Origin of the sequence: Micromonospora antibiotica, assembly GCF_017599305.1 — a bacterium.
GTDB lineage: Bacteria > Actinomycetota > Actinomycetes > Mycobacteriales > Micromonosporaceae > Micromonospora > Micromonospora antibiotica.
In genome coordinates this window covers 226,807-342,149 of record NZ_JAGFWR010000003.1, presented here as the reverse complement: position 1 = coordinate 342,149, position 115,343 = coordinate 226,807, and the positions used below count along the sequence as shown (strand labels likewise).

Below are 115,343 nucleotides of genomic sequence, written 5' to 3'. Positions count from 1 at the left end.
AGCCCGGTGTGGGCGGCCATCGAGGCCCGGGACCACCGCCGGGCCGGGGCGGGCGTGCCGCCGAGGGTGGCCGCCACCACCCGGTCCACCTGCTCGGGACGCACCGAGGTGGGCCGGCCGGTACGCACTTCGTCGGCGAGCCCCGACAGCCGGGCGGCGGCGAACCGGGAACGCCATTTCCCGACCGTCGCGGGTGAAACGTTCAACCGGGTCGCGACCTCGATATTCGTGGCCCCGTCGGCGCATGCCAAAACGATGCGGCAGCGAATGGCGAACGCCTGCGTCGAGTGGGCCGCGCGGGCCCCCCTCGCCAGGTGTTCCCGTTCCTCGTCGGTGAGCACCAGCCTGGCCTTCGGTCGCCCCTTCCCCATGCCCGGATCCTATCCGGATATGACACGGACTAATGACGCACGACGATGTGGGTTGCGGTTGCCCCGACGGTTGCCCTGGACGATTCACGACGCGACTGAGTATGGTCCCGACGAGTCCCGAGAGTTGGGGGAAGGGACCGCTGCCGCAACGTTGCCGTGGCCCGTGTGGTGATCTGACATGGGGGGACCGCTTCAGTGACCACGACCGATCTTCATGAGAACATGACCTCGATCTGCGCCGACGTGTTGAACAGGGCCACCGTCGGCCCCGACGACGATCTCGTCGAGCTCGGCATGGACTCGGTGGGCGCGGTGGAGATCGTGACCCGGGTCGAGGCGGCGTACGGGGTGGACGTGGTCGACGTCATCTTCGACACGCCCACGGTCAACCGGCTCTGCGCCGTCGTCGAGGGGTCCGCCGTCCGCGACGAGTCGCATGCCTAGTCCGCTGGTCGAGCCGGATCTCACCGTCACGGCGAACCTGCTGGACCTCGTCTCCCAGGCCGCGGCGGCCTACGGCGACGACCCGTACCTGCTCCCGGCGGAGCCCGGCGGGCGGGTGGTCAGCTTCACCGACGTGCTGACCTTCACCCGGGGCTGTGCGGCGCTGCTCGACGAGCACCGGGTGCCACCGGGCGGCCGGGTGGCCGTGGTCCTGCACAACTCCTCGCTGGCCGCGCTGCTCTTCCTCGGGATCATCGCCGCCGGGCGGATGCTGGTGCCGCTGAACCCGAAGTCCGGCCCGGCCGAGCTGGACACCCTGCTCGCCCACGCCGACGTCAGGCTGGTGCTCGGTCCGTCGGCGACCGCCGCGAAGGCGTCGCCCGGCCGGCGCTGGCTGCCGGTCGACGACGCGGAGGTGTTCCTCACCGAGGTCCTCGACCGGGGCGTCGCGCACCCGGGGGACCTGCCCGCACCTCCGGGCGGCGCGGCGGGGGACGCCGAGATCGTGTACACCTCCGGTTCGACCGGCGCGGCCAAGGGGGTGGTGCTGTCGCACCGCGCCCTGCTGGCCAACTCGCTGGCCATGGTGAAGTGGGCCGACGCGGGCCGCGACGACGTCTTCCTCAACGTCATCCCCATGCTGCACGTCGGTGGGCAGGGCCTGCCCACGCTGACGCCGTTGTGGTCCGGTGGGCGCTCGGTCTGCGTCCGCTCGGAGGTGGCGCTGGCCCGGTTCTGGACCTACGTGGACCGGTTCCGGCCCACCTGGACCCTGGTGGTCAACGCCTACCTCGCGCACCTGGTCGAACGACCGCAACGACCGGCCGCCAGCCGGCTCAAGGGGGTCCTCGCCGGTGGCTCGGCGCTCAGCCCCGAGCTGATCCACCGGTTCGAGGCCACCTTCGACATCCCGGTGTTCCAGGTCTACGGCATGACCGAGATGACCTCCCTGACGGTGGTGGAGCCCCGGGACCGTCGGCCGGCCGACCGCCGTACGGCCGGGCTGCCGGTGCCGTTCGCCCAGGTGCGGGTCGTCGACGAGGCCGGCCGGGACGTCCCGCCGGGGGAGAGCGGCGAGGTGCTGATGCGCGGGCCGAGCATCTTCACCCGGTACGAGCAGGCGCCGGAACTCACCGCCGGGCGGCTGGTCGACGGCTGGGTCCGCAGCGGCGATCTCGGCCACCTCGACGAACGCGGTGAGCTGACCATCGTCGACCGGATGGACAGCATGGTCATCGTCAGCGGGGAGAACGTCTATCCCGCCGAGATCGAGAACGTCGTGCCGCAGCTCGACGGGATCGAAGACGCGGTGGTCGCCGCGCTGCCGCACCCGGTGACGGGGGTGGAGCTGGTGCTGGTCTACACCCTGCTGCCCGGCGCGGAGGCCCGGGACGACGAATGGCGTGCGCTGTTGCTGAAACAGCTCAGCGCCTTCAAGGTGCCGCGCCGGTTCGTGCCGCTCAAGGAGATCGGGGTCGACAGTTTTCCGCGTACTCCGCTCGGCAAGATCCAAAGGTCGGACGTGCGCAGGCTGGCGATCGAGAACCTGACCTGACGTCACCGTCGGTGGCGGGCGAGGAGGAACGGGGGAATATTCGCAGGGGATCGGGTCACCGGGAGTCGTCCCGGGTCCGTCGTGGCGGCGCGGCAGCGCCGGTGTCCCCTTTTCCGTAATTTGCGGGTGTGAATGGCGACAGGAGGCGGTCTGCGTTATGTCGGTGGAGATCCTTGACGACGAAGAAGTGGTGGTCCGTACCCCCGAAGAGCTGAAGCGGATGCCTCGGGCCTACCAGAAGGCACTGATCAGTCAAATCATGATCAATACGGAGGGTGAGCTCTCCGGTGGCGACGACTACACGATGATGTTCCTGCCGCTGGCGCCCAACGCCGAGGAGCGTCAGGTCTGCGCCGAGCGGGCCGCCGAGGAGTACGACCACTACAAGATCGGTAAGCGGGTGCTGGCCGAGATCGGCATCGACACCTCGCACATGGAGAGCCAGACCATCGAGGAGCGTCGGCTCTTCGCCGACAAGCGGCTGCACCAGTGCACCACCTGGGCCGAGCGGGGCATCTACTCCTACATCGGCGAGGAGAGCGCCCTGATCATGATCAAGGAGTTCGCCCAGGGCAGCTACAAACCGTGGGCGGACGCGGTCCGGACGATCATCCTGGACGAGAAGATCCACATCGCGCACGGTGCCCGGGTCTGCCGCAACCTCGCCACCACCGACGAGGGGCGCGAGCAGTTGCAGGCCGCGCTGGACCGGCTCTGGCCGGTGTTCCGCGACCTGTTCGGCACGCCCGAATCCGAGCGCTCCAAGCGGGCGGTCCGGTACGGCCTGCGCCGCACCACCAACGGCGAGGCCTTGCAGCAGTGGGAGGACACCGTCGTTCCCCGGATCCACGCACTGGGGCTCGTCGTCCCGTCCGCAGGCACCTGAGAGGACGGTCATGCCCACTCCCATCGCGATCAATCCCCGTCCGCTGTCCCGGCGGGAGGCAAAGACCCGTCTGGCGTCCCTGCTGGCCGACCGCCCCGACCTGGCCGCGCGGTTGCAGGTCGTGCGGGACATGGGCCGCCGGGTCAGCGCGACCGAGGTGCACCTCACCACCACCTGCAACATCCGGTGCAAGGGGTGCTGGTACTTCGAGGGCGGCTTCGACGCGGCCGTCCCCGAGACCTCCGACCCGGAGCTGATCTCCCGGTTCGTGGACTCGCTCGTGGCCAAGGGCGTCACCCAGGCGACCCTGATCGGCGGCGAGCCGACCCTGGTCCTGCCCCGGGTGGTGCCGTTCGTCGAGCGGCTGCCGTACGTGACCATCTCCACCAACGGCATCCGGCCGCTGCCCATGGTCGGCTTCGAGCAGGTCGCGGTCGCCATCAGCCTGTTCGGTGGCGGCCCGCTCGACGACGCGCTGCGCGGCTACCGGGTCAACGGCTCGTCGTTCTCCGGGCTGTTCGAGACCGCCCTCGGGCACTACCGCAACGACCCCCGGGTGATCTTCGTGTACGCGCTGTCGGAGGAGGGTCTGCAGTACGTCGAGCCGACCGTCCGGGCCATCCAGGACAACGGCAACCAGGTCACCTTCAACTTCTACTCCGCCCACGGCAGCGACCACGCCCTGCGCATCGAGAACGAGCAGCGCACCCTCGCCGAGGCGCTCCGGGTCAAGCAGGCGTACCCCGAGACGGTGGTCTGCCACCCGTACTTCATCGAGGCGCTGATCACCGGTCGCACCCACTGGGACGGCCAGTTCGGCTACGACGTCTGCCCCAGCATCAGCGTGGACCACCCGGACCACGCCGAGCGGATCCGCAACGGCAACCCGGTCCTGGACGGCTTCGCCGTCTACGGTGCCGACTACCAGACCCTCCAGTTCTGCTGTACCTCCGGCAACTGCGCGGACTGCCGGGACAGCCAGGGCGTCTACAGCTGGCTGCTGGTCAGCATGAACCGCTTCCTCGACGACAGCGGCCGGCTGGAGACCTGGCTGGAGCTGGCCGAGAGCTACTGGCGGCAGTGGTACTGGGCGCAACGGCACCACACCAACCTCGCCCGCCAGGCCCCGCTCGCCGCCTAGGCGACCCGCACCGAGAAAAGGAGCACCGGATGTCTTCTCCATCGACTGAGATCACCGCCCCCGCCGTCGAGGAGCGCCTGCGCGCCGAACTGATCGACCTCGGCGTCGAGGAGGACGCGATCAGCGCCGACGCCAAGTTCGACGCGCTCGACATCGACTCGCTCGACGTGGCCGACCTGATGGCCATGGTCGTCAAGGAGTACGGGGTGGAGATCCCGCGCAGCGAACTCGCGGACGTCACCGTCGGTCAACTCGTCGAGCGGATCGTGGCGGGCGCGTCGCGTTGAGCTCGTTGCTGAGCCTGGACAAGCGCACCTACCTGGTCACCGGGGTCCTCAACAACGAGTCCATCGCCTGGCACGTGGCGGCGGCCCTGCAACGGGAGGGCTGCGAGGTCATCCTCACCTCGTACGGGCGGGTCGGCCGGATCACCCGACGGGTGGCCGAGCTGCTGCCGTCCCGCCCCGAGGTGCTCGAACTGGACGTGATGTCCGACGCGAGCGTCGACGAGCTGGCCGAGGCGATCGGCAGCCGCTGGGGGCAGCTCGACGGGGTGCTGCACAGCATCGCCGCCGCCCCACCGGACGCGTTGGGGGCCGGGTTCGTCACCGCCGCAGCCGGTGGGGTGCTCGACGGGTTCCGCGCGTCGGCGTACTCGTTCCAGCAGCTCACCACCGCGCTGTCGCCGCTGCTGAGCCAGGCCCCCGGCGGCGGTGCGGTGGTCGGGCTGACCGTCGACTCGACCCGGGCGCTGCCCGGATACGGGTGGATGGGGGTCTACAAGTCGGCGCTGGAGGCGGTCTGCCGCTACCTGGCGATGCACCTCGGCCCGACCGGGATCAGGGTCAACCTCGTCGCCGCCGGGCCGGTCGAGACCGTGTCGGCGCGCGGGGTGCGCACCTTCTCCGCCCTGGCCGACCAGTACGAGCGGTGGGCGCCGCTGGGCTGGGACCGCGCCGACCCGGCCCGGGTGGTCGGGGCGGTGCTGTTCCTGCTGTCGGACCTGTCCCGGTACACCACCGGGCAGGTGGTGCACGCCGACGGCGGCATGCACGCCGTCTTCGGCGGCGTCGCGGCCCCCGGACCGGCTGCGGCCCCCGGACCGGCTGCGGCCCCCGGACCGGCTGCGGCCCCGGGGCCAGCCCCGGCTCCGGCGGCACCGTCGCCACCAGACACCGCCGGCTGACACACACTGCGGGGAGGGACTGTGCGTCTCGTCATCAAAGGCACGGCCGAGCCACTCGTGGGGGAGTTCGACGTCCCGGCGTCGAAGTACCACGCGCACCGGGCGCTGATGCTCGCGTCGCTGGCCGACGGGACCAGTCGCATCCACGGCGCCTGCCACGCCGGTCACGTGCAGCACACCATCCGGGCGCTGCGTGACCTCGGCACGGCCGTCACCGTCGAGGACGACGCCTTCGTGGTGCGCGGCGGCCGGTACCGTCCGGTGCGGCCGGAGATCTCGGTCGGCAGCTCCGGCACCACGCTCTACTTCCTCACCGGGCTGGCCGCCCTGGCCGACACCCCGGTCGGCATCACCGGGCAGAAGTACTTCCGACGGCGGCCGATCCGCCCGCTGCTCGACGCCCTCGCCGGCATCGGTGTGGAGATCAGCTCGACCGGCGGACTGCTGCCGATCCGGGTTGCCGCCCGCCCGCCGACCGGGGGCCGGGTGCGGATCCCCGGCACCCTCTCCCAGTGGATCTCCAGCCTGCTGCTGGTCAGCCCGTTCGCCACCGGGCCCACCACGATCGAGGTGGTCGGTGAGTTCAACGAGCGGTCCTACGTCGACCTGACGGTCGCGATGATGCGCCAGTTCGGCCTGCACGTGCAGGTCAGTGGCGACGGCCGCCGGTACGACGTCGAGGCCGGCCAGCGGCCCACCCCGGCGGTGGTACGGCTGCCCCCGGACGTCGGCGCCGCCGCGTTCGGCCTGGCCGCGACCGCCCTGCACCCGTCCGACGTGCTGTTCCGGGGCCTGCCGGCGGTCCCCGCCGGGGAGCTGGACCATCCGGAGGCGCACCTGCTGGACAGCCTCACCACCATGGGCGTGCCGTTGACCCGTGACCCGGCGACCGGCTGGATCAGGGTGCGCCACGACGGGCTACGGCTGGCCCCGGTGCGGGTGGACTGCCGCGCGGTGCCCGACATGCTGCCGGTGCTCAGCGTCCTCGGCTCCCACGCGCACGGCACCACCGTGCTGGACAACGTGGCCCACGTACGGCTCAAGGAGTCCGACCGGGTGACGGCGATGCTGCAACTCAACCGGATGGGCGGTCGGCTGCGGCTCGACGGCGACCGGCTCGTCTGCGAGGGGGTCGGGCAGTTGCGGGAGGCCGACCTGTCCTCGTTCAACGACCACCGGGTGTTGATGGCGCTGGCGGTGGCCGCCTCCCGGGCCACCGGCGAGACCCGGCTGACCTACCCGAACGCCCACCGGATCTCCTTCCCGCAGTTCCTCGACCAGATGAACGCCGTCGGCCTCAACATGTCGGTCGACCGGGCCCGCGCCCGCCGCCTGCCCCGACCCGCCGCCGGCGAGCCGGCCGGTCGGTTACGCCCCGACCACCCGCGGCCGGCCCGCCCGTCCCCGGTGTCACCGGCCGGGACACCACCGGGTGTGACGCCGGCACCGACGCCGACGTCGTCGGTCGGGGTATCGGCACCGACCCCACCGGTGGTGACGCCGACGTCGTCGGTCGGGGTGTCGGCACGGGGGCGGTCGGTGGCGCTGCCGTCACCGTCGCGGTTGGCCGAGACACCCGTCGCCGAGCTGGTCCGTCGGCACGCCGGTGCGCGCCCCGACGCCGAGGCCGTGATCGAGGCGGCCTCGCCGGGGCGGCCCGGCACCACGCTGAGCTGGGGCGAGTTGGACCGCCGGGCCGACCAGGCGGCGTCGTTGCTGCGGGAGCTGGGGGTGGGCCCCGGCGAGGTGGTCGCCTGGCAGTTGCCGAACTGGACCGAGTTCGTGGTGCTCACGCTGGCCACCACCCGGATCGGCGCGGTCTGCTGCCCGCTGATGCCGTTCTTCCGGGAACGCGAGATGGGCCGGCTGCTGCGCCGCTCCCGGGCCCGGGTGCTGGTGGTCCCCGACCGGTTCCGGGGTCGCGCGCACCTCGCCGAGACCGCGGCGATGCTGGCCGGCCCGGACGCCCCGGGCGTGGCCCACGTCCTCGTCGTCGCCGGCCACACCACCCCGGACGGCCACACCACCGCCGATGGCACCGTCATCCCGGACAGCCATACCAGCCCCGACGGCACCGTCATCCCGGCCGGCACCGCCGCACCGGCCGACGCCGCCGGACTGCCGGCGGACACCACGGACCTGCGCTGGCAGTGGTTCGGCCCGGCGCTGGCCCGGCAGCGTCCCGACGGCGCGGCACCGGCCGCCCACCGGCCCGACCCGGCGGCGCTGGCCCAGCTGATGTTCACCTCCGGCACGTCCGGGGAGCCGAAGGGCGTGCTGCACCGCGTCGACACGCTGACCCGGGCCGCCGCGATGCAGGCCCGGCACCTCGGCCTGACCGCCGCCGACCGGTTGTTCATCCCGTCACCGCTGGCCCACCAGACCGGCTTCCTCTACGGCATGTGGCTGGGCTTCACCATCGGCGCACCCGTGGTGCTTCAACCGCTCTGGGACGGCCGGACCGCGCTGGAGACGCTGCACCACACCCGTTCCACCTTCGTCCAGGCGGCCACCCCCTTCCTCGCCGACCTCGTCGAGGCCGTGGAGACGGGCGGGCAGCCACCACCGGCGCTGCGGGTCTTCGTCGCCACCGGCGCGGCGGTGCCCCGCAACCTCGCCGAACACGCCACCCGGACCCTCGGCGCGGCGGTCTGCGGGGCCTGGGGCTCCACCGAATCGTGCCTCGGCACGCTCGGTGCGCCGACCGACGCGCCGGCACACGCCTGGGGCACCGACGGGCGGGCGCTGGAGGGGATCCGGATCAGGGTGACCGACGACGCCGGCACCGTCCTCGGCCCCGGCGTGGAGGGCAACTTCGAGGTCGCCGGGGACTGCCTGTTCGCCGGCTACCTCGACCGCCCCGACCTGACCGCGGCGGCGCTCACCCCGGACGGCTGGTACCGCAGCGGCGACCTGGCCACCATCGACGACGCCGGCTACCTGCGGATCACCGGCCGGGTGACCGACGTGGTCAACCGGGGCGGCGAGAAGATCCCGGTAGCGGAGGTGGAGCAACTGCTGCACACCCACCCCGCCGTGCGCGAGGTGGCGATCGTGGCGATGCCCGACCCCCGCCTCGGCGAACGGGCCTGTGCGTTCGTGGTGACCCGCGGGGCATTCGGCTTCGCCGAGATGCAGCGGTTCCTCGACGGCCACAAGGTCGCCAAACAGTACTGGCCCGAGCGGCTGGAGACCGTCACCGCGCTGCCCCGCAACGTGGTCGGCAAGGTGCAGAAGTTCGTGTTGCGTGACCAGATCAGCGCAACGATCGGCGAGGAGGCAGAGTGACCCAGGCCGATGGCACGTCGTTCGAGACGTTGGCCCGCGAGGTCGAGGCGTTCGTCCGGGGCCCCGGCGAGGCGTACGCGACGGTGATCGAACGCGACCGTAGTGTCCCCGCGCAGCTCTGGACCGACCTGCGTGACCGGGGCTACCTGCGCCTCGCCGCGCCGGTCGACTACGGCGGGGCCGGCCTGTCCTTCACCCAGTACCTGCACCTGCTCGAACTGTTCTCGATGTCGCACGCCTCGCTGCGGATGATCGTGCACGTGTCCAACGGGGTGTGGCGCTCCATCGACCAGTTCGCCTCCGACGAGCAACGCAAGAAGTTCGTGCTGCCGCAGGTCGCCGGGGACCTGCGGGTCGCGTTCACGCTCACCGAACCGACCGCCGGCACCGGGGCCGACCTGCGCGCCAGCGTGACCCGCGACGGCGACAGCTACCTGCTCAGCGGGGAGAAGCACCTCATCACCTTCGGGGTGAGCTGCGACTACTGGCTGCTGTTCGCCCGGTGCGCGGGCAGCACCGGCAAGGACGGCACGGTGGCGCTGATGGTGGACCGGAACGTCGAGGGCGTCCGGGTCCAACCGATGCCCGACACCATGGGTGTACGCGGCACCGACCACGCGCACCTGACCTTCGACCGGGCGCCCGTGCCGGTCGCCAACCGGCTCGGCGAGGAGGGCGACGGGTTGGCCGTCGCGCTCGGCGGCTTCCTCACCCCGAGCCGGATCGGCGTGGCGATGACCTGCGTGGGGCTGGCCCGTCGGGCGCAGGAGCTGGCCGTCGAGCACGCCGGCAACCGGGTCACCTTCGGCAAACCGCTGGCGGCCCGGCAGGCGGTCGCGTTCGCGCTCGCCGAGAACGCCGCCGACATCGAGGCCGCCCGGCAGCTCACCCTGCACGCCGCCCGCCGCTGGGAAGCGGGCCAGAGCGACGCCGGGGCGCTGTCCTCGATGGCCAAGCTGGTCGCGGTGGACATGCTGACCCGGGTCACCGACAAGGCGTTGCAGGCGCACGGCGGCATCGGCTACTGGGAGGGCAGCACCATCGAACGGGTCTACCGCGACGCCCGCGCGCAGCGCTTCGAGGAGGGCACCAACGAGATCCAGAAGACCGTGATCGCCCGGGAGATCCTGGCGGCCGGACGATGACCGGCTACCAGGGGCGTACCGCCCTGATCACCGGCAGCTCCCGGGGCATCGGTCGGGCGCTGGCGCTCACCCTGGCCCGGGGCGGCGCCTCGGTGGTGGTCAACTACAAGAAGAACGCCGAACTCGCCGAGCAGGTCCGCAAGGAGATCGAGCAGCTCGGGGGGCGGGCCGTCGCCGTCGCCGCCGACGTGGAGCAACCCGAGGAGATCGAACGGCTCTTCGCGGTGGTCGAGCGGGAGTTCGGCACCCTCGACTACTTCGTGTGCAACGCGGCGGCCAGCTCCTTCAAGAACATCATGGACCTCAAGCCGCACCACCTGGACCGGTCGTACGCGATGAACATGCGCTCGTTCGTGCTGGGCGCGCAGCAGGCGGTGCGGCTGATGCCCGACGGCGGCCGGATCGTCGCGCTGTCCAGCTACGGCAGCATCCGCGCCTACCCGACGTACGCGAACCTGGGTGCGGCCAAGGCCGCGATCGAGGCGTGGGTGCGGTACATGGCCGTGGAGTTCGCCGGCCGGGGCATCAACGTCAACGCGGTCAACGGCGGCATCATCGAGACCGAGTCGTCGGGCTACTTCTACGACGTGCCCGGCATGGCCCCGCTGTCGGGGGTGCTGCCGCTGATCCCCAAGCAGCGGATGGGCACCGCCCAGGAGGTCGCCGACGTGATCGCCTTCCTGCTCTCCCCGGCCGCCGAGTACGTCACCGGGCAGACCCTGGTGGTGGACGGCGGGCTGTCGATCGTCGCGCCGCCGTTCACCCGGGACCTGAGCGGTCCGCTGGCATGACGACCGGGCTGGAGCGGGTGTTGCGTCCCGGCCGCATCGGTCGGCTGGCGCTGCCGCACCGGATCGTGATGGGGGCGATGCACCTGGGTTGGGAGAACCGGGACGACGACGGTCGGGCGTTGGCGGCGTTCTATCTGGCCCGGGTCGCCGGGGGTGCCGGGCTGATGGTCACCGGGGGTGCTGCGGTCAGCGCCGCCGGTGCCGACGTGCCCGGCTTCGGGGTGCTCGACGACGCCGCCTTCCGGGACCGGCTGCGCCGGGTCGCCGGTGAGGTCGGCGCGGCCGGTGGCCTGCTCGCCCTCCAGCTGTTCCACGCCGGACGGTACGCCCGGCCGGCGGCCGACGGTCCCCGCCCGGTCGCCCCGTCGGCGGTGCCCAGCCCGATCTCCCGGCTCACCCCGGACGCGCTGCCCGCCGCCGGGGTCGCCCGGATCGTCGAGGACTTCGCCCGGGGCGCACACCATGCCCGGGACCTCGGCTTCAGCGCCGTGGAGATCATGGGCTCGGAGGGCTATCTGATCGACCAGTTCCTCTCCCCGTTGACCAACCGGCGCGACGACGAGTGGGGCGGCGATCCGCAGCGCCGGATGCGGTTCGGGGTGGCCGTGGTGCGGGCGGTCCGCGCCGCGGTGGGCGCCGACTTCCCGGTGGTGATGCGGATGACCGGCGACGACCTGCTGCCCGGCGGCACCGACCGGGACACGGTGGCGCAGTACGCGCGGGCGCTCGTCGCCGCCGGTGCCGACGCGTTGAACGTCGGCGTCGGCTGGCACGAGTCACCCGTCCCGACGGTGCAGGCGGTGGTGCCGCCGGGGCACTGGGTGCCGGTGGCGTCGGTGGTCAAGGCCGCCGTGGGCGGGCTGCCCGTACTGGCCAGCAACCGGATCAACCGGCTGACGCAGGCCGAGGCGATCCTGGCCGGCACCACACTGGACCTGGTGTCGATGGCCCGGCCGTTCCTGGCGGACCCGGCGCTGGTCGAGCGCAGCCGTGCGGGCCGCCCGGTGAACATCTGTGTGGCCTGCAACCAGGCATGCATAGACCGTTCGCTGGTCGGTGCGGTGGTGTCCTGCATGGTCAATCCGCTCGTCGGCCGGGAGGCCGACCCCGGGTCCGGTGCCGCGCCGGCCGGGACCGACCCGACGGCCTCGGCCGAACTGCCGGCCTCGACCGACCCGACCGGCTCGGCCGACCTGCCGATGCCGGCCGAGCCGGTGATCCACGTCGAGCCGGTGACCCGCGCCGGGCCGGTGGTGCGGGTCGGGGCGGTGGCCGGGTCCCGGGCGGTGGCGGTGGTCGGTGCGGGTCCCGCCGGGCTGCGCGCCGCCCACGACCTGGCCCTGGCCGGGCACCGGGTCACCGTCTACGAGGCGGACCGCGAACCCGGCGGGCAGTTCCGGCTGGCCTGCCGGGTGCCCGGCAAGGCCGACTACGCCGAGACGATCCGGTTCCTCACCGCCGAGCTGACCCGGCTGGGCGTGGTGCTGCACACCGGCCGGCCGGTCGCCGGGGCCGACGAGGACCTGCTGCGCCGCTACGACGGGGTGATCGTCGCCACCGGGGTGGTGCCGAGGCGGCCGGACCTGCCCGGCGGGGCCCTGCCGCACGTGCGCGACTACGGCACGGCCTTCACCGACGACGCGCTCGGCCGGCGGGTCGCCGTGATCGGCGGCGGTGGCATCGCCGTGGACCTGGCCCACCTGGCCAGCGAGCCGGGTGCCGGCCCGCCCCGGCAGGTCACCATCCTGCTGCGCGGTGACCGGCTCGCCCCCCGGATGGGACGCTCCACCCGGTGGGCGGTGCTCGCCGAGTTGCGCCGCCGGCAGGTGACGGTGGTGACGGGCGTCCGGGGCCTGCGTGTCGACCCCGACGCCGTGCACCTGGTCGACGGCACCGGCGCGGCCCGGTCCGTACCCGCCGACACGGTGGTGGTCGCCGCCGGCCAGCTGCCCGCCGACGCCCTGGTGCGGACGGTACGCCGGGTCGGGGTCTGGCACCGGGTGGTGGGCGGCGCCCGCGACACCGTCGGCTTGGACGCGGTCCGGGCGATCGCCGAGGGGCACGCCGCGGCGTTGGCGTTCCAGCGGGCCGCCCGCGGCACCGGTCGGGCCCTGCGGGTCGGGGAGCCGGCATGACCGCCGACGCGACGCACCCCGACACCGTGGCCGGGGTGCTGCGGCGGACCGCCGAGGACCGGTGGCGCATCGTCAGGTTGCTGCCCCGGGCGGGTGGCCCGGCGGTGTGTGCCGCCGTGGTGGTCAACCTGCTGCTCGCCGCCGCGCCCGTGCTGTTCGTCGTCGCGACGAGCCGGATGATCGGGTGGCTGCCGCAGGCGGTCCGCGATGGCGTCGACGCGCCGGCCTTCGGTCATCTGGTGACCGCGTTCGTGGTGGCGGCGGGCGCGCTCAGCGCCCAGCAGCTGCTGGCCCAGCTGCAGGTCGCCACGGGTCTGCTGGTGCAGCGGCGGATCGACGGGTGGGTGGCCGACGAGCTGATGACGGCGGCGTTGAGCAGCGTCAGCACGACCCCGCTGGAGGACCAGGCGCTGCTCGAACAGCTCACCGAGGCGTCCCGCGAGGTCGAGCACGGCATCCAGAGTCCGGGGGCGGCGGGTGCCGGGATGCTGGCCCTGCTCGCCCGCTACGGACAACTCCTCGGGTACGCGGTGATCGTCGGAGCGGCCTTCGCCTGGTCGGCGGGGCTGGGCCTGCTGGTGGCCGTGCTGGCGTTCCGGCACGGGCAACGCGGTGGCCTGCGCCGGTACGCGGCGATCTACGGTTCGGTGGTGGCCCGGATCCGCCGGCTGACCTACTTCCGGGGTGTGGCGATGGGCCGGCCGGCGGCCAAGGAGATCCGCATCTTCGGCCTGCTGCCGTGGTTGCGTGAGCAGTACCGGGAGGCGTACCTGGACTGGATGCGCCCGGTGTGGGCGCAGCGGCGACGGGTCTACCTCAAGCCCTACTTCCTCTACACGGCGGTCGGACTGACGGTGCTCGTCGCCGTGCTCGCCGCGCTGGGCCTGGCCGGTGGCGACGGGCAGGTCGGGCTGACCCGGCTGGCGCTGGTGATCCAGGCCGTGCTGGCGGCGGTCCAGCTCGGGGAGTTCTATCCCGAGGCCGACGTGCAGACCCAGTTCGGCATGAACGCCTACCGGGCGGTGGGCGAGTTCCGGGCCGGGATGCGCGACCGGACGGCCACCGGGGACGTGGCCGCCGGCCCCGCCGTCGAGCCTGCGTCGGGTCGGGCCGGCGACCGGCCGGCCGGCCCGGTGGACATCCGCTTCGAGGCGGTGTCGTTCCGTTACCCGCACCGCACCACACCGGTCTTCACCGACCTGGACCTCACCCTGCCGGCCGGGGCGTGCACCGCGATCGTCGGGCTCAACGGTGCCGGCAAGACCACCCTGGTCAAGCTGCTGTCCCGGCTGGCGCTGCCCGACGCGGGCCGGATCACCGTCGGCGCGACACCGGTCGACGACCTCCCGCCGGCACACTGGCGACGCCACCTGGCGGTCATCTTCCAGGACTTCCTGCGCTACGAGACCAGCGCCGCCGACAACATCGCGTTGGGTGCGATCGCCCACGCCGACGACCGGGAGGGCATCCGTGCCGCCGCCGACGCCGCCGGCATCCTCGACACCCTCGACGCGTTGCCGCTGGGGCTGGACACCCCGCTGACCGGTCAGCTCCGCGACGGGGTGGACCTGTCCGGCGGGCAGTGGCAGCGGGTGGCCATCGCGCGGGCGCTGTTCGCCGTCCGGCACGGCGCATCGGTGCTGGTCCTCGACGAGCCGACGGCGAGCCTGGACGTCCGGGCCGAGGCGCGGTTCTTCGACGAGATCATCGCCGCCACCACGGGGGTCACCACGGTGCTGATCTCGCACCGGTTCGCCACCGTACGCCGGGCGGACCACATCGTCGTGCTGGAGCAGGGGCGGGTGGTGGAGCAGGGTTCGCACGAGGAACTGCTCAGCCGGGGCGGCCGGTACGCCCGGCTGTTCAGCCTCCAGGCGCAGCGCTTCGCCGCCCACCCCGACCCCGTGACGTCCGACGCCACCGACGTCGACCCGCCAACCGCCGACCCGCCAACCGCCGACCCGCCAACCGCCGACCCGCCAACCGCCGACCCGCCAACCGCCGACCCGCCAACCGCCGACCCGCCAACCGCCGACCCGCCAACCGCCGGCCCGCCAACGGCCGGCCCGGTGGACGGTGGCGCGGTGGACGGCGATCTCGACGGTGGCCCGCTGGCTGCCGGTGGCGCAGCGGCGGACGTCGGGTCGCCGGGGAGCACCCGATGAGCCGCGGGCTGCTCTCCGCCGGGTGGTCGCTGTGGCGGACGTCGCTGCACCAGGACCGGCGCAAGGCGCTCACCGCGCTGGCCCTGGTCGTCGCCGGGGCGGTGGCGTGGCCCCTGGTGGCGGTGTTGCTGCGGGTGCTCTTCGATGCGGTCACCGCCGGCCGGCCGGTCACCGCGGGCGTCGCCGGCGTCGGCGTGGCGGTCCTGTTGATCGCCGGCCTGACCCTCGGCCACTTCGCCCACATCGCCTACTTCGAACTCGCCGAACTCGACGTCCTGCACGTGCACCAGCAGCTGATGGACGTCACCAACGGGTCGTCCGGGATGGCGCACGTCGAGCGGCCCGACTTCGCCGACAAGATCACCGTGTTGGAGCAGGACGTCCAACAGCTCCGGGTCGGTCTCCAGGCCGTACTCACCGGTGTCGGGCTGGCCGTGGCGATGACGCTGACGACGGTGGTGCTGGCCGTACTGCATCCGTTGCTGTTGCTGCTGCCGTTGGCCGCCGTGCCGCCGCTGCTGGCCGGGCGGCGGGCTGAGCGGATGGTGAACCGGGCCCGGGAGGGGGGTGCCGAATCCACCCGCCGCGCCCTCGGGCTGTTCCGGCTCAGCACCGATGCCGCCGCCGGCAAGGAGTTGCGGATCTTCGGCCTGACCGGCGAGGTGCGGCGGCGGCACCGCGGACACTGGCAGGACGCCACCCGACGGTTGTGGCGGGCCCAGCTGGTGGCGAGCCTGGTGCGGATGACCGGGCAGTTGGCGTTCACGGCCGGTTACATCGGGGCGGTCCTGGTGATCCTGCGCGACGCCGTCGCCGGCCGGCGCGGGGTGGGTGACGTCATCCTGGTCGTCACCATCGCGGCGCAGGTCAATCAGCAGGTCGCGGCGGCGGTCGGGGTGTTGCAGGACCTCCAGCGGCTGCGCAGCGTCTACCGTCGGCTCGACGAGGTGCACGACCTGGTGCGTACCGCCGACCGCCCCGCGCCGCCCGGTTACGCCGCCGCGCCCGGTCATCCCGCGTCGGTCGACCACCCCGTGTCGGTCGACCTGCCCACCCCGGTCGACGAACCGTCTCCGGTCGATCACCCGGGGTCGGTCGACGCGTGGTCGGTGGGCGGCGACCCGACGTCCGGCGGCGACACCGCCCGGGACACCGGGGGTGCGGGTCTGCCGCCGGCCCGGCTGCGGGAGGGCATCCGGCTGGCCGGGGTGACGCTGCGCTACCCCGGTGGGTCGCAGCCGGTGGTCACGGGCATCGACCTGCACCTGCCGGCGGGCGCCACCGTCGCCGTCGTCGGCGAGAACGGCGCCGGCAAGACCACAGTGGTCAAACTGCTCTGCGGCCTGCTGGCACCGACGTCCGGCCGGATTCTCGTCGACGGGGTCGAGCTGGGGGAGCTGTCGGTGCCGCGCTGGCGTGAGCGGATCGCCGCCGGTTTCCAGGACTTCGTCCGGTTCGAGCTGCCGGCCCGGCACACCGTCGGCGTCGGTGACCTGCCGCGCCGCGACGACGACCCGGCGGTACGGGCGGCGCTGGGCCGGGCCGGCGCCGAGGACCTGATCGGGCAGCTCGACGCCGGCCTGGACACCCCGCTCGGCCGTAGCCACACCGACGGTGCCGAGCTGTCCGGCGGGCAGTGGCAGAAACTCGCCCTCGGCCGGGCGTTCATGCGCGACGACCCACTGCTGGTCGTGCTGGACGAGCCGACCGCCGCGCTCGACGCGGAGGCCGAGCACGCGTTGTTCGCCCGCTACCGCGACCAGGCGCGCGAGGTGGCCGGCCGGACCGGCGCGGTCAGCGTGTTCGTGTCCCACCGGTTCTCCACCGTGCAACTGGCCGACGTGATCGTGGTGCTCGCCGACGGTGGCGTCGCCGAGGTCGGCAGCCACGCCGACCTGCTCGCCGCCGGCGGCCACTACGCCGAGATGTTCGAACTCCAGGCCAGGGCGTACCGGTGACCGGCCCCCATCGATTCCGGAGGACAAGGCAGTGACCAGCGCGACGCGTACCGACGAGTTCGACCCCTTCTCGCCCGAGTCCATGGACGACCCGTACCCCGCCTACGCCGAGCTGCTGCGCGCCGAGGAGCCGCTCTACCTGGCACAGCGCGACATGTGGCTGGTGATCCGCTACGAGCACGTCCGGTTGGCGGCGAAGAACCACGCCGCACTGTCCTCGGCCGACGGGATCGCCTACCACCGTTCGACGTTGCCGGTGCTCTTCGGGCTCGACCAGCCGGACCACACCCGGCTGCGGGCCCTGATCCGGCACGACTTCTCCCCACGCGGGGTGCAGTTCTGGCGGCCGTTCATCGAGCAGGTCTGCGGCGAGCTGCTCGACGAGGCCGTGGCCACCGGCGACATCGACCTCGTCCAGCAGGCGATCATCCTGCAACCGGTGAAGGTCATCACCACCATCGTCGGGGTGCCCGACGACAACCTCGCCAAGCTCAAGCTCACCGCCGGCGTGCTGGAGAGCTTCATCCCCAACGCCAAGGTCGGCGAGGACGCTCCCGACGATCCGACCGAGAACGCGTTGCGGTTGCAGGCGGCCAAGGCCGCCCTGTCGTCGGTCGCCGGACTCTCCGGGTACCTGGGCAACCTGCTCACCCGACGGCGCGACGAGCCGGCCCGCGACGACGTGGTGTCGAAGCTGTTCACCGCCGCGGCCTCCGGCGGGGTGACCGAGAACGAGATCCTCTGGCTGTGCCTCAGTCTGCTGGTCGGCGGGCAGGAGACGATGACCCACTTTTTGGGCAACATGCTCGACGCGCTGCTCAACCACCCCGACCAGTTCCGGCTGGTGCGCGAGCGGCCGGAGCTGATCGGGCCGACGATCGAGGAGACCGCCCGGTTCTACCCACCGGTGCAGAACGTCTTCCGTACCGCCACCACCGACGTGGTGGTCGGCAACACCACCATCCCGCAGGGGGCCCGGGTGGAGCTGTCGTTCGCCGCCGGCAACCGGGACCCGCGCAAGTTCCCCGACCCCGACGACTACCGGATCGACCGGGTGACCGACGGCCACCTCGGTTTCGGTGCGGGCATCCACACCTGCGTCGGCGCGCATCTCGCCCGCCTGCAGGCCACCACGTTCCTGCGGATGCTCATCGAACGCACCGACGACATCGCGCTCATCGGTGAGCTGGTCAAGGTCAAGAGTCCGGCGTTCCGGGGGCTCGACCACCTGCCGCTGCGGTTGACCCCGCGCTCGTCCGGTCCGTACGCGTCGGTGGGGCGGGCGTAGTGGGCACCGACGACCGTGCGCAGGGGGACCGGGTGCGTGACACGACCACCGGCGTCGCCACGATCAGCGTGCCGTTCGCCACGGGCGAGTACGCCACCGCGCCGCTGACCTGGGCGCAGAGCGTGATGTGGGGGCCGATGCAGTGGTTCGGCAAGGAGGCGAACCAGTTCAACATCGGCCGGTCCCTGGTGCCGCCCACACCGGTCGCGCCGGCCCGGCTGCACGCCACCCTGCGGGCCCTGGTCGAGGCGCACCAGACCCTGCGTACCCGGTACGTCGAGCGGGGCGACCAGCCGCAGCAGCAGGTGGCCGCAGCCGGGGCGTACGACGTCGTGGTGGTCGACGACCACGGCGACCCGGCCCGGGTCGGCGACGAACTCGTCGCCGACCTGACCGCGACGGCGTTCGACCACGAGGCCGAATGGCCGCTGCGGGTCGGCTGTGCCCGGGACCGGACCGACCGGATCAGCGCGGTCGCGCTCGTCGGCTCCCACCTGGCGTTCGACGGGTGGGCCTTCAACACCCTCACCGCGCTGCTGCTCGCCCGACTCGCCGACCCGCCAGCACCGCCGGCACCGGCGACCGGCAGCGGGGCGCAGCCGTTGGCGCAGGCCGCCCACCAGCAGTCGGCGGCCGGCCGGCAGCAGAGCCGGCTGGGGCTGCGACACTGGGAGCAGGGCCTGTCGACCGCACCGGCCTCGATGTTCGACCTGCCCCGCGCGGCGACCGGCGATCAGCCCATCGAACGGCACCTGCTGGATTCCACCGCCGTCACCGCGGCGGCGACGGCGCTGGCCGCCCGGACCCGTACCTCGTTCTCGACGGTGCTGCTGTGCCTGACCACGCTGGTCCTGACCGCCTACAACGGGCACCGCACCGCCGTGTTCAAGTTGATCGCCGGCAACCGCCTGGACCGCGACAGCCGCGACCTGATCGCCCTGAACACGTTGGACGCCCTGCTGGTGCACCCGGTCGACGGGGACGGCGACCTGCTCACCGCGATCCGGCAACTGCACCGGCCGGCGTTCGAGGCGTACCGGCGGGCCCCGTGCGACCCGGCGGGGGTGCGGACGGTGGTCGACGAGGTGGGCCGGCGGCGTGGCCTGACGTTCGACCTGTCGGCCTATTTCAACAACGGGCACCGGGGCAGCGACTGGGCGACGGCCGACCCGGACCCGGGGCCGGACCGCCTCACCGAGCTGCGCCGGGGCTCCCGTTACTCGCGGCTGGAGCCGCTGTCCAAGAGCGACATGCGGTTCTACGTCGCGGCCAGCAACCAGGGGGACGGCCGGTGCCGGCTCGGACTGCTGGTCGACACGGCCTTCTTCCCCGGAGGGCTCGGCGAGACCGTCATCCGGGGCATCGAGACCCTGCTCTGCGCGGCGGTCACCGGTGTGGTCCGGGTCGCCGAGATCGCCGACCGGATCGGCCTGACCCCGGCCCGGCGGGGTCCCGACTGGGTGTCCACCCCGGCCGGCTGGGTCCGCCCGCAGGCGGTGGCGGAGCTGGTCGGCGAGGTGGCCGGGACGACGGCCTTCGCCGAACCGGCGGCCGACGGCGGAATCACCGCCTACGTGTCCGGTCCGGGTTCGCCCACGGAACTGCACCGGCGGGTCCTCGACGCGCTGGCGGGCCGCCCGGGGCTCGTCGCGCCGACCGGGTACGTGATCTGCGGGTCGACGCCGCCCCCCGGTGCGGGGCCCGACGCGTGGCGTGCCCTGCCCGTGCTCGCCCGGGGCTCGGGGCGTGATGTGTAGGGCGTGGCGGCCCGGGGGTCGGCCCGACCGGGGTGGCCGTCCGGGTGCGCCGGGCGGTGCGGTGGACGGCTGCCGGACGTCGATGGTGACTGATAGTGTTCTATCGGTCGTTCGGTGGCGGGAGAGCGGAGCCGGAGCGGGATGCTGGGGGGCGACGGCGAGATGGTGACCGACGACGTCGTGATCACCGGCATCGGTGCCGTCACGCCACTGGGTCTCGACCGGGACAGCACCTGGCAGGGCCTGCTGGCCGGCAAGTCCGGCGTCGGCCCGGTCACCGCGTTCGACGCCGCCGCGTTGCCCACCCGGATCGCCGCCGAGGTGCGCGGCTTCGAGCCGGCCGAGCACTTCTCCGGCAAGCAGCTGCGACGGATGGCCCGGTTCAGCCAGTTCGCGGTGGTCGCCACCCGCGAGGCGGTCGCCGACGCCGGGCTCACCGTCGACGCCGACAACGCCGCCCGGGTCGGTGTGGTCGTCAACGCCGCCGTCGCCGGCTTCGACACCGTCGAGGCGACGGTACGCGGGCTGCTCGCCCCCGACCCGACCGCGCCCCTGTCGCACTTCGTGCCGTCCTCGTTGACCAACATGCCGGCCTGTGAGGTGGCCATCGAGGTGGGCGCGCACGGGCCGGTCAACGCCAGCGCGCTGGCCTGTGCCAGTGGCGCGTACGCGCTGCTCGACGCCCGCCGGCTGATCCTGGCCGGGGAGGCCGACGTGGTCATCTGCGGTGGCACCGACGCGGCGATCACCCCGGCCATGTTCGCGGGTCTGGTCAGCATGGGGGCGATGTCCCAGCGCAACGACGACCCGACCGGCGCGAGCCGGCCCTTCTCCGCCGACCGGGACGGTTTCGTCTTCGGTGAGGGCGCGGTGATCCTGGTGCTGGAGTCCGCCGCGCACGCCCGCCGCCGGGGTGCCACCCCGTATGCGACGGTCGCCGGTGGCGCGCTGACCAGCGACGCGTTCCACGTCAGCGCTCCCCGCCCCGGCGGGGTGTACGCCGCCGAGGCGATCCGGCAGGCGCTCGACCGGTCCGGGGTGCGCCCCGACCAGGTCGACTACGTCTGCGCCCACGGCACCTCGACGAAGGCCAACGACCTGACCGAGACGGTGGCGATCCGGGCGGCCCTCGGCGCGGCGGCCGACCGGGTCGCGGTCAGCGCCCCGAAGTCGATGCTCGGTCACCTGATCGGCGCGGCGGGCGCCCTCGGCGCGATGGTGTGTGCGCTGGCGATCCGCGAGGGCATCGTCCCGCCGACGGTCAACCTGCACCAGCCCGATCCGGAGTGCGACCTGGACTACGTGCCCCACCAGGCCCGGGAGACGCCGGTGCGGGCGGCCCTCACCAACGCGTTCGGCTTCGGTGGGCAGAACTGCGTCGTCGTGTTCACCGAAACCCCGTCGCGAGGAGAGCCCGGATGACCGCGCAGTTCCCGTTGGTCCCCACCGACCACCCCACTCCGCCGCAGACCCGGGAGGAGATCCTCGCCGACCCGGGGTTCGGCCGGTACTTCACCGACCACATGGCGACCGCCGTGTGGTCGCCGGACGCCGGCTGGCACGACCACCGGGTGGGTGCGCTGGAGCCGTTCACCATGCATCCCGGCGCGGCGGTCCTGCACTACGCGCAGGAGATCCTCGAAGGGCTCAAGGCGTTCCGGCACGCCGACGGCAGCGTCTGGCTGTTCCGCCCGGAGCTCAACGCCCGCCGGTTCGCCGCGTCCGCCCGCCGGATGGTCCTGCCGGAGCTGGACGAGGAGACCTTCGTCGAGAGCGTGGCCGCGCTGGTCCGCGCCGACGAGGCGTGGGTCCCGCCGTACGGCGGTGAGCAGAGCCTCTACCTGCGCCCGTTCATGTTCGCCTCGGAGGCGTTCCTCGGGGTGCGTCCCGCCCAGCAGGTCACCTACTGCGTGCTGGCGTGCCCGGCGGGGTCGTACTTCCCCAACGGGGTCACCGGCGTCACGCTCTGGGTCAGCACCACCTACAGCCGGGCGTCGATCGGTGGCACCGGCGCGGCGAAGTGCGGCGGCAACTACGCGGCCAGCCTCGCCCCGCAGCGGGAGGCCCTCGGTCACGGCTGCGAGCAGGTGCTCTACCTGGGTGGTGAGGGGCGGCGCAGCATCGACGAGTCGGGCACCATGAACGTCTTCTTCGTCACCCGCGACCACCAGCTGCTCACCCCCGGGCTGGGCACCATCCTCGACGGGGTGACCCGGGACAGCGTGCTGACCCTCGCCGCCGAGCACGGGCTGGAGCCGGTGCAGCGCACCATCGACCTGGACGAGATGCGGGCCGGGTTCGCCGACGGGTCGATGACGGAGGCGTTCGCCGCCGGTACGGCAGCGGTGATCACCCCGATCATCGGGCTCAAGAGCGACGACTTCGCCCTCACCATCGGCGACGGGGCACCGGGCAAGTACACCCAGCAGTTCCGGGAGCGGCTGCTCGACATCCAGTCCGGCCGGGCTGCCGACACCCACGGCTGGATGCGTCGGGTGCTGTAGTGCCCACCCCGATCGCGGTCGTCGGGATGGCGGTCCGTGCGCCCGGCGGGGTGTCGAGCCTCGACGCGTACTGGTCGGCGATCCTGGCCGGCCGGGACCTCACCGGCGAGCTGCCCGACGACCGCCGGGCCGGGTTCGGCACGCAGTGGGACGGGATGGTCACCCGGGGCGGCTACTGCGACTCCGTGTTCGACTTCGACGCGAAGTTCTTCGGCATCTCGCCCCGGGAGGCCCGGGTCCTCGACCCGCAGCACCGGCTGCTGCTGGAGGTGGTGTGGGAGGCGTTCGAGGACGCCGCGATCCCGGTCGCCACCGTCGCCGGGGGCACCGGGGTCTTCGTCGGGGTGACCGGCCGGGACTACCGGCAGTGGCTGACGGGTGACCCCAACTCGTACTGGACGATCGGCAACGGGCACAGCTTCACCGCCGGGCGGGTCGCGTACACCCTGGGGTTGCGGGGTCCGGTGTTCGCGCTGGACACGGCCTGTTCGTCGTCGCTGGTGGCGGTGCACACGGCGGCGCGGGCGCTGGCGGCGGGTGACTGTGACGCGGCGGTCGCGGGCGGGGTCAACCTGATCCTCGCACCGAGCACCACCCGGTCGGTGGCGCAGACCGGCGCGTTGTCGCCGGACGGCCGGTCGCGCCCGTTCGACGCCGACGCCAACGGGTTCGTCCGGGGCGAGGGCTGCGCGATGCTGGTGTTGAAGCGGCTGGCCGACGCGCAGCGCGACGGCGACCGGGTGCTCGCGGTGCTGCGCGGCACCGGCATCAACCACGACGGCCGGACGGCGACGTTCACCACGCCGAACGTGTCCGCCCAGTCGGGGCTGATCGACACGGTGCTGGCCGCCGCCGGGATCACCCCGTCGGAGGTCGGTTACCACGAGGCGCACGGCACCGGGACCCCGCTGGGTGACCCGGCAGAGATGTCGGCGATCACGGCGGCGCTCGGTCGTGCCGACGGCCCGCCGCTGTACGTGGGTTCGGTGAAGGGCAACATCGGGCACACCGAGTCCGCCGCCGGGGTGCTCGGGCTGGTGAAGGCGGTGCTCTGCCTCCAGCGTCGGACGATCGCCCCGCAGGCGAACTTCCGCACCCTCAACCCCCGCATCGACCTCACCGGCACCGGCATCGAGATCCCGGTCGCCCCGGTCGCCTGGGACGGCGGGTTCGGGGCCTGCGCGTCGACCAGCTCGTACGGGATGAGCGGCACGAACGCCTTCGCGGTGCTGTCGCCGGCCCCGCCGGTGCCGTCGACCGCGCCGTCGTCGGTGGACGGGTTCCCGGTGTCGGCGGCCACCGGGCCGGCGCTGAGTGAGGTGGCCCGCCGCTATGCCGACCGGTTGGCCGCACTGCCGGCGGCGGACTATCCGGCGTTCGCCGGCACCGCCGCCGGGGGGCGGACCCGGCTGGCGCACGCCGTGTGGGTGCGGGCGTCCGGGCCGGTGGAGGCGGTGGCGGCGCTGACGGCGGTGGCGGCCGGCACCGCCCATCCGGATGTGCGGGTGCTCGGCGCGGACGATCCGGTGCCGATGCCGAAGGGCCGGGCGGTGACCGCGCTGCCGACCTACCCCTGGCAGCGGCGCACCCACGTGGTGGACCGCCCGGACTGAGCCGCCCGGTGACCCGGACGGGGCTGTCGACGTGTGGGCGGACCGGTGCCCCCGCCGTGGGCCGGATCCACCGGCGGCCCGTCCGGACGGTGTACGCGCCGGTGTCCCGGCCGGGGCAGGGGTGGACGGGTCAGCCGCCGGCCCGGACGGCGTGCTCGGCGCGCAGGGCCGCCCGGGTGGCCCGGGACGGCAGGGCGAAGTGCAGGGTGGAGGCGGCGACCAGGACGCCCCGGCGGTCGTTGGCGCGGGCGTCGACCACCGCCGACCGGCTGGCCAGTTTGATCACCTCGGCGGTGACCCGCAGCTCGCCGGGCTCGGCGGGTTCGAGGAAGCTGATGCTGCTGTGCGCCAGGACCATCGCGGGTGTCGGGCCGATCAGCACGGTGACCGCGACGAAGCCGGTGAGGTCCATCGCCCAGAACGTGGCCGGCCCGGAGATGGTGCCGTCGAGGCGGAGTTCGAGGCAGTCGGGGCCGGTCACCGAGACGACCCGCCCGTCGTCGACCGACTCCAGGTGCAGGCGCTCGGCCCCGGAGATGACCTCGGCGAGCCAGGCCCGCGCTTCATCGACCGACATCACCGCTCGGCTAGCCATGGACGCCACTATAGGCGATGACCGGGTAGCGCTCCGTCCCCGGACGGTCACCCTGACGTGGCGGGTTGCCCACCCGGACGGCCCCGTCCGTCCGGCCCGACGGCCCACCGGCCCGGCAGGCCGGCCACCGTGGACGACACCCGCCGGGCCACCCCGTGTGTCGGGGCGGCCCGGCGGGCGGCGGTCACTCCAGCACGAACGTGGCGTCGGCGTTGCCGGTGGCGTCGGTGACGGTCCGCAGATAGAGCAGGCCGTTGCTGTGCCGCAGGTACTGGCCGGGGTAGTTGACCGCCTCGAACGACACCCCGGCGGCGTTGGACAGGCCGGGCCGCTGCACGAAGCTGGCGTCGGCGCGGTACGTCGACGACGCGTCGTCCCGCTCGACCCACACCTCCCAGTTGCGGTGCCGCAGGTGGTAGCCGGGGAAGTTGGTGGACTCCAGGGAGACCGTGTTGCCGCCGGCCAGGCCGGGCACCAGGCGGAACTGCGAGTCGGCGAGGTTGGTCACGTTCGCCTCCAGCCGGGCCCGGTACTCCCAGTGCCGGACGAACCGGTCGGGCTGGTTGTCCGACCGCAGCCGGACCGGGGTGACCCCGTCGGGCACCGGGATGCCGAAGTTCGGGGTGCCGTCGGCGTTCCAGTAGACCTTCTGGACGCGGGTGCGCCGGTTGGGGTCGCGCAGCGGGTCACCGCTGATGTCCCGGTAGTTGCGGTCGTGGTAGACGAGGATGTCGCTCTGCCCGTCCTCGGAGACGGTGAACGAGTTGTGCCCCGGCCCCCACTGGCCGGTCGCGGCGTTGCTGGTGAAGACCGGTTGCGGCGACTTCACCCAGGACGACGCCCGGAGCAGGTCACTGCCGGTCGACGCGGTCAGCAGGCCGAGGCAGTAGTTGGCGTCGGTGGCGCTGGCCGAGTAGGTGAGGAAGATCCGGCCGTTGCGTTGCAGCACGGTCGGCCCCTCGTTGACCTTCACCCCGCCGCGCATCTCCCACTCCAGGGTCGGCACGGCGATCCGGGTGGGGGTTCCGCTGAGCGTCCACGGGTTGGCCATCCGGGCGATGTAGAGGTTGGAGTTGGTGGCGATGCCCGGCTCGGCCTGCGCCCAGATCAGGTAGCGCACCCCGTTGGTGACGAACGTCGACGCGTCCAGCGCGAAGGTCTCCCAGGGGGTACGGATCTGCCCCTTCTCCGCCCAACTGGCGGTCAGTGGGTTCGCCCCGGTGCCCTCCAGGACGTACATCCGGATCGCCCAGACGTTGTCGGTGGCGCCGGCGGCGAAGTAGACGTACCACCGGCCGTCGATGAAGTGGATCTCCGGGGCCCAGATGTGCGCGCCCATGATCCCGCTGGTGTGCCGCCGCCAGATGACCGTCTCCGGTGCGGTGGACAGGCCCTGGAGGGTGGTGGCCCGGCGCAGCACGATCCGGTCGTACTCGGGGGCGGTGGCGGTCATGTAGTAGTAGCCGTCGGTGTGCCGCACGATGTGCGGGTCGGCGCGCTGCGCGACCAGCGGGTTGGTGACCCGGACGGCGGGGGCCGCCCCGGCCGGGGCGGCGGCGGTCAGCAGGGTGGCCAGCAGGGTCAGCACGATCAGCGCCGCCGTCCGGGCCCGGCCGGGGTGGCGGGCGGGCGGCAGGTCGGTGCGGGGTGCGGTGGCGGGCGGGTGCGGGTACGGCGGGACGGCCGACCGGGGGTGGTGTGAGGCGGACATGGGGGTGCTCCTGTCGGAGGTGGGGGATACGGCTCGCCGGCCGACCACGGGGGTGGTCGGCCGGCGAGGTGGGACGGGTCCTACGACTTGGCCAGGTCGAACTTCCGGACGGTCACCGCGCCACCGAGGGAACTGGTGGCGTAGTTGAACATGGCGAACCGGTAGCCCATGAAGAACTGCCAGGCGTTGTTGAAGGTGAGGGCGGGGCCGAGCGAGATGAAGTTGACCCCGTCGGTGCTGTAGGAGAAGCGTCCCTGCCGACCCGATCCGGGGGTGATGTCGGCGGTGGCCCGCAACCAGATCCTGCCACCGGAGATGCCGGCGCCGGCGACCTCGGTGCCGGTGTTGGTGGTGTTCCACTTGCTGTCCATGGTCAGGTTGTTGACCACGGCGACCCTGGTCGCGCCGTTGTCCCGGCGCACCCCGATCCAGGCCGACTGGTCGCGCAGCAGTGCCAGGCCGGAGCGGTCACCGTCGCGCATCGTGGAGTAGTCGAGTTCGATGGTGGCGGTCGACCGGGGCCCCTGGATCCGGTGGGTCAGGGTGTTGCGCGCCGAATACAGGTCGTTGGTCACGGTCGCGGTCTGTAGCCGCAGCCCGTTGTTGACCGACCACTTCGTGTCGTCCGGGTTGTGGTTCCACTCGTACTGCGGGCCGAGTGTGGTGCCGGCGAAGGTGTCCGTGCCGATCATGGGTTTGACCTGGCGTGGCGGCCGGGGCACGTTCGGGTACGGGTACGAGCCGCCCCAGGCGTTGTTGACCAGCTGGATCACCGGCCAGCCACTGGAGTTCCAGGTGACCGGGGCGAGCACGGGCACGCGGCCGCCGGGGTAGGCGTCCTGGAAGCCCATGTAGTACCAGTCGCCGTTCTGCGTCTGCACCAGACCACCCTGGTGCGGCACCCCGCCGCCGGAGATCGGTCCGGGCAGGTTCAGCAGCACCTGCTGCATGGTGTACGGCCCGAACGGGCTGGACGCCTTGAGGATGTACTGCCCGTTGGCCGGTCGGGTGAGGAAGATGTAGTAGCTGCCGTTGCGCTTGTAGAAGCGCGCGCCTTCCAGGGTGCCCACGCTCGACGGGGTGGTGAACACCTGCTGCGAGCGGACCTGGGTCTTCCCGTCGGCGGAGAGCTGGGCGACGCTGATGTTCGAGTTGCCGTAGGCGACGTACATGGTGTCGTCGTCGTCGACGAGTAGACCCGCGTCGTAGTAGCAGCTGTTGAGGGTGGTGTGCCGGGTCCACGGACCCTCGGCCGACGGCGCGGTGTAGATGTAGGTCTTGTTGAAGTCGATGCAACCGCCCCAGTAGAACGTCTTGTTGCTCTTGCGGTAGCCCAGGAATGACGCCCAGATCCCGTTGACGTATGCCCGGCCGCCGGACATGTCGTATTTCTGACCGAAGTCCAGCTTGGGCACCGAGTGGCCGGCGAACTCCCAGTTGACCAGGTCGTAGGAGCGCAGCACCGGAGCGCCCGGGGAGTAGTGCATGGTGGACGCCGAGTAGTAGTAGGTGTCGTCGACCCGCAGGATGTCGATGTCGGCGAAGTCCTGCCAGATCACCGGGTTGCTGAAGGTGGACGACGGCGGCCACTGTCCCGGCGGCGGCGTCGTGGGCGGCGGTGTGGTCGGCGGCGGAGTGGTGGGGGGCGGGGTCGTCGGCGGTGGGGTGGTGGGCGGTGGGGTGGTCGGCGGGGGTGTGGTGGGCGGCGGGGTGGTCGTGCCGCCCGTGCAGGTGACGCCGTTGAGGGTGAAGCTCGTCGGCTTCGGGTTGCTGCCGTTCCACGAGCCGTTGAACCCGAACGACACGTTGGCTCCGGTGGCGATGGCGCCGTTGTAGCTGACGTTGCGGGCGGTCACCTGGGCGCCGGACTGGGTGACGGTGGCGTTCCACGCCTGGGTGACCTGCTGCCCGGCCGCGTACGACCAGGTCAGGGTCCAACCGTTGATCGGGTCACCCAGGTTGGTGATGGCCACGTTCGCGCCGAAGCCACCACCCCACTCGGACGAGACGGTGTAGTCGACCGAGCAGCCGGCCGCGGCGGCCTCGGCCGGCAGGGCGACGGCTGTTCCGGCGGCGATCAGGCCGGCGGCCAGGAACACCCGGGCCGGCAACTTTCTGGTGAGTCGCATGCGCTACTCCTACTGGGGGTGGTGGGAGTCGGTGGTGGAAGGCGTCCGGCACCGGCGTGCGGGCACGCCGGTGCCGGACGGTGGGTCAGGCGACCGTGCAGGCGGTGCCGTTGAGCGTGAACGAGGACGGTCGGGCCGTGTTGCCGGTGTGCTCGGCCTGGAAGCCGACGTCGACCGAGGTGTTCGGCGCGATGGTGCCGTTGTAGGACACGTTGCGCGCGGTCACCGCCCCGCTCGTCGGCGTGTAGGTGGCGTTCCAGCCGCTGGTGATGGTCTGCCCACCGGGCAGGGTGAACGCCAGTGCCCAGCCGTTGACCGCCGTGCTGCTGGTGTTGGTGACGCTGATCGAGGCGGTGAGACCGGAGTTCCAGGCGTTGACCGTGTACGCGACCCGGCAACCCGCCGAGGGCGGCGGGGTGGTCGGCGGCGGCGTGGTCGGCGGTGGGGTGGTGGGCGGCGGCGTGGTGGGCGGGGCGGTGGTCGGCGGGGTCGTCGGCGTGTTGCCGCCGAGGCTGCCGGGCACGGCGCGCAGGGCGTTGTACCAGGTGGTGGCCATCTTGCGGTAGCCGGTGGCGTTGGGGTGGATGCCGTCGGCCAGGTCGGCCGTGCCCACCGCGCTGAACATGTCCACCAGGTGCACCCGCTTGCCGGCGGTGACCTTGCTCTGCACGATCCCGGGGATCGCCGCGTTGAAGGTGCGCACCGCCGACTCGGTGCCGTTGCGCGGGATGATGGTGGCGACGAAGACGTCCGCGTTCGGCGCGGTGTTGGTGATCTTGTCGATCAGGGTGGAGAGCCGGGCCGGGGCGCCGGAGGCGTTGTACATGTCGTTGGTGCCGATGTGCAGCAGCACCGTACGCGGGGTGGTGTTCCGCAGCCAGTTCACCACGTTGGCGTCGATCTGGGCGATGGTCCAGCCGGAGTGGCCCTCGTGGTCGTGGTCGCCCAGGTTGGACGGACCGTTGAACATCGACCCGACGAAGTCGACCCGGTAGCCGTCGGCGACCATCCGCTGCCACAGCTCGATGCGGTAGCCGCCGGGGACGTTGAACCCGTCGGTGATCGAGTCGCCGAGGGGCATCACCCGTACCCCGCCGTTGGACTCGGCGGCGGCGGGTGCGGTCACCACGGCGCCGGTGGCGACCGCGGCCACCAGGGCCGCGGTGGCCAGGCCGAGCAGGCGCAGGCCCCGACGCATGGTGGGCAGGCGTCGGCCGGCGGGGGCGGCGTCGACGAGGTGGGATCGGTCGGACGGGGGTGGCCCGGCGTTCGGGCAGCTCGTGCCGCTCATGAAAACTCCCTGGGGTGGCGGTGCGGACGGTGCAGCACGGCGACCGTCCCGGGGGTCGCCGGCTCGTCCGGCTGGTGGACGAAGGAGTGCGTCGGCACCACCCGGACGCCGGCTCGCGGGGCGGACCGACCACCGCTTCCCGGCGGATCTGCATGGGGTGATGGGCGGACGGTGCGCCACGCGCAACGGCCAGGATCCCGGACTCGTCACTGGTCGTGGACGCCGTGAGGTGCCGCTGGCCACCGGTCGCGACGTGGACGAACCGGTGATCCACAGCCGGAGCGTGCCCTGCGCTCCCGCCGGGATGCACCATATCGTGTTATCGCTAACATCAGCAACATCGGTGAGTGACGATGCCCGGGTGAGCTGCCGACCGGACGAACCACCCTCCGGGTGCCGGGGGCGGGACGCGGCGACCGGGCTCGGGCGGGCCGACCGCCGGTCACCGCGCCGCGTGCTCGGTGCCCCCCACCAGCAGCGCGTCGAGCCAGCGCAGCTGCCGTTCGACCTGCCACGCCTCGCCACCCTCGTGGCCGTTGAACGGGTAGGTGTGCAGCTGCCGCGCCGGTGTCCCCTCCCGACCGTTCGCCGCGCCGTACTGGTTGTAGGCGGCGAAGCCGGTGCCCGGTGGGCAGACGTTGTCGCGCAGGCCGATGCCGAAGTGCGCGGGCGCGGTGGCCCGTCGGGCGAAGGTCACCCCGTCGACGTAGGACAGCGTGTGCCGGACAGCCTCCTCGACCTGCCGGTGCACCGCCAGGTACCTGGCGATCTCACCGTACGGGGCGGCGTCGGTCAGTTCGATCCCGCGCTGGACGTCGCAGAGGAACGGCGCGGTGGTCAGCAGCGCCGCGAGGTCGTCGCGCAGGCCGGCGACCGCCAGGGCCAGCCCGCCGCCCTGGCTGTTGCCGACGGCGGCGACCCGGGCCGGGTCCACCCCGGGCAGCGCGCGCAGGGCATCGACCGCCCGGACCGCGTCGGTGATCAGCCGACGGTAGTGGTAGTCGTACGGGTCGAGGATGCCCCAGGTGGCGGGCCACGGGCCACCGGGCGATCCGTGCGGGTCCGGGGTGTCGCCCGCGCCGTGCAGCCCGGACTGGCCCCGGTTGTCCATCAGCAGGTGCGCGTACCCGGCCACCGGCCAGGTCAGCCGCTCGTGCGGCAGGCCCCGGCCGCGCCCGTAACCGGCGTACTCGACCACGGCGGGCAGCGCGGCGTCGACCCCGGCCGGGCGGGTGTACCAGGCCCGCACCGGGTCACCGGCGAAACCGGCGAAGGTGACGTCCCAGGTGTCGACCAGGCGCAGGTCGGTCCGGTGCGGGCGGACGTCGACGAGCACCGGCCGGGCGGTCGCCTCGGCGAGCGTGGTACGCCAGAACGCGTCGAAGTCGGCGGGCTCGACGACAGCGGGCGTGTACCGCCGCAGGTCTTCGGTGGCAGACATGGGTTCCTCGGGTGGTCAGGGGCGGGTGGTGGCGGGTGGTGCGGTGCTCTCCCGGACGACCAGCTCGGTCACCAGGTCGATCCGGCTGGTCGCGACGGAGCCACCCCGGGCCAGCTCCAGCAGCATCTGGGTGGCGGTGCCGGCCATGTCCCGCAGCGGTTGGTGCACGGTGGTCAGCGGCGGGTCGGTCCAACCGGCCACCGGCAGGTCGTCGTACCCGATCACCGAGAGGTCGTCGGGCACCCGCAGGCCGAGCTGGCGGGCGGCCCGGAGCACGCCGATGGCCTGCAGGTCGGAGCCGGCGAAGATCGCGGTGGGCCGGTCGGGCCCGGCCAGCAGCTCCAACCCGTGGGCGTGCCCGCCGTCGACGTAGAAGCTGCCGTAGCGCACCAGGTCGACGTCCACGGCCAGCCCCAACTGGTCGTGCGCGGAGCGGAAGCCGGCGGCGCGGGCCTGGCTGCACAGCACGTCCCGGGGGCCGGAGATGACGGCGATCCGCCGGTGCCCCAACTCCATCAGGTGCCGGGTGGCCAACAGGCCGCCGTTCCAGTTGTTCGACCCGACGGTCGGCACCGACGCCGAGGTCGCGCTGTCGGTGTCGACCACCACGAACGGGATGCGGTGCTCGGCCAGCAGGAGTTGTTGGGACGGGGTCGGGTGGCAGAGCACGAAGAGCAGGCCCAGTGGTCGGCGGGCGATCAGGGCGTCCAGCCGGCGGGGCGCGGGCCGGTGCTCCCCGTCGAGCTGGGAGATGGCGATGCCGAGCCCGGCGGCGCTGGCCACCGCCTCCACCCCGCTCATGATCTCCATCGCCCAGCCGGAGTTGAACTCGTGGAAGACGAGGTCGATCTGGTCGATGCCGGGCGACTGCCGGCGGATGCGGCGGCGGTACCGGTGGCGCTCCAGGCTCTCCTCGACCCGCGCCCGGGTCTCTGCGGCGACGTCCGCACGCCCGTTGAGCACCTTCGAGACGGTCGCCACGGAGACGCCGACCTCCTCGGCGATGGTGGCGATGGTGGCCGAGGACTGTGGGGTGAGCGGGCGGGACGCGGTCATCGAAGCCTCACCAGGCACTTCCGAAAGTTTCGGAGGACTCTAGCACGTCGGCTGCGAAAGCGGGATCGGCGTCGATGGAAGATTTTGACGGGGGTGAATGCCCTTTGCGGGAAGAGCGCTCCCGGATGTCGCATTTGAGACCCTTGACAGTCTCCGGGATGCCTCCTAAGTTGCCCGAAAAAGGTAACGCGCTGTTTACGAAATTTTCGAACCCTCCGCCGGCACACCGCGTCGGTCAGTTCGGCGCGGGCGGGGGAGCGGTCGATGGTGAGAGGTGTGGCATGAGAAGTCAGGTGCCCGTCGACGACGGCCCGACGCCCCAGGACACCCAGCCGTGGCGGGATCCGCGACGCTCACCCGCGCAACGGGCCGACGCGCTGGTCCCGGTCATGTCGCTGGAGGAGAAGATCGCCCAGCTCGTCGGGGTCTGGGTCGGCGCGGAGGCATCCGGCGAGGGGGTCGCCCCGCACCAGGCCGACATGATCGACGGGGCCCCGCCGTGGAGTGACATCATCCGGTACGGGCTCGGGCAACTGACCCGACCGTTCGGCACCGCGCCGGTCGACCCCGTCGTGGGCGCCCGCTCGCTGGCCGCCTCCCAGGCGCAGATCGCCGCGGCGAGCCGGTTCGGCATCCCGGCCCAGGTGCACGAGGAGTGCCTCACCGGGTTCGCCGCCTGGCGGGCCACGGTCTATCCGACCCCGCTGGGCTGGGGCGCGTCCTTCGACCCCGCGCTGGTCGAGGAGATGGCCGGTCGGATCGGCCGGTCGATGCGGGCCGCCGGCGTCCACCAGGGACTCGCCCCGGTACTCGACGTCACCCGGGACTACCGGTGGGGACGCACCGAGGAGACCATCGGCGAGGATCCCTACCTGGTCGGGACGACCGGTGCGGCGTACGTGCGGGGCCTGGAACGGGCCGGTGTCGTCGCCACCCTCAAGCACTTCGCCGGCTACTCCGCCTCCCGGGGCGGCCGGAACCTCGCCCCGGTGTCGATGGGCCACCGGGAGCTGGCCGACGTCATCCTGCCGCCGTTCGAGATGGCGCTGCGCCTCGGCGGGGCCCGCTCGGTGATGCACTCGTACGCCGAGATCGACGGCCTGCCCGTCGCCGCCGACGAAGGGCTGCTCACCCGGCTGCTGCGCGACGAGTGGGGGTTCACCGGCACCCTCGTCGCCGACTACTTCGCGGTGCGGTTCCTGGAGACCCTGCACGGGGTGGCCGCCGACGCCGCCGACGCCGCCCGACTCGCCCTGCGCGCCGGCATCGACGTGGAACTGCCCACCGTGGACGCCTTCGGCGAACCGCTGGTGGCGGCGGTGCGGGCCGGCGAGATCGACGAGGCGCTGATCGACCGCGCGCTGCGCCGGGTGCTGATCCAGAAGATCGAGCTGGGGCTGCTCGACGCGGACTGGCAGGAACTGCCCGAGGACGTGGAAAACCTACGCCTCGACGACGAGACCAGCCGGGACGTCGCCGTCCGGCTGGCCCGCGAGTCGGTGGTGCTGCTGCGCAACGACGGCGTGCTGCCGCTCGCCCCCGACCGGCGGGTCGCCCTGGTCGGCCCGGTCGCCGACGACCCGATGGCCCTGCTCGGCTGCTACTCCTTCCCCAACCACGTCGGCGTCCGGCACCCCGAGCACGGGTTGGGCCTGGAGATCCCCTCGCTGCGCGACGAACTCACCCGGTTGGTTCCCGGCCTCGTGCACGAGCCGGGCTGCGCCATCACCGACGGGGACACCTCGGGCATCCCGGCGGCGGTCGCCGCCGCGGCGGCGGCCGACGTGTGCGTGCTCGCCGTCGGCGACCGCGCCGGCATGTTCGGCCGGGGCACCTCCGGGGAGGGCTGCGACGCCGACGACCTGCGGCTGCCCGGCGTCCAGGCCGACCTGGTCAGGGCCGTGCTCGACACCGGCACGCCGGTGGTCCTGGTGCTGATGACCGGCCGGCCCTACGCGCTCGGCCCCGACCACGACCGGGCCGCCGCCGTCGTCCAGGCGTTCTTCCTCGGCCAGCGCGGCGGCCAGGCGCTCGCCGAGGTGCTCACCGGCGCGGTGAACCCGTCCGGGCGGCTGCCGGTCAGCGTCCCCCGCGACGCGGGTGGCCTGCCGGGCACCTACCTGACGCCGCCGCTGGGCCGACGCTCCGAGGTCTCCTCGATCGACCCCACCCCGGCGTACCCGTTCGGCCACGGGTTGAGCTACACCACTTTCGCGTGGACCGACCCGGTGGTGCCGGGCGTCGGGCCGGTCGACGGGCCGCCGGCCTGGCCGGTCGACGGCGAGACGACGGTACGGATCACCGTGCGCAACACCGGGCACCGGGCCGGCACCGAGGTGGTCCAGCTCTACCTGCACGACCCGGTCGCGCAGACCACCCGGCCCGTGGTCCGGCTGGTCGGCTTCGCCCGGGTGCCGCTGGACCCCGGCGCGGCGGCGCACGTCAGCTTCACCGTGCCGGCCGACCTCACCTCGTTCACCGGGCGCGACGGCCGGCGCATCGTCGAACCCGGCGACGTCGAGCTGCGGTTCGGCCGCTCCAGCGGCGACACCGCGGCGACCCTGCCGCTGCGCCTGACCGGCGACGAACGTCAGGTCGGCGTCCAGCGGCACCTGCTCACGTCGGTACGGGTCGAGCCCGTCGCGACCGGCCAGCACGCCGGATAGGAGGCCGAGGATGACATCCGAGACGTTACGGCCGCCCCCGGCGACCCCGGGACAGGCGGCGGCGAACCCGGCCCCGCGACGCCGTCGCCGACGGTCCTGGCGGCGGTCCCTGCGTCGGGACTGGCAGCTCTACTCGCTGGCCGTCGTGCCGCTGCTGTTCTTCCTGGTGTTCCGCTACCTGCCGATGATCGGCAACGTGATCGCGTTCCGCCGGTTCAGCCCCGGCGGCAGCGTGTTCGGCGAATACTGGGTGGGCCTGCGGTACTTCCGGCTGTTCCTCGCCGACCCCACCTTCTGGCAGGTGTTCACCAACACCCTGGTGCTGGGCACGCTGACCCTGCTGTTCTGCTTCCCACTGCCGATCGTGCTGGCGCTGCTGCTCAACGAGGTCCGGGCCCGCCGGCTCAAGCGGTTCGTCCAGTCGGTGTCCTACCTGCCGCACTTCCTGTCCATCGTGATCGTCGCGGCGATGGTGATGCAGCTGCTGTCGATGGACGGCTCGGTCAACCAGCTGGTCCGGGGTCTCGGCGGCGAGGGCGTGCCGTTCCTGCAGCAGCCGGGCTGGTTCCGGGCCATCTACGTCTCCTCGGAGGTCTGGCAGACCGTCGGCTGGGGGACGATCCTCTATCTGGCGGCGCTCACCACCATCGACGAGAACCTCTACGAGGCGGCCCGCATCGACGGGGCCAACCGGTGGCGGCAGACCTGGCACGTCACGCTGCCCGGGATCCGGCCGACGATGGTGACCCTGCTGATCCTCAACATCGGCACCTTCATGGCCGTCGGGTTCGAGAAGATCCTGCTGCTGTACAACCCGCTGACGTACCCGACCGCCGACGTGATCTCCACGTACCTGTTCCGGTTGGGCTTCGAGTCGAGCAACTTCAGCTACGCCGCCGCCATCGGCCTGTTCGAGGCGGTGATCGGGCTGATCCTGGTCCTCGGGGCGAACACCATCTCCCGGCGTACGGTCGGGACGAGCCTGTGGTGACCGTGGCCCCCGGCACGGCCGGCCCGAAGACGACACCACCCGTGCGGGCCCGCCGGTCCCGGGGCATCCGACCCACCCGGGGTTACCGGGTGTTCCAGGCGGTCAACGGGGTCGTGCTGACCCTCGTGGTGATCGTGACGCTCTACCCGTTCGTCAACATCGTGGCCCGGTCGCTCAGCGACGAGGCGCCGATCATCGCGGGCAAGGTCAACCTCGTCCCGCAGGGCTTCAACCTCACCGCCTACCGGCTGGTGATGTCCGACCCGATGTTCTGGACCAACTACCGCAACACCGTGGTCTACACCGTCGTGGCCACCGCCATCTCGATCGTGCTGACCACCTGCTACGCGTACGTGTTGTCCAAGCACCAGCTCCGAGGGCGTGGGGTGCTCGTCGGGATCGCCGTGTTCACCATGTTCTTCTCCGGCGGGCTGATCCCCAACTACGTGCTCATCACCAGCCTGGGGATGAAGAACAGCATCTGGGCGGTGGTGCTGCCCAACGCGATCAACGTGTTCAACCTGCTGGTGATGAAGGCGTTCTTCGAGAGCCTGCCGGTCGAGTTGGAGGAGGCCGCCGCCGTCGACGGGCTCAGCACGTACGGCACCCTGCTGCGGATCGTGCTGCCGCTGTCCAAGGCGATCATCGCCACGATGCTGCTGTTCTACGCGGTGTCCTTCTGGAACTCCTGGTTCACCGCGTTCCTCTACCTGGACCAGCAGGACCTGCTCCCGGTCACGGTCTACCTGCGCAACCTCATCGCCGGGGCGACCGGGGCGCAGTCGGCCGGCGGTGTCGCCGAGTCCGACGCGGTGCAGGCGGCGGCCACCATCCAGGCCGTGACCATCGTGCTCACCACCCTGCCGATCCTCGCGGTCTACCCCTTCATCCAACGGTTCTTCGTGTCCGGCGTGATGCTCGGCGCGGTCAAGGGGTAGCCCGACCGTTCCACTCCACCGCACCCCCACACCACCCGATCGAAAGGACGAGCCATGTTCCACAGGACGTGGCGCCGCGTGGCGATAGCCACTGCCGGGCTGCTCACCCTCACCCTCGTCGGGGCCTGCTCCGATGACGCCCCGGAGGCCAAGAACCTCGACGGCAACCGGGCCGGCGCGATGGCCGACTACGGGATCGACAAGCAGTTCAAGGCCAGCGAACCGCTGTCCTTCTCCATTCTCTACAACAACCACCCGAACTATCCGCTCAAGGACGACTGGCTGTTCTGGTCGGAGCTGACCAAGCGGACCAACGTCAAGCTCGCACCGGTGGCCGTGCCGCTGAGCGACTACGAGCAGAAACGCAGCCTGCTGATCGGTGCCGGCGACGCCCCACTGATCATGCCGAAGACCTACCACCCGTCGGAGAACGCCTTCGTCTCCTCCGGCGCGATCCTGCCGGTGAGCGACTACCTGGACCTGATGCCCAACCTCAAGGACAAGATCGCCAAGTGGAACCTCCAACCGGAGTTCGACACGCTGCGACAGTCCGACGGCAAGTTCTACCTGCTGCCCGGCCTGCACGAGAAGCCGTGGGCGGAATACTCGATCGCGGTGCGCACCGACATCCTCCAGCAGCTCAACCTCCAGATCCCCAAGACCTGGGACGAGCTGTACACCGTGCTCAAGGCGATGAAGGCGCGCTACCCCGACTCGTACCCGTACTCGGACCGGTGGAGCAAGCCGAACCCGGGCGGGGAACTGCTGAGCATCGTCGGCGCCGCGCACGGCCTCCGGACCGGCTGGAGCTGGAACCCCGCCACCTGGGACCCGGCGGCGAAGAAGTTCGTCTACACCGGCGCCACCGAGCAGTACAAGCAGGTGATCGTCTACCTCAACAAGCTGGTGGCCGAGAAGCTGCTCGACCCGGAGAGCTTCACCCAGACCGATGAGCAGGCCCGGCAGAAGCTCGCCAACGGCAAGTCCTTCGTCATCGGCAGCAACGCCCAGAGCCTGGTCAACGACTACCGCCCCGACCTGGCCAAGACCCTGCCGAACGCCAAGCTGACGAAGATCCCGATGCTGGTCGGCCCGGCCGGCGAGATCAACCCGGCCAGCCGGCTGGAGAACGGCATCATGATCTCCAAGAAGGCCCGGGACAGCAAGAACTTCGTGGCGATGATGCAGTTCATCGACTGGCTGTACTACTCCGACGCCGGTCAGGAGTTCGCCAAGTGGGGCGTCGAGGGCACCACCTTCACCAAGGACGCCGGCAAGTACACCCTGAACCCCGACGTCGACATGATCGGGCTCAACCCCAAGGGCAGCAAGCACCTGCAGAAGGACTTCGGCTTCGGCAACGGGGTGTTCTCCTACGGCGGCAAGCTCGACCTGGTGCAGTCGTTCTTCTCGCCGGAGGAGATGGAGTTCCAGAAGGTGATGAACGCCCGGACGCCGCTGCCGGTGGACCCGCCGGCCCCGCTCACCGACGAGGAGCGGGAGCAGGCGTCGCTGTGGGAGACCCCGCTGAAGGACCACGTCGTGCAGAACACGCTCAAGTTCATCCTCGGCCAGCGTCCCCTCACCGAGTGGGACGCCTACGTCGGTGAGCTGAAGGCCAAGAACGCCGACCAGTACATCGGCCTGGTCAACAAGGCGCACGAGCGGTTCGAGAAGGACAACGGCTGACCGACCCGGTCCGACCCGGTCCGGCCGGGCCCTGCCACGGGCCCGGCCGGACCGGTCACCGACGCGGCGACCACCGGAGGACGACCACGATGCGGATCACCGTTCCCGCCCAGCCCGTGGGGCGGCTCACCGACGCCTGGCGGCACTGTGTCGGCACCGGGCGTTTCGAGCTGGCCCTGCGCCGCGACTACCAGGACTCGCTGGCCCTGATCCAGCAGGACATCGGCTTCCGGCACATCCGCGGGCACGGCCTGCTCAGCGACGGCGTCGGCGTCCACCGTCCCTACCAGCACGGCGGCGAACGGCGGGTGCACCACTCCTTCACGTACGTCGACCAGGTCGTCGACGCCTACCTCGGGCTGGGCATCCGACCCTTCGTGGAGTTGGGCTTCATGCCCGAGGCGCTGGCCTCCGGCGGGCAGACGGTGTTCTGGTGGCAGGGCAACGTCACCCCGCCCCGCTGCTGGTCGGAGTGGGCCGACCTGGTCCGCGCCACGGTGGCCCACCTGGTCGACCGGTACGGCCTCGACGAGGTGCGGGGCTGGCCGATCGAGGTGTGGAACGAGCCCAACCTGCCCGACTTCTGGCAGGGTGCGGACCGGCACGCCTACCACCGCCTCTACGAGGTCACCGCGCACGCGGTCAAGGAGGTCGACGCCGGGTTGCAGGTCGGCGGCCCGGCCATCTCACCCGGCGCGGACGACTGGCTGGAACCCTTCGCCGACTTCGTCGCCGCACGCGGCGTGCCTGTCGACTTCGTCAGCCGGCACGCCTACACCTCCGGTCCCGCCCAGCACGTACCCTTCGGCACCCACCAGACGCTGGCCCCGGCGTCGTCGCTGCTGGAGCAGTTCGCCGCGCCCCGGCGGCACCTGTACGGCACCGCCCTGGCGGAGCTGCCGGTGCACATCACCGAGTTCAACTCCTCCTACCGGCCGGACAACCCGATCCACGACACGGCCTTCCATGCCGCGTACCTCGCCCCGGTGCTGGCGGCCGGCGGCGACCTGGTCGACTCCTTCTCGTACTGGACGTTCAGCGACATGTTCGAGGAGACGGGGGTGCCGACCGCGTTGTTCCACGGCGGGTTCGGCCTGCTCACCCACCGGCAGATCAAGAAACCCACCTACCACCTGTACGCCTTCATGGCCCGCCTCGGCGACGAGGTGCTGGCGCGCGGTGCGGACCACCTGGTCACCCGGCATCCCGACGGCCGGGTCGCCGTGCTGGCCTGGGCGCCGGTGGACGTGACGGGCCACACGCCGGTGCCCGACCGGCACCCGCTGGCCCTGTCGGTGCCGGTGGGCCCGCCCGGTGCCTCGTCGGTGTTCCTGCTCCGCTCGTCGGTCAGCGAGGAGGCCGGTAACGCCTGGACCGCCTGGAGCGAGATGGGCCGTCCCCGGTCTCCCCGCCCCGGGCAGTTGGACAGCCTGCGGGAGGCCGCCGAGCCGACCCGCTCCCACCGGGCCCTGCCGGTCACCGCCGGCCGGGTCGACCTCGACCTCACGCTGGCCCGGCACGAGGTCACCCTGGTCGAGTTGGCGGCGGTGCGCGACGAGACCCCGCCGTGGTGGGACGAGGCCCGGCTGCTCGGCGGCCCCACCGAACGCACCCCGCCGACGGACCGGGACGAGCGGTCGTGAGCGCGCAGCCCTGGCGGGAGTTCGGCGACGGTCCACTGTCGCGGGCCGCCGCGTCGATCTACACGGTGCTCGTCGTCGGGCTGCTGCTGGCACTGGTCACCCTGCCCGGACTGGTCCCGCTGCTCCTGCTCGGCCGGGACGCCAGCAACCTGCCGCTGGTCGCGGTCTGCCTGCTCCCCGTCGGCCCGGCGGTCTCCGCCGCTCTGTACGCCCTGCACCACCAACGCCCCGACCTGACCGACCTGCACCCCGCGGCCCGGTTCTGGCAGGGCTACCGGGCCAACCTGCCGCAGGTGCTGCGGCTCTGGGTGCCGCTGCTGCTGTGGCTGACCGTCCTCGGGGTCAACCTCACCCACCTGTCCGCCGCGGGCGTCCCGGCCGGCTGGGCGGTGCCGCTGGTCGGGCTCGGCGTGCTGCTCGTGCTGATCGGCGGCAACGCCCTGGTGATCGCCTCGCTGTTCACCTTCCGCACCCGCGACGTGCTGCGGCTGGCGGTGCACTTCCTGATCCGCACCCCGGGCGTCACCGTCGGCAACCTGCTGTTGCTGGCCGCCGCCGCGGCGCTCACCGTGCTCTTCTCCGAGGCGCTGCTGGCGTTGCTGGCCGTGCTGTTCGTCGTGGCGTACCTGCGGGTCGCCACGGCGATGACCGACATCGTGCGGAAGGACTTCACCGGATGACCAGGCCCGTCACCGTCCCGGCCGCAGAGAGCGGCGCCGGGGAACCCCGGCCGCATCCCGCCTGGCTGCCGCCGCAGGCGTGGCGGCCCCTCGGCGTACGCAGGGTGCTGGTGCACGGCGACGGTCTGCTGGTCGACACGGTCTTCGCCGAGGTGGCGCAGGCCTGCGCCGCACACGGCGGACGGGTGGACCGCACCGGCACCGACGGCGCGTCGGCGGTCGACCCCGTCGACCTGGTGCTCGCCCTGCGTGACCCGGGACCGCTGCCGTCGGCGGTGCCGGCCGCCGTGACGGCGGGCCCGACCCCCGACGGGCCGCTCGGCGACGAGGGGTTCCTGCTGACCCGGGTCGACGACGTGACGGTGGTGCTGGCCGACGCCCCGGCCGGGCTGCTGTACGGGCTGTTCCACCTGGTCCGGCTCGGCGAGGCCGCGCACACCGGGGACCACCCGGCGCGGGCGCACCGACCCGCGTTGCGCCGCCGGATGCTCGACCACTGGGACAACGTGGCCGTGCACCCGGTGATGGGGCAGGTGGAACGCGGCTACGCCGGTGGCTCGATCTTCTGGCGCGACGGCGGCCCGCGCGGCGACCGGGACCGGCTGCGGGCGTACGCCCGGCTGCTCGCCGCCTGCGGCGTCAACGCGATCTCGGTGAACAACGTCAACGTGGGGCTGACCGAGGCGCGGCTGCTGACCGACCGGCTCGACGACGTGGTCGACCTCGCCGACCTGCTGCGCCCGTACGGCATCCGGGTGCACCTGTCGGTGACCTTCGCCGCTCCCGTCGTCCTCGGTGGCCTGCCCACCGCCGACCCCCTCGACGACGGGGTGCGGGACTGGTGGGAGAGCACCACCCGCCGGGTCCACGCGCGCATCCCCGACTTCGGCGGGTACGTGGTGAAGGCCGACTCGGAGGGGCAGCCCGGCCCGTTCAGCTACGGGCGTGACCACGCCGACGGGGCGAACCTGCTGGCCGCCGCGCTCGCCCCGCACGGGGCAGTGGTGCACTGGCGGGCGTTCGTCTACGACCACCGGCAGGACTGGCGGGACCGGACGACCGACCGGGCCCGCGCCGCGTACGACCACTTCGCCCCACTGGACGGGCGGTTCGCCGACAACGTCGTCCTCCAGGTGAAGTTCGGCCCGGTCGACTTCCAGCCCCGGGAGCCGGTGTCGCCGGTGATCGCGGCGATGCCCGCCACCCGGGTCGCGGTGGAGTTGCAGGTGACCCAGGAGTACACCGGCCAGCAGTGGCACGCGTGCTACCTCGCCCCCTGGTGGCACGAGGTGCTGGCCTTCCGGCCGTGGGGGCCGGCGGAGCGCAGCGTCACCGACGTGCTGGCGGACGTGCCCGGTCCCGGGCCGCACCGGGGTGGTGACCTGGTCGCCGTCGCCAACGTCGGTGACGACCCGTTCTGGTGCGGGCACCCGCTCGCCCAGGCCAACCTGTACGCCTTCGGGCGGCTGGCCTGGGATCCGGGCCTGGCGGCCGACGCGATCCTCGACGAGTGGATCGACCTGACCTTCCCGGCGTCGACGGTGGGTGACCCGGCGTTGGTCCGTGAGACGCTGCACGCGGTGCTCGACGACTCCTGGCGCACCTACGAGCGCTACACCGCCCCGTTGGGGGTCGGCTTCATGGTCAATCCGGCCGGCCACTACGGGCCGGGGGTGGACGGCTACGAGTACAGCCGGTGGGGCACCTACCACTTCGCCGACCGCGACGGCGTCGGCGTGGACCGGACCTGCGCGACCGGCACCGGTTTCGCCGGCCAGTACCCGCCGCCCTGGTCCCAGGTGTACGAGTCGCTGGAGCGGTGCCCGGACGAGCTGCTGCTCTTCTTCCACCACGTGCCCTACTCGCACGTCCTGCACAGCGGCGTCACCGTCATCCAGCACATCTACGACACGCACTTCGCCGGGGTGGCGGAGGTGGTGGCGATGCGGGACCGGTGGACCCGGCTCGCCGGGGTGATCGACCAGGCGGTGTACGACCGGGTCGTCGAGCGTTTCGACGAGCAGTTGCGCTGTGCGACCGAGTGGCGGGACCAGGTCAACACGTACTTCTTCCGCAAGTCCGGGGTGCCCGACGCCCGGGGCCGCCGCATCCACTGACCAGCGCCGCATATCCGGCCGGCGTGGGCCGACCCACCGGACGCCGGGACGTGGCACGATCACGGGGGTGAGCAGCAGATCCGCCCCCGACCAGCAGCTCCGCGACCTGGCCCGGCTGCGCCGGGTGCGGGACCGCATCGACCGGGAGTACGCCCGACCGCTGGACGTCGAGGCGCTCGCCCGGGGTGTGCACATGTCGGCCGGTCACCTGAGCCGGCAGTTCCGCCGCGCCTACGGCGAGTCACCGTACTCCTATCTGATGACCCGGCGCATCGAGCGGGCGATGGCGCTGCTGCGTCGGGGCGACCTCAGCGTCACCGAGGTCTGCTTCGCGGTCGGCTGCTCGTCGCTGGGCACCTTCAGCACCCGCTTCGCCGAGCTGGTCGGCATGCCGCCGAGCAGCTACCGGGCGTTGGCGGCGCAGGGGTCGGCCCAGTTGCCGCCGTGCCTGACCAAACAGGTGACCCGACCGGTCAGGAATCGAGAAGCACCCGCCACCATCATCACCTAGCGTGAGCGGCATGGATCTCACCATCGACACCTGCGTCCTGCCGCACGACGACCCGGACGCCTCGCTGGTCTTCTACCGCGACATCCTCGGCTTCGAGGTCCGCAACGACGTCGGCTCGGGCAAGATGCGCTGGATCACCGTCGGGCCACCCGGCCAGCCCGGAACGTCGATCCTGCTGGCCCCACCGGCAATCGACCCCGGGGTCACCGACGAGGAGCGCCGGACCATCGCCGAGATGATGGCCAAGGGCACCTACGGCTGGCTCATGCTGGCCACCCCCGACCTCGACGGCACCTTCGAGACGGTGCAGGCCAGTGCCGCCGAGGTCGTCCAGGAGCCGATCGACCAGCCGTACGGGGTGCGCGACTGCGCCTTCCGCGACCCGGCCGGCAACCTGATCCGGGTCAAGGAGCTGCGCTGACTGCCCGTCCGGTGGGGTGGTCGGTCAGCAGTAGGTCCAGTCGCCCCACTGGTCGATCGGTACGTTGCAGGTGCTGCCCCGGGCCCAGGTCCCGTTGGAATGGTAGAAGTTGACGGTCACGAACCCGCGCCACCACCAGCCGTAGAGCTGGCCGTAGCCGGACGAGTCGAGCGGGATCGAGGGGGAGTAGACCCAGTCGCCTGACTGGTTGTATCCCTCCAGGTAGACGAACCCGTAGGCCGGGCCGCTGTAGTTGAACGCGATCTGCTGACCGTTGGAGCCGGCCACCGCGGGCGGGGCGGCGGCCGTCACGGCGGCCATCGTGACGGCCGCACCGACAGCGATCCTGCCGATTCTCGTCGGTATCCGCATGTTCACCTCTTCTGACCGTGGCGTCGACGTGGCTGGCGGCGGCCGCAGGCGCGCGGGCCGGGTCTTCTGCCGCCGGAGGGAGCGGCGGTGGCCGTCAGAAGCAGGAGGTCCAGTCCGAACCGCTCTGCTCGGTCGGTACCCAGCAGGTACGGCTGTCCCGGCTGGCCCCGTCGGCGTAGTAGAAGTGCACCGTGACCCACCCCTTCCACCACCAGTCGTTCAACGCCCCGTAGCCGGTGGCGCCGAGGTAGATCGACGGGGAGGTCACGTACTGTCCGTTGTTGTTGGTGCCCTCGAGGGTGGCGCGGCCCCAGGCGGGACCCCAGTCGAAGTAGACCTGTTGCCCGTTCGAGCCGGCGCGGGCCGGCGTCCCGGCGGACAGGCCGCCGGCCACCCCCACCGCCACCGCGACTGTCGTGGCGAGAAGCCGGCCCGTCCGGGCCCGACCCGCGCCGGTCCGTGCTGTCGTCATGGCACCATCCCCACTCCGGTGTGACCGCCTGCATACGTACGGTAGACCCCGGTGGGTCGGATGCCCAGACGTCCCCGGCGGTCCCGCGCTCACCAGGGGTGGACGGTGCCGTCCTCCAGCCGGTTGACCGGCAGGTACGCCGGGGCGTACGGGTAGCGGGCCGCCGCCTGCTCGTCGATGTCCACCCCGAGGCCGGGGGTTTCCGCCGGGTGCAGGTAGCCGTCGGCGTAGTGGTAGCCGTGCGGGAAGACCTCGTCGGTGGCGTCGGTGTGCCGCATGTACTCCTGCAGCCCGAAGTTGGGGATGGCCAGGTCGACGTGGAGGGCGGCGGCCATGCAGACGGGGGAGAGGTCGGTGGCCCCGTGCGAGCCGCTGCGCACGTGGTGCAGCGCCGCCAGGTCGAAGATGCGTCGCAGGTGGGTGATCCCACCGGCGTGCACCACCGTGGTGCGGATGTAGTCGATGAGCTGTTCCCGGATGAGCTGGGCGGCGTCCCAGATGCTGTTGAACACCTCGCCGACGGCGACCGGGGTGGTGGTGTGCTGCCGGATCAGCCGGAAGCCCTCCGGCAACTCGGCGGGGACCGGGTCCTCCATCCAGGTCAGCGCGTACGGTTCCAGGCTCTTGCCGAGCCGGGCGGCCTCGATCGGGCTGAGCCGGTGGTGCACGTCGTGCAGCAGCCGCAGGGTGGGGCCGAACTCGTCGCGTACCCGGGCGAAGACCGTCGGGACGTGCGCGAGGTAACGCGCGGTGGACCAGGTGGCCTCGCTGGGCAGGGCCGCGTCGGCCGGCTCGTAGAACAGCTTGTCGGTGCTGACCCCGTAGGTCTTGGGTAGGCCGGGCACGCCGCACTGCACCCGGACGGCCCGGTAGCCGAGGTCGACGTAGCGGGCGACCTCGACCAGCACGTCCTCGACGGTCTCGCCGTTGGCGTGCCCGTAGACGGTGACCCCGTCGCGGGACCGGCCGCCGAGCAGTTGGTAGACCGGCAGGCCGGCGACCTTGCCCTTGATGTCCCACAGCGCGGTGTCCACGGCGGCGATGGCGCTCATCGTCACCGGCCCCCGTCGCCAGTAGGCGCCCTGGTAGAGGTACTGCCAGGTGTCCTCGATCCGGGCCGGGTCCCGCCCGATCAGTAGCGGCACCACGTGGTCGCGCAGGTAGGACGCGACGGCCAGCTCGCGGCCGTTGAGGGTGGCGTCACCGACGCCGGTGACCCCCTCGTCGGTGACGATCTTGAGGGTGACGAAGTTGCGGCCCGGGCAGGTGACGATGACCCGGGCGTCGACGATCCGCACACGGCCTCCTTCGGGTGGCGACGAAGGCCGTGTGGTCCGCCGCGCGGACGAAGGCCGTGGTCCGTTCCGCGTGGGTGGCCGGTGGGCGGCGACGACGCCGGATGGCATCCGTCGTCGCCCGTCCGGCCCGGCTGTCGGCCCGCCACGTGGTCGCCCCGAAGTCTGGAACCGCCCGCGCGGGCGTGTCAAGGGCGGGCCTGGACGAACGGATGTGACCGCTCACCTGGTCGTCGCATGCCGGCTGCTCGATGGCTGGTCGCAGCGGTGATGGTGGATGCCGTGCCGGGGCCGCTCAGGATGGTTACGGCAGTGTTACATGGATGCGCCTTGACGGATTCCATGTGAGCGCTAACACTTGCCCCCAACGATTGAACGGAGAACGGCATGGATGCAGGCGCGAACCCGCAGGACCGGTACGTCGTCGGCGTCGACTACGGCACGCTGTCGGGTCGGGCGCTGGTGGTGCGGGTCGGCGACGGCGCCGAGCTGGGCACGGCGGTGCACGAGTACCGCCACGCGGTGATGGAGACGACGCTCGCCGCGGACGGCCAGCCCCTGCCGGCCGACTGGGCGCTGCAGGACCCGGACGACTACCGCGAGGTGCTGCGCGAGGCGGTGCCCGCCGCGCTCGCCGCGAGCGGCGTCGACCCGGCCCAGGTGGTCGCCATCGGCATCGACTTCACCGCCTGCACCGTGCTGCCCACCCTGGCCGACGGCACGCCGCTGTGCGAGCTGCCGGACCTGCGTACCCGCCCGCACGCCTGGGTGAAGCTGTGGAAGCACCACGCCGCCCAGCCGCAGGCCGACCGGATCAACGCGCTGGCCCACTCCCGGGGCGAGTCCTGGATCGGCCGCTACGGCGGCAAGATCTCCGCCGAGTGGCAGTACGCCAAGGGGCTGCAGCTGCTGGAGGAGGACCCGGAGGTCTACGCCCGCGCCGAGCGCTGGATCGAGGCCGCCGACTGGATCGTCTGGCAGCTGTGCGGCGTCGAGACCCGTAACGTCTGCACCGCGGGTTACAAGGGGCTGCTCCAAGACGGCCACTACCCGTCCCCGGCCTACCTGTCCGCGCTGAACCCCGGCTTCGCCGACTTCGTCGCCAAGATCGACGGGCCGCTGGCGCAGCTCGGCGCGCGGGCCGGCGGGCTGACCGCGCAGGCCGCCGCCTGGACCGGGCTGCCGGAGGGGATCGCGGTGGCCGTCGGCAACGTCGACGCCCACGTCACCGCCGCCGCCGCGCAGGCGCTGACCCCCGGCCGGCTGGTCGCCATCATGGGCACCTCCACCTGCCACGTGGTCAACGGTACCGAGCGGGCCGAGGTCGCCGGCATGTGCGGGGTGGTCGACGGCGGGATCAGCGCCGGCTCCTGGGGCTACGAGGCCGGCCAGAGCGGCGTCGGTGACATCTTCGGCTGGTACGTCAAGCACGCCGCCCCCGCCGGGTTCGCCTCCCACGAGGAGCTGACCGCCGCCGCCGCGGCCCAGCCTGTCGGCGCCCACGGCCTGGTGGCCCTGGACTGGTGGAACGGCAACCGCTCCCTGCTGGTCAACCACGACCTCAGCGGGGTGCTCGTCGGGCTGACCCTGGCCACCCGGCCGCCGGACGTCTACCGCGCGCTGCTGGAGTCCACCGCGTACGGCACCCGCATGATCATCGAGGCGTTCGCCGAGGCGGGCGTCCCGGTCGACGAGCTGATCGTGGCCGGCGGGCTCACCAACAACAGCCTGCTGATGCAGATCTACGCCGACGTGACCCGGCGTCCGCTGGGCATCATCGGTTCGGCGCAGGGTCCGGCCCTCGGGTCGGCGATCCACGCGGCGGTCGCGGCCGGGGCGTACCCCGACGTGCCGACCGCCTCGGCGGCGATGGGTCGGGTCGACCGCGAGGTCTACCGGCCCGACCCGGAGCGGGCCCGCGCCTACGACGCGCTCTACGCCGAGTACCGCCGGCTGCACGACCACTTCGGTCGGGGCGGCGACGACGTGCTGCTGCGGCTGCGGGCGATCCGCAACGCGGCCCGCCGCCCCGCCGTCAACCCCGCGGCCGACCCGACCACCCACCCCCTGGAGGTGCCGGCATGACCCTCGACCTCGACGCCGAGGTGGCCCGGCTGCGCGAGCAGGTGGCCGCCCTGCACGGCGAGCTGGTGCGCTACAACCTGGTGGCCTGGACGGCGGGCAACGTCTCGGCCCGGGTGCCCGGCCGGGAGCTGATGGTGATCAAGCCGAGCGGGGTGTCCTACGACGACCTGCGGCCCGACAACATGATCGTCTGCGACCTCGACGGGGTCGTGGTCGACGGTGACCTGTCACCGTCGAGCGACACCGCCGCCCACGCCTACGTCTACCGGGCGATGCCCGAGGTCGGCGGCGTGGTGCACACCCACAGCGGGTACGCCACCGCCTGGGCCGCCTGCGGCGAGGCGATCCCGTGCCACCTCACCGCCCAGGCCGACGAGTTCGGCGGCGAGATCCCGGTCGGTCCGTTCGCGCTCATCGGCGGCGACGACATCGGCAAGGGCATCGTGGCGACCCTGTCCGGGCACCGCTCACCGGCGGTGCTGATGCGCAACCACGGCGTGTTCACCATCGGCCGGGACGCCCGCTCGGCGGTGAAGGCCGCCGTCATGTGCGAGGACGTGGCCCGGACCGCGTACCTGGCCCGGTCGCTCGGCACCCCCGTGCCGATGGCCCAGGCCGACATCGACTCCCTCTATCACCGCTACCAGAACGTCTACGGGCAACCGGGGCCGTAACCGCGGCCCCGCCCGTCCTCGCCACCGGCCGCCCCGTGCGGACCGGTCGATCCACCGCAACCCGATGCACCACCCCTGGAAGGTCCGGTCCGTCCGGCGTGCCGTCCGGCCGGTCCTTCCCGCAGTAGCACCATCCCCCACCTCATCCCCGTACAAGGAGTCTTCACATGGCGAAGACCGGTATTACCCTCACCCGGCGTGGCCTCGGCGCGATGCTCGCCGTCGGCCTGCTGGCCGGCGGACTCGCCGGCTGCGGCAACAGCGACACCGGCGGTGACGACAAGAGCGGCGGCAGCGGCAACGGCAAGCTCGTCATGGGCTTCTCGCAGGTCGGCGCGGAGAGCGGCTGGCGGACGGCGAACACCAACTCGATCAAGGAGTCCGCCACCGCGGCCGGCATCGAGCTGAAGTTCGACGACGCGCAGGGCAAGCAGGAGAACCAGATCAAGGCGCTCCGCAACTTCATCCAGCAGAAGGTGGACGTGATCGCCTTCTCGCCGGTGGTGGAGTCGGGCTGGGACACCGTGCTCAAGGAGGCCAAGGACGCCAAGATCCCGGTGATCCTGACCGACCGGGCCGTCGACTCGGCCGACAAGAGCCTCTACAAGACCTTCATCGGCTCGGACTTCGTCAAGGAGGGCAAGCTCGCCGGCGAGTGGCTGGTCAAGGAGAAGGCGTCCGCGGCCGGTCCGGTGAACATCGTCGAGCTCCAGGGCACCACCGGCGCGGCCCCGGCCAACGACCGCAAGAAGGGCTTCGCCGAGGCGATCGCCGCCAACCCCAACCTGAAGGTCGTCGCCTCGCAGAGCGGTGACTTCACCCGGGCCGGCGGCAAGCAGGTCATGGAGCAGTTCCTCAAGGCCAACCCGAAGATCGACGTGCTCTTCGCGCACAACGACGACATGGGCCTGGGCGCGCTGGAGGCGATCACCGCGGCGGGCAAGACGCCCGGCAAGGACATCACCATCATCACCGTCGACGCGGTCAAGGACGGCATGCAGGCGCTTGCTGACGGGAAGTTCAACTTCATCGCGGAGTGCAGCCCGCTGCTCGGCCCGCAGCTGATGGACCTGGCCAAGAAGGTCAAGGCCGGCGAGGAGGTCCCGGCCCGGGTCGAGACCGAGGAGACCACCTTCACCCAGGAGCAGGCCAAGGCGGCCCTGCCCAACCGGAAGTACTGATCCGACCGGAGGCCGCCGCGTTCGGCGCGGCGGCCTCCGCTTCCGACGAAAGGTTCGGTGGGATGTCGGAGAGGCATCCGGTCCTGACGATGACCGCGATCAGCAAGATCTTCCCCGGGGTCCGCGCCCTCGACGGCGTCGACCTGCGGCTCTTTCCCGGTGAGGTGCACGCCCTGATGGGCGAGAACGGCGCCGGGAAGTCAACCCTCATCAAAGTGCTGACCGGCGTCTACGGCACCGATTCCGGCACCATCACCCTCGACGGCGACGAGGTCTCCTTCTCCGGCCCGATGCAGGCCACCGCCGCCGGGGTGAGCACCGTCTACCAGGAGGTCAACCTCCTACCCAACCTGTCGGTGGCGGAGAACATCTACATCGGCCGGGAGCCGCGCCGGCTCGGCGCGGTCAACTGGCGCGAGATGCGCCGCCGGGCGCAGGAGCTGTTGGCCCGCATCGACCTGCACATCGACGTCAGCGAACTGCTCGGCAACTACTCACTGGCCGTGCAGCAGATGGTCGCGATCGCCCGCGCCGTCGACATCCGGGCCCGGGTGCTGATCCTCGACGAGCCCACCTCCAGCCTGGACGCCGACGAGGTGGCCCAGCTGATGCGGATCATGCGGCAGCTGCGCGACGACGGCATCGCGATCATCTTCGTCACCCACTTCCTCGACCAGGTGTACGCCATCGCCGACCGGATCACCGTGCTGCGCAACGGCCGGCTCGTCGGCGAGTACCTCACCAGCGAACTGCCGCAGATCGCGTTGGTGGAGAAGATGATCGGTAAGGAGCTGGACGCCCTGGAACGCCTCGACGAGGCGACCAGCGGCGGCGACCGGGCGACCCTCGAACAGGGCACCCCCCTGGTGGCGGCCGACGGGCTCGGCCGGTCCGGTTCCGTCGCGCCGTTCAGCCTCACCATCCACCAGGGCGAGGTGGTCGGCCTGGCCGGCCTGCTCGGCTCGGGGCGTACCGAGGTGGCCCGGTTGTTCTTCGGCGCGGACCGCGCCGATGCCGGCCGGCTCGCCGTGGACGGTGCCCCGGTGGCGATCCGCAACCCGGTGGCCGCCATCGACCGGGACATCGCGTTCTGCTCCGAGAACCGCCGCACCGAGGGACTGGTCGGTGAGCTGTCGGTGCGGGAGAACATCATCCTGGCCATGCAGGCGGCCCGGGGCTGGCTGCGGCCGGTGCCGCGCCGCCGGCAGGACGAACTGGTCCAGCACTGGATCAAGGCGCTGAGCATCCGGCCGGCCGATCCGGAGATGCCGGTGCGTAACCTGTCCGGCGGCAACCAGCAGAAGGTGCTGCTGGCCCGGTGGCTGATCACCGAACCCCGGCTGCTGATCCTCGACGAGCCGACCCGGGGCATCGACATCGGCGCCAAGACCGAGATCCAGCGTCTGGTGGCGCAGCTGTCCGACGGCGGAATGGCGGTGCTGTTCATCTCCGCCGAGCTGGAGGAGGTGCTGCGGCTCAGCCACAAGGTCGCCGTGATGCGCGACCGGCAGCTGGTCACCGAACTCACCAACGACGACAGCCTCGATGCCGCCCGCGTCATGCAGGTCATCGCCAGCGGCAGCTCCCAGGAAGGGTCGGTGCCGGCATGAGCACCGTACGGGCCCGCGCTGCGGGCGTCACCAGCCACCGGCTGTTCTGGCCGCTCGTGGTGCTGGTGCTGCTGCTGGTCGCGAACGCCGTCTACCGGCCGAGCTTCCTGTCGATCGAGCTGAAGAACGGCCACCTCTACGGCAGCCTGATCGACATCGTCCGGCTCAGCGCCCCGCTGATCCTGGTCGCCCTGGGCATGTCCCTGGTGATCGCCACCGGCGGCATCGACCTCTCGGTGGGTGCGGTGGCGGCGGTCGCCGGTGCGGTGGCCTGCCTCTACATCAGCGAGCAGCCCGACCAGAACAGTCTGGGCGTGGTGCTCACCGCGGTGGCGCTCGGCTTCGGGGTGGCCCTGCTGCTCGGTGCCTGGAACGGCATCCTGGTCGCCGGCATCGGCATCCAACCGATCATCGCCACGCTGATCCTGATGGTGGCCGGCCGGGGCCTGGCCCAGTTGATCGCCGAAGGGCAGATCATCACCATCAACAGCGGGCCCTACAAGGTGATCGGGGTGGGGCACCTGCTGACCCTGCCGTTCGCGATCGTCATCGCCCTCGCGGTGACCCTGCTGGTGGCGGTGCTGACCCGGCGTACCGCGCTCGGCATGATCATCGAGTCGGTCGGCGGCAACGCCGAGGCCAGCCGGTTGGCCGGCATCCGTTCCCGGCGGATCACCTTCCTGGTGTACGTGGTGAGCGCCGCCTGCGCGGCCATCGCCGGGTTCATGATGACGGCGAACGTCTCCAGCGCCGACGGCAACGCGGTCGGGCTCTGGGTCGAGCTGGACGCCATCCTGGCCGTGGTCATCGGCGGCACCGCGTTGGCCGGCGGCCGGTTCTACCTCGGCGGCACGGTGGTCGGCGCGTTGCTCATCCAGACCCTCACCACCTCGGTGTACGCCATGAACATCGACCCGCAGACGTCCCTGCTGTTCAAGGCGGTCGTGGTGATCGTGGTCTGTCTCATCCAGGCCCCGGCCTTCCGGGCGCGGTTCCGCCGTCGGCGCAGCGTCCCGGTGACTCCGGTGGAGCCGGTCGGCACAGAGAAGGAGCAGGTTCCGGCATGACCACGACCCCGTTGGCCGCCCGCCCGGGCCGTGCCTGGTGGCGGGTGCCACCCCGGCACGTGCCGGTGCTCGCCACCGCAGCGCTGCTGCTGGTTATGTACTCCATCGGTGTTGCGCAGTACCAGGCGTTCTCCAACATCCAGGTCGTCTTCAACGTCTTCATCGACAACGGCTTCCTGCTGGTCGTCGCGGTGGGGATGACCTTCGTCATCCTCACCGGGGGCATCGACCTGTCGGTCGGGTCGGTGGTGGCGATGACGGCGATGGTGTCGGCCTCCCTGTTGGGCAACGGCCTGCACCCCGCCCTGGTGCTGGTGATCGCGTTGCTGCTCGGCCCGATCCTCGGGTTCGCGATGGGCTGCGTGATCCATTTCTTCGACATCCAGCCGTTCATCGTCACGCTCGCCGGGATGTTCTTCGCCCGGGGGGTGTGCACCTGGATCAGCACCACCTCGATCCCGATCACCGACGGGTTCTGGACCAGCGCCGCCCAGCACCGCATCCACCTCGGCGAGAACTTCGTCTCGGTCGGTGCGCTGATCGCCGTCGCGGTGGTGGCCGTGGCGGCGGCCGTGCTGGCGTACACCCGGCTCGGGCGCAACGTGTACGCCATCGGCGGCAACCAGCAGTCCGCGCTGCTGATGGGCCTGCCGGTGGGCCGTACGAAGATCGCGGTCTACACGATCAGCGGCCTCTGCTCGGCGATCGGCGGCATCCTGCTGTCGTTCTACACCCTGTCGGGTGCCCCGCTGATCGCGGTGGGCATGGAGTTGGACGTGATCGCGGCGGTCGTCATCGGCGGCACCCTGCTCACCGGCGGCTCCGGGTACGTCTTCGGCACCCTGCTCGGGGTGCTGGTGCTCAGCATCATCCAGACGTTGATCACCTTTGACGGCACGCTCAACTCGTGGTGGACCAAGATCGTCATTGGTGGCCTGCTGTTCGTGTTCATCCTGCTCCAACGCCTCGTTGGTATCCGTACCAAGTGACCCTCGCCAGTCCCACCGGAAGGCAACGCCCATGACCAACCCATCCCCGGTCGCCGAGGTCTGGTTCCTCACCGGCAGCCAGGGCCTGTACGGCCCGGAGACCCTGCGCCAGGTGGCCGAGCAGTCCCGACGGATCGCCGAACGGCTCGACGCCGACCCGGCCGTCCCGGCCCGGGTGGTCTGGAAGCCGGTGCTGACCTCCAGCGCCGAGATCCTGGCCGTCTGCCGCGACGCCGCCGTCCAGGGTGCGGTCGGGGTGATCGCGTGGATGCACACCTTCTCGCCGGCCAAGATGTGGATCTCGGGGCTGGACGCGTTGCGTACCCCGCTGCTGCACCTGCACACCCAGGCCAACGTGGAACTGCCCTGGTCCGAGATCGACATGGACTTCATGAACCTCAACCAGGCCGCCCACGGCGACCGGGAGTTCGGGTACGTCCAGACCCGGCTCGGTGTCGCCCGCAAGACCGTCGCCGGGCACGTCAGCGACCCCCGGGTCGCCGCCCGGATCGGCGCGTGGACCCGGGCCGCGATCGGGCACGCCGAGATGCGGTCGCTGCGGCTGGCCCGCTTCGGCGACAACATGCGCGACGTCGCGGTGACCGAGGGGGACAAGGTCGAGGCCGAGCTGCGCTTCGGCGTCTCGGTCAACACCTACGGGGTCAACGACCTGGTCGAAGCCGTCGACGCGGTCGCCGACGCGCGCATCGACGACCTGGTCAAGGAGTACGACGACAGCTACCGCCTGGTCGCCGCGCTGCGCTCCGGCGGCGACCGGCACGACTCGCTGCGCTACGCCGCCCGGATCGAGGCGGGGCTGCGCGACTTCCTCGACGCCGGTGGGTTCCGCGCCTTCACCACCAACTTCGAGGACCTGGGCGGGCTGCGTCAGCTGCCCGGCCTGGCCGTGCAGCGGTTGATGGCCGACGGGTACGGCTTCGGCGGCGAGGGCGACTGGAAGACCTCGGTGCTGGTGCGCACGCTCAAGTCGATGTCCGTCGGCACCACCGGTGGCACCTCGTTCATGGAGGACTACACCTACGACCTCACCCCGGGCCGGGAACTGGTGCTCGGGGCGCACATGCTGGAGGTCTGCCCGACCATCGCGGCGGCCACCCCGAACGTCGAGATCCACCCGCTGGGTATCGGTGGCCGGGAGGACCCGGTCCGGATGGTCTTCGACGCCCAGCCCGGCCCGGCCGTGGTGCTCGGCCTGGCCGACATGGGGGAGCGGTTCCGGCTGGTCGCCAACGAGATCGACGTGGTCGCGCCGCCGTACCCGCTGCCGAAGTTGCCGGTGGCGCGGGCGGTGTGGCGGCCCCGGCCGGACCTGGCCGCGTCGGCGGAGGCCTGGCTCACCGCCGGCGCCCCGCACCACACGGTGCTGTCCCAGGCCGTCGGGGTCGAGGAGCTGCACGACCTCGCCGAGATGGTCGGCACCGAACTGGTCGTCATCGACGCCGACACGACCCCCCGCCGGTTCGCCGACGAGCTGCGCTGGAACCAGGCCTACTACCGCCTGGCCCGGGGTTTCTGACCCGCCATGGGCCAGCAGCGGCCCGAACGCGCCGCGGTGATGAGCGACGTCGCGCAACTCGCCGGGGTGTCGCACCAGACCGTGTCCCGGGTGCTCAACAACCACCCGAGCGTTCGGCCGGAGACCCGGGAGCGGGTGCTGCGTGCCGTGCACCAGCTCAACTACCGGCCCAACGCGTTGGCCCGGGGGCTGGCCGGCCGCCGCTCCCGGGTCATCGGCGTGGTCAGCTTCGACACCATCCTGTTCGGCCCGGCGGCCACCCTGCTGGGCATCGAGCGGGCCGCCCGCGCCGCCGGGTACGGCATCAGCATCGTCACCCTGGAGCGGCTGGACCGTAGCGGGATGCGCTCGGCCATCGACGCGCTGACCGAGCAGTCGGTGGCCGGCGTCGTCGTCATCACCCCGATGATGACGGCGTCGGTCGCCGTGCACGGCCTGCCCACCGGGGTGCCCGCGGTGGTGGTCGAGGCCAGCGGGGAACGCGGCGAACTGCCCAGCATCTCCGTCGACCAGGTGGCCGGGGCCCGGCTGGCGGTGCGGCACCTGCTCGACCTCGGCCACGAGACGGTGTGGCACATCGCCGGGCCCCGGGACTGGCTGGAGGCCCGCGACCGGGTCGACGGGTGGCGGCAGACCCTGGAGCAGGCGGGCCGCCGCGTCCCGCCGGTCATCGTCGGCGACTGGAGCCCCCGGGCCGGCTACGAGCTGGGCCAGTCCCTGGTGGAGCGCCCCGACGTGACGGCGGTCTTCTGCGCCAACGACCACCAGGCGCTGGGTCTGCTGCGCGCCCTGCACCAGCGGGGCGCCCGGATTCCCGAAGACGTCAGCGTGGTCGGTTTCGACGACATCCCCGAGGCCGAATACCTCTCCCCGCCACTGACCACCGTGCGGCAGGACTTCGACGAGGTCGGCCGGCGGTGCGTGGCGGCGCTGCTGGAACTCTTCGACGGTGCGGGCGCGGACGCGCCCCGACCCCAGGTCGAACCGGTCCTCGTCGTCCGCGCGAGCAGCGGCAACCGCCGCCCCTGAGCCACCCCGACCGGTCCCGCCGTGCGCGTGCGGTACCGGCCGTCGTTGTGCGTCCGGCGGCGGGAACGGTCCGGGCGGGTGGGCCGTCCCGGCGGCGTCAACGGTGGTCGACCCGGGTCGCCCGGCCGGTGACGCCGGGGTGACGCGCGCTGCGACAGGGTCGAGCGACGACGCGCCGGTGCAGGCCCCGGCGGTCGGGACCCTCGTCACGGGCAGGCCGTCAAGGAGACTCCATGATCAGGACAATGCTCCGGATCCGCGCGCGCCCCGGTGCCGAACAGGCCGTCCGGTCGGCCTGGCGCACGGCTGCGGCACAGCTCGACGGGCTGCCCGGCAACCTGCGTCGGGACCTGTTCGTGGACGCGCACGACCCGCGTACGTTCGTCATCGCCACCGAGTGGGTCGACGACGACGCCCTGCTCGACTACGAGCGCGGCCCGGTGGCCGCCGGCCTCGCCGACGCCCTGCGTGCCGGGTGCGCGCCGCCCACCGCCGCCGACCGGCGGGTGATGCGCGACCGGCCCGGCGGGCACCCGACGCTCCTGGTGGACGTCGAGGTCACCGTCCCGGCCGCCCGGCTCGCCGAGTTCCACCGCGGCCACGCCGAGGTGACCGCCCGGATGGCCGGGGTCCCCGGCTACCTGCGCGAGGAGCTGCTGCGCGAGCCCGACACCGACGTCCATCACATCTTCGCCGAGTGGCGCACCGAGGCGGAGTTCCACCGCTGGGTGGCCAACCCGGCGCACGCGCGGGAGGAAGCCGGGCCGATCGCGCCGTTCCTGCTCGACTTCCGCCGCCGACTGTTCCACCTCGCGGCTCATCCCGGCACCGGCCGGGCAGCCAGTACCGGTAGGGAGACCGACGTGCACACGACAACGGACGTACTGATCGTCGGGGCGGGGCCGACCGGGCTGACCGCCGCCGTCGAGTTGGCCCGGCGCGGCATCGACTGCCAGGTGGTGGAGAAGCGGGCCGCCCCGCCCGGCCAGGCGGACAAGGCGATCGGGGTGCACTGCCGCACGATGGAGATCTGGGCGCAGCAGGGCATCGCGCGGGAGGCGATGGACGCCGGGATCTGGCTCACCGGCAACGTGGTGTTCGTCAACGGCACCCAGACCCACCGGATGAGCTGGGAGCTGCCCGACCTGCCGTACGCGCACCTCGGCCTGCCCCAGTACGAGACCGAGCGGATCCTCACCGAGCGGCTGGCGACCCTCGGCGTACGGCCGCAGCGCGGGGCGGAGCTGACCGGGTTCACCCAGGGCGCGGACGGCGTACTGGCCACCCTGGCGCTCGCCGGGGGCGGCACCCAGACGGTCCGGGCGCAGTACCTGATCGGCGCCGACGGCGCGCACAGCCGGGTCCGTGACCTGCTCGGGCTGACGTTCTCCGGCGGGCTGGGCCGGTTTCCGCAGCTGTTCATGCTCGCCGACGTCGAGGTGAACTGGGACATGCCACCGGGGCACCTGCTGCGGTTCCTGCACGAGACCGACGGTCAGATGGACGGGATGCTGGTCTGCGTACCGCTGCGCGGTGCGGGCCGGTACCGGATCGCGACCCTCGCGCCACCCCGGTTCTTCGCCCAGACCGGCGGTCGGGACGCCCCGCCCGGGTTCAGCGAGGAGCTGGCCGAGCCGACCCTCGACGACGTGCAGGTGGCGCTCACCCGGTTGGCCCCACCGGGCACCCGGGCGGCGAACCTGCGCTGGTCGTCGGTGTTCCGGATCAGCCACGGCATCGTCGACCGGTACGGCCACGGCCGGGTCTTCGTCGCCGGTGACGCGGCCCACCTGCACCCGCCGGCCGGGGGACAGGGGATGAACACCGGCATCCAGGACGCCTGGAACCTGGCCTGGAAGGTGGCGCTGGCGGCGCGGGGGCTGGCGGCCCCCGGCCTGCTCGACAGTTACGAGGCCGAACGTCGCCCGGAGGGCGAGGAGATCGTCGGCCGGGCGGTTCGGATGGCGTTCACCGACGAACTGGACCGCGCCGACCTGGAACGGCAGTTCCGCCAGGAGATGTCGCTGCTGCTCAGTTATGCCGACAGCCCGCTGGTCGGGGAGTGCGTGACCGATCCCGAAGCGCTGCGTACCGGCCCGCGCCCCGGTGAGTGCGCCCCCGACCTGGGCGGGTTGACCCGGCGGGGGGTGGGGCACCCGTTGCGGCTGCGCGAGCTGACCGGCGGCACCCGGCACACCCTGCTGGTCTACGCCGACGCCTCGGCCGAACCGGCGGCGGTGGCGGCCGTGTCGGGGCTCTGCGCCGACGTCCGTGCCCTGACCCGGGGTGAGGTCGACGCGTACCTGCTGATCAGTCCGGACGCCGACGACCCGGGGCTGCTCGCGCCGCCGGTGCTGCGCGACGCCGGGGGTGAGTTCCGCGCCCGGTACGGGGTGACCGGCACCGCCCTGTACCTGGTCCGCCCGGACGGGCACGTCGGCTTCCGCAGCCAACCGGTCGACGCCGACGCGCTGCGCAAGAACCTGCACCTGGTGTTCGGGGGTGCGCGATGACGCCGGTGCGCACGGTACTCGCCATGCGTACCCGGGAGGGCTGCGCGGAGCGGTTCGAGGCGGAGTGGCTCTCGGCGGCGGAGCAGATCCGGCAGCTCGACGGGTGCCTGCGCCAGGACCTCGTCCGCGACGCCGACGACCCGCGCAGCTACCTGATCATCAGCGACTGGGCGGACCGGGAACGGTTGGACGCCTTCGGCCGCAGCGAGCACCGTGACCGGCTGCTGCGGGTGGTCCGCGACCTGCGGGAATCCGCCGAACGACACACCTACCAGGTGCTGCACAGCATGCCCAGCGCGCCCGAGGAGACCAGATGACCGAGCCGGTGCCCGCAGCGCAGCTCTACACCGAGCAGTTCGCCGTCGACCCCTACCCGTCCTTCGCCCGGCTGCGCGCGGACGCCCCGGTCTGCCCGGTCAGCTCGCCCCGGTTCGACTCGTACCTGCTCACCCGGTTCGACGACGCGCGTACGGCGCTGACCGACCCCCGGCTGTCCAAGGACCTCTACGGCCCCGGGCAGCACTACCTGCAACTCTTCGGCCCGAACTCCGAGGCGTTGAACCGCAACATGCTCAACGCGGACCCGCCGGAGCACACCCGGTTGCGCCGGTTGGTGTCGCAGGCGTTCGCGCCGCGCCGGATCGAGGCGCTGCGCCCCCGGGTGCGGCAGATCGTCGACGACCTGATCGACGGGTTCGTCGCGCAGGGCCGGGCCGAGCTGATGCACGACTTCGCGATCCCGCTGCCGATGGTGGTGATCTGTGAGCTGCTCGGGGTGCCCCGGGCCGACCAGGAGCGGGTGCTGGACTGGACGCAGGTGATCCGGACCTCCGGGTCGGCGCGGCGACCCCCGGCGCAGGAGCGGGCGGCGGTCGGCGAGGCGCAGGTACGGCTGCACCACTACCTGGTGGAGCTGGTGGCCGCCAAACGGGCGGTCCCGGCCGACGACATGATCAGTGCGCTGATCGACGCCTGCGACCAGGACGGCCGGTTGTCCGAGGCGGAGCTGGTCACCACCACCTTTCTGCTGCTGTTCGCCGGGCACCAGACCACCGCCGACTTCCTGGGCAACGCGACGGTGGCCCTGCTGACCCACCCCGACCAGCTCGACCTGCTGCGCGACACCCCGGACCTGCTGCCCTCGGCGATCGAGGAACTGCTGCGCTTCGACGGCCCGCTGCCGGTGGCCAGCCCCCGGGTCGCCACCGAGGACGTCGAATACCAGGGGGTACGCATCCCGGCCGGGTCGATCGTCGGGGTGGTGCTCAACGCCGCCAACCACGATCCGGCGCACTTCGTCGACCCGGACCGGCTGGACCTGCGCCGGGTCCGTGGCCCGCACCTCGGGTTCGGCCACGGCGTGCACTACTGCCTCGGGGTCTCGCTGGCCCGGATGGAGGCCCAGATCGCCCTGGCGGCACTGCTGCGCCGGTTGCCCGGGTTGCGCCTCGGGGTGCCGCCCGCCGAGCTGCGCCGGTTGCCGGCGGCGTCCCCGTTCCGGGGGCTGCTGGAGCTGCCGGTCCGGTTCACCGCCTCCGCGCCGCCGGTGTCGTACCCGCCGGCCAGTCGCCCCCGTCCCACCGAGCCGACCCGTACCGTCTGATCCCCGAGGAGTTCCGATGACCTTCCGCAACGTGATCGTCTGTTCCATGGTGCCGGGCAGCGAGCAGACCGTCGCCGACGTGTTCGGCTACTACGACCGGACCACCCGGCCGCAGGACCTGGGCGTGGTCGGGCGGACCCTGCTGTCGTTCCACGGCCTCTACATCCACCTGATCGAGCGCGACGCGGACCCGAGGGTGACCGGGCAGACCCGGGGCCTGCCCGCCTTCCAGCAGATCGCCGAGCAGATCGCCCCGTACGTGACGCCCTACCCGAGGGACTGGCAGAACCCGTCGGACTCGGTGGCGAAGGAGTTCTACTCCTGGGCGCCGGCCGAGCCGCCGGCCGACGCGGGCGAGCCGAGCCGGACGGTCATCGTGGCCCGGATCAAGCCCGGTGCGGAACCCACCGTCGCGCAGATCTTCGCCGAGTCCGACGCCGGCCCGCTGCCCGCCATGATGGGGGTCACCGGGCGGTGGTTGTACTCGATCGACGACGTCTACCTGCACGTGCTGGAGCGCGTCGGCGAGTCGTTCGACGGCGCCGTGGAGCAACGCCACGACCAACCGGTCTTCGCCAAGATCATGGACGATCTCAGCCCGTACATCAGCCCGTTCGACCCGGACACCTGGGGCAGCCCGCTCGATGCCGTGGCCACCGAGTTCTACCGGTGGCGGGCGCAGGACTGACCCGGGCCGACCAGCGGGGGTCCGACCGCGCGGACCCCCGCTGGTGTCGGCCTCAGCCGGTGGGCAGGGTCGCCCAGCCCCGGTTGAAGGTCAGGCTGTCGTCGTCCGGCCGGTAGTTGCGCTCGATGTTGCCGGCGGCGTCCACCGAGAACCAGTGCACCTTGGTGCCGGCCGGGACGGTCAGCGTCTCGCCCCCCTCCCGGATGCCCGCCGAGGCGTACAGGGTGGAGTCGAACGTCGGCCGGGAGCCGTCGAGGGTGTAGAACACCGCCGCCGGCTCGCTGGTGTCGAACCGGACGCTGACCGAGCCCTCGGTGGCGCTCGGCGTGACCGCCAGGGTGCTGGTCGGGCGCTTCTTGTCCTTGTCGAAGTCCCGGGCCACCCGCAGCAGCTCGACCAGGCCGTTGCTGAACTCCATGGTCTCCTGGTGCGCCTCGTCCCAGGTGGGCTGGAAGCTGGTGCCCACCTCGAAGTTCCAGGCGTAGATGCCGTACTTGTACCAGAGCATGTCGCCGGAGTTGCCCGCCGCCGAGTACAGCACGTCGGAGATCGGGCCGGTGCGGGCCGGGGTGACCGCCATGTTGCGGTGCCGCTTGATCGCGGTGAGGATGCGCGACGACGCGCCCCAGAAGAACGACTCGTCGGCCAGCGTCGGCCGGGGCGCGGAGATCCGACCCGGGGTGGCGTACGCGCCCGGCGACCACATGAAGTAGTTGCCGGAGGAGTGCAGGTTCATCGAGAACTTCATGTTGGGCCGCTGGGCCAGCCAGTCGACGTTGCGGTTCTCCGGCTCGGACAGCTCACTCGGTCCCGCGTAGGTGTCACCGGTGCAGCTCGCCGATGCCCCCGAGTAGCCGTCGAAGAGACTGTACTCGGTGTAGTTGCGGTTGTTGTCCACCCCCCACGAGTTGCGGGCCAGCGCGTCGGTGGCACCGCCCGGGGCACAGTGGTTGGTCATGTTGCGCCGCTGCGAGGCGTAGTCGTAGAACGAGTAGTGCCCGCCGTCCGGGTTGATCGACGGCACGATCCAGATGTCCAGGGTGCGCAGCAGCTGCTTGGTGTTCTCGTCGGTGGCGTGGTTGCGCAGCAGCCGCTCGGCGGTCTCGATGGTCACCAGCGGCGGCACCCACTCGCGGGCGTGTTCCTGCGCGTAGGCCAGCACGCCGGTGCGGGAGCCGTCGCGGTACTTGCCGATCCGGATCGCGTACACCGGGTGCGGGTCGCGGGACACCCCGGCCGGGGCCTTCAGGTTGTCCGTCAGCGGCGTCGACGCGACCGGCGTGACCACCCCGGCACCGGCGTCCCCCCGGTAGGTGTACGCCGTGACCAGCGCACCCGCCTCGGCGGTCAGCGCCGCGGCGACCTGGGCGGCGGTGCTGGTCACCGTGCCGGCGGCGTCGGTGGCCAGGCTGACCCGGATGGCCTTGCCGGTCACCGTGACCGCCAGCGGGCTGTCGGCCGCGCCCGGGTTGGCCAGCTCGACGGTGATGTCGTTGCCGCCCTCGTGCCCCCAGGCGAGCGAGTCGACCGCGACCCGGGTGGCGTTGGTCCCGCCGAGCACCACCTGCGCCTTACGCCGGTACCCGTTGGTCTGGTAGGGCAGCTTCACCACCTCGGCGAGCTGCGGGTAGGCGTCGGCCAGCCGCTTGATCCGGTCGTACAGCTCCGTCGGGGTGAGGTAGCTGGTGACGAAGTCCTTCTGGTAGCCGGGGCCCTCCGGGCTGTCGGCCGGGATGGGCAGCCACTCCTTCACCTCGGCGACCGCCACGTCCCCGGTGGGGCTGGTGATCTGGATGCGCTGCGGCCGGGCGGTGACGGCGGCGGCGCCCCGGTGATAGAGGTAGACCCCGGCGTCGACGAACCGGGAGATGTTCTGGGTGCCGCCGGAGCCGATCTCGGTGCCGGGGCCGCTGTCGCGGGCCACGGTCAGTGTGCTGGTGGAGGTCTGACCCTGGGCCCACTTCGCCTCAACCGAAAGCACCTGGTTGGTGCCGGAGGTGTAGTAGTCGGCCCGGATGATCTTCACGTCGGAGGTGGCGGCGCTGCGCTGCAGGGTCGCCGTGTACGCCCGGTTCTCGGCCTGGTGGGCGGCGATCGTCGCGTCCCGCTCGCTGACCCGCTGCGCGGAGTCGGCCGCGTCGTGCAGCACGGCACCGACCCGGTAGCCCCTCCGCTTGAGCGCGGCGACCTCGGTCGGGGTGACCACGGCGTGCACCACGATGCCCTGCGCGGTCTGGGTGACATGGTGGTCGAGGTCGACCCCGGTGGCGACCAGCTCGTCCAGCGCGGCGGTGCCGTCGACCACCACCTCCACCACGTCGGCCTGCTCGTCGGCGGAGCGTTCGAGCCCGATCGGGGCGTCGGCCTCCCGGTCGGGCGGGGCGGCGGTGCCGGCGGTCGCCGGGCCGGCGAGCAGCAGTAACGCCACGCCGGCAGCCGTGGCGGCGGGTAGCCGCCGCCAGCGGCGGGGCAGTGCGGAACGAGACATCTCGGGCCACCTTTCCTGGGGGTGCACGACGGGCCGACGGCGCGCGGCAGCGCCCGCCGTCGGGCGGGGTACGAAACGGGGAGGTCGGACGCCGACAGTCGGGCGACGGTGGGCGGCCGGTCATGACGTCGACCCGCCGCAGGACGGGGGACACGGGGTGTCTCCCGGACGCGCGGCGGCGACGGACCGGCGCCGATCCGGTCTGCGTGACGGGCGGGGGGGCGTACCTGGTTACGGTCGGTCCTGGGGGCATTGCCGATCGGTGCGCCCATCCTGGCCGTACCCGCTCGGATCTGTCAATGATCTGTCCGGCCGGACACGGGCTGTCACAGTGCGGCGGTGCGGGTGTCCTGTCCCGACGGTCGCCGGGCGGCCGGCACGGTCAGGACGGGGTGCGGTAGTGGCCGGTGAGCCGGCCCAGCTTCATCGCCAGGTGCAGGCACAACCGTTCGTTGCCGTCCTTGAGGTCGGTGTCGGCGAGCTGCTCGACGCGTTGCAGCCGGTAGTAGAGGGTGGTCCGGTGCAGCCGCAGCTTCTCGGCCGTGGCGTGGGCGTTGCCGGCCAGGTCGAGGTAGGCCTCCAGGGTCTCCAGCAGCACCTGGTGGGCGTCGTCGCGCAGCAGCCGCTCCAACCCGGGGTGCACCCCGGCGACGTCGAGGTGCCGCGCGTCCAGCTGCGACAACACCCGGTAGATGCCCAGGCCGGCCCAGGAGACCACCCGGCCGAGCGCCGGCAGTTGGACACCGACCCGGGCCGCCTGCACCGCCTCCCGGTACGACTGCACCGCGTCGGCCAGCCCCGGGCGGGACTGACCGATGCCGGTCACCGTGCGCTCCACCGAGGACAGCCCCCGGGTCGCCTGCCCCAGCGCCTCGTCGAGGTGCCCGGCGGCGACCTCCGGGGTGGGCCGGCCGGCGATCCGACCACCGCAGATCAGCAGCACCCCGTGGTCGGGCCAGACCATGTGCAGCGACTCGCGTACGCCGAGCCACCGGCGGGTCGCCACCAGTGCCTGTTCCAGCGCGATCCGGGCCATCTCGTCGGGGTGCCGCCCGGTGACGGGGGCGAGTTGGGCCACCACCGCCGTGGTCGTGCCGTCACCGGCGACCGTACCCTCCTCCAGCAGGGCACGCACGGCGTGCGCACGGGCCTGCGCGCTCTCCACCAGCAGGGTCCGGGTGGCCTCGGACTCCCGCTGCGAGGCCAGCTCACCGAGCAGGTTCTCCCGGTAGAGGGCCAGCGACAGGTCGGTGAAGGCACCGGTCGCGGTGGCGATGTCCGCGTCGGTCATCGACCCGTCGTCGTCGATGAACCAGACGAAACCGAGCAGCAGGTCGTCGTGCCAGATCGGCACGCAGACCCGGGGGAGCAGGTCGAGGGCCACGTCGGCGGGGGTACGCACCGGCTCGCGGGCGGTGAGCACACCCATCCGGCGGAACCAGGCGATCACCTCCGGGGTGGTCTGCCGGCGCAGGATCGACATCCGGCGTACCTCGTCCATCGGCCCGTCGTGTTCGCTGTAGACGACCACCCGCTGCCGCCGGTCCTCGATGAGGGCGGGACGCCCCACCCGGGCGGCGACGGCGTCGACTATGCGCTGAAGCTCACCGTGCATGGATCTCCCCTGGTTGGCTGCGCGGCAGGGGGTGCGACAGCCGGTGCCCTACCCTGTGCGGCCGGTGGGCCTGTGCGCAAGGTCCACCGCGGATATACCGACAAAAGGACGGCCCCCACGGCGACTGTTCCGGCAATTGTCCGAAGAGCCACGACGATCGACGATCGTAGGGTTCCACCTGCGGTGGGCAGCGGGCCGCCGGCGCGTAGGAGGGAACGCCCGAGTGACAGCTGGTAGGCCCTGGCGGGGGGTGCTGGTCGCCATCACCACGCCGTTGCGTGACGACCTCGGCGTCGACTTCGACCGGCTCCAGGAGCACGTGCGGTGGCTCGCCGAGGCGGGCTGCCACGGGGTGACGCCGTGTGCGTCGGTGGGGGAGTACCGGGCGCTGTCCGACGACGAGCGGGCCGACGTGGTACGGGCGACGGTGCAGGCCGCGCCACCCGGCTGCGCGGTGCTGCCCGGCGTCGGCGGGTACGGCAGCCGGCAGTCCCGCCGCTGGGCGGAGCAGGCCGCCGCCGTCGGGGCCGCCGGGGTGCTCGCCCCACCCCCGGACGGCTACCCCGCAGGCGACGCCGACGTGGTCGCCCACTACCGGGAGGTGACCGCCGTCGGCCTGCCGGTGGTGGCCCACAACGACCCGTACGACACCCGGGTCGACCTGAGGCCGGAGCTGCTCGCCCGGGTCGCCGAGACCGACGGGATCGTCGCGGTCGAGGAGTTCTCCGGTGACGTGCGGCGGGTGCACCGGATCAGGGACCTCTGCCCGCACGTGGACGTGCTGGCCGGCGCGGACGACGTGCTGCTCGAACTGGTGCTGTGCGGGGCCCGGGGCTGGGTCTCCGGCCTGTCCAACGCGCTGCCCCGGCAGGCCCTGCGGCTCTACGACCTCTGTGTCGCCGGGGATCTGGCCCGGGCGTTGCCGCTCTACGCCGAGCTGCACCCGGCATTCGGTTGGGGCTCCCGGCCGGAGGCGGTGCAGGCCATCAAGCTGGCGATGGACTGCGCCGGACGGTTCGGCGGCCGGTGCCGCCCGCCGCGCGGTCCGCTGCCGCCGCCGGCCGTCGCCCGGCTGCGCCGGGACCTGGTCCGGGCCCTGTCGGTCACCGTCGATCCGGTCGTCGACGGTCGTCCCCGGTGAACCACCCCGGCCGGCGGGGCCGGTCGACGGGCGGGCCGGGCGGGTGGACCGGACGGGTCGGGGAGGCCCCGGCGGAGGCTGGTGGCCCGCCGTGACCCGACGCGGGTCCTTCAGGTGTCGGAAGCGGCCGGTCCACCTGCCGACATCTGCACGGTGACCGGCCCCGGCCCGTCCTCCTAGATTCGCTGCGCGGCCCAGTGACAGGTGCCCCGGCAGCCACCCCCCGCCGACACCGGACCGGACGCCGTGTCCCTCCCGACGAGAGGTGAACCTGTGCACCGTGTTACCCGCAACAAACCCCGACTGAGGCGTTCCGTGCTGGCTGCGGTCCTGGCCGGCACGCTGGTGGTGACCGGCGCGGCGCAGGCTGCCGCGGCCCCGGCCAATCCGGCCGGCGGCACCGCGCCGTTCCAGGTCCTCGACCCGCAGGCCTGGCAGAACCCCGACACCATGACCTGGGACGACTACCAGGCGGTGCCGGGTAAGAACTGGGCCGACCCGAGCGTGCGGGGCACGATCCGCAACTTCAAGATCGCCCTGGTCGCGCTCGACTATCCGGACCAGACGTTCGCGGTGTCCCAACGGGCCCGCTCGACGGTCTTCGGCAACCCCCAGTCGGTCGCGGCCAACATCCCCCGCGCCGACGTGCCGAAGTTCTACCAGGACTTCCTCAACACCCCGAACACCCTGAACAAGGGGCACACCCTGCACGAGTACTGGATGCAGGACTCCAACGGGCGCTACGGCGTGGACCTGGCCGGGTTCGGGCCGTACCAGCTGCCGGCGAAGTCCTACCAGTACGGGCTGGACAACAGCTTCAACCCCGGCGCCTGCCCGGGCGGGGAGGCCTGCAACAAGAACATCCGCACCGACGGGCTGGGCGCCTGGCGGGCGGCGGTCGGTGACGAGGTCGCCAACCAGTACGAGCTGGTCTTCATCCTCAGCGCCGGGCAGGACGAGTCGTCCACCTGGCAGGAGTTCGGGCAGATGATCTTCCAGAACAAGGAGGACGTGCCGGACTCCTGGGGCCCGCCGGACCCCAACCTGCCGAACTGGGCCAAGACCCGCTACGTCGAGTGGACGTCCTGGAAGGCGGCGGCGACCCTGTGGCCCAACGCCGGGTCCGGCTCGTCCACCCAGGGGGAGAGCTCCGGCATGGGGGTGTACGCCCACGAGCTGACCCACCTGCTCGGCATCGGCGACAACTACAACAACCCGTACGGCGAGCCGTTACGCCGGGCGTACACCGGCATCTGGAGCATGATGTCGCGGGGCTCGTTCAACGGCCCCGGTGGCCCGCACACCCGCTGGCAGATCCCGCCGACCAACGGTGGCTCGATGGGGTCGTTGCACACGGTGCGGGACAAGCTCAAGATCGGCCTGCTCGGTGAGGAGCACGTGCTGCGGCTGTCCCGGGAGGCGCTGGCCTCGTCCGGAATGGTCACCGCCCAGGTGACCGCCCGCGCGGTCGACGCCGGCCCGAAGGGGCTGACCGGCGTGAACATCGCCCTGAACAAGGACCTCTCGCCGGCCTGCACGGTCGCCACGAACCCGCTGTGCGACGGCGGCAGCTTCAACAACTACACCGTCGAGGTCGTCGACCGGATGGGCGCGGACTCGTTCACCCCGGACCGGGGCGTGCTGCTGAGCAAGACCAAGAACGCCGACAGCGCGCCGTTCCAGTGGGTGGTGGACGCCAACCCGCAGGACATCGACATGATCGACTTCTACCGGCCGGACGGCACCCCGCAGAAGATCACCATGGGTGACTACCGGCAGCTCTCCGACGCGCTGTTCCACGCCGGGGCGGACACCGGCAGTCAGTACGAGTACGTCGACGAGGCCAACCGGCTGCACTTCTACGTCATCGACCTCAAGCGGGACGCCGCCGGCTCGCTGTCGTACACGGTGGCGGTGCGGTCGCTGGACGGCACCGGGGGGCCGAGCAGCCACGGCGTGACGCTGGGCAAGGGTGAGGTGACCAGCACCGGCAAGCCGACGAACCGGGGTGTGACCTGCTCGTTCGAGCTGACCAACACCGGTGCGTACTCGGCCGGTGGGCAGCAGCACCCGGAGGACGTGACCGCGTACCTCAAGTCGGACGTCTACCGGCTCTCGGCCGAGGTGGCCGGCAAGGGCTGGCGGACCTGGCTGCCCAACCCGCTGGCCACGGCCCAGTTCGGCAAGTCCACCACCGTCCGGGTGTCGGTGGGGGCCACCGCCGCCGCCGCGGACACCGGTTTCGTCAAGCTCACCGCGACCTCGGAGAGCGACCCGTCGAAGACCGTGACGAAGCAGTGCCGGGTGGAGAAGTCCTGACCGGGATCGATCGTCGCGTCGGGTCCGGGACGGCACACGCCGCCCCGGACCCGACGCACGGGTGGGAGGAGACGACGTGCGGCTGTCCACGGGTGCCCGGCGCGGCACCGGCGCGCTGCTGACCCTGCTGTCGGCCGGGGTGACGCTGCTGGCCGGGGCGACCGGCTGTGCCGGCACCGACGGCGGACCGGAGGCGGTCAGCCCGATCACCGTCCGGGTCCTGGTTCGTGACATCAACATCCGGGCCGAGGGTGTGGACTGCGCCGGCACCGGGCCGTACCTCTACTTCCACCACCGGGCGCCGTTCCGGGTGCTCGACCCCGACGGGGCGGCCCTGGTCACCGGGACCCTGCCGGCGGGCACGGCGGTGGCCGCGTTCGCCGAGGACCTCGAGGTGGAACGGGTGCCGACCTACTGCGAGTTCGCGGTGCCGGTGCAGGTGCCGCAGCGGGCCGGGTACCGGCTGGAGGTGGCCGGCCGGCCCGCGCTGGAGCTGACCCCGGACAGCAGCGAGGGGCCGGCGCTGGTGGCGGTGGTGCCGGCATGAGGCGGCTGCTCGCGGCGCTGCTGGCGGTGCTGCTGCTGGCCGGCTGCTCCGCGGGGCCGACCGCGGAGACCGCGCCGGTGCTCGCCGGGGGCGCGTCCACGTTGCCCGGTCCGGTCCCCGCCGACCTGGCGTTGCGCCCGCCCCCCGGCACCGCCCCGGCCGCCCCCGCGTTCACCGGTGCGCTCACCGACGGCACCCCGCTCACCGCCGCCGGGCTGTGGGCGGACCGGCCGGTGGTGTTCACCTTCTTCAGTTCCTGGTGCACCACCTGCGTCGCCCGGCAGGACGCGCTGAGCGAGCTGGCCCGCCGCCACCGGGACCGGGTGGTCTTCGTCGGGGTGGCCGGCGCGGACCAGGCCGACGAGTTGCAGGACTACCTGCGTACGCACCGGGTGGAGTACCCGGTCGTGGTCGACGAGCAGCAGACCGTCTGGCGGTCGTACGCGGTGCGGGAGCCACCGGCCGTCGTCCTGGTCGCCAAGGGGGGTGCGTTGCTGCGGGGCTGGCCGGGCGGGTTGGACGCGGCGGCGCTGGAGCAGCGGATCGGGGAGCTGGTGCTGGCCGGTTCCGGATAGCGGGCCGGGTCACCCGCTCGGGGGAGCGGCACGCCGGCCGGTGCCGCAGCGGTCCGCGGCGACGCGTCGGGCACGGTGTCGATTCGATGGTGGGGTCGACACCGTGCCCCGCGCCGTGTCCGCCTGCCCGCCTCCGGGACGCCGCCGCTGTTCGCGCTGGTGGGGGTCGGGGAATCGACCAGGGAGTCGGGTCTGGGCGGCCGTTCGGGCAGGGTCTCCGACCATCGAGAACTTTTGTTTAGGCGAGCAAAAGTTTCTCCGTTCGAGGTCTATCTTTAGCCGTCAGCCACCGTTAGTGTCCGGTTCACGGACGTAACACGGCTGACATCCCCCCTTGATCGACCAGTCATCCACCGGGCCACGCGTATTCGGCGGCGCAGGTCCTTACCGACCCTCCCAGCAGGACTCGCACGTCTCCGTGGCCGCAGGGCCACCCTCGAAAGGTGGAAATTGTGAACGAGGAACAACGCCGTTTGGCCGCCGACCCGCAGTACCGTGCCCAGGTCACCCGTCGTCGGCTGCTCGCCGCGTCGGCCGGCGCCGCCGCCGTCCTCGGCGCGGCCGGACTGCCGGTGCTCCAGACCAAGGGCCCGGCCCGCGCGGACGGCAAGTGGCGGGTCGACCCGCTCATCCCGACGCAGAACCGCGGCATCATCCTCTACAGCGTCCGGGACCGGATCTCCGCCGCCCCCGACGACAGCGGCGTGCCCTACGGCTTCGAGCGGGTGCTCGCCAGCCTGGCCGAGATGGGCTACAAGGAGATCGAGTTCGCCGGCTACAACCAGCACACCTCGATCCTGGGCCGGCAGATCACCCCGACCGAGATCCGCAAGATCCTGGACGACAACGGCCTCGTCGCCAACGGCACCCACACGTCGATCAACGCGGCCACCTTCCAGCAGCAGCTCGACATCGCCGAGGAACTCGGCATGAAGAACATCGGCACCGGCAGCGACCCGACCAACAGCGCCTACCAGGCCGACTGGGACGCCGCCGCCGACCTGTGGAACGAGCTGGGCCGGCAGGCCAAGGAACGCAAGATGCGTCTCTACACCCACAACCACGACGTGGCCTACTCGTTCCTGCTCGACAGCGGCCCGCTGGACGCCAACGGCAAGCCGACCCGCTCCTCCGGCGTGCGCCGGCTGGAGTACTTCTTCGCCAAGACCGACCCGAAGTACGTCTACTTCGAGTGCGACATCTACTGGGCGTACGTGGCCCGGTTCAAGCACACCAAGTACACCAACTCGGCCGGCCAGCAGAAGACCTCGCTGTTCGACCCGATCCTCAACGTGGCCCGGCGTACCAAGCGGTTCCCGCTGTTCCACGCCAAGGACGGCAACCGCAACAGCACGCTGGCCAACGGCTACGAGATGATCCCGCTCGGTGAGGGCGACATCAACTTCCAGCAGTTCTTCGAGACCATCGGCGAGTCCGAGTTCCACCACGCCAACTGGGAGATGGACACCGCCCCCGGCGGTGCCGCCAACCCGGGCCAGTCGCTGGACTTCGCCCGGCTCAGCTACGCCAACATGGCCGACCTGACCATCTACCGCAACGACTGACCGCCCCGACGGCCGGTTACCGGCCGCAGCTGGGCACCGACCGGCGGTTCGCACCACCGTCGGCGGCTCCCGGGTGGCGGTCGCGTCCCCTGACGCGACCGCCACCGCCCGGACGCCGTCGCCTGCCGACCGCCACGCCCCGACCCCGCCCCGGCAGACCCGGGCAGGATGTCGGCACGGTCCCCGGGCGGTACGCCCCCGCAGGCCCCGCCCGCCACCACGTCACCTCTTCCGACCCGTACCCCGGGCCGCGATGCCCCGTGCCCGCAGCACGGGCCGTGCCCCCGGACCGTGCGGCGGCTCACCGGTCGGCGAACCATCCCGGGGCAGGGACGGCGTCGTCCCGCCCCACCGGAGAGCCAGGCGCAGCACCACGACACCCCGGGTGGCCCCGGCACCCGCCCGGAGCAGGTAGCACATCGTCCCCCACCGGAGGAACCAGATGGCAAGATCGGTACACCGATGGCTCGCCGCGATCGCAGGGGTCGGGATCGTCGTCCCGCTCGCCGCGACCGCCCCGGCGTTGGCCCAGCCGGCCCAGGACCAGACCAGCGTCCTGGTGTTCACCAAGACCGACGGTGAGCGTCACCCGTCGATCGACAAGGGCGTCAACGCGATCCGCACCCTGGGCAACGGCAACGGCTTCACCGTCGACGTCACCCAGAACGCGACCGCCTTCTCCGACGACAACCTGGCCAGCTACGGCGCGGTCGTCTTCCTCAACACCACGGGCGACGTGCTCAACGGCGGCCAGGAGGCGGCCTTCGAGCGCTACATCCGCAACGGTGGTGGCTACCTCGGCGTGCACGCCGCGGTCGAGGCCGAACCATCGTGGACGTTCTACCGCGACATCGTCGGCACCACCGTGGCCGGTACGGCGTCGAGCGGGTCGGCGACCATCGACGTGGCCGACCGGGCGCACCCGGCGAGCAAGCCGCTCGCCCGGCAGCTCACCCTCAACGACCAGTGGTACAACTTCACCACCAACGTCCGGGGCACCGCCCACGTGCTGGCCACTGTGGACGAGAAGTCCTTCACCGGCGGCACCATGGGCTTCGACCACCCGATCTCCTGGTGCAAGGACTTCCAGGGCGGCCGGTCGTTCTACACCGGACTCGGCGACTCCGCCGACACGTACGCCAACGGGGCGTTCCGCAAGCACCTGCTCGGCGCGATCCAGTGGTCGGCCGGCATGGTCCAGGGCGACTGCGGTGCGACGGTCAAGGCCAACTACGAGAAGGTCATCCTCAACGACGAGCCGGGCGAGCCGATGACCCTGTCGGTGCTGCCCGACGGTCGGGTGCTGCACAACACCCGGGCCGGCGAGATCCGGCTGTACGACCCGAAGACCGGCGCGAGCCCGGTCATCACCACCCTCCCGGTGTACCAGCACGACGAGGACGGCCTCCAGTCGGTCACCGTCGGCCCGGACTTCGCCACCGACAAGTGGGTCTACGTCTACTACGCGCCGAAGCTCGACACCCCCATCACCGACGCGCCGGTGACCAGCACCGACCCGAGCGCGTGGGACGCCTACAAGGGGCACAACCAGCTCTCCCGGTTCAAGTGGGTGGAGGAGCCGACCCCGCACCTGGACCTGGCCAGCGAGCAGAAGATCATAAAGGTCGACACCGACCGGGGTGTCTGCTGCCACGTCGCCGGTGAGATCAAGTTCGACGGCAAGGGGCTGCTCTACCTGGTCACCGGCGACGACACCAACGCCGGTGGCTCGGACGGCTTCACCCCGATCAACGAGTCGCCGACCCAGGGGCCGGGCTACGACGCGCAGCGTTCCGCCGGCAACACCAACGACCTGCGGGGCAAGGTGCTGCGGATCAAGGTGAAGGCGGACGGGTCGTACAGCGTCCCGGCCGGCAACCTCTTCCCCGAGGCCGAGGACCGCGACGACAAGACCCGCCCGGAGATCTTCCTGATGGGCCTGCGCAACCCGTTCCGCTTCGACGTGGACTCGCGGGGCTTCGTCTACATCGGTGACTACTCGCCGGACTCGCAGGTGCCGAACGCGGCCCGGGGGCCGGAGGGCACCGGGCGGTGGATCGCCGCCAACAAGGCAGGCAACTACGGCTGGCCGTACTGCTACTCGCCGACCCTGCCGTACATCGACTACGACTTCGTCACCAAGCAGTCCAAGGGCGCGTTCAACTGCGCCGCGCCGGTGAACGACTCGCCGCGCAACACCGGCCGTCGGGTCCTCCCGCCGGTGCAGGACCCGCAGCTCAACTACACCTTCCGGGCCACCACCACCTGCGCCGAGGCGTACCTGAGCACCCCGCCGGGCACCTGTGAGTTCCAGTGGCCGGTGCTCGGCACCGGGGGCGTCGGCCCGATGGGCGGCCCGGTCTACAAGTACGACGCCGCGCTGGCCTCCGAGACCAAGTTCCCGGAGTACTACAACGACGCGGTGGTCTTCGGGGAGTTCACCCGGGACAAGATCTACATGATGCGCACCAACGGCAGCGGCAAGCTGGTCGGGGTGGAGCAGTTCCTGCCGGGCTTCGTCTTCGACAACCCGATGGACATGGAGTTCGGCCCGGACGGCAGCCTTTACCTGCTGGAGTACGGCGACGGCTTCTTCCGGGCCAACCCGGACGCCGCGCTGTCGGTGATCCGCTACGCCAAGGGCACCCGGGCGCCGGTGGCCGAACTGAAGGCCAGCCCGACCTCGGGTGCGGCGCCGCTGACCGTGCAGTTCTCCGCCGAGGGCTCCTACGACGCGGACCCGGGCGAGACCATCACCTACGCCTGGGACTTCGACGGCAACGGCAGCACCGACTCGACCCAGCGGGACGCGTCGCACACCTACACCACCGTCGGGGTGTTCACCGCCAAGCTGACGGTCACCGACACCAGCGGCAAGACGGCGGTGCTCACCCGCGAGATCACCGTGGGCAACACCGCGCCCACCGTGAAGGTCACCTCGCCGCTGTCCGGCACGTTCTTCAACTGGGGTGACACCGTGCCGTGGACGGTCACCGTGACCGACCCCGAGGACGGCCCGATCGACTGCAGCCGGGTCACGGTCTCGTTCGTGCTCGGCCACGACACCCACGGCCACGGCATGAGCGACGCCAACGGCTGCTCCGGCTCGTTCGAGACCCCGGCCGACGGCGCCGACCACGCCGGTGGCTACCTGTACGGCGCGATCAGCGCCACCTACACCGACAAGGGCGCCAACGGCCAGCCGGCGCTGTCCTCGCTCGACCAGATCGTCCTGCAGACCTTCCGGCAGCAGGCCGAGTTCGCCCAGGTCCAGCAGGGCGTCACCCTGGCCAACACCACCGACGCCGGTGGCGGCCAGCACGTGGCCGGCATCGACAACGGTGACCACATCGCGCTCGACCCGATCAACCTGGGCGGGATCGACAAGATCACCTTCCGGTACGCCGGTGGCTCCACGGCCACCGTCGGAACCCCGCGCGGCATCGTCGAGCTGCGGCTCGACTCGCCGACCGGTGCGCTGGTGACCAGCGCGACGCTCAACGCGACCACCGGCACCAGCGCCTGGGCCAGCCAGACCTTCCCGGTCAGCCAGGCCGCCGGCACCCACGCGCTCTACCTGGTCTTCAAGCCCGTCTCCGGCGGACCCACGACCAGCCTGTTCAACCTCAACTGGGTGGAGTTCGGCGGCCCGACCTCCTGACGTCACCCTCCGGTCGCCGGGAGGACGGAGACTCCGTCCTCCCGGCGTCTTATCGGTGCCGGGTGGTCACCGGCGGTCGACCGGCCGGACACCGGTGGTGTCCGACCTGGCCGGACACCGGTGGTGTCCGGCCAGGTCTGACTGACCGGCCAGTGGCCGGCCGATCGTCGATGATCTAGCGTCCCGTGCGCCGGGGACAGCGCCACCAACCCGGTGAGGAGCAGAAACGAGGGGGGACAGTGCCGTTGCGTGACGAAGCCGCCGATCGGGGAGAGCAACTCCGCTCCGACCGTTCGGGGCCGACCGTGACCTGCCCGCCGGGCTGGCGTCCGCTGCGGGTGGCGATGATCGGCCAGAAGGGCGTGCCGGCCACCTACGGGGGGATCGAACGGCACGTGGAGGAGATGGCCAGTCGGCTGGCCGGGCTCGGCCACGAGATCACCGTCTACTGCCGGGACAGCTACGGCGCGGTGGAGACGACCCGGCACCGGGGCATCCGGTTGCGGCGGGCCCGCACCGTGCCCAGCAAGCACCTCGACGCCATCGTGCACTCGGCCACCTCGACCCTGGCGGCGCTGACCGAGCGCCCCGACATCGTGCACTACCACGGTCTCGGCCCGGTGCTGACCGCGCCGCTGGCCCGCTACGCCTCCCGGGCCCGGGTGGTGCTCACCGTGCACGGGCTGGACAACCAGCGCGACAAGTGGGGCCGGGCGGCGCGGGCGGTGCTCGGCACCGCGTACCGGCTCAGCGGACACCTGCCGGACGCCCGGGTGACCGTGTCGCAGGGGCTGGCGGCGCACTACACCAGCAGGTTCGGCCGGCCGGCCCGCTACATCCCCAACGGGGTGGCCACCCCCACCCACCGGCCGCCCCGGGAGCTGTCCCGGTTCGGCCTGCGCCCCGGTGGCTACCTGCTGCTGGTTGGTCGGCTCGTCCCGGAGAAGGCCGCCGACCTGCTCGTCCGGGCGTTCCGGCGGCTGCCGACCGACCTGCGGCTGGCCATCGTCGGCGGTTCGTCCTTCACCGACGAGTACGTCGCCGGGCTGCGGCAGGCCGCCGGTGACGACCCGCGCATCGTGTTCACCGACTTCGTCTACGGCGACGTGCTCGCCGAGCTGTACTCGCACGCGGCGGCCTTCGTGCAGCCGTCCCGCCTGGAGGGGCTGCCGCTGACCCTGCTGGAGGCGGCCTCGTACGGGTTGCCGGTGGTGGCCAGCGACATCGAACCCCACCGTGAGGTGTTGGCCCACGACGGCCCGGGGCACCGGCTGTTCCGTGACGGCGACGCCGACGACCTGCTGCGGGCGTTGGCCACGGTGACCGCCGACGTACCGGCCGAACGGGCCGGTGCCGCGCTGCTGCGCGACCGGGTCATGGCCGAGTACAGCTGGGACGCGGCAGCCCGCGAGCTGGAAAAACTCTACTTCTCGCTGGCCCTGCGCGCCCCCCGCCCCGAGGAACCGGACGTTGGGTCGCCCACGGCCGACGTAACGGCCCATGTCCCCCGATCGCGTCGCCCGTTAGATTAGGCCGTTCTCCCGGCCGTCGGCGGCGACCGGCAACAGTTCCCTGGAAACGAGTGGTCGGCGAGCGGTGGACGGACAGCGACACGGCACGGAGGGCGACCTCGGCCTGCCCGGTGGGCGACCCCGCGGGTGGTCCGCCGGTGACCGGACCACCCGCCTGCTGACCGGCGGCGCGGCGCTGCTCTGCGCCGTGGTGGCGGTCGGCGCCGGGCTGGCCGTGACCGGGGGCGGCCGGATCGCCGCCGTGCTGCCCCTGGTGATCCTCGCCGGGCTGGCCGTCGGCGCGCTCGCGCTGACCCGCTTCTCGGCGTACGTGCTGCTGATGCTGGCGGTCCGGTCCTGCGTCGACCTGTTCAAGCTCAGCGGCCCGACGGCCGGCCGGGCCGACGGTGCCGGGGCGACCCGCACGATGGACCCCTCGACGATCCTGGCGGTGCTGTTCCTGCTCGCCGCCGGCCTCTGGCTCGCCGCCCAACTGCGGCAGCACGGCCGGCTGCGCGGCTCCCCGCTCGGCGTGGCGATGCTGCTGGTCGGGGCCACCTGCCTGGTCAGCGCCGCCGGTGCCGCGCAGCCGGTGCCCAGCGCCCTGGAGGCGCTGCGGATCGGCACCGTGGTGGTGATGTTCGTCGTCCTGGAACAGCTCATGCCGGATCTGCCGGCGGTCCGCCGGGTGCTGCTCGCCGCGTACGTCTCGTTGGCGCTGGCGGTCGGTTACACCGCCGTGCTGTCCCTGCTCGGCCACCCGCCGGCCGAGGTCAAGGGGGACTTCACCCGGATCAGCGGCCCGTTCAGCCAGTCCACCACGTTCGGCCGCTACCTGATGTTCATGGTGATCTTCGGGTTCGGCATCCACCGCTACCTGAGCCGCCGGCTGCGCCTCGGCCTCGGCGTGCTGCTCGCCGCGTCGCTGCTGTTCCTGCTGCTCACCAACACCCGCAGCGCCATCCTGGGTGCGGGGCTGGGCCTGCTGGTGGTCGCGGTGCTGCACCGCAGCCGGCGGATGCTGGTGGCGCTCTGCCTGGTCACGGTGGCCGGGGTGGCCCTGCTGCCGAGCGTGGCGCACCGCTTCGGGCAACTCGCCGACAGCAGCGCCGTGGGCGGCGGCCCGACCGGCAACACCCTCGCCTGGCGGGTCGGCTACTGGTCGGAGATCGTGTCGCTGGCCAACCGCAACCCGGTCACCGGGATCGGCCCCAACATGACGAAGTTCGAGGCCGACGAGGCGAAGAAGCCGCACAACGACTTCCTGCGCGCGTACGTGGAGACCGGGCTGGCCGGGCTGCTGGCGTACCTGGCGATGATGGCGCTGTGCCTGCACACCGGGCTCAACGCGCTGCGCCGGGCCCCACCGGGCACGCTCGGCCGGGGCATCGCGATCGGCTTCCTGGGCTGCGCGGTCGCCTTCGTCGCGGTCAGCGCCGCGTCCAACGTGATCTCGAACGTGGTCACCCTGTGGTATTTCGCGGCGTTCGCCGCGGCAGCCGGCGCGGTCGCCCGCGGGCTACCGGACGACCTGGCCCGGCCGGCGACGCCCCGACCGGTGACGACCGGCCGGACCAACCGATGAAGGATCAAGCAGTGGGGAGCACCAGGGTGGAGATCGTCGACTATCTGCGGGTCGCGCGGCGTCGACTCTGGCTGCTGGTGGGCATTCCGCTGGTCGCCGGGGCGGCAGCCGCGTCGATCGTCCTGCTCGGCCCGCAGCAGTACGCCGCCACCTCCTACGTCGCCGCGCCCGCGCTGGTCGGCGGTAGCGCCGCCCAGCAGTACACCGGCACCCAGGCCGCCAACCAGTTCGCGGCGGCCTTCGCCGCGGCGGTCACCTCCCCGCAGGTGGTCGACCAGGTGGCCGCCGACACCGGGGTCCCCGCAGACGCGCTGCGCGACGGCCTGGCGGTCAAGCAGGTCGGCGCGAGCAGCCAGCTCACCGTGACCTACACCGCCGACGACCGGTCCACGGTCGCCCCGGTGCTCACCGCCACCGGCAAGCGTGCCCTGGCGTTCCTGTTCACCAGCCAGGTCAACATCGCCACCGACGAGGTGAAGGCGGCCACCGACGAGCTGACCGGCGCCACCCGGGCGATCAACGACTGGGAGAAGACCAACAAGGTCAGCCAGCCGGACAAGCTCTACCAGTCGACGCTGCAGGAGATCGCCAGCCTGCGGCAGCAGCAGTTGCAGATGCAGGCGGTCGGCAACAGCCGGGGCGCCGACGCCGCCGCCGACTCGATCAGCGCCGGGCAGAAGCGGCTCGACGAACTCGGCCCGAAGCTGCCCGACTACCAGGCGTTGATCGCCCAGCGGGACAGCGCCACCAGTGCGCTGGCCTCGGCCCGGCAGGGCCTGCAACAGGCCCGCGCCCAGTCCCAGGCGGCCGACCCCGACAAGGTGACCAGCGTCGGCGAGGCGCAGCCGGTGTCCCGGATGAAGGCGCTGGTCGCACTGGTGCTGCCAGTGTCCGGTGCCGGCCTGCTGCTGGCCGTGCTGCTGGTGGCGGTGCTGGAGTGGCTGGCGCGCAGCCGTCGGGCCGGACGACCGGCGGCCGTCGGCCGGGCCACCCCGGCCCCGACCGGTGGGCGGCGCAGCAGTGACGACACGGTGGTGCTGCCGGCGGTGACGGCGACCGTGCCCGAGCAGCACTCCCGCCGCCGGTAGGCCGGGGTGACCGAAGCGTCCACCCGGGGCGACCAGCACGTGCGGGGGATGGCCCGGGGTGGCGGTCTCAACCTGCTCGGTGCCCTGCTCAGCCAGGCGGCGGTCTTCCTGGTCATGCTGCTGCTGGCCCGGGTGCTGGGCATCCGGGAGGTCGGCCGGTACGCCCAGTGCTACGCGGTGCTGTCGCTGGCCGGGCTGCTGTCGCTGTCCGGGTTCCGGGCCGGGCTGACCCGGTTCGTGGCGGTGCACCTGGCCGACGACGACGCCCCGGCACTGCGTGGCACCGTCCGGTTGGGGCTGGCCGTCTCCGCCGGCTCGTCGGTCGTCCTCGCCGGGGCCCTGGCCTGGGGGGCACCGTGGCTCGCCAACCGGCTCCACGACCCGGGACTGGTCACCGGCCTACGACTGGTCGCGCTGACCCTGCCCGCGTCGACGATCTGTGAGGCGGCGCTGGCGGCGACCCGGGGCTGGCGCACCCAGCGGCCGTACACCTTCATCGGTCAGCTCTACGAGCCGGGCACCCGGCTGCTGCTCACCGTGCTCGCCCTGGTCACCGGGGCCGGGTTGACCGGGGCGTTCTGGGCGCTGGTGGTGGCCGGCTGGTCGGCCGCCCTGCTCGCCCTGCTGGCGCTGGCCCGGCTGGTGCGCCGGGTGCCGCCGGCCCGCCCGGTGCACCGGCCGGGGGAGCTGTTCCGCTTCTCCACGGTCAGTTGGGTGTCGTCGCTGTCGTCGACCGGGCTGATCTGGGTCGACACCCTGCTGCTCGGCTTCTTCGCCAACCCGGAGATCGGCGTCTACAACGTCGCGACCCGGCTGGTCACCGTGGCCATCTTCGTCCTCGCGCCGGTCAACGCGGCGTTCGGCCCGTACCTGGCGCACCTCTACCACCGGGGGGACCTCGACGACGTCCGCCGGGTCTACGCGGTGGCCACCGGCTGGGTGGTGCGGCTGTCGCTGCCGGCGTTCGTGGCGCTGCTGGTCCTCCCCGGTGACCTGCTGCGCGTCTTCGGCGGCGAGGTCGCCACCGGTGCGGCGGTGACCGTGATCCTCGCCCTCGGCCAGCTCGTCAACGCGGCCACCGGCCCGTGCGGCACGGTGTTGAACATGTCCGGCCGGGTGGCGCTCAACATGGCCGACAACCTGGTCGCCCTGGTGCTCAACGTGCTGCTCAACCTGTGGCTCATCCCCGCGTACGGGATCGTCGGCGCGGCGGCGGCGTGGAGCGCCTCGCTGATCGTGGTCAACATCGCCCGGGTGGTGCAGGTCCGCCACCTGACCGGCGCGTTGCCGTTCACCGTCGGGATGGCCAAGGGGCTCGCCGCCGGGGCCGCCGCGCTGGCCGCCGGGCTGCTGGTGCGTTGGCTGGTGCCGGGCTGGCCGTGGCGGCCGGTCGCCGGGCTGACCGCGATCGTCGCCGTCTACCTGGGGACGGTGCTGGCGCTGGGGCTCAGCCGGGAGGATCTGATGGTGCTGCGCACCCTGGCCCGCCGCCGTCGCGGCGTCCCGCCCGACACCGCCGCCGGGGACGTCCCGGGCGGCGTCCCGTCCGACGACAGTCCGCCCCCCTCCGGGGTGGGCGGGGGTGGCCGGGACACCTCCGGCCGGGCGGTGTCGCGGTGAGCGCGGGGCCGCGCCGGGTCGCCGTGGACCGGCTCCGTCGGGTGGTACGCGGCACCCGCGCCTGGGCGCGGGCGGCGCGGCCCGGCCGGGTCGGCGCACTGCCCGACTTCCTGATCATCGGCGGGCAGCGGTGCGGCACCACCTCGCTGCACCACTACCTCGCCGCGCATCCCGACGTGCGGGCCGCCACCGGCAAGGAACTCCAGTTCTTCAGCCTGCACTTCGGGCGGGGGACCCGCTGGTACCGGGCGCACTTCCCGCCGGCCGCCCCGGGCCGGCGCAGCTTCGAGGCCAGCCCCTACTACCTGTTCCACCCCAGCGTGCCGGCCCGGGTGGCGGCGACGCTGCCCGAAGCCCGGTTCGTGGCGCTGCTACGCGACCCGGTCGAGCGGGCCTACTCGCACTACCTGCACACCCGCTCGTACGGGCTGGAGCCGTTGGGCTTCGCCGAGGCGCTGGCCGCCGAGTCAGGGCGGCTGGCCGGGGCGCTGGCCGACGGGCCGGACACCCCGGCGGCGCACCACGCGTTGCGTAACTTCTCCTACGCCGCCCGGGGCCGCTACGCCGAACAGCTCGACCGTTGGTACGCCCACCTGCCCGCCGACCGGCTGCACGTGATCCGCAGCGAGGACCTGTACGCCGACCCGGCCACCACCTACGCGGGGGTGCTGCGCTTCCTCGGGCTGGCCCCGTTCACCCCGGCGGAGTTCGCCCGGCACACCCGCCGGGCGGACACCGGCCCGTCCCAGCTCACCCCGGCGTTACGGGCCGAGCTGGCCGCCGGGTTCGCCCCGCACAACGCCCGCCTCGCCGACCTGCTCGGCTGGCCCCGTACCTGGTGAGCGAGCGGGCCACGCCCCGTCAACTGCCCGTAGCGGCGTGACGGGGCGTGGCCCGCGTTGGCAGAGTCAGGATCGAGTCGACGTCCGGTTACCCGAGTCGGTGGCCTATGGTCCGCTGGCTGGACAGCCGGTAGGCAAGATCCGTGGCCGTTTGCTCCCGCCGCCAGGTGCCCCAGATCCGGTGGTGGGCGGTCACCTCGGCGCGTACGTCGGCCGAGGCGTCGTCGCGAGCCTTGGTGCAGTAGGCGACATTGACGAGCCGGGACTCGTCGTTGATCCGGCGGGCTTCCGCCAGCCCCAGGAGGGCGATCCCGGTGACCGCGAGTGCCCTGATCTGATCGGTGGACAGGTCCGCAGTATCCGAAGGAAGGCCTGCGGCATGGATGGCGACGGCCAGTTCGCCGTTGGACAGGGCAGCCAACAGGATGGCCTCGTCGAGCATCACGGACAGACTCGCGTCCGGATGGGGTGCCAGGGCAGCCAGCGGCCCGGCGATCGAGGGCGTCGAGGTGCTGTCTGATCCGGACGGATCAGAGCGAACGATAGGCTGCACGGGCATCGTCGTTCCTTTCGCAGAGGGTCGATGCGTCTGGCCTCGACGGGCCGCAATCCCGTCGAGGCCTTCTTGCGCTCCGGCACCCCTTGTGGACAGGAGGAAACAGAGCGGGCATCACCACGGTATGCAAGGGCACTTACAGGGGTCAAGGCCTCTAACGATGGGTTAGGCTTCGTGTCGTGTCGCCTGACAAGACCGGTGAGCTGGAGAGGCCCGTGGAGATCAGCCATTCCGGAGTAGTGGAGATCCGTGACCCGGGGGCGAGAGCGCGCAAAGCCAGCGAGCTTATCGATGAGCACCAGGCAGCGGTCAACGAGCTGTCCAGGCTGCGCCGTGCGGCGCTGGACGAGATGGTGTCGCAGGGCATGACCCAGACGCAGATCGCCGGAGTCGTCGGGATGACCCGCGCCCGGGTGAGTCAGCTCCTGTCCTCGGGCCCGCGCCCGGAGCGGGCGATGCTCGGCACCGGCGAGCTGACCATCGCCGTAGGCGGCAAGTTCGAGGCTGGCAAACAGGATCCGTACGCTGTGGTGTCAGCGGAGATGCTCGCCGCGTACGAGAAACTGTCCGTTCTTGCCCGGCGTCTTGGTCTGACGTCCGAGTACAAGGTGATCCCGCCGCCCGGCATGGTCGACCTCAACCGCGCCAACCTCATCGTGATCGGCAGCCCCCGAATACTGCCGTTCGTGGGTCAGGTGGTCGCCGCCGACACCAGGTTCGGATTCTGCGCGGACGACGACGGCCACTACCTGGTGAACCACCAGACCGGCGAGGCGTTTCGCTCGCCGTCAGACTCGGGTGAACCGGTCGACTACGGCTACCTCGGTCGACTTCCCCGACCTGATGGGCGCGGCACGTTCCTGTATCTCGCCGGCATTCACGCGATGGGCACCCTCGGTGTCGCCCGATACCTGCACGACCACCTCGACGAGTTGTACCGCGAGGTGAAGAACCGGCGCTTCTCCCTCCTGGTTGCCTGCACCTACGACCCGCGAAAGCGGACGATCGAGAAGGTTGAGGCCCTGACGTCGATCCACCGGGGCGAAGGGGGGTCGTGATGCGCGTTTGCACCGCGTCGGAAGCGGGTGACCCGATGGTGCCCAACGAGGACTGGGCTGTTGCCGGAGAGCGCCTCATCCTCGTGCTCGACGGGGCCACCGCCCGTACCGGCACCGGCTGCGAACACGGCGTCGCCTGGTACGCCGCGAAGCTCGGCTCAGCGCTCGCCGGCCTCGCTGTGGATCGGGACACCCCGCTGGCCGACGCCCTGGCCCAAGGCATCCGCAGCGTCGCCGAGCAGCATCGGCACTCGTGCGACCTCGACCATCCGGGCACCCCGTCCGCCGCGATCGCAGTGCTGCGGCCCCGCGACGGCTCGCTGGAGTTCCTGGTGCTCGGTGACGTGACGGTCGTCATCGACACCGCCGACGGCATCCGGGTCGTCACAGACGACCGGGTGGACGGGACGGCGCGTGCCGAACGGGAGGAGGTGAACCGTCACCCGTTCGGCACAGTGGCGAAGCAGGCCGCGCTGTTGCGGATGAAGCATGCCGAACTGGCTGCCCGGAACCGGCCGGGGGGCTACTGGGTGGCCGCCGCCGACCCGACCGCCGCCAGCTATGCGATCACCGGCGACGTGCCGCTCGACAACGTACGGCGGGTGGCCGTGCTGACCGACGGCGCTGCCCGGCCGGTGGCCCTGTTCGACCTGTTGACCTGGGCCGACGTCCTCGATGTTCTCGACCGGGAAGGCCCGGTGGCACTGATTCGCCGGGTGCGCGCCAGCGAGGCCGCGGATCCGGCGTGCCTGCGTTGGCCGCGCAACAAGTGCAGCGACGACGCCACCGCCGTCTACGCCTGCACCGGCTGACTGCTCGGCTGGCCCCGTACCTGGTGAGCGAGCGGGCCACGCCCCGTCGCCGGGGTGAACGCCGCTGCGCCAACGTGCGGGACCATGAACAGATGGCGATTAGGTAGACGACACGCCGAGGACAGTGCGCAAAATCGCACTGTGATCATGGGAGTCCACCGGACTCACCCGCGCCCGCCGCACACCGCCCGCCCCCCGAGAGCACCGGCCGGGGCCCCACCGCACCTACCATCGGACCGGGTGCGGTGGGGAGCCGGTCAGCGGATCGGGGCGAGGACGCTGGCCGGGTCACCCTGCGCCCGCACCAGCACCGGGCTCGGGCCGATCGGCAGCGCACCGGTGCGGGCGGTCGGGTCGGCACCGACCGGCCCCCCGGTCACCCCGCCCGTGGCCGGCAACGACACGGTGCCGTTGGAGGTCGACCAGACCACCAGGGTGCTCTCCTTGCCCCGCCGGAACGCCACCCCGGTCAGGCCCTTGCCGTTCACCGGCTCGACGGTCGCGTCCCGGGCCGCCGCCGCCAGGGCGGCCATCATCGCGCCGGCCTGCCGTTGGGTGCCGTCCGGGTCGAGCAGCCCGTAGCGGACCTCCGCACCGGCCCGGTTGTTCGGGTTGTACGCCAGCGGCAACCAGAGCACCTCGTGGATGCCCCCGGCGACCAGCATGCTGACCACCTTGACCATCTCGTCGCCCCGGGCCGCGGCGTCGTCGTCGCCGTCCTTCCAGAACTGGCCGACCTCCCACGCCTGCACGGGGACACCGGACGGCGTCTCGGCCCGCAGGTAGTCCAGCAGCGCCGGCACCCCGGAGAAGTGCTCGTAGAAGTGCAGTTGCCGGACGTCGACCACCCGGTCGTCGAGCAGTTTCTCGGTGACCGCGAGGTAGGCCAGGTTGCGGGAGTTCTGCGCGTTGTCCAACGCCGTGCGCAACGCCGTCGGGTCGTTCACCGCCGGGATCAGCCGCCCCCGGGTGCCGATCCGCCGCTGGAAGTACGCCTGGTACGCGGCGACGGCCTGGTCGGGTTGCCCGGCGCGCAGCAACCGGTCGGCGACCCCCATCCCGTACGCGACGCTGCTCATGCCCGAGTCGACCACCTTGGCCTTCGGGTCGGCCGACCGGATCGCCTCGGCGGCGGCGGTGACCAGCCGGCGGTAGTCCTCCGGGCTGCCCGCCCAGTACTGCTGCGCGTTGACCTCGTTCTCGATGGCGTACTCGCCGACGCCGTACGGGGCGTACCGCTGCACCAGCGTGCGGACGAAGTTCTGGTAGGCGGCGAGGTCCGTCGGCATCGCCGACTCGGTCTTGTTGGCCTGGCCCCGGGTGAACTTCGCCGTCCCGCCGGTCGCCCAGCACACCCCGGTACGGATCTTCAGGTGCAGGGTGATGCCGAGCTTGCGGCTGCGTTCGGCGATCTGGTCCACCGCCGCGAAGTCCGGGCTGCCCTGCGTCTTCTCGATGTCACACCAGCTGAGCTCGTGGTACGTCGTCGAGCCGGTGAGCTTCTCCAGGTAGGGCACGAACTGGTCGTGCCGGGAGAAGTCCCAGTGCGCGCCGAACGGGTTGCGGACCGGCGCACCGGCCGGCAGCGGCGTACCGCTGGCACCGGCCGACGGCCCGGTCACCGAGGGGGCGGGCCGGGGTGCAGGAGCGGGATCGTCCGAACAGGCCGCCCCGGCGACCAGGGCGAACAGCAGCGCACCGGCGATCAGCATCCGCCGCCCGGCCCGGCGGTGTGCCGACGACCCGGCCCGGCCGGTCGCCGGTGGTCCGGCCGCCCGCCGCCCCGGCGACCCGTCCCGGCGGTTCACCGGTAGCCCAGTTCGCGCAGGGTGGCGCCGGAGAAGACCCGGACCAGCACCCGCAGGAAGGGGTCCAGCTCCCGGCGGTAGGTGCCGACCCGGGAACCGTAGATCGGGGCGTCGGTGCCGGCGGCGGCCCGCCGTCGCTCCGCCTCGGCGGTGTACTTGCCCGCCACGTCGTGCTGCTTGCCGTCGTAGTCGAGCACGCCAGCCTCCCAGGGTTCGCCGAGGAACTCGAACAGGCCACGCATGGCCTTCTCCGGGTCGGTGACCGTCTCCTCGTAGCGCAGTTCGTGGTAGCGGTCGGCCGGCAGCCGGGCCCCGGCGGCGCGGGCGATCCGGATGTAGCGCGGCCACTTCACCACGCACTTGACCGCCGACCAGTAGCCGAACCGTTTGCGGTGCGACACCACCACGTCCCGGCCGTCCCGCACGACGTGCACGAACTGCGCGTCGGGGAAGACCTCGGCCAGGAAGTCGATGGAGAGCGCGTACAGCGGGGTCTTGTCGGCCCAGCGGGTCTTGCCCCGGGAGCGGGCGTAGTCGGCCTGGATGCCGCCGAAGAAGTCGGCGATGCGGCCCAGCCAGTAATCGCGGGGGAACCCGAAGCGGGACAGCCGCTCCCAGTCCCGCCCGACGATGCGTTGCATGTCGGCCAGGAACCGGGTCTCCGGGCCGCAGCTGACCCGGGAGTGCGAGTCGAGCACCAGCCGCAGCATCGTGGTGCCGGACCGTTGGCACCCGACCAGGAAGATCGGCCCCTGCGGCCGCCCCGCCCCGGCTGCCGCGTCCGGCGCGGGCCGGGCCTGCGGGCCCGGTGCGGGGTCGGCCGTCCGTGCGGGCCGGGCCTGCGGGTCCGGTGCGGTGTGCGGGGCCGGGTCGGTGGGGTCAGCCATGCTCCACCGCCTCGGGTCGGCCGGCCGACGCGTCCAACCGGCCGGTCAGCTCGGTGCACAGCGCCCGTACCCGGGGGTCGATGTCCAGCCGGGGCCGCGCCGGGCTGCGGACGCCGACGTGCGCGTGCAACACCGGGTCGTACGGCAGGTCGAGGAAGGCGCACAACCGCCGGGTGTACCCGGCCGGGTCGGCGACCAGCGCGTCGTACGAGCAGAGCAGGGTGTCCGGGCGGTCGGCCAGGCCCAGCGAGAAGAACAGCGAGTTGCGGACGTACCAGAACAGGGCGGCGGCGGTGTGCGGGGTCATCCGGTCGTGGTCGAAGCCGGCGACCAGCTCCCGCGTCGACGGGTCCAGGCGTTGCCCCTGCCAGCGGTCCCCGATGGTGCCGTCGGCGATCGCCCGCAACGCCCGCAGGTTGGCGTCACCGAACTTCGCCACCTCGGAGCGGGCCCGGTCGTCGACGTCCCGGTACGCCCACAGCGCCCGCCCCGGCGCGACCCCGGACAGGTCGAGCAGCTCGTCCACCCGGTGCGTGTCGCACAGCGGCTTGACCAGCACGTACCGGTGCCGGCTGCGCCGGATGACGGCGGTCAGCACCGGGTCGGGGCGCAGCCGGAAACGGTGGAACACCACCCGGTCGTTCTCGTTGCGGACCTCCACCGACGGGTCGGCGTCCAACCCCCGGGTCAGCATGTTGGTGCCGGAGCGTTGCAGGCCCACCAGGTAGACCGGGACGGCCCGGCCGGGCGGCCCGGGATGGGTCCGTCGCCAGCGCCACTTGGCCAGGGCGGTGCGGGCCCGGTCGACCGGGTCGAGCCGGTCCTCCTCGACCAGTCGCCGGATGCCCTCGGTACGCGCCCAGCGCAGGTGCCGGCGGACCCGACGGGCGGTGTACGCCAGCGCCGAAGGTTCGTCGGGGTGGGGCACCGGGTCCTCCTCGGGCACGTCGGGCGGGGTGGGGCACACGGTACCGGCAGATCATCGCGGCTGACCACGTGGCCGTGTGGTCAGCCGGCGATGGGCCGTGTGGCTACTTGGGGATCATGAGCTGGACTCACGACACCGGTGTTGCATACGGTGGGGCCCCTGGTCACCGCTGCTGTCCGGGGCGACCACCCCACCTCCCGACCCCCGACGGACCCCAGCAGCCACCTCCGGAGCAGGCCGATGCGTGTCCTCCACGTCAACAAGTTCCTCTACCGGCGCGGCGGCGCCGAGGGCTACCTGCTCGACGTCGCCGAGCTGCAACGGGGCGACGGCGACGAGGTGGCCTTCTTCGGCATGACCCACCCGGACAACGACGCGCCCACCCCGTACGCCAGGCACTTCCCGTCCCACGTGGAGCTGGACCCGACGCCACGCGGCGCGGGCGCCCGGGCGGCGGTCGCGGCCCGGATGATCTGGTCGCCGGCCAGCCGGCGGGGCCTGGCCCGGGTACTCGACGAGTTCCGGCCCGACGTGGTCCACCTGCACAACATCTACCATCAGCTCTCCCCGTCGGTGCTGGCCGCGGTGCGCGCCGCCCGGGTGCCGGCGGTGATGACCCTGCACGACTACAAGCTGGCCTGCCCCAGCTACCAGATGCTCGACCGGGGCGCGGTCTGCGACGCCTGCGTGACCGGCGGTCCGCTGCGCGCGGCCCGCCGCCGCTGCAAGGACGGCTCGTTCGGGGCCAGCTCGCTGCTCGCCGTCGAGTCGTGGCTGCACCGCACCACCCGGGCGTACGGGCCGGTGCAGGCGTTCGTCAGCCCGAGCCGGTTCCTGGCGGACGTGATGCGCCGGGCCGGGGTCTTCCCCGACCGGATGCACGTGGTGTCGCACTTCGTCGACGTCGCCGCGACGGCGGTCAAGACGGCACCCGGCGGGCCGGTGGTCTTCGCCGGTCGGCTGGCCGCCGAGAAGGGCGTCGACGTGCTGATCGAGGCGCTCACCCGGCTGCCCGACGACGTGGTGCTGGAGGTGGCCGGTGACGGCCCGGCCCGCGACGGGCTGACCGAGCTGGCCCGGCGGCGGGCCCCCGGCCGGGTCCGGTTCCACGGCCGGTTGGACAAGGCCCGGCTGCACGAGCTGGTCCGCTCGGCCACGGTGGTGGCGGTGCCGTCGCGGTGGAACGAGAACCAGCCGATGGCGGTGCTGGAGGCGTACGGCTGCGGGGTTCCGGTGGTCGCCTCCGACCTGGGTGGCCTGCCGGAGTTGGTGACCCCCGGGGTGGACGGTGAGGTGGTGCCCGCCGACGACCCGGTCGCGCTGGCCGCCGGGTTGCACCGGGTGCTGGCCGACCCGCAGCGGGCGTACCGGATGGGGCGGGCCGGTCGGGCGCGGGTGGAGCGGGACTTCTCCCCGCAGGCGCACCTGACCCGGCTGCGGGAGGTCTACGCGAGCGCCGCGCAGGCCGTGCGGGAGCCGGTGTGAACCCGCCGGTGCGGGTGCTCTACCTGGCCGGCAGCGGACGCAGCGGCAGCACCCTGGTCACCACCGTGCTGGGCCAGTACGACGGGGTCTTCGCCGCCGGGGAGCTGCGGTACCTGTGGCAGCGCGGGGAGCTGGAGAACCGGCCCTGCGGCTGTGGCCGGCCGCTGCGGGACTGCCCGCTGTGGGACCGGGTGCGCCGGGAGCTGCCGACCGACCGGGCCGCCGCGATCGCCGCCGGGCTACGCGGCCGGCTGCGGATGCGCGGGCTGCCCGCGCTGCTGCGCCGGCACCGCCGCGGTCTCCGGCCGGTGCCCGCGCACCCCGACGACGCGGTGCTGGCCGACCTGTACGCGGCCGTGGCCCGGCACACCGGGGCGCGGGTGGTGGTCGACTCGTCGAAGCTGCCCCCGTACGGGGCGTTGCTCGGCGCGCTGCCCGGCATCGAGCTGCGGGTGCTGCACCTGGTGCGTGACCCCCGGGCCACCGCCTTCTCCTGGCGTCGTCGCCGGGGCCTCGACGGCGACACCGACCCGGAGCTGATGAGCCGACCGCCGGTGTGGAAGGCGGCCCTGCTCTGGCTGGTCTGGAACACGGTGACCGTCCGGCTGTGGGCCGACCGTGCACCGGCGGGTTACCTGCGGGTGCGCTACGAGGACCTGACCGCCGACCCGGAGGCGACGCTGCGCCGGATCGTCGCCTTCGCCGGGGTCGACCCCGACGGCGGCCCGTTCACCGGCCCGGCGACGGTACGGCTGACGCCGACGCACTCGGTGGCCGGCAACCCGTCGCGGCACCGGACCGGTCCGGTGCCGATCACCGCCGACGTGCAGTGGCGGCGCGACCTGTCCCGCTGGTCGTACGCGCTGGTCACCGGGCTCACCGCGCCGGGGCTGCGCCGGTTCGGCTACCCGTGGCGGCGCGGCGTCCCGGCACCGGCCGGGGCGGGGCGGCCCGCGCGGGGTGGGCCGGCTGCGACCGGTGGACGGTCGGTGGGCGTCGGGCGGGCGGGGTCGACCGGGCACGAGGAGGGCTGAGCGATGTTGGCGGTGGTGGTGGGCACCGGGCGGTGCGGGTCGACGCTGGTGCAGGAGCTGTTGTCCCGGCATCCCGGGGTCGGGTTCGTCTCCGGGGTCGACGACAAGCTGTCCCTGCTCAACCTGGCCGGCCGGTTCAACGGGCCGCTGTACCGGCGTTCCGCGCCCCGCCCGGCGGGTATGACGTCGCTGCGGCACAGCCGCCGGCTGCTGGAGAAGGGTCGGCTGCGGGTCGCCCCGTCGGAGGCGTACGACCTGCTGGACCGGCACGTGGTGGCCGGTTTCTCCCGCCCGTGCCGGGACCTGACGGCCGAGGACCTCACCCCGTACCTGCGGCGGCGGCTGCGGGCCTTCTTCGACGCCCGGATCGAACGGCAGGGCTGCCGGCTGCTGCTGCACCACGTGACCGGCTGGCCGCGCACCGGGTTCCTGCGGGCCGGCTACCCGCAGCTGCGGGTGGTCAACGTGGTCCGCGACGGTCGGGCGGTGACCAACTCCTGGCTCCAGATGGGCTGGTGGGACGGCTGGCGCGGGCCGGACAACTGGTTCCTCGGGCCGTTGCCGACCGACCTGCGCCAGGAGTGGGAGGAATACGACAGGTCGTTCCCGGTGCTCGCCGCGTTGGGCTGGAAGATGCTGATGGACTCCTTCGCCGAGGCCCGCGCCGTGCACCCCGAGGGCCAGTGGCTCGACGTGCGCTACGAGGATCTGCTCGCCGACCCGCGCGCCGAGGTGGCCCGGATGCTCGACTTCCTCGGCCTGGACTGGTCACCGGCGTTCGAGCGGGGTTTCGGACGCTACCGGTTCCACGCCGGGCGGCAGGCCGCCTACCACGAGGAGTTGGGCGACGCGCAGCTCGCCGCCGTGGAGCGGGTGCTGGACAAGCCGCTGCGGCAGTGGGGCTACCGGGACTGACCGGCACGCCCGCCCCCCGCCCGCCCGGCCGGTGTCGTCGGGGCGGGCGGGGCAAAGTTCCTACAGGTGCAGGTGGTGGTGCCGGTCGGTCGGCCCATAACGTGCGCGGTCTCGCCGAGATTCAAGGAGACCGCATGGCTCGATTGGGAACACCCCTCCGCGCCGGGGTGGCCGCACTGTCCGCGATGGTGCTCGCCGCCCTGGGTGCGGCACCACAGGCGCTGGCGGCGCAGGACGTACCGGCGATCGTGGTCCAGGACGGGGTCACCCAGCCGGTGTTCGGCTATGGCGACGCCATCCGGGAACGCCTGTTCATCGACTCCACCTTCGACAGCGACAACGACGGTCTGCGCGACATCATCGCGTTCGACCTGATGCGACCGGCGGCCACCGCGAACGGCCTCAAGGTGCCGGTCATCATGGACGCCAGCCCGTACTACTCGACGGTCTGCCGGGGCAACGAGTCCGAGTGCAAGGCCGACCTGGACGGCGACGGCCTGCTCGACAAGTGGCCGCTGTTCTACGACAACTACTTCGTGCCGCGCGGCTACGCGGTGATCCTGCTGGACATGGTGGGCACCAACAACTCCACCGGCTGCCCCACCACCAACGCCAACCAGGACAACCTCAGCGCCAAGCAGGCGATCAACTGGCTCAACGGCCGGGCCACCGCGCGCAACGCCGCCGGTCAGGTGGTCACCGCCGATTGGCACAACGGCAAGTCGGGCATGATCGGCAAGTCGTACGACGGCTCGCTGGCCATGGCGACGGCGGTGACCGGCGTCAAGGGCCTGACCACGGTGGTGCCGATCAGCGGCCCCACCGAGTACTACGACTACGTGCGCAGCAACGGGGTGGTCACCCGGGGCAACAGCTACGTGGCGTCGCTGGCCAACACGGTCACCAACCCGGAGCGGCGGGAGTACTGCAAACCGGTACGCGACGCGATGGCCGCCGCCGACGGCGACGAGACCGGTGACTACACCGCCTTCTGGAACGAGCGCAGCTACGTCAAGAAGGTCCCCAACATGACCGCCAGCGTGCTGCTCTACCACGGTCTCAACGACGACAACGTCCGCGCGGACCACTTCAGCAAGTTCTGGTACGCCCTGGCGGAGAACAACGTCCAGCGCAAGCTGTGGCTCTCCCAGGAGGGGCACGTCGACCCGTTCGACTCGCGGCGCGCGGTGTGGGTGTCCACCCTGCACCGGTGGTTCGACTTCTGGCTGCACGGGGTCGCCAACGGCATCATGGACGAGCCCCGGGTCGACCTGGAGCGGGCCGCCGACGTGTGGGAGACCCACGCCGACTGGCCGATCCCCGGTAAGGCCGACACCGAGGTGTTCCTCCAGCCCGGCAGCACCGGGGCCGGGGGCCTGAAGCTGGTGCCGACGACCAAGCCGGCGACCGGCGCGTTCCAGGACAGCCGGACCCAGAGCCAGAACACCATGATCCTCAACCCGGACACCGTGCAGCCGAACCGGCTGGCGTTCCTGTCCGCGCCGCTGACCGCGCCCCTGCACATCTCGGGCACGCCGACGGTGCAGCTGCGGGCCTCGGCCGACCAGACCGACACCAACTTCGGGGCGATCCTGGTCGACTACGGCACCGACGAGCGGGTGGCGCACCGGGCCTCCGGTGAGGGCATCGTCACCCTGGCCACGGAGGACTGCTGGGGGTTGAACAGCCCGACCGACGACGGCTGCTACAAGCAGACCGCCAAGCGGGTCGCCACGGCCGACTACGAGCTGGTCACCAAGGGCATCATGGACGCCCAGAACCGGCAGTCGATCCGCACCGCCGTGCCGCTGGTGGTGGGGGAGTCGTACAACTTCACCTTCCCGCTGCTGCCGGAGGACTACGTGTTCAAGCCGGGCCACCGGATCGGCGTGATCATCGTGGCCAGCTACCCGCAGTACTCCAGCCAGGCGGACACCACCGCCGCGAACATCCAGGTCGCCCTGAAGAGCAGCAAGATCGTTCTTCCGGTGGTCGGCGGCACCCCCGCCGCCCACGCGGCAGGTCTCTGACCGCTCCCCGGGTGGCCGCCGCCGCAGCACCGCTGCGCCGACGGCCACCCGGCCCCGGTCACCCCACCGTGCAGGGGGTGCCGTTGAGCACGAAACCGGTGGGCGGGACGTTCGGGCCGCTGTAGGCCCCGACGAAACCGGCGGTGGTGCTGCCACCGGCGGCGATCCGCCGGTTGTCGTCGGTGCTGGCGACCGTCACGGTACGCCCGGTCTGCGTCCAGGTGGCGCTCCAGCCGCTGCTCACCTGCTGCCAGCCGGTCGGCCAGCTCCAGGTCAACGTCCAACCGTCGACGGGGTTCGCCCCGTTGTTGACGATCTCGACGTTGCCGACCCAGCCGTTGCCCCAGTCGCTGGCCGTGGTGAGCCGGACGGTGCAGGTGCTCTCGGCCGGGCCGGCGGTGGTGAACGTGACCGGCGACGACGACCAGGACACCTTCCCGGCGGTGTCCCGGGTCAGCACGTTGAGCGTGTACCGGGTGCCCGGGACGAGGTTGTCGACGGTGAACGAGGTGCCGGCCGTCTCACCGAGCTGCTCGCTGACCGTGCCGTTCTGCCGGTACACCTCGTACTTGGCGATCGGGGCGCCCTTCGGCGGGGCCGGCGACCAGGAGATCGTCGCCGACCGGTCGGTCACCCCGCTCGCGGTCGGCTGCCCCGGCGGGGCCGGGTGCGCGGTGACCGGGGACGAGGGCCGCAGCACCAGCGTGGTCAGCGAGTACGCCGGCAGCGTCGCGCTGGCGGCGCTGCCCGACTGCCCGGTGACCACGCCGGACGCCCCGTTGGTCAGCGAGTACGTCGTCGGCGCGGCAGCCGACGGGGTGAAGCCGGCGTAGTCGATGGTGACCGGGTGGGCGTTGTCCGGGTCCTTGTTGACCAGCAGCACCGCGAGATCCCCGTCGGCCCGCCGCACGGCGTGCGCGGTGACCAGCGGCTCGTCGGTGGCGGCGCGGACGAACTGGTCACCCGGTCGGGCGAACAGGTTCATCATCGACAGCCCGTGGTACGGCGCGAACGGGGTGTTCAGCGGCGGCTCGCAGACCGAGTTGTCGGCGGTGCACCCGCCGCTGGACAGCAGCCCGAAGTCGCCGTAGTCGGTCTGCCCGCCCACCTGCGACACGGTGCCGATGCCGTTGTGCACGTTCCACCACTGCACGGTGAAGACGCCGTTCTCCAGCAGGTCGCTGTAGGCGTCGGCGAGGAACAGCGCACCCGGCTGGGTGTTCTGCCCGGTGCCGACGTTCAGCTCGGTGAAGCTGATGCCGATCCGGGCGGCGTTCGGGCCGGCGTACCGGGTGAGCTGGTCGCGCAGCAGGTGGGCCGCCTCGTCGATGTGGGCCGTACGGGCCAGCGACTCGGCGGCGGTGCCACCGGGGTACCAGTGCACGTCCACGAAGTCGATCTTGGGGCCGGCGAGGGAGAGCACGGTCCGGTTCCACGGGCCCGGGTCACTGCCGGCGGTGATCCCGTCCGGCCAGTTCCCCGGCATGGTCAGCACCGCGCCGACCTTGATCGTCGGATCGACCGCCTTCATCGCGTCGGCGTAGTCGACCACCAGCCGGGCGTACTGGCTGGCGCTCTTGTCGGGGTGGTCGTCGGCCTCCCAGGCCGACCCGTAGTGCCCGTTGCCGTAGTTCTCGTTGCCGACCGTCCACCACTTCGCGCCGTACCCCTTGGTGGCGTTGGCGTAGCGCACCCAGTCGGCGGCCTCGGCGGGGGAGCCGGTGCCGTAGTTCGCGATGATCATCGGCTGCGCGCCGACCCGCCGGGCGGCGGCCATGAACGTGTCGAAGTCGGTGTTCGGTGCGACGTACCCGCCGGGCGCGGTGTGGTCACGCCAGTGGTAGATATCGGCGTACGAGCCGCCCGGGTAGCGCATCATCCGCACCCCGGCGGCCTTGAGCAGGTCCGACGTCTCGGCCGTGCCGAGCTGGGAGTCCCAGATGGCGTGGTTGACGCCCAACGCGGTGGCCGGCACGGTGGCCAGCCCCGCGTTGGCGTTGACGGTCACCGCCACCGGGTCCGCCGCCGCGTCGGCGGGCGACGGGCCGGTCACGGCGAGCCCACCGGTGGCGAGCAGCAGGCTCGCGGCGAGCGCCGTCCAGCGCTCCCGGCGACGCGACGGGCGCGACGACGGGGCGGAATCTCTGTTCATACGGGTTCCTTCGTGGGTCACCACAGCACACCGCCCGGCCGGTCGGGGTTGCGTCGCCCACGAGGGCGTCGAGACGGCGGGCGGGACTGATGGACGGGAGTGCTGGCGTCGTTCCGTCGTGCTTGTCGCCGTCCCCCGGAAACCCAACGGCTCCCGGTTGCCCTGGACGACTGTCAGCCCCGCGCGCGGCAAGCCATCGACGCATCAGAATCCCACGACGATCGTCGCGAATTCAAGGCGGTGGGCCCGGGTGGTGCCGTGCCGTGCCGCCGGTCGGCCCGGTCGCCCGGCCGGGACGGCTCAACGCCGGGCAGCCACCCTCGCCGCGACCCCGGCCACCCGCACCACCGCGGCCATCCGCCGGGGCCGGGAGACGACCGCCGGCCGGGTACGCAGGCAGTCGCGCACCACGTCGGCGGCCCGCTCCACGCTGAGCAGCATCGGCTTGACCGGTGACTTCGCCATCTTGGTGTCGACGAACCCGAACCGCACGACGGTCACCCGCACCCCGTGCGGGCGCAGCGCGCCCCGCAACCCCACCAGGTACGACGTCAACCCCGCCTTGGCGGCGGCGTACCCGGGGGCCTGGGCCGACGGGGCGGCGTCGGCGAGGCTGGACAGGCCCACGAGGTGCCCGCCGCCGCCGGCCACCATCGCCGGCACGACCACCTCCACGGTGCGCGCCGCACCGATCAGGTTGACCTCCAACGCCCTGGTCTGCGCCGCCAGGTCACCGAGGTCGAAGAACTCACCGACCCCCGCCGCGTAGACGCACACGTCCACCCCGCCGAGCCGGTCGACCGCCCCGGCCAGCACCGTGCGGTAGGCGTCGCCGGTGACGTCGGCGACGTTGTGGGTGTACCCGGGGGCGGTCAGGTCGCTGCCGCTGCGGGACACCCCGGCGACCGTCCAGCCGGCCGCCACCAGTTGCCGGGTCAGGGCCAGCCCGACGCCGTCGCTGTTGCCCACCACGACCGCCCGTCGCCCCTGCGCATCCATGCCCGGACTCTAGCCACCACCGTCCGGCCCGGACTGCGCACACCACCGCCCGGCCCGCGACACGACGCCACCCCGCCCACCGGGTCGGTGGACGGGGTGGCGTGGGAGCGGCAACCGTCAGGGCTGGCCCTGGTAGATCTCGTCGTCGGCACCCCGGACGAAGAGCCGCACCAGACCGCCGTAGACGCTTCCCGCCGGGGCGGAGATCGTCTGGCCCGGGCCGTCGACCGTGCTCCAGCCCGTCCACGCGCCGGAGTCCTGCAGATACCAGGCGGTACGCAGGTCGTCGCCGCCGGTGCGGACGAAGACGTGCAGCCCGCCACCGTAGACCAGGGCGGCCGGCGCGGACGCGGCACGCGCGGTGCCGGGCACGTCGCTCCACCCCGACCAGGCCCCGGTGGCCAGCGAGTACCTGTTGGTGCGCACGTTGCCGTTCGTGCCCCGGACGAAGACGTGCAGGTCACCGCCGTAGATGGCGGCGGACGGGGCCGAGTTGGCACCGGTCGGGCCGGCCAGGGTTGCCCAGCCGGACCAGGCGGCGGTGTCCAGCGTGTACTGGTTGGTGCGGACCTTGCCGTTCGCGCCCCGGACGAACAGGTGCAGTTGGCCGCCGTAGACGGTGGCGGACGGGGCCGACGACGCGGACGTGGTGCCACCGACCGTGCTCCAGCCGGACCAGGCGCCGGTGTCCAGGGCGTACCGGTTGGTGCGGATCTTCTGGTCGGACTGCACGAACAGGTGCAGTTCCCCGCCGTAGACGGCAGCCGCCGGTGCCGAGGTCGCCATGGCGTCACCGGGGACGGTGGACCAGCCGGACCAGGCGTCGGTGTTCGTGTCGTACCGGTCGACCCGTACCTGCCCGTCGGGGCCCTGCACGAAGACGTGCAGGTCGCCCCCGTAGGTGGCGGTGGCCGGCGCGGACCGCGCCTGCGCCGTACCCGGCACCGGCGTCCAGCCCGCCGCCCGCGCAGCCGAGGGGCGGGTGGCGGTGCCCACGGTGCGGGCCTGCGCCGCCGCGTCGCCCGGACGGGCGGCTGCGGAGGCGACGCCCGTGGCGGGGCCCGCCGGGTGGACGCCCGCCGGCACGGCGGCGGCGGGGGTGGCGACGAGGGTGACCGCGCCCAGACCGAGAGCGAACGCGGGCAACCGGTGCCGCACCAGTTTCATCGATCGATTCAGACGCATGCATTCTCCCTTGTGGACGACCGGTGGTGACGACGGCTCGGTCGCTTGCGGCTGGCCCACCGGGCGGCGAACCCGCCCGTTGCCGCGCCGGCCGCCGCCCCGCATCCCCGGGCGACCCCCCCCCGTCGCCGCCACCCTATCCACCCACCCCCGTCCCCACATCCACCAAACCACCCCCACCCCCTAGTGCGGACCGCCGCCGCCGGCAGTGGCGGCGGTGATCAAGAGGTTTACGTCATCCGGAGCGGTTCTCCTGACGCAAAGCTCTTGATCACCGCCGGTGGGTGTGGTCAGACGACCGCGCAGGGGGAGCCGTTGAGGGTGAAGAAGGGCGGTTTCGCCGTGTTGCCGGTGTGGTTGGCCTGGAAGCCGATGCTGACCGAGCCACCCGGGGGGATCGAGCCGTTGTAGGAGACGTTGGTGGCGGTGACCGCCCCGCTGGTCGGCGAGTAGGTCGCGTTCCAGCCGCTGGTGATGGTCTGCCCGGCGGGCAGGGTGAACGCCAGGTTCCAGCCGTTGATCCCGGTGTCCCTGAGGGTGGTGATCGTGATCGCGGTGGTCAGGCCCGTGTTCCAGGCGTTCACGGTGTAGGCGATCCGGCACTCGGCCCCCGGGCCCGGGGTGGTGGGCGTGGGCGGGAACGGCGTCGGCGGCGTGGTGGTCGGCACCGGCGGCGTCGTCGGAGGCGGCGTGGTGGTGGGCGGCGGAGTGGTCGGGGGCGGGGTGGTCGGCGGTGCCGTGGTCGGGGGCGGGGTGGTGGTCGGCGGGGCGTCCAGGCCGAAGAACCGGATCGCCTGCGCCGCGTCGACCGGCAGGTTGTGCGTCACCCCCTGCATGCTGATCGCCTCGACCGGCGCGGTGCCGCCGCTACCGCCGTACCGGGTACGGGTGTAGCCGGCCTGCGGGGTGTCGGTGAACGTCGGCGTCTGGCTCAACCCCTGCACGTTGGTCCACTGCTTGACCTCCTCGCCGAAGTTCGGAAAGCGCAGGGTCTCGTCGTTGGTGCCGTGCCACAACTGCATCCGGGGCCGCTTGCCGGTGTACCCCGGGTAGGCGTTGCGGACCAGGTCGCCCCACTGCTGCGCGGTCTTCGTCACCTGCCCGTTGGCGCACTGGCTGTTCCACTCCGAACCGTCGGTGGTGGCGAAGCAGCCGAACGGCACCCCGGCGAAGGCCGCACCCGCCGCGAACACGTCCGGGTAGTCACCGAGCAGCACGTTGGTCATCATCGCCCCGGACGAGGTGCCGGTGGCGAAGATCCGGTTGGGGTCGACGGGGTACCGGGCCCGGACGTAGTCGACCATCGACTTGATGCCCACCGGATCGCTGCCCCCGTCGCGGCGCAGCGCCTGCGGGGAGGAGACGTCGAAGCACTTGCTGCTGCGGGTCACCGACGGGTAGATGACGATGTAGCCGTACCGGTCGGCCAGGGCCGCGTACTGGGTGCCGGAGTAGAACGCCGGGCCGCTGCCGGTGCAGTAGTGCACCGCCACCAGCAGGCCCGGTCGCGGAGCCACGGTGTTCGGCACGTACAGGTACATCTGGAGGTTGCTCGGGTTGGCCCCGAAGTTGGTCACCTGGGTCAGCGCCGCCGCCGAGGCCGGGGTGGGGGCGGCGATCGCGGCCAGCGCGGTGAGCGCGGCGGCGACCAGGGCGGTGCCGAGCAGTTTGATCCTGGATCTCATGGGCGGGTTCCTCCGGAGGATCGCGGACATACGGATCTACCGATCGAGGCTGCCCGGCGGCTCGATCATGTCCGGCTCAGGAACATCCATGAGTATCGTTAGCCTGTCGTCGGCTCGCAAGGCGACCCGTACCACCGGAACTTCCGGTCGCCGCCGGGCGTGGACACCGGCGAACGGCGGGACCACGCCAGTGGATAATGACCCCATGCGTGGTCCTGCGATGACGGACGTCGCCCGCCTCGCGGGAGTCTCCCACCAGACGGTCTCCCGGGTGCTCAACGACCACCCGAACGTCCGGGAACAGACCCGGGTACGGGTCCGCGCGGCCATCGCCGAGCTGGGCTACCGACCGAACCGGGCGGCGCGGGCACTGGTCACCGGCCGCTCCCAGCTGATCGGGGTGGTCGCCCAGAACAGCACCCTGTACGGTCCGGCGTCGCTGCTGGCGGCCCTGGAGCAGGCCGCCGCGTCGGCCGGCTTCGCGGTCAGCGTCGGCAGCGTCAGCACCCTCGACCGGCGGTCCATCTCCGCCGCCGTGGAGCGGCACCTCGACCACCGGGTCGCCGGCATCGTGGTGATCGCCCCGGTGGCCTCGGCCGACGAGGCGCTCGACCACCTGCCGCACGGGGTGCCGCTGGTCACCGTCGACGGCGATCCGGCCCGGGAGGCGGCGCTGGTCACCGTCGACCAGGCGGCGGGGGCCGGGCTGGCCACCCGGCACCTGTTGGACGCCGGGCACCGCACGGTGTGGCACGTCTCCGGCCCGGCGGACTGGTTCGACAGTGCCGGGCGGGTCGAGGGCTGGCGGGCGGCGCTGCGGGCGGCCGGCGCGGAGGTGCCGCCGGTGCTGTCGGCCGACTGGAGCGCGGCGTCCGGCTACCGCTGCGGGCAGATGCTGGCCCGGATGCCGGAGGTGACGGCGATCTTCGCGGCCAACGACCACCTCGCGCTGGGGGTGCTGCGGGCGCTGAGCGAGCGGGGGCGTCGGGTGCCGGAGGAGATCAGCGTGGTCGGCTTCGACGACGTGCCGGAGGCGGCGTACTTCATCCCGCCGTTGACCACCGTGCGCCCCGACTTCGACGCGGTGGCCCGCGCCGGCCTGGCGATGCTGCTACGCCAGATCGAGGCCGGCCCGGGAGCGGTCGAACGGCACACCATCGCCCCCACCCTGGTCCACCGCTCCAGCGTCACCGCACCCCCCACCTAACCCCCCACCCCCACCCACCCCACCCCACCCCCGCCTGGCGGCGGTGATCAAGAGGTTTGCGTCAGGTTGGAGATCAACGATGACGCAAACCTCTTGATCAACGGGGTTGGCGGCGGGGAGGGGGAGGGGAGGGAGGGGAGCGGGGTGGGTCAGTTGTAGGGCATGGTGGGGAACCAGCCGATGCCGAAGATCGCCGGGACCCGGAGGTCCCAGTAGACGACGGTGAAGACGCCGAGGGCGACCAGCAGGGCGCCGGTGACCAGCGCCGAGCGGGTCGGGTCGGTCATCCAGCGCAGGAAGCCTCCCCGGGTGACCAGCACGACGACGACGAAGAGCAGCGTCACGATGACGATGTTGCCCAGCGACTGGAGGGTGAACGCCGCCGCGCCGTACAGCGGGTTGCCGGTCTCCACCGCCCAGTGGAAGAGCTTGTTGAACAGCGGGTACGGCCGTCCGATGAGGAAACCGCCGATCAGCGCCCCGATGAGCACCACCCGGGCCACCGGCCGCCGGGCGAACACGTCGGGCACCAGCCCGAGGGCACCCAGCCCGAGCAGGGCGAGCACCAACCCGATCACCCCGAAGACCACCGACGACTGGATCAGCCGGACCGGCATGCCACCGACCGTCTCGGTGGACAGCTGCGGCAGGCCGTCGCCGATCAGCACCCCCACCGCGCCGTACGTCGCGGAGACCGCGATCATCCCCAGTGCCAGCCAGCCCACCGGGCGGACCAGCGTACGCAGTTGGTGGCGCAGCCCGGTGGGCGATCCGGCCTGGCTCAGCGGACCCACCGACGCGACCATCGCGATGTTGCAGGCGGTGAAGGTGCCGGCGAACCCGGACACGAAGGCGAACAGTAGCCCCGCGCCGGTGCCGCCGATCGCCGTCGCCTTCGCGTCGTGGCCGAGCAGGTTGTTGGCCACCGTGTCACCGATGACCGAGTCGACGAGCTCGAACGACCAGAGCACCGCCAACAGCACCCCGGCGACAGCGCTGACCAGGGCGGCGGTGCCGTGCCGGGCGGGTGCCGGTGAGACCGGTCGCACCGGCGTCGGCGACACCGGCCGGCGGGGGGCCGGGGACTCGGGACTTTCTCGCAGGGCCATGGTGCCTCGTCTCTGCCGATCCGGGCGGGCCCACGGCCGACCGACAGCGACCCGACCCGGCAGGCGCCCGGCCCACCGGGCCCCAGGCCTGACGGGTGACGCCGTGTGTCGTCGCACCCGCCGGGCAGCGACCGCTGCCCGCTCACAGCATGCCGACGCGTACCGGTGCGGTCTTATTCGAGCGTGCCGACTTCGGTCGGCCTGTCGAACCGTCGGGCCGAACCGTCCGACCCGCGCAGCACCCGTGCCGCCACCGTCGGCGCGAGCAGCCGGCGCGGTGGGTCGACCAGGTTGAGCACCCGCAGGAACGCCGCACCGAGCGTCGGGTTCGCGGTGGCGGCGGCGTGCAGCCGGTGCACGTAGGCGTTGGTCAGCCGGACCCGCGCCGACCGGGGGCCGGGGACCTCGGGGAAGCGCAGGTCGGTGCCGACCGCGATGGACCACGGCATGTCGATCACCCGGGCCGCCCGCCGGAAGAACCGCCGGGCCAGCCCGTGCGGCCCGGCGGGCAGCAGCCGGGCCAGCTCCACCGCCTGCAACGCGGCCGCCGTGATGCCCTGCCCGTAGATCGGGTTGAAGCTGCACAGCGCGTCGCCGAAGACCAGGTAACCGGCGGGGAAGCGGCGCAGCCGCTCGTAGCGGCGGCGGACGCTGGCCGGGAACCGCATCCGGGCCGGCGCACCGAGCGGTCGGGCGTGCCGCAGCAACGCGCCGATCTCCGGTGCCGGCAGGCTGTCGGCGTAGGCGAGCAGGCCGGCGTCGTCGAGCGGCGGTTCCTCGCCGAACATGCCGCTGAGGGCCACCGCGAACCGGTCCTGCTCCTGCACCGCCACGATCCCACCGCGGGTACGACCGGGCACCGCGTTGGTGAGGACCCCGAGCAGCCCGTCGAGCTGCTGTGGTTGACGGTGGTAGAGCCGGGTGACGTAGGTCAGCCCGACCGGCACCTGTTCCTCCGGGGCGGGGCGGTAGCCGAGTTCTGCCAGCCACACCGGGCTGCGGGTGCCCCGCCCACCGGCGTCGACCACCAGTTCGGCGGAGAGTTCCCGGGTGGTCGAGGGGCCGTCGGCCCGGCGGTGCACGCGTACGCCGGTCACCCGTCGCCGGTCCGGCGTGGTGGTCAGGGCGGTGACCTCGTGGCCGGGCAGGATGGTCACCCCGGGCAACGCGGCCACCCGGTTGCGGATGACCTGCTCCAGCAGGGGGCGGCCCACCCCGATCGCCCGCAGTCCGGACGCCGCCGGCTGCATCAGGTAACCGTCGTTGTACCAGCGCACGTCGCCGTGCAGGTCGATCAGGGGCGCACCGAGCGCGACCAGCTCGTCGGTCACCCCGGGCAGCAGTTCCTCCAGCACCTGCCGTCCCCGGTCCAGCAGCACGTGCAGCTGCCGGCCCTGTGGCACCCCGCGTCGACTGGCGGCCTGCTCGGGCAGGGGATCGCGGTCGACCAGGGTGACCCGGCCGTGGGTCTCGCTGAGCACACGGGCGGCCAGCAGCCCGCCGATGCTCGCGCCGACCACCACCGCGCTGTCGGTCGCCATGCTCCGACGCTAGGCGTACGGCCGCTGTCCTGTCGTCTCGCAACGTGCGCTTCATCGACCATTGACGTGGTCACCGTACCGGGGAAGGGTGACATGATGCGACGGCGCGAATCCCATCCGTCGTCGTACGACGTGTTGCGGGGCGACCGTACCGACCCGCCGGAGCGCCGTCGCCCGGTCCGGTACGGGCCGGTCGGGGCCTGCCCCGCCGCGGCCTCCGCGTCACCTGACAGTGCTGATCCGGACGAAAGGACTCCTCGTGCGCCGCTTCCCGCGAACGTCCGTCTTTGCCGGTGCCCCGGTGCCGCGCCGCCACCCGTGGCGTCGGGTCGTCGCCGCCGTGGCCGGGCTCGTGCTCCTGCTGGTGGCCGCCCCCAACGCGGTCGCCGGTCCGCCCGGTCCGGCCGGGACGGCCGACCGGGCGCTGCCCCCCGGGTTCCGGCACGGCTTCGTCGAGGTCGAGGGGACCCGGCTGCACTACGTACGTGGGGGGAGCGGACCGGCGTTGGTGCTGCTGCACGGTTGGCCGCAGACCTGGCAGGCGTGGCGGCCGGTGCTGCCGGCGTTGCGCGCCGGCCGGACGGTCGTCGCGTTCGACCTGCCCGGTCTGGGTGACTCCGCCGCGCCGGTCGGCGGGTACGACAAGGCCACCACCGCCCGCCGGTTGCACGCCGCGACCCAGCAGCTCGGCCTCGGCCGGGTGGAGTTGCTCGGTCACGACGTCGGCGCGTTGGTGGCCTACCCGTGGGCGCGGGACTACCCGGCCGACGTGTCCCGGATGATCGTCATCGAGACCGCGCTCTCCGGCTTCGGCCTGGAGGACCTCTACAGCCGCAGCTGGCACTTCCTGTTCAACGCCACCCCGGCGCCGACGCCCGAGCTGCTCATCGACAACGACGACGTCCCGGTCTACCTGGACCGGATCTTCGACTTCTCGTCCCAGCACGACACCATCGACCGGCCGGTCTACTACCGCGCCTACCGCGACCCGGCCGACCGGACGGCCGGCTACGAGTACTACCGGGCGTTCGACGCCGACATCGCCGACAACCGGGCGCAGGCCGCCGCCAAGCCGGTGACCGTGCCGGTGGTGGCGATGGGCGCGGCATTCTCCTTCGGCCCCGGGGTCGCCGCCTCCTACCGGCAGGTCGCCACCGACGTGCGGCAGGTCGTCGTACCGGACTCGGGCCACTGGGTCCCGGAGGAGAACCCGCAGTTCCTCATCGACTGCACCAGGTTGTTCCTCGGCCTGCCCGGGGCGCCGACTCCGACTCCGGCGTTGGCCGGCTGCGCCGCCTGATCCACGGCCCGGTGCCCCGCACGTCGTACGTGCGGGGCACCGGCGGATCGGGGCCCGGCGCGGGTGCCGCCGGCCGGCCGGCCGGGACGTGGGCGCCCGGGTGGAGCGGGTCAGGCCAGCGCGTCGAGCGCGGCGCGGTCCGCCGGGGTCAGGCGCAGCCGGGCCGCGGCCATGTTCTCCTCGAGGTGCCGCACCGAGCTGGTGCCGGGAATGACCAGGATCGCGGGTGAGTACGCCAGCAACCACGCGATCGCGATCTGCGCGCGGGTGGCGTCGTGCCCGTCGGCGATCCGGTCGACGGTACGCCGCTGCGTGGCGCTGAAGTCCGGCCCGAACGGCAGCTGCGGTCGCCCGGTACGCCCGCTGAGCAGCCCCGCACCCAGCGGGAAGTACGGCACGAAGGCGATCTGCTCCTCGGTGCACCGGTGCAGCACGTCCAGGCAGTCCCGGTCGAGCAGGTGGAACCGGTTCTGCACCGCGGCGATCGGGATCGTCGCCCGGGCCTGGTCCAGTTGTTTCAGGGTGACCCCGCTGAGCCCGACGTCGCCGACCAGGCCCTCCTCCCGCAGCCGCACCAGCATCGCGAACGACTCGGAGAACCGGGTCCCGCCCGGGCGGAGCAGCCCGTCCCCGCCGACCCGCAGGTAGACCAGCTCCAACCGGTCCCGGCCCAGCCGGCGCAGGTTCTCCTGCACCTGCCGCCGCAGCTGGTCGGGGGCCCCGGCGGGCACGAAGTCGCCCCAGTTGTCGCGTACCACCCCGATCTTCGTGCCGATCACCAGGTCGTCGGGGTACGGGTGGAGGGCCTCGCGGATCAGGTCGTTGGCCACGTGCGGGCCGTAGAAGTCACTGGTGTCGAGGTAGTTCACCCCCAGCTCGACCGCCCTGCGCAGCACGGTCAGCGCGGCCGCGTGGTCGTCCGGAGGGCCGAAGGAACCGGGACCGGGCAGTTGCATGGTGCCGAAGCCCAACCGGTTGACGCTCGACCCGTCGCCCAGCCGGAGCCGGCCGGCCTCCGGTGCGAGCCTGTCCGACAGTGTCACCGTTGCTCCCCTCGGGGGACGCCGCGCGGGGCGACGCCCGTGTGTGCGGGTCTGCCGGGCGGCGGGAGCCGGCGGGACGCCCGCCACCCGTCGGCCATCCTCCCAGGACGACCCGGTCACCGTCCGGCAGGCCGGTGCAGCGTGTCGGGCACCGGGTGACCCTGCGTGAGCCTGGTGGTGGCCGCCACGCGGTGGCCGGGACGCGCCGGGGGCGTGCGGCGGGCGTCGCGGACCCGGTGCCGTCGGCGGGTTCCGTGCGGGGCTGCGGGGGCGTCGCCGACCCGGTGCCGTCGACCGGGTTCAGTGCAGGGGACGCGGGCCGAAGCCGAGTGCCCGGTCCACGCCGATGTGGAAGAACCAGCAGGCGGCCACGAGCGCGAGCACCGACCATCCGGTCGCGTCGAGGGCGTGCGCGAGGCCGTACCCGGCGAGCAGGACGAAGGGGGCGACGTAGGTGTGTCCCAGGTTGTAGACGATCGCGCCGACGCGGTGGTCGACCGCGTAGCCGAGCATCGACAGGTCGAAGAGGAGGAACAGGGCGAACAGCCACCACCAGGCGAAGCCCGTCAGGACGAGCAGGACGACGGCGGCCCCGGCGACGGCTGCGCCCTCGGCGCGGTGCAGGATCGGCACCGGGGTGGCCGGCGGGGCGCCCCGGGCGGGCCCGGCGCTCACGGGTGCTTCCAGTTCTCCAGGGCGGTCAGCATGCTGTTGACGGCCCTGTCGTAGCTGCGTTCGAGGTCGGCGGCGAGCTTGAACGCGCCGGCCGTCTCCAGGCTGACGAAGCCGTGGATGACCGAGCGCAGGAACCGGGTGGCGTCGATCGCATCGTCGCCGAGGAGCCGGTAGCCGGCGAGCACGCTGTAGATCACCTGGAGGGCTGCGGCGCTCGCCTGCTGGTCCTCGACGTCGTCGGGTTCGGGTGCCCGGATGGTCATCGGGTACTGCATCGGGTGTTGCCGGGCCCAGGTGCGGTAGGCGGCGGCCAGGCTGCGGACCGCGTCGTCGCGGGCGCGGCCGATGCACGCCCGGGCGACGGTCGCCGACAGGTTCGCCTTGGCGCGGAGCATGATGCCCCGGCGGAGCCCGGGAAGGCCGTCGATGTGCTTGTAGAGCGACGGGACGCGGACGCCGAGGCTGTCGGCGAGTGCGGCGAGGGTCAGTTCGTCGGCGGGGTGGGCTTCGAGCAGTTGTGCGCCGCGCGCGACGACGACGTCGGTCGTGAGGCCGGCCCTAGGCACGGGCGTGCACCCTGCTGAGGAAGTCGAGCACGGCCCGGGCGGTCAGCTCGGGCTGCTGGGACTGCGGGTAGTGGCCGGCGTCGGGCACCATGACGACCTCACCGCGCAGGGTCTCGCCGATCCAGGCCGCCTCGGCCGCCGGGTCCTTGAAGTCGGGGTCGCGCTCGCCCATGACGACCAGCACGGCGGTGTCCACCTCGGCGAGCCGCGCCTCGGCGAAGCGGTGGTCGGTCTGCCGGGCGGTGCGGGAGAACGCCGCGCCGTAGCCGGGCTGCCGGAGCTTGGCCACGACGGCCGCCCGGTATTCGGCGAAGTCGGCCGGCTTGGCACCGGCGTAGAGGGTGGGCAGGTAGGCCTTCCAGACGCCGGCCACCCACAGCGGCGACATGAGCAGGTGGAAGAGGCTGCGCATGCCCGGCGGCTGTCGGGGGTTGCGAACGAACGGCCCGACGAGCACGAGCCCGCAGACCTGTGCGGGGTGCTCGGCGGCGACGATGACGCCGGCACCGGCGGCCAGTGAGTTGCCGACGACGACGGCCGGTCGGCCGAGTTCGTCGATCAGGGCGCTGATGTCGGCGGCCGTCTCGGGGTCGCCGTAGGAGGTGAAGGTGGTGTCGCTGTCGCCGTGGCCGCGCAGGTCGGTGGTGACCACCGTGTAGCCGGCGTCGACCAGGGTCGGGGTGAGGAAACGGTACGACGAGCGCAGCTCCGCCATGCCGGGCACGAGGACCACGAGCGGGCCGCTGCCCTGGACGTCGTAGGCGATGCGGCCCTCGGCGCGGTGCAGGTGGCGGGTCGGGGGCGGGTCGGCGTTCCGGGAACCGGTCATGAGGCTAGCTTAGCTAGCTCAAAAGCTAACCGCAATAGCTTTCGCTGCCGGGAGGAGGTCGGCGGGGTTCGTGACCAGCTCAGCACGCCAGCCGGACCGGCGGGCGGGATCAGGAAACCCGCACACCGGTCCGGTCGGACAATACTCACAAATTGGTATCTAATTCCTCAAAAGTGACTCTGTGGCCCGGTGTGGCTCACAGCCGGACCAGACCACCGTCGGCCATGATGGTCTGCCCGGTGACGAAGGCGGCGTCGTCGCTGGCCAGGAAGGCCACCGTGCCGACCACGTCCTGCGCCTCGCCCGGCCGCTTGATGGCCTGCATCGCCGCCACGTGCTCCTGCGCCGCCCCCGCCATCGGGCTCTCCGCGAGCCCGGGGGTACGCGACAACGTCGGCCCGACCGCGTTGACCGTGATGCCGTACGAGGCGACGTCGCTGGCGAGCGCGCGGGTGAACCCGATCACCCCCATCTTGCTGGCCATGTAGTGGGTGAACCCGGGCAGGGCCAGACCGACCGAGTTGGAGGTGAGGTTGACGATCCGCCCCCACCGTGCCTCACACATGTGGTGCAGCACCGCCTTGGTCATCAGGAACTGCGAGTCGAGGTTGACCGCCAGCACCTTGCGCCAGGCCTCGTACTCCAGCTTGAAGATGTTCTTGGCCGGATAGATGCCGGCGTTGTTGACCAGGACGTGGCAGCCGCCCATCCCGGCGGTGATCTCCGCGCCGATCCGGGCCACCTCGTCGGGGTCCGAGACGTCCCCGGTGACACCGAGGGCCTTGCGCCCCTCGCCCTCCACCAGCGCCACCGTCTCGATCGGGTCGACCAGGTCCACCGCCACCACGTCCATGCCCCGGCGGGCCAGGCCCTGACAGATCGCCTGCCCGATGCCCCGCCCGCCGCCGGTCACCACGGCGATCCGGTTACCCGTGCCGGCCATCAGCCCCACCCCTTCGCCGTGGCGTCCTGGTCGTCGACGACCGGCCCGGACCGCCCGGCGGCCAGCCGTAGCGCGCCCGACGGGCAGAGGTCGACCGCGACCCGGGCCTCCTCGGTGTCGACCGGTTGCCGACGCAGCAGCACCCGGCCGTCCTCGCTCTGGTCGAACAGGTCCGGCGTGGACAGCACGCACTGCCCGGCGCCGATGCACAGGCCACGGCTCACCACCAGCGTCGTCGTCGGTTCCTCCGCGCCCACCGGGTCACCCCCCTCCACCGCGGTCCCCCTCACCAGGTCACCGGCAGCCGGTCGAGGCCGTAGATGTTCGACTCCTTGCGGAACGGCAGACCGTCGAGCTCCTCCGCCAACCGCAACCCGGGGATCCGGGTGAACAGGGAACGGAAGACGATCTCCAGCTCGGCGCGGGCCAGGTTCTGCCCGATGCACTGGTGGATGCCGTAGCCGAAGGCCATGTGGTGCCGGGCGCCCCGGTGGACGTCCAACACCTCCGCGTCGGGGAAGACGTCGGTGTCCCAGTTCGCGGAGGCGAACGACAGCAGCAGCCCGTCGCCGGCCCGGACGGTCACCCCACCGACCTCGATGTCGGCGGTGGCCACCCGGGGCAGCGCGTCCACGACGGTGAAGTAGCGCAGCAGCTCCTCCACCGCCAGGCCCATCGCCGCCGGATCACCGGTGACCACGGCGAGCTGGTCGGGGTTCTCCAACAACCCGGCCACCCCCAGGGAGATCATGCTGGCGGTGGTCTCGAAGCCGGCGACCAGCAGCAGCATCGCCAACCCGACGAGCATGTCGTGGTCGAACAGCGGGGTCTGCCGGTTCTGCACCACCAGCCGGCCGAGCAGGTCGTCGGTCGGTTCCGCCTCCTTGGCGGTTACCAGGCGGTCGACGTAGGCCCGCAGCTCGCTGCTGGTCTGCTGGCGCTGCTCGGCGGAGACCGTCCGGCGCAGCTGCGCGTCGGCGCTGCGCACGATCAGGTCGCGGTCCTCGTACGGCATGCCGAGCAGTTTGGTGATCATCGAGGCGGGGACCGGCAACGCCAACGCGGCGACCAGGTCCACCGGTTTCGGCCCGGCCAGGATCGCGTCGATGCACTCGTCGACGGTGCGTTGGATGTGCGGACGCATCTCCTGCGCCCGGCGCAGCGTGAAGTCACCGATCAGCATCCGCCGCTGCGGACCGTGCTCCGGCTGGTCGAGCCCGATCAGTGAGCGGCCGACCGCGGCGATGTTGCGCCGGGTCTGCGGGGTCACCGGCTCGGTCAGCGGCAGGTTGGGGTGGAACCGGTTGGCGCTCACCCGGGGGTCGGTCAGCAGCCGGCGGACGTCGGCGTAGCGGGTGACCAGCCAGGCGAGTTGCCCGTCCGGCACCCGGACCCGGCTGACCGGCGCCTCGGCGCGCAGCCCGACGTACTCGGGGGCAGGGGCGAACGGGCAGGTCCGGGGCATCGGGAAGTCGGGTGCCTCCCCGGTGGACGCCGCATCGGCGGCGTATGTGCTGTTGACGGTCATCACGGTCCTTTCGCGGTGTGCGTCGGTGGGCCCGGACGGTGGCGACCCGGCACGCGGAGCCGACGGCGTACCCGGTGGCGACCCGGGACGCGCCGCGGCGGCGCGGGCCGGCTCATCCCGGATGCCGGGCGAGATGGGCGAGCAGGGCCGCGGAGAGTCGGTCGGGGGCCTCCTCGGGCACCCAGTGCGACACCCCGTCCAGGGCGAGGAACTCGTACGGGCCCTTCACCCAGGCGGCGGTGCCGTGCGCGGCGACCGGCCCGACACCGATGTCGGCACCGCCCCAGACATAGAGCGTCGGCACGTCGACCGGTCCGGCCTCGACGTCCTCCGGCCGGGTCGCCCGGTACCAGTTCAGCGCGGCGGTCAGCGCGCCCGGCGCGGTCAACCGGTCCAGGTAGGTCGCCAGCTTCGCCGGCCCCACCGCCGCGCCCAGCATCCGGCGCAGCAACGCCGCGTCGTCGGCCAACAGCATCCCCTCGGCCTGCCCCGGCTGCCGGAACATCGCCAGGTACGCCGAGCGGCTCTGCTGGTCGGGATCGGTGGCCAGCGCGTCGGCGAACGGCCGGGGATGCGGCACCGACACCGCGGTGAAGGTGCGCAGCAGCTCCGGGTGCCGATCGGCCACCGCCCAACCGATCGCCGCCCCCCAGTCGTGCCCGACCAGGTCGAACCGGTCCCAGCCGAGCTGCCCGGCGACCGCGACGACGTCGGCGACCAGGGCGTCCATCCGGTACGCGTCGACGTCGTCGGGGCGTACCCCGGGGGAGTAGCCGCGCTGGTCCGGTGCGACGGCGTGGTGACCGGCGGCGCCCAGCGCGGCGAGCTGGTGCTCCCACTCGACGGCCCCCTCGGGGAAGCCGTGTAGCAGCAGCACGCCCCGGCCGTCGGCGGGGCCGGCGGTCAGCGCGTCGAAGGTGCCGGCGTCGGTGGTCAGCCGCAGCGGTGTGGTCATGCCGGCCGCCCGGCCCGTGCGGCGGCCACGTCGCGGTACTGGTCGACCAGCCGGTGCAGCGCCGGGACCAGGTCGTTCGGGGTGGGCAGGCCGGCCACCTGGGTCCGCAGCCGTTCGGCGTTCGCCTTGAACGACGGGTCCTTGAGCACCCGGGCCAGATCCTCGGCGAGCGCCTCGGAGGTGAGGTGGTCGGCGTCGGCGACGAACCGGCCGGCCCCCTGCTGTTGCAGGCCGTTGGCGTGGGCCAGCGGCCCCCACCACTGGAAGCCCCAGTGCGTCCCCGGGATGATCAACTGTGGGACGGCCTGCTCGATGGCGGTGGCGAAGGTGCCCGCCCCGCCGTGGTGCACGATCGCCGCGCAACTCGGCAGCAGCATGGCCAGCGGCACGAAGTCGACCACCCGGACGTTGTCCGGCAGCTTCGGGATGGTGGCGAGCTGCTTGGCGTTGAAGGTGGCGATCACCTCGGCGTCCAACCCGCTCACCGCGTCCAGCAGATCGGCGGCGGGAGCCTCGGTGCCGCGCCCGTTGCGGTGCGACTCGCCGAGGGTGAGGCAGATCCGGGGCCGCTGCTGCGGCTCCCGCAACCAGTCGGGGATCCGGGCCGGCGGGTTCACCGCGATGTGCCGCACCGGCACCAGGTGCAGCCCGTCGGGCTGGTACTGCCACGGCGGCATCGGGTCGATGGTGAAGTGCCCGACGGCGACGTCCTCGTCGAACCGGGTGCCGTAGCCGGTCAACACCCGGTCCAGCCAGTCACGCAGCGGATCGCCCTCGTCCCGGGCGGCCCGGCGCAGCTGGGTGATCCCGTCCGGGCCCATCATCATCCGGGCGTGCGGCACCCCGCACACGGTGGCCGCGGCCGGGGCGGCGTACACCATGGAGTCCCAGACCACCAGGTCGGGCCGCCACGAGGCGATCAGCGCGACCAGGTCGGCGATCATCTCGTCGGTGGAGAACAACGCGAAACCCCAGGACGCGCGGGACAGCTTCTCCAACGGGTTGTCCCGGGGGAAGTCCTGCTGCAACGGCATCTCCTGGCGTTCACCGGGCGCCATCACCACCGGGGGCGCCTCGCCGGGGCGTACCCCGGGGTAGAAGGCCGGCATCTCCGTGCGCGTCCGACCCACCTCGACCGGGACGAACCCGGCTGCGATGATGGCGTCGGCGATCTCGGGCTGGCTGGCGACGCGGACGTCGTGTCCGGCCGTGCGCAGCGCCCACGCCAACGGCGTCATGATGTGCAGGTGCGCCTTGTTGGCGTGCGGCACGAAGAGCACTCTCATCCGGTCTCCCTCAGCTCGGTGTGGCGTGGCTCGGCAGGGGCGGCGTCCGGGAGCGACCGGCACACGGACATGCTGCTGCGCCCCCCGTCGACCTCCTCCCCACCATGATCTCGGCCCCGGCCGCCCCCGGACATCTCCATACATGCCCTTTCCCCGTCGGCCACCGGGCATCGTCGAAGTAGGAACCCACCGCCGACCTCTCCATACTCGACGCACAGGCGGCCCCACCCCAGCCACCGGCCGCCCACCGGTCGGGTGCCCCGCACGGCGGCGGCACCGCCGGCCGCCGTCGTGCTCGCGCCGCGCGCGACCGCCCGGCCAGCTGCCGGCACGGCCTTGCCTGCCCGTACGACGAAAGGGACCCCCATGTTCGCCGACGCCGACCCTGCCCTGATGGAACCCCGAGACTTCGCCCGACTGGTCACCGCCACCCCCGTCGACGAACTGCGCCGGGTGATGGGCGGCCCGCACCGCCGCACCATCCTCGACGGCATCTTCGTCCGGATGCCCACCCTGTTCCGGGCCGACCGGGCCGGCAACACCGAGGCCGTCCTGCACTGGAGCGTCGGCGACCGGCGCGAGGGCACGGTGGACACCTACGAGATGGTGATCGCCGGCGGTGAGTGTGTGCTGTCGGAGCGGCCGGACCGGGAGCCCCGGCTCACCCTGACCCTCAGCGACATCGACTTCCTCAAGCTGGTCAGCAGCAGCGCCAACCCGGTCACCATGTTCGTGCTGGGCCGGATGAAGGCCAAGGGCGACCGGGGACTGGCCATGCGCATCCCCACCCTGTTCGACATCCCGAAACCCTGACCCGGACGCGGCGGCGGGGGCGCACCCGGTGCGCCCCCGCCGACGTGTCCCCGTCGCCGGCCGGATCAGCCGGCCAACCGGCGGCTGATGTCCGCCCGCAGCTGCTTCTTGTTCACCTTGCCCACCGCCGTGAACGGCAGCTCGTCGACGGTCACCAGCCGCTCCGGCAGCTTGAACGCGGCCACCCCGGCCCGCTGCATCACCGCCCGTACGTCCTCCAGGGCCACCGTCCGGCCCGGTTGCGGCACCACGTAGAGGCAGACCCGCTCACCCAGCTCGGCGTCCGGCATGGCGACCGCGGCGGCCAGGCTCACCGCGTCGAGCTGGTAGGCGAAGTTCTCCACCTCCTCGGCGGAGATCTTCTCCCCACCCCGGTTGATCAGGTCCTTGTCCCGCCCCTCGATGACCAGGTTCCCGTCCGGCCGCAGCCGCACGATGTCGCCGGTGTTGTACCAGCCGTCGACGAAGGCCCGCGCGGTCAGCTCCGGCGACCGGTAGTAGCCGCGCGGCGTGTACGGCCCCCGGGTCAACAGCACCCCCGCCTCGCCCGGCGACACCGACCGACCGTCCTCGTCGACCAGCCGCAACTCGTCGTCCGGGCAGATCGGGCGGCCCTGGGTGTGGCACACCACGTCCGGCGGGTCGGCCGGGCGGGTCAGGCAGAGCAACCCCTCCGCCATCCCGTACACCTGCTGCAACGCGCAGCCCAGGACCGGGGTGACCCGCTGGGCCACCTGGTCGGCCAGCCGGGAGCCGGCGACCTGCACCCGGCGCAGCGAACCGAGGTCCCGGTCGGGGTCCTTCTCCCGGTACTCCAGCCAGCGTTGCACGGCGGCCGGCACCAGCGAGGTGAAGGTGACCCGTTCCCGCTGTACCGTCTCGAACGCGCGCTCCGGTGCGGGCGACGGCAGGATCACCACCCGGCCACCGGCCAGCAACGTGCCCAGCAGACCCGGCCCGGCCATCGGGTAACCGTGCGCCAGCGGCAGCACCGCCAGGTAGACCGTCGACGCGTCCACGTCGGACAGCTCGGCCGCCCGGCGCATCATGTAGCCGTAGTCGTCGTGGGTCCGGGCGATCAGCTTCGGCACCCCGGTGGTGCCGCCGGAGAGCAGGAACAGGGCGACCGCCGAGCCGGCGGGAGCGGCGGCGTCGAGCGCCGACCGGGCCGCCGCCGGGTCGTCCGCCGGCCGGCACAGCAGCCGCAGGTCGACACTGTCCGCGCGGACGTCCGCCCCGGCCACCAGCACGTGCCGCAGGGTCGGGGCGTCGGCGGCCACCTCGTGCGCCAACGCCTGGTGGTCGAAGTCCTTCAACACGTCCGGTACGACCAGCGCCCGCGCCCCCGTCAACGCCACGATCGCGGCGATCTCCTGCCGACGGTGCGCCGGCAGCGCCATCACCGGGACCGCGCCCAGCCGGAAGCAGGCCACCGTCAGCACGACGAACTCCCAGCAGTTGGGCAGCTGCACCACCACCCGGTCGTCGGGGCGTATCCCCAGCTCCCGCAGGCGGGTGGCGGCCCCGTCCGCGCGGGCGGTCAGCTCGGCGAAGGTGAGCCGTACCGGGCCGTCGACCAGGCACGTCGCGGTGGGGTCGGCGTCGGCGGCGGCGTACAGCTGCGCCCCCAGCGAACGGTGAGTCCAGTACCCCCGCTCGGTGTACCGTGCCACCAGCTCCGGTGGCCACGGCACGGTCCCGTCGAGGGTAGGTCGGGTCGCTTCTGCGGACATGTGGGTCCTCCCGATCCGGTGGGTCGACGCGGCGCACCGGCGTCGGGGCCCGCGCGGCGCGACCGAGGAATTCGCGTGTCGAACTCGCGGGGAAACCGTACGGAGGCGCACCGCCGAGTTCCTTCTCCCGCATTGCGCTATTGCGCCGCCGGGCATTAACGGAGGTCACGGCGGGTGCCGGTGGCCGCCGTCGGCCGCCGACGATCGCACTCAGGAAGGTGCCCCTGTGATCGGTGGGGGAACAGGATGTTTCGCAGTTGAGGTCAGCGTCCGGACCTGACCGTCACCGCGACATTTCCGAAGGACAGCGACCACCGCATCCGGCTGTGTTCCGGGTGCGGTCGGCGATGTGGAGAGGAGCCTGGACGTGAGCCAGGATGGGGAATTTTCTGAGGCAGTGGCCATTGTCGGTATGAGCTGCCGGTTCGCCCCTGACCTTGACTCGTTGGAGAAGTTCTGGGCATTTCTCATCGGTGGTCGACATGCCGTGAGCGCCATGCCCG

General features: G+C 72.4%; 91 protein-coding genes (2 of these 91 only partly in view). 59 read left to right on the top strand and 32 right to left on the bottom strand.

From position 1 onward, the window contains the following. Window positions 1-371, bottom strand: partial view of a helix-turn-helix domain-containing protein gene (locus JQN83_RS09700; protein WP_208566725.1) — the 5' end (the start) only. 736 nt of this gene lie to the left of the window's left edge; the window shows 371 of its 1,107 coding nt (coding positions 1-371); its start codon is at window positions 369-371; its stop codon lies beyond the left edge, outside the window. 195 nt (window positions 372-566) lie between these two features. Here JQN83_RS09700 and JQN83_RS09695 point away from each other — a divergent pair, with 195 nt between their 5' ends. From JQN83_RS09695 to JQN83_RS09615, 17 genes are all read left to right on the top strand, one after another. Beyond that, the gene (locus JQN83_RS09695) at window positions 567-815 is read left to right on the top strand and encodes an acyl carrier protein (RefSeq protein WP_208566724.1); all 249 of its coding nucleotides are present in this window, start codon (window positions 567-569) and stop codon (window positions 813-815) included. Continuing rightward, window positions 808-2,370, top strand: a complete 1,563-nt coding sequence (locus tag JQN83_RS09690; RefSeq protein ID WP_208566723.1) for a class I adenylate-forming enzyme family protein — start codon at window positions 808-810, stop codon at window positions 2,368-2,370. The genes JQN83_RS09695 and JQN83_RS09690 overlap by 8 nt, the downstream gene beginning before the upstream one ends. Before the next feature lie 163 nt (window positions 2,371-2,533). Continuing rightward, window positions 2,534-3,256 (top strand): Phenylacetic acid catabolic protein, encoded by a 723-nt coding sequence (locus tag JQN83_RS09685; RefSeq protein ID WP_208566722.1) that lies wholly within the window; start codon window positions 2,534-2,536, stop codon window positions 3,254-3,256. 10 nt (window positions 3,257-3,266) lie between these two features. Next, window positions 3,267-4,397, top strand: a complete 1,131-nt coding sequence (locus JQN83_RS09680; protein ID WP_208566721.1) for a 4Fe-4S cluster-binding domain-containing protein — start codon at window positions 3,267-3,269, stop codon at window positions 4,395-4,397. Between the two features lie 29 nt (window positions 4,398-4,426). After that, window positions 4,427-4,684: an acyl carrier protein gene (locus tag JQN83_RS09675; RefSeq protein WP_208566720.1), complete on the top strand. Its 258-nt coding sequence runs from the start codon at window positions 4,427-4,429 to the stop codon at window positions 4,682-4,684. Next, window positions 4,681-5,583: an SDR family oxidoreductase gene (locus JQN83_RS09670; protein WP_244252074.1), complete on the top strand. Its 903-nt coding sequence runs from the start codon at window positions 4,681-4,683 to the stop codon at window positions 5,581-5,583. The genes JQN83_RS09675 and JQN83_RS09670 overlap by 4 nt, the downstream gene beginning before the upstream one ends. Before the next feature lie 21 nt (window positions 5,584-5,604). Continuing rightward, complete coding sequence (aroA, locus tag JQN83_RS09665; RefSeq protein WP_208566719.1) at window positions 5,605-8,871, top strand: 3-phosphoshikimate 1-carboxyvinyltransferase; 3,267 nt, start codon at window positions 5,605-5,607, stop codon at window positions 8,869-8,871. Beyond that, on the top strand, window positions 8,868-10,016 hold the full coding sequence (locus tag JQN83_RS09660) for an acyl-CoA dehydrogenase family protein (RefSeq protein ID WP_208566718.1): 1,149 nt from the start codon (window positions 8,868-8,870) through the stop codon (window positions 10,014-10,016). Before aroA ends, JQN83_RS09660 begins: the two co-directional genes overlap by 4 nt. Then, the gene (locus JQN83_RS09655; protein ID WP_208566717.1) at window positions 10,013-10,807 is read left to right on the top strand and encodes an SDR family oxidoreductase; all 795 of its coding nucleotides are present in this window, start codon (window positions 10,013-10,015) and stop codon (window positions 10,805-10,807) included. Before JQN83_RS09660 ends, JQN83_RS09655 begins: the two co-directional genes overlap by 4 nt. After that, on the top strand, window positions 10,804-12,942 hold the full coding sequence (locus JQN83_RS09650) for an FAD-dependent oxidoreductase (protein WP_208566716.1): 2,139 nt from the start codon (window positions 10,804-10,806) through the stop codon (window positions 12,940-12,942). Before JQN83_RS09655 ends, JQN83_RS09650 begins: the two co-directional genes overlap by 4 nt. After that, window positions 12,939-15,107, top strand: coding sequence for an ABC transporter ATP-binding protein (locus JQN83_RS09645; RefSeq protein ID WP_208566715.1), 2,169 nt, complete (start codon window positions 12,939-12,941; stop codon window positions 15,105-15,107). The genes JQN83_RS09650 and JQN83_RS09645 overlap by 4 nt, the downstream gene beginning before the upstream one ends. Then, a complete protein-coding gene (locus JQN83_RS09640; RefSeq protein WP_244252073.1) occupies window positions 15,104-17,065 on the top strand; it encodes an ABC transporter ATP-binding protein in 1,962 nt (653 codons plus the stop codon). Before JQN83_RS09645 ends, JQN83_RS09640 begins: the two co-directional genes overlap by 4 nt. Before the next feature lie 31 nt (window positions 17,066-17,096). Next, window positions 17,097-18,353: a cytochrome P450 gene (locus JQN83_RS09635; RefSeq protein ID WP_208566714.1), complete on the top strand. Its 1,257-nt coding sequence runs from the start codon at window positions 17,097-17,099 to the stop codon at window positions 18,351-18,353. Between the two features lie 32 nt (window positions 18,354-18,385). Beyond that, window positions 18,386-20,110, top strand: coding sequence for a condensation domain-containing protein (locus JQN83_RS09630; RefSeq protein WP_208566713.1), 1,725 nt, complete (start codon window positions 18,386-18,388; stop codon window positions 20,108-20,110). Between the two features lie 141 nt (window positions 20,111-20,251). Further along, window positions 20,252-21,532: a beta-ketoacyl-ACP synthase II gene (gene fabF, locus JQN83_RS09625; protein WP_244252072.1), complete on the top strand. Its 1,281-nt coding sequence runs from the start codon at window positions 20,252-20,254 to the stop codon at window positions 21,530-21,532. Continuing rightward, the gene (locus tag JQN83_RS09620; protein ID WP_208566712.1) at window positions 21,529-22,614 is read left to right on the top strand and encodes a branched-chain amino acid aminotransferase; all 1,086 of its coding nucleotides are present in this window, start codon (window positions 21,529-21,531) and stop codon (window positions 22,612-22,614) included. The genes fabF and JQN83_RS09620 overlap by 4 nt, the downstream gene beginning before the upstream one ends. Beyond that, window positions 22,614-24,227 (top strand): beta-ketoacyl synthase N-terminal-like domain-containing protein, encoded by a 1,614-nt coding sequence (locus tag JQN83_RS09615; protein WP_307799129.1) that lies wholly within the window; start codon window positions 22,614-22,616, stop codon window positions 24,225-24,227. Before JQN83_RS09620 ends, JQN83_RS09615 begins: the two co-directional genes overlap by 1 nt. Window positions 24,228-24,357: 130 nt before the next feature. Here the strand turns inward: JQN83_RS09615 and JQN83_RS09610 are convergent, their stop codons facing one another. The 6 genes from JQN83_RS09610 to JQN83_RS09585 form a co-directional block, all read right to left on the bottom strand. After that, a complete protein-coding gene (locus JQN83_RS09610; protein ID WP_208566711.1) occupies window positions 24,358-24,822 on the bottom strand; it encodes a PaaI family thioesterase in 465 nt (154 codons plus the stop codon). A 184-nt stretch (window positions 24,823-25,006) separates the two neighbouring features. Further along, entirely contained in the window at window positions 25,007-26,533 is a 1,527-nt protein-coding gene (locus JQN83_RS09605) for a family 43 glycosylhydrolase (protein ID WP_208566710.1), read from the bottom strand. 80 nt (window positions 26,534-26,613) lie between these two features. After that, window positions 26,614-28,662, bottom strand: a complete 2,049-nt coding sequence (locus JQN83_RS09600) for a family 43 glycosylhydrolase (RefSeq protein ID WP_208566709.1) — start codon at window positions 28,660-28,662, stop codon at window positions 26,614-26,616. A gap of 85 nt (window positions 28,663-28,747) precedes the next feature. After that, a complete protein-coding gene (locus tag JQN83_RS09595) occupies window positions 28,748-29,860 on the bottom strand; it encodes a cellulose binding domain-containing protein (RefSeq protein ID WP_208566842.1) in 1,113 nt (370 codons plus the stop codon). Window positions 29,861-30,395: 535 nt separating this feature from the next. Continuing rightward, a complete protein-coding gene (locus JQN83_RS09590) occupies window positions 30,396-31,394 on the bottom strand; it encodes an acetylxylan esterase (RefSeq protein ID WP_208566708.1) in 999 nt (332 codons plus the stop codon). 15 nt (window positions 31,395-31,409) lie between these two features. Next, window positions 31,410-32,450: a LacI family DNA-binding transcriptional regulator gene (locus tag JQN83_RS09585; protein WP_208566707.1), complete on the bottom strand. Its 1,041-nt coding sequence runs from the start codon at window positions 32,448-32,450 to the stop codon at window positions 31,410-31,412. 281 nt (window positions 32,451-32,731) lie between these two features. Between JQN83_RS09585 and JQN83_RS09580 the strand changes: the two genes are divergently transcribed. The 9 genes from JQN83_RS09580 to JQN83_RS09540 all read left to right on the top strand — a co-directional run bounded on the left by JQN83_RS09580 (window position 32,732) and on the right by JQN83_RS09540 (window position 44,106). After that, window positions 32,732-35,116: a beta-xylosidase/alpha-l-arabinosidase gene (locus JQN83_RS09580; protein WP_208566706.1), complete on the top strand. Its 2,385-nt coding sequence runs from the start codon at window positions 32,732-32,734 to the stop codon at window positions 35,114-35,116. A gap of 10 nt (window positions 35,117-35,126) precedes the next feature. Then, window positions 35,127-36,107: an ABC transporter permease gene (locus JQN83_RS09575; RefSeq protein ID WP_244252070.1), complete on the top strand. Its 981-nt coding sequence runs from the start codon at window positions 35,127-35,129 to the stop codon at window positions 36,105-36,107. Beyond that, window positions 36,104-37,045, top strand: a complete 942-nt coding sequence (locus JQN83_RS09570; RefSeq protein ID WP_307799128.1) for a carbohydrate ABC transporter permease — start codon at window positions 36,104-36,106, stop codon at window positions 37,043-37,045. The genes JQN83_RS09575 and JQN83_RS09570 overlap by 4 nt, the downstream gene beginning before the upstream one ends. A gap of 78 nt (window positions 37,046-37,123) precedes the next feature. Beyond that, complete coding sequence (locus tag JQN83_RS09565) at window positions 37,124-38,734, top strand: ABC transporter substrate-binding protein (protein WP_307799126.1); 1,611 nt, start codon at window positions 37,124-37,126, stop codon at window positions 38,732-38,734. An 89-nt stretch (window positions 38,735-38,823) separates the two neighbouring features. Further along, window positions 38,824-40,377: a GH39 family glycosyl hydrolase gene (locus JQN83_RS09560; RefSeq protein WP_208566704.1), complete on the top strand. Its 1,554-nt coding sequence runs from the start codon at window positions 38,824-38,826 to the stop codon at window positions 40,375-40,377. After that, window positions 40,374-41,057, top strand: a complete 684-nt coding sequence (locus tag JQN83_RS09555; RefSeq protein WP_208566703.1) for a DUF624 domain-containing protein — start codon at window positions 40,374-40,376, stop codon at window positions 41,055-41,057. The genes JQN83_RS09560 and JQN83_RS09555 overlap by 4 nt, the downstream gene beginning before the upstream one ends. Continuing rightward, on the top strand, window positions 41,054-43,174 hold the full coding sequence (locus tag JQN83_RS09550; protein WP_208566702.1) for an alpha-glucuronidase: 2,121 nt from the start codon (window positions 41,054-41,056) through the stop codon (window positions 43,172-43,174). Before JQN83_RS09555 ends, JQN83_RS09550 begins: the two co-directional genes overlap by 4 nt. Window positions 43,175-43,241: 67 nt before the next feature. Then, on the top strand, window positions 43,242-43,685 hold the full coding sequence (locus JQN83_RS09545; protein ID WP_208566701.1) for a helix-turn-helix transcriptional regulator: 444 nt from the start codon (window positions 43,242-43,244) through the stop codon (window positions 43,683-43,685). Between the two features lie 10 nt (window positions 43,686-43,695). Further along, the gene (locus JQN83_RS09540; protein ID WP_208566700.1) at window positions 43,696-44,106 is read left to right on the top strand and encodes a VOC family protein; all 411 of its coding nucleotides are present in this window, start codon (window positions 43,696-43,698) and stop codon (window positions 44,104-44,106) included. Window positions 44,107-44,130: 24 nt separating this feature from the next. Here the strand turns inward: JQN83_RS09540 and JQN83_RS09535 are convergent, their stop codons facing one another. The 3 genes from JQN83_RS09535 to manD form a co-directional block, all read right to left on the bottom strand. Further along, window positions 44,131-44,427 (bottom strand): hypothetical protein, encoded by a 297-nt coding sequence (locus JQN83_RS09535; protein ID WP_208566699.1) that lies wholly within the window; start codon window positions 44,425-44,427, stop codon window positions 44,131-44,133. 145 nt (window positions 44,428-44,572) lie between these two features. Further along, entirely contained in the window at window positions 44,573-44,950 is a 378-nt protein-coding gene (locus JQN83_RS09530) for a hypothetical protein (protein WP_208566698.1), read from the bottom strand. Window positions 44,951-45,039: 89 nt separating this feature from the next. Further along, window positions 45,040-46,248 carry a D-mannonate dehydratase ManD gene (manD, locus tag JQN83_RS09525; protein WP_208566697.1) on the bottom strand — a complete coding sequence of 403 codons (1,209 nt, stop codon included), beginning with the start codon at window positions 46,246-46,248 and terminating at the stop codon, window positions 45,040-45,042. A gap of 384 nt (window positions 46,249-46,632) precedes the next feature. Between manD and araB the strand changes: the two genes are divergently transcribed. The 12 genes from araB to JQN83_RS09465 all read left to right on the top strand — a co-directional run bounded on the left by araB (window position 46,633) and on the right by JQN83_RS09465 (window position 61,221). Further along, window positions 46,633-48,330, top strand: coding sequence for a ribulokinase (gene araB / locus JQN83_RS09520; protein WP_208566696.1), 1,698 nt, complete (start codon window positions 46,633-46,635; stop codon window positions 48,328-48,330). Further along, window positions 48,327-49,004 (top strand): L-ribulose-5-phosphate 4-epimerase, encoded by a 678-nt coding sequence (locus JQN83_RS09515; protein WP_208566695.1) that lies wholly within the window; start codon window positions 48,327-48,329, stop codon window positions 49,002-49,004. Before araB ends, JQN83_RS09515 begins: the two co-directional genes overlap by 4 nt. Window positions 49,005-49,171: 167 nt before the next feature. Further along, window positions 49,172-50,185 carry an ABC transporter substrate-binding protein gene (locus JQN83_RS09510; protein ID WP_208566694.1) on the top strand — a complete coding sequence of 338 codons (1,014 nt, stop codon included), beginning with the start codon at window positions 49,172-49,174 and terminating at the stop codon, window positions 50,183-50,185. 62 nt (window positions 50,186-50,247) lie between these two features. Further along, window positions 50,248-51,795: a sugar ABC transporter ATP-binding protein gene (locus JQN83_RS09505; RefSeq protein WP_208566693.1), complete on the top strand. Its 1,548-nt coding sequence runs from the start codon at window positions 50,248-50,250 to the stop codon at window positions 51,793-51,795. Continuing rightward, window positions 51,792-52,862 (top strand): ABC transporter permease, encoded by a 1,071-nt coding sequence (locus JQN83_RS09500; protein WP_208566692.1) that lies wholly within the window; start codon window positions 51,792-51,794, stop codon window positions 52,860-52,862. Before JQN83_RS09505 ends, JQN83_RS09500 begins: the two co-directional genes overlap by 4 nt. Continuing rightward, on the top strand, window positions 52,859-53,851 hold the full coding sequence (yjfF, locus tag JQN83_RS09495; protein WP_208566691.1) for a galactofuranose ABC transporter, permease protein YjfF: 993 nt from the start codon (window positions 52,859-52,861) through the stop codon (window positions 53,849-53,851). The genes JQN83_RS09500 and yjfF overlap by 4 nt, the downstream gene beginning before the upstream one ends. Window positions 53,852-53,882: 31 nt before the next feature. Next, window positions 53,883-55,388 (top strand): L-arabinose isomerase, encoded by a 1,506-nt coding sequence (gene araA, locus JQN83_RS09490; protein WP_208566690.1) that lies wholly within the window; start codon window positions 53,883-53,885, stop codon window positions 55,386-55,388. Window positions 55,389-55,394: 6 nt separating this feature from the next. Further along, window positions 55,395-56,417, top strand: coding sequence for a LacI family DNA-binding transcriptional regulator (locus JQN83_RS09485; RefSeq protein ID WP_244252069.1), 1,023 nt, complete (start codon window positions 55,395-55,397; stop codon window positions 56,415-56,417). A gap of 233 nt (window positions 56,418-56,650) precedes the next feature. Then, window positions 56,651-58,930, top strand: a complete 2,280-nt coding sequence (locus JQN83_RS09480) for an FAD-dependent oxidoreductase (protein WP_208566689.1) — start codon at window positions 56,651-56,653, stop codon at window positions 58,928-58,930. Then, window positions 58,927-59,247, top strand: a complete 321-nt coding sequence (locus JQN83_RS09475; protein ID WP_088644175.1) for a putative quinol monooxygenase — start codon at window positions 58,927-58,929, stop codon at window positions 59,245-59,247. The genes JQN83_RS09480 and JQN83_RS09475 overlap by 4 nt, the downstream gene beginning before the upstream one ends. Continuing rightward, entirely contained in the window at window positions 59,244-60,533 is a 1,290-nt protein-coding gene (locus JQN83_RS09470; RefSeq protein ID WP_208566688.1) for a cytochrome P450 family protein, read from the top strand. Before JQN83_RS09475 ends, JQN83_RS09470 begins: the two co-directional genes overlap by 4 nt. Window positions 60,534-60,549: 16 nt before the next feature. Next, window positions 60,550-61,221 carry a TcmI family type II polyketide cyclase gene (locus JQN83_RS09465; protein ID WP_208566687.1) on the top strand — a complete coding sequence of 224 codons (672 nt, stop codon included), beginning with the start codon at window positions 60,550-60,552 and terminating at the stop codon, window positions 61,219-61,221. Window positions 61,222-61,273: 52 nt separating this feature from the next. Here the strand turns inward: JQN83_RS09465 and JQN83_RS09460 are convergent, their stop codons facing one another. Then, complete coding sequence (locus JQN83_RS09460; protein ID WP_208566686.1) at window positions 61,274-63,709, bottom strand: M14 family metallopeptidase; 2,436 nt, start codon at window positions 63,707-63,709, stop codon at window positions 61,274-61,276. Window positions 63,710-64,091: 382 nt separating this feature from the next. Continuing rightward, window positions 64,092-65,324 carry a PucR family transcriptional regulator gene (locus JQN83_RS09455; protein ID WP_208566685.1) on the bottom strand — a complete coding sequence of 411 codons (1,233 nt, stop codon included), beginning with the start codon at window positions 65,322-65,324 and terminating at the stop codon, window positions 64,092-64,094. A gap of 223 nt (window positions 65,325-65,547) precedes the next feature. On the opposite strand from JQN83_RS09455, the gene JQN83_RS09450 reads away from it, so the two are divergent. The 11 genes from JQN83_RS09450 to JQN83_RS09400 all read left to right on the top strand — a co-directional run bounded on the left by JQN83_RS09450 (window position 65,548) and on the right by JQN83_RS09400 (window position 81,778). Continuing rightward, window positions 65,548-66,465, top strand: coding sequence for a dihydrodipicolinate synthase family protein (locus tag JQN83_RS09450; RefSeq protein ID WP_307799125.1), 918 nt, complete (start codon window positions 65,548-65,550; stop codon window positions 66,463-66,465). A 315-nt stretch (window positions 66,466-66,780) separates the two neighbouring features. Next, complete coding sequence (locus tag JQN83_RS09445) at window positions 66,781-68,784, top strand: M6 family metalloprotease domain-containing protein (RefSeq protein WP_307799124.1); 2,004 nt, start codon at window positions 66,781-66,783, stop codon at window positions 68,782-68,784. 76 nt (window positions 68,785-68,860) lie between these two features. Beyond that, window positions 68,861-69,331, top strand: a complete 471-nt coding sequence (locus tag JQN83_RS09440) for a hypothetical protein (RefSeq protein ID WP_208566683.1) — start codon at window positions 68,861-68,863, stop codon at window positions 69,329-69,331. Then, window positions 69,328-69,906, top strand: coding sequence for a TlpA family protein disulfide reductase (locus JQN83_RS09435; RefSeq protein ID WP_208566682.1), 579 nt, complete (start codon window positions 69,328-69,330; stop codon window positions 69,904-69,906). Before JQN83_RS09440 ends, JQN83_RS09435 begins: the two co-directional genes overlap by 4 nt. Window positions 69,907-70,358: 452 nt before the next feature. Continuing rightward, window positions 70,359-71,471, top strand: a complete 1,113-nt coding sequence (locus JQN83_RS09430) for a sugar phosphate isomerase/epimerase family protein (protein WP_307799121.1) — start codon at window positions 70,359-70,361, stop codon at window positions 71,469-71,471. A gap of 442 nt (window positions 71,472-71,913) precedes the next feature. Further along, window positions 71,914-75,132 carry a ThuA domain-containing protein gene (locus JQN83_RS09425; protein WP_208566681.1) on the top strand — a complete coding sequence of 1,073 codons (3,219 nt, stop codon included), beginning with the start codon at window positions 71,914-71,916 and terminating at the stop codon, window positions 75,130-75,132. 245 nt (window positions 75,133-75,377) lie between these two features. Further along, on the top strand, window positions 75,378-76,664 hold the full coding sequence (locus JQN83_RS09420; protein ID WP_208566680.1) for a glycosyltransferase family 4 protein: 1,287 nt from the start codon (window positions 75,378-75,380) through the stop codon (window positions 76,662-76,664). 64 nt (window positions 76,665-76,728) lie between these two features. Continuing rightward, window positions 76,729-78,228: an O-antigen ligase family protein gene (locus JQN83_RS34075; protein WP_208566679.1), complete on the top strand. Its 1,500-nt coding sequence runs from the start codon at window positions 76,729-76,731 to the stop codon at window positions 78,226-78,228. Between the two features lie 11 nt (window positions 78,229-78,239). After that, window positions 78,240-79,316 (top strand): Wzz/FepE/Etk N-terminal domain-containing protein, encoded by a 1,077-nt coding sequence (locus JQN83_RS09410; protein WP_208566678.1) that lies wholly within the window; start codon window positions 78,240-78,242, stop codon window positions 79,314-79,316. Between the two features lie 6 nt (window positions 79,317-79,322). Next, entirely contained in the window at window positions 79,323-80,936 is a 1,614-nt protein-coding gene (locus JQN83_RS09405; RefSeq protein ID WP_208566677.1) for a flippase, read from the top strand. Next, complete coding sequence (locus JQN83_RS09400; protein WP_208566676.1) at window positions 80,933-81,778, top strand: sulfotransferase family protein; 846 nt, start codon at window positions 80,933-80,935, stop codon at window positions 81,776-81,778. Before JQN83_RS09405 ends, JQN83_RS09400 begins: the two co-directional genes overlap by 4 nt. A gap of 88 nt (window positions 81,779-81,866) precedes the next feature. Here the strand turns inward: JQN83_RS09400 and JQN83_RS09395 are convergent, their stop codons facing one another. Beyond that, entirely contained in the window at window positions 81,867-82,337 is a 471-nt protein-coding gene (locus JQN83_RS09395) for a hypothetical protein (RefSeq protein ID WP_208566675.1), read from the bottom strand. Between the two features lie 176 nt (window positions 82,338-82,513). Here JQN83_RS09395 and JQN83_RS09390 point away from each other — a divergent pair, with 176 nt between their 5' ends. Together JQN83_RS09390 and JQN83_RS09385 are read left to right on the top strand one after the other, a co-directional pair. After that, on the top strand, window positions 82,514-83,392 hold the full coding sequence (locus JQN83_RS09390; protein WP_307799119.1) for a sigma-70 family RNA polymerase sigma factor: 879 nt from the start codon (window positions 82,514-82,516) through the stop codon (window positions 83,390-83,392). Window positions 83,393-83,427: 35 nt separating this feature from the next. After that, window positions 83,428-84,204, top strand: a complete 777-nt coding sequence (locus JQN83_RS09385; protein WP_244252067.1) for a protein phosphatase 2C domain-containing protein — start codon at window positions 83,428-83,430, stop codon at window positions 84,202-84,204. A 257-nt stretch (window positions 84,205-84,461) separates the two neighbouring features. Here the strand turns inward: JQN83_RS09385 and JQN83_RS09380 are convergent, their stop codons facing one another. From JQN83_RS09380 to JQN83_RS09370, 3 genes are read right to left on the bottom strand one after another with little or no spacing between them, the layout of a single operon-like run. Beyond that, a complete protein-coding gene (locus JQN83_RS09380; RefSeq protein WP_208566673.1) occupies window positions 84,462-86,012 on the bottom strand; it encodes a hypothetical protein in 1,551 nt (516 codons plus the stop codon). Further along, window positions 86,009-86,899 carry a sulfotransferase family protein gene (locus tag JQN83_RS09375; protein ID WP_208566672.1) on the bottom strand — a complete coding sequence of 297 codons (891 nt, stop codon included), beginning with the start codon at window positions 86,897-86,899 and terminating at the stop codon, window positions 86,009-86,011. Before JQN83_RS09375 ends, JQN83_RS09380 begins: the two co-directional genes overlap by 4 nt. Next, on the bottom strand, window positions 86,892-87,827 hold the full coding sequence (locus tag JQN83_RS09370; RefSeq protein WP_208566671.1) for a sulfotransferase family protein: 936 nt from the start codon (window positions 87,825-87,827) through the stop codon (window positions 86,892-86,894). The genes JQN83_RS09375 and JQN83_RS09370 overlap by 8 nt, the downstream gene beginning before the upstream one ends. A 240-nt stretch (window positions 87,828-88,067) precedes the next feature. Between JQN83_RS09370 and JQN83_RS09365 the strand changes: the two genes are divergently transcribed. From JQN83_RS09365 to JQN83_RS09350, 4 genes are all read left to right on the top strand, one after another. Beyond that, on the top strand, window positions 88,068-89,312 hold the full coding sequence (locus tag JQN83_RS09365; RefSeq protein WP_208566670.1) for a glycosyltransferase: 1,245 nt from the start codon (window positions 88,068-88,070) through the stop codon (window positions 89,310-89,312). After that, window positions 89,309-90,346, top strand: a complete 1,038-nt coding sequence (locus tag JQN83_RS09360; RefSeq protein WP_208566669.1) for a sulfotransferase family protein — start codon at window positions 89,309-89,311, stop codon at window positions 90,344-90,346. Before JQN83_RS09365 ends, JQN83_RS09360 begins: the two co-directional genes overlap by 4 nt. A gap of 3 nt (window positions 90,347-90,349) precedes the next feature. Beyond that, on the top strand, window positions 90,350-91,261 hold the full coding sequence (locus tag JQN83_RS09355; protein WP_208566668.1) for a sulfotransferase family protein: 912 nt from the start codon (window positions 90,350-90,352) through the stop codon (window positions 91,259-91,261). 134 nt (window positions 91,262-91,395) lie between these two features. Then, window positions 91,396-93,291, top strand: coding sequence for a CocE/NonD family hydrolase (locus JQN83_RS09350; protein ID WP_244252066.1), 1,896 nt, complete (start codon window positions 91,396-91,398; stop codon window positions 93,289-93,291). Between the two features lie 58 nt (window positions 93,292-93,349). On the opposite strand, the gene JQN83_RS09345 is transcribed toward JQN83_RS09350, so the two are convergent. The 4 genes from JQN83_RS09345 to JQN83_RS09330 all read right to left on the bottom strand — a co-directional run bounded on the left by JQN83_RS09345 (window position 93,350) and on the right by JQN83_RS09330 (window position 99,312). Next, window positions 93,350-95,443 (bottom strand): cellulose binding domain-containing protein, encoded by a 2,094-nt coding sequence (locus JQN83_RS09345; protein WP_208566667.1) that lies wholly within the window; start codon window positions 95,441-95,443, stop codon window positions 93,350-93,352. 300 nt (window positions 95,444-95,743) lie between these two features. Continuing rightward, the gene (locus JQN83_RS09340; protein ID WP_208566666.1) at window positions 95,744-96,442 is read right to left on the bottom strand and encodes an SDR family NAD(P)-dependent oxidoreductase; all 699 of its coding nucleotides are present in this window, start codon (window positions 96,440-96,442) and stop codon (window positions 95,744-95,746) included. A gap of 117 nt (window positions 96,443-96,559) precedes the next feature. Next, on the bottom strand, window positions 96,560-97,627 hold the full coding sequence (locus tag JQN83_RS09335; protein WP_208566665.1) for a DUF8189 domain-containing protein: 1,068 nt from the start codon (window positions 97,625-97,627) through the stop codon (window positions 96,560-96,562). A gap of 290 nt (window positions 97,628-97,917) precedes the next feature. Next, window positions 97,918-99,312: an extracellular catalytic domain type 1 short-chain-length polyhydroxyalkanoate depolymerase gene (locus JQN83_RS09330; RefSeq protein WP_208566664.1), complete on the bottom strand. Its 1,395-nt coding sequence runs from the start codon at window positions 99,310-99,312 to the stop codon at window positions 97,918-97,920. Window positions 99,313-99,517: 205 nt separating this feature from the next. Between JQN83_RS09330 and JQN83_RS09325 the strand changes: the two genes are divergently transcribed. Next, window positions 99,518-100,519 carry a LacI family DNA-binding transcriptional regulator gene (locus tag JQN83_RS09325; protein WP_244252065.1) on the top strand — a complete coding sequence of 334 codons (1,002 nt, stop codon included), beginning with the start codon at window positions 99,518-99,520 and terminating at the stop codon, window positions 100,517-100,519. 149 nt (window positions 100,520-100,668) lie between these two features. Here JQN83_RS09325 and JQN83_RS09320 read toward each other — a convergent pair whose 3' ends face one another. Both JQN83_RS09320 and JQN83_RS09315 read right to left on the bottom strand, forming a co-directional pair. After that, on the bottom strand, window positions 100,669-101,628 hold the full coding sequence (locus JQN83_RS09320) for a hypothetical protein (RefSeq protein WP_244252064.1): 960 nt from the start codon (window positions 101,626-101,628) through the stop codon (window positions 100,669-100,671). Window positions 101,629-101,801: 173 nt separating this feature from the next. Further along, window positions 101,802-103,169 (bottom strand): FAD-dependent oxidoreductase, encoded by a 1,368-nt coding sequence (locus JQN83_RS09315; protein ID WP_208566663.1) that lies wholly within the window; start codon window positions 103,167-103,169, stop codon window positions 101,802-101,804. Between the two features lie 301 nt (window positions 103,170-103,470). Between JQN83_RS09315 and JQN83_RS09310 the strand changes: the two genes are divergently transcribed. Next, window positions 103,471-104,469, top strand: coding sequence for an alpha/beta fold hydrolase (locus JQN83_RS09310; RefSeq protein ID WP_307799118.1), 999 nt, complete (start codon window positions 103,471-103,473; stop codon window positions 104,467-104,469). A gap of 110 nt (window positions 104,470-104,579) precedes the next feature. Here the strand turns inward: JQN83_RS09310 and JQN83_RS09305 are convergent, their stop codons facing one another. The 9 genes from JQN83_RS09305 to JQN83_RS09265 form a co-directional block, all read right to left on the bottom strand. Beyond that, the gene (locus JQN83_RS09305) at window positions 104,580-105,512 is read right to left on the bottom strand and encodes an aldo/keto reductase (protein WP_307799117.1); all 933 of its coding nucleotides are present in this window, start codon (window positions 105,510-105,512) and stop codon (window positions 104,580-104,582) included. A gap of 300 nt (window positions 105,513-105,812) precedes the next feature. Then, complete coding sequence (locus tag JQN83_RS09300; protein WP_208566662.1) at window positions 105,813-106,187, bottom strand: DUF4260 family protein; 375 nt, start codon at window positions 106,185-106,187, stop codon at window positions 105,813-105,815. Further along, window positions 106,184-106,753 (bottom strand): TetR/AcrR family transcriptional regulator, encoded by a 570-nt coding sequence (locus JQN83_RS32920; protein WP_208566661.1) that lies wholly within the window; start codon window positions 106,751-106,753, stop codon window positions 106,184-106,186. Before JQN83_RS32920 ends, JQN83_RS09300 begins: the two co-directional genes overlap by 4 nt. After that, complete coding sequence (locus JQN83_RS09290) at window positions 106,746-107,582, bottom strand: alpha/beta fold hydrolase (RefSeq protein WP_208566660.1); 837 nt, start codon at window positions 107,580-107,582, stop codon at window positions 106,746-106,748. Before JQN83_RS09290 ends, JQN83_RS32920 begins: the two co-directional genes overlap by 8 nt. Window positions 107,583-107,778: 196 nt before the next feature. Beyond that, a complete protein-coding gene (locus JQN83_RS09285; RefSeq protein WP_208566659.1) occupies window positions 107,779-108,525 on the bottom strand; it encodes an SDR family NAD(P)-dependent oxidoreductase in 747 nt (248 codons plus the stop codon). Continuing rightward, window positions 108,525-108,755: a ferredoxin gene (locus JQN83_RS09280; protein WP_208566830.1), complete on the bottom strand. Its 231-nt coding sequence runs from the start codon at window positions 108,753-108,755 to the stop codon at window positions 108,525-108,527. Before JQN83_RS09280 ends, JQN83_RS09285 begins: the two co-directional genes overlap by 1 nt. 56 nt (window positions 108,756-108,811) lie before the next feature. Then, entirely contained in the window at window positions 108,812-110,053 is a 1,242-nt protein-coding gene (locus JQN83_RS09275; RefSeq protein ID WP_208566658.1) for a cytochrome P450, read from the bottom strand. A gap of 112 nt (window positions 110,054-110,165) precedes the next feature. Beyond that, window positions 110,166-110,996, bottom strand: a complete 831-nt coding sequence (locus tag JQN83_RS09270; RefSeq protein WP_372444002.1) for an alpha/beta fold hydrolase — start codon at window positions 110,994-110,996, stop codon at window positions 110,166-110,168. Between the two features lie 8 nt (window positions 110,997-111,004). Then, complete coding sequence (locus JQN83_RS09265; protein ID WP_208566656.1) at window positions 111,005-112,294, bottom strand: nucleotide disphospho-sugar-binding domain-containing protein; 1,290 nt, start codon at window positions 112,292-112,294, stop codon at window positions 111,005-111,007. Window positions 112,295-112,687: 393 nt separating this feature from the next. On the opposite strand from JQN83_RS09265, the gene JQN83_RS09260 reads away from it, so the two are divergent. Beyond that, a complete protein-coding gene (locus JQN83_RS09260) occupies window positions 112,688-113,107 on the top strand; it encodes an SCP2 sterol-binding domain-containing protein (RefSeq protein WP_372443995.1) in 420 nt (139 codons plus the stop codon). 65 nt (window positions 113,108-113,172) lie between these two features. Here the strand turns inward: JQN83_RS09260 and JQN83_RS09255 are convergent, their stop codons facing one another. Next, the gene (locus JQN83_RS09255) at window positions 113,173-114,840 is read right to left on the bottom strand and encodes a (2,3-dihydroxybenzoyl)adenylate synthase (RefSeq protein ID WP_208566654.1); all 1,668 of its coding nucleotides are present in this window, start codon (window positions 114,838-114,840) and stop codon (window positions 113,173-113,175) included. Between the two features lie 397 nt (window positions 114,841-115,237). On the opposite strand from JQN83_RS09255, the gene JQN83_RS09250 reads away from it, so the two are divergent. Next, window positions 115,238-115,343, top strand: the 5' end (the start) of a protein-coding gene (locus tag JQN83_RS09250) for a type I polyketide synthase (protein WP_307799114.1). Its footprint extends 5,228 nt past the window's final position; the window shows 106 of its 5,334 coding nt (coding positions 1-106); the start codon lies at window positions 115,238-115,240; the stop codon falls past the right edge of the window.

Excerpts from the sequence above, each read along its gene's own strand:
- JQN83_RS09465 (WP_208566687.1), top strand. The coding sequence starts at position 60,550 with ATGACCTTCCGCAACGTGATCGTCTGTTCCATGGTGCCGGGCAGCGAG.
- JQN83_RS09285 (WP_208566659.1), bottom strand. The coding sequence starts at position 108,525 with ATGGCCGGCACGGGTAACCGGATCGCCGTGGTGACCGGCGGCGGGCGG.
- JQN83_RS09595 (WP_208566842.1), bottom strand. The coding sequence starts at position 29,860 with ATGCGTCGGGGCCTGCGCCTGCTCGGCCTGGCCACCGCGGCCCTGGTG.
- JQN83_RS09385 (WP_244252067.1), top strand. The coding sequence starts at position 83,428 with ATGGTGCCCAACGAGGACTGGGCTGTTGCCGGAGAGCGCCTCATCCTC.
- JQN83_RS09485 (WP_244252069.1), top strand. The coding sequence starts at position 55,395 with ATGGGCCAGCAGCGGCCCGAACGCGCCGCGGTGATGAGCGACGTCGCG.
- JQN83_RS09335 (WP_208566665.1), bottom strand. The coding sequence starts at position 97,627 with ATGCGTCTGAATCGATCGATGAAACTGGTGCGGCACCGGTTGCCCGCG.
- JQN83_RS09650 (WP_208566716.1), top strand. The coding sequence starts at position 10,804 with ATGACGACCGGGCTGGAGCGGGTGTTGCGTCCCGGCCGCATCGGTCGG.
- JQN83_RS09355 (WP_208566668.1), top strand. The coding sequence starts at position 90,350 with ATGTTGGCGGTGGTGGTGGGCACCGGGCGGTGCGGGTCGACGCTGGTG.
- JQN83_RS09530 (WP_208566698.1), bottom strand. The coding sequence starts at position 44,950 with ATGACGACAGCACGGACCGGCGCGGGTCGGGCCCGGACGGGCCGGCTT.
- JQN83_RS09275 (WP_208566658.1), bottom strand. The coding sequence starts at position 110,053 with ATGACCGTCAACAGCACATACGCCGCCGATGCGGCGTCCACCGGGGAG.
- JQN83_RS09260 (WP_372443995.1), top strand. The coding sequence starts at position 112,688 with ATGGAACCCCGAGACTTCGCCCGACTGGTCACCGCCACCCCCGTCGAC.
- JQN83_RS09640 (WP_244252073.1), top strand. The coding sequence starts at position 15,104 with ATGAGCCGCGGGCTGCTCTCCGCCGGGTGGTCGCTGTGGCGGACGTCG.
- JQN83_RS09480 (WP_208566689.1), top strand. The coding sequence starts at position 56,651 with ATGATCAGGACAATGCTCCGGATCCGCGCGCGCCCCGGTGCCGAACAG.
- JQN83_RS09540 (WP_208566700.1), top strand. The coding sequence starts at position 43,696 with ATGGATCTCACCATCGACACCTGCGTCCTGCCGCACGACGACCCGGAC.
- JQN83_RS09600 (WP_208566709.1), bottom strand. The coding sequence starts at position 28,662 with ATGCGACTCACCAGAAAGTTGCCGGCCCGGGTGTTCCTGGCCGCCGGC.
- JQN83_RS09605 (WP_208566710.1), bottom strand. The coding sequence starts at position 26,533 with ATGTCCGCCTCACACCACCCCCGGTCGGCCGTCCCGCCGTACCCGCAC.
- JQN83_RS09265 (WP_208566656.1), bottom strand. The coding sequence starts at position 112,294 with ATGAGAGTGCTCTTCGTGCCGCACGCCAACAAGGCGCACCTGCACATC.
- JQN83_RS09290 (WP_208566660.1), bottom strand. The coding sequence starts at position 107,582 with ATGACCGGTTCCCGGAACGCCGACCCGCCCCCGACCCGCCACCTGCAC.
- yjfF (WP_208566691.1), top strand. The coding sequence starts at position 52,859 with ATGACCACGACCCCGTTGGCCGCCCGCCCGGGCCGTGCCTGGTGGCGG.
- JQN83_RS09395 (WP_208566675.1), bottom strand. The coding sequence starts at position 82,337 with ATGCCCGTGCAGCCTATCGTTCGCTCTGATCCGTCCGGATCAGACAGC.
- JQN83_RS09500 (WP_208566692.1), top strand. The coding sequence starts at position 51,792 with ATGAGCACCGTACGGGCCCGCGCTGCGGGCGTCACCAGCCACCGGCTG.
- JQN83_RS09325 (WP_244252065.1), top strand. The coding sequence starts at position 99,518 with ATGCGTGGTCCTGCGATGACGGACGTCGCCCGCCTCGCGGGAGTCTCC.
- JQN83_RS09510 (WP_208566694.1), top strand. The coding sequence starts at position 49,172 with ATGGCGAAGACCGGTATTACCCTCACCCGGCGTGGCCTCGGCGCGATG.
- JQN83_RS09350 (WP_244252066.1), top strand. The coding sequence starts at position 91,396 with ATGGCTCGATTGGGAACACCCCTCCGCGCCGGGGTGGCCGCACTGTCC.
- JQN83_RS09560 (WP_208566704.1), top strand. The coding sequence starts at position 38,824 with ATGCGGATCACCGTTCCCGCCCAGCCCGTGGGGCGGCTCACCGACGCC.
- JQN83_RS09315 (WP_208566663.1), bottom strand. The coding sequence starts at position 103,169 with ATGGCGACCGACAGCGCGGTGGTGGTCGGCGCGAGCATCGGCGGGCTG.
- JQN83_RS09575 (WP_244252070.1), top strand. The coding sequence starts at position 35,127 with ATGACATCCGAGACGTTACGGCCGCCCCCGGCGACCCCGGGACAGGCG.
- JQN83_RS09340 (WP_208566666.1), bottom strand. The coding sequence starts at position 96,442 with ATGGATGCGCAGGGGCGACGGGCGGTCGTGGTGGGCAACAGCGACGGC.
- JQN83_RS09375 (WP_208566672.1), bottom strand. The coding sequence starts at position 86,899 with ATGGCTGACCCCACCGACCCGGCCCCGCACACCGCACCGGACCCGCAG.
- JQN83_RS09580 (WP_208566706.1), top strand. The coding sequence starts at position 32,732 with ATGAGAAGTCAGGTGCCCGTCGACGACGGCCCGACGCCCCAGGACACC.
- JQN83_RS09505 (WP_208566693.1), top strand. The coding sequence starts at position 50,248 with ATGTCGGAGAGGCATCCGGTCCTGACGATGACCGCGATCAGCAAGATC.
- JQN83_RS09535 (WP_208566699.1), bottom strand. The coding sequence starts at position 44,427 with ATGGCCGCCGTGACGGCCGCCGCCCCGCCCGCGGTGGCCGGCTCCAAC.
- JQN83_RS09680 (WP_208566721.1), top strand. The coding sequence starts at position 3,267 with ATGCCCACTCCCATCGCGATCAATCCCCGTCCGCTGTCCCGGCGGGAG.
- JQN83_RS09675 (WP_208566720.1), top strand. The coding sequence starts at position 4,427 with ATGTCTTCTCCATCGACTGAGATCACCGCCCCCGCCGTCGAGGAGCGC.
- araB (WP_208566696.1), top strand. The coding sequence starts at position 46,633 with ATGGATGCAGGCGCGAACCCGCAGGACCGGTACGTCGTCGGCGTCGAC.
- JQN83_RS09345 (WP_208566667.1), bottom strand. The coding sequence starts at position 95,443 with ATGAACAGAGATTCCGCCCCGTCGTCGCGCCCGTCGCGTCGCCGGGAG.
- JQN83_RS09590 (WP_208566708.1), bottom strand. The coding sequence starts at position 31,394 with ATGTCTGCCACCGAAGACCTGCGGCGGTACACGCCCGCTGTCGTCGAG.
- JQN83_RS09255 (WP_208566654.1), bottom strand. The coding sequence starts at position 114,840 with ATGTCCGCAGAAGCGACCCGACCTACCCTCGACGGGACCGTGCCGTGG.
- JQN83_RS09475 (WP_088644175.1), top strand. The coding sequence starts at position 58,927 with ATGACGCCGGTGCGCACGGTACTCGCCATGCGTACCCGGGAGGGCTGC.
- JQN83_RS09645 (WP_208566715.1), top strand. The coding sequence starts at position 12,939 with ATGACCGCCGACGCGACGCACCCCGACACCGTGGCCGGGGTGCTGCGG.
- araA (WP_208566690.1), top strand. The coding sequence starts at position 53,883 with ATGACCAACCCATCCCCGGTCGCCGAGGTCTGGTTCCTCACCGGCAGC.
- JQN83_RS09585 (WP_208566707.1), bottom strand. The coding sequence starts at position 32,450 with ATGACCGCGTCCCGCCCGCTCACCCCACAGTCCTCGGCCACCATCGCC.
- JQN83_RS09515 (WP_208566695.1), top strand. The coding sequence starts at position 48,327 with ATGACCCTCGACCTCGACGCCGAGGTGGCCCGGCTGCGCGAGCAGGTG.
- JQN83_RS09365 (WP_208566670.1), top strand. The coding sequence starts at position 88,068 with ATGCGTGTCCTCCACGTCAACAAGTTCCTCTACCGGCGCGGCGGCGCC.
- JQN83_RS09330 (WP_208566664.1), bottom strand. The coding sequence starts at position 99,312 with ATGAGATCCAGGATCAAACTGCTCGGCACCGCCCTGGTCGCCGCCGCG.
- JQN83_RS09425 (WP_208566681.1), top strand. The coding sequence starts at position 71,914 with ATGGCAAGATCGGTACACCGATGGCTCGCCGCGATCGCAGGGGTCGGG.
- JQN83_RS09320 (WP_244252064.1), bottom strand. The coding sequence starts at position 101,628 with ATGGCCCTGCGAGAAAGTCCCGAGTCCCCGGCCCCCCGCCGGCCGGTG.
- JQN83_RS09655 (WP_208566717.1), top strand. The coding sequence starts at position 10,013 with ATGACCGGCTACCAGGGGCGTACCGCCCTGATCACCGGCAGCTCCCGG.
- JQN83_RS09470 (WP_208566688.1), top strand. The coding sequence starts at position 59,244 with ATGACCGAGCCGGTGCCCGCAGCGCAGCTCTACACCGAGCAGTTCGCC.
- JQN83_RS09455 (WP_208566685.1), bottom strand. The coding sequence starts at position 65,324 with ATGCACGGTGAGCTTCAGCGCATAGTCGACGCCGTCGCCGCCCGGGTG.
- JQN83_RS09610 (WP_208566711.1), bottom strand. The coding sequence starts at position 24,822 with ATGGCTAGCCGAGCGGTGATGTCGGTCGATGAAGCGCGGGCCTGGCTC.
- JQN83_RS09550 (WP_208566702.1), top strand. The coding sequence starts at position 41,054 with ATGACCAGGCCCGTCACCGTCCCGGCCGCAGAGAGCGGCGCCGGGGAA.
- JQN83_RS09435 (WP_208566682.1), top strand. The coding sequence starts at position 69,328 with ATGAGGCGGCTGCTCGCGGCGCTGCTGGCGGTGCTGCTGCTGGCCGGC.
- fabF (WP_244252072.1), top strand. The coding sequence starts at position 20,252 with ATGCTGGGGGGCGACGGCGAGATGGTGACCGACGACGTCGTGATCACC.
- JQN83_RS09620 (WP_208566712.1), top strand. The coding sequence starts at position 21,529 with ATGACCGCGCAGTTCCCGTTGGTCCCCACCGACCACCCCACTCCGCCG.
- JQN83_RS09690 (WP_208566723.1), top strand. The coding sequence starts at position 808 with ATGCCTAGTCCGCTGGTCGAGCCGGATCTCACCGTCACGGCGAACCTG.
- JQN83_RS09460 (WP_208566686.1), bottom strand. The coding sequence starts at position 63,709 with ATGTCTCGTTCCGCACTGCCCCGCCGCTGGCGGCGGCTACCCGCCGCC.